Source organism: Pseudomonas sp. VI4.1 (genome assembly GCF_002029345.1).
Classification (GTDB): Bacteria; Pseudomonadota; Gammaproteobacteria; order Pseudomonadales; family Pseudomonadaceae; genus Aquipseudomonas.
On the sequence record NZ_MULM01000184.1, the window covers coordinates 57,672 to 171,647 of the forward strand.

General features: G+C 60.6%; 102 protein-coding genes and 4 pseudogenes (2 of these 106 running past the window's edge). 40 read left to right on the forward strand and 66 right to left on the reverse strand.

Going from position 1 to position 113,976, the window contains the following annotated elements; all coding sequences use genetic code 11:
• From ureG to BZ163_RS32330, 5 genes are all read right to left on the reverse strand, one after another.
• Positions 1–278, reverse strand: partial view of an urease accessory protein UreG gene (gene ureG / locus BZ163_RS32310; protein WP_128874324.1) — the 5' end (the start) only. Its footprint begins 337 nt before the window's first position; the window shows 278 of its 615 coding nt (coding positions 1–278); the start codon lies at positions 276–278; the stop codon falls past the left edge of the window.
• A 23-nt stretch (positions 279–301) separates the two neighbouring features.
• Entirely contained in the window at positions 302–976 is a 675-nt protein-coding gene (locus BZ163_RS32315; protein WP_128874325.1) for an urease accessory protein UreF, read from the reverse strand.
• The gene (gene ureE / locus BZ163_RS32320; protein ID WP_128874326.1) at positions 973–1,473 is read right to left on the reverse strand and encodes an urease accessory protein UreE; all 501 of its coding nucleotides are present in this window, start codon (positions 1,471–1,473) and stop codon (positions 973–975) included. Before ureE ends, BZ163_RS32315 begins: the two co-directional genes overlap by 4 nt.
• 207 nt (positions 1,474–1,680) lie before the next feature.
• Positions 1,681–2,313 carry a TetR family transcriptional regulator gene (locus BZ163_RS32325; RefSeq protein WP_128874327.1) on the reverse strand — a complete coding sequence of 211 codons (633 nt, stop codon included), beginning with the start codon at positions 2,311–2,313 and terminating at the stop codon, positions 1,681–1,683.
• Positions 2,314–2,486: 173 nt separating this feature from the next.
• Positions 2,487–2,873, reverse strand: coding sequence for a hypothetical protein (locus BZ163_RS32330; RefSeq protein WP_128874328.1), 387 nt, complete (start codon positions 2,871–2,873; stop codon positions 2,487–2,489).
• 387 nt (positions 2,874–3,260) lie between these two features.
• On the opposite strand from BZ163_RS32330, the gene BZ163_RS32335 reads away from it, so the two are divergent.
• From BZ163_RS32335 to BZ163_RS32345, 3 genes are all read left to right on the forward strand, one after another.
• Positions 3,261–5,330: an AsmA family protein gene (locus BZ163_RS32335; RefSeq protein WP_128874329.1), complete on the forward strand. Its 2,070-nt coding sequence runs from the start codon at positions 3,261–3,263 to the stop codon at positions 5,328–5,330.
• Between the two features lie 278 nt (positions 5,331–5,608).
• Positions 5,609–6,391, forward strand: coding sequence for a hypothetical protein (locus BZ163_RS32340; protein ID WP_128874330.1), 783 nt, complete (start codon positions 5,609–5,611; stop codon positions 6,389–6,391).
• Positions 6,392–6,454: 63 nt separating this feature from the next.
• The gene (locus BZ163_RS32345) at positions 6,455–7,129 is read left to right on the forward strand and encodes a hypothetical protein (protein WP_128874331.1); all 675 of its coding nucleotides are present in this window, start codon (positions 6,455–6,457) and stop codon (positions 7,127–7,129) included.
• Positions 7,130–7,387: 258 nt separating this feature from the next.
• Here the strand turns inward: BZ163_RS32345 and BZ163_RS32350 are convergent, their stop codons facing one another.
• Positions 7,388–7,918 (reverse strand): bacterioferritin, encoded by a 531-nt coding sequence (locus BZ163_RS32350; protein WP_064675658.1) that lies wholly within the window; start codon positions 7,916–7,918, stop codon positions 7,388–7,390.
• Between the two features lie 133 nt (positions 7,919–8,051).
• Positions 8,052–8,984: a LysR substrate-binding domain-containing protein gene (locus BZ163_RS32355; protein ID WP_128874332.1), complete on the reverse strand. Its 933-nt coding sequence runs from the start codon at positions 8,982–8,984 to the stop codon at positions 8,052–8,054.
• Between the two features lie 124 nt (positions 8,985–9,108).
• Between BZ163_RS32355 and BZ163_RS32360 the strand changes: the two genes are divergently transcribed.
• From BZ163_RS32360 to BZ163_RS32370, 3 genes are all read left to right on the forward strand, one after another.
• Entirely contained in the window at positions 9,109–9,747 is a 639-nt protein-coding gene (locus BZ163_RS32360; protein ID WP_128874333.1) for an FMN-dependent NADH-azoreductase, read from the forward strand.
• Positions 9,748–10,053, forward strand: coding sequence for a multidrug efflux SMR transporter (locus tag BZ163_RS32365; protein WP_128874334.1), 306 nt, complete (start codon positions 9,748–9,750; stop codon positions 10,051–10,053).
• 108 nt (positions 10,054–10,161) lie between these two features.
• Entirely contained in the window at positions 10,162–11,052 is an 891-nt protein-coding gene (locus BZ163_RS32370) for a triacylglycerol lipase (RefSeq protein ID WP_128874335.1), read from the forward strand.
• An 88-nt stretch (positions 11,053–11,140) separates the two neighbouring features.
• Here BZ163_RS32370 and BZ163_RS32375 read toward each other — a convergent pair whose 3' ends face one another.
• Positions 11,141–12,028 (reverse strand): DMT family transporter, encoded by an 888-nt coding sequence (locus tag BZ163_RS32375; protein ID WP_128874336.1) that lies wholly within the window; start codon positions 12,026–12,028, stop codon positions 11,141–11,143.
• Positions 12,029–12,124: 96 nt separating this feature from the next.
• Between BZ163_RS32375 and BZ163_RS32380 the strand changes: the two genes are divergently transcribed.
• The 3 genes from BZ163_RS32380 (at position 12,125) to BZ163_RS32390 (ending at position 14,553) form a co-directional block, all read left to right on the forward strand.
• Positions 12,125–12,913, forward strand: a complete 789-nt coding sequence (locus tag BZ163_RS32380) for a helix-turn-helix transcriptional regulator (protein ID WP_128874337.1) — start codon at positions 12,125–12,127, stop codon at positions 12,911–12,913.
• A gap of 72 nt (positions 12,914–12,985) precedes the next feature.
• Positions 12,986–13,291, forward strand: a complete 306-nt coding sequence (locus BZ163_RS32385) for a PsiF family protein (RefSeq protein WP_128874338.1) — start codon at positions 12,986–12,988, stop codon at positions 13,289–13,291.
• 248 nt (positions 13,292–13,539) lie between these two features.
• Complete coding sequence (locus tag BZ163_RS32390) at positions 13,540–14,553, forward strand: AI-2E family transporter (protein WP_128874339.1); 1,014 nt, start codon at positions 13,540–13,542, stop codon at positions 14,551–14,553.
• 58 nt (positions 14,554–14,611) lie between these two features.
• Here BZ163_RS32390 and BZ163_RS32395 read toward each other — a convergent pair whose 3' ends face one another.
• Entirely contained in the window at positions 14,612–15,886 is a 1,275-nt protein-coding gene (locus tag BZ163_RS32395) for an Hsp70 family protein (protein ID WP_128874340.1), read from the reverse strand.
• A 298-nt stretch (positions 15,887–16,184) separates the two neighbouring features.
• Here BZ163_RS32395 and BZ163_RS32400 point away from each other — a divergent pair, with 298 nt between their 5' ends.
• Positions 16,185–17,132, forward strand: a complete 948-nt coding sequence (locus tag BZ163_RS32400) for a DnaJ C-terminal domain-containing protein (protein ID WP_128874341.1) — start codon at positions 16,185–16,187, stop codon at positions 17,130–17,132.
• A 23-nt stretch (positions 17,133–17,155) separates the two neighbouring features.
• On the forward strand, positions 17,156–17,461 hold the full coding sequence (locus BZ163_RS32405) for a chaperone modulator CbpM (RefSeq protein ID WP_128874342.1): 306 nt from the start codon (positions 17,156–17,158) through the stop codon (positions 17,459–17,461).
• A gap of 49 nt (positions 17,462–17,510) precedes the next feature.
• Here BZ163_RS32405 and BZ163_RS32410 read toward each other — a convergent pair whose 3' ends face one another.
• Both BZ163_RS32410 and BZ163_RS32415 read right to left on the reverse strand, forming a co-directional pair.
• A complete protein-coding gene (locus tag BZ163_RS32410; protein ID WP_128874487.1) occupies positions 17,511–18,572 on the reverse strand; it encodes an RHS repeat-associated core domain-containing protein in 1,062 nt (353 codons plus the stop codon).
• A 57-nt stretch (positions 18,573–18,629) separates the two neighbouring features.
• Complete coding sequence (locus BZ163_RS32415; RefSeq protein WP_128874343.1) at positions 18,630–19,754, reverse strand: sensor histidine kinase KdpD; 1,125 nt, start codon at positions 19,752–19,754, stop codon at positions 18,630–18,632.
• 252 nt (positions 19,755–20,006) lie between these two features.
• Between BZ163_RS32415 and BZ163_RS32420 the strand changes: the two genes are divergently transcribed.
• Positions 20,007–25,250, forward strand: a complete 5,244-nt coding sequence (locus BZ163_RS32420; protein WP_128874344.1) for an NEL-type E3 ubiquitin ligase domain-containing protein — start codon at positions 20,007–20,009, stop codon at positions 25,248–25,250.
• A 64-nt stretch (positions 25,251–25,314) separates the two neighbouring features.
• On the opposite strand, the gene ureC is transcribed toward BZ163_RS32420, so the two are convergent.
• From ureC to cbiE, 20 genes and pseudogenes are all read right to left on the reverse strand, one after another.
• On the reverse strand, positions 25,315–27,015 hold the full coding sequence (gene ureC, locus BZ163_RS32425; RefSeq protein WP_128874345.1) for an urease subunit alpha: 1,701 nt from the start codon (positions 27,013–27,015) through the stop codon (positions 25,315–25,317).
• A gap of 300 nt (positions 27,016–27,315) precedes the next feature.
• Positions 27,316–27,621, reverse strand: coding sequence for an urease subunit beta (locus BZ163_RS32430; RefSeq protein ID WP_030128285.1), 306 nt, complete (start codon positions 27,619–27,621; stop codon positions 27,316–27,318).
• The gene (locus BZ163_RS32435) at positions 27,621–28,154 is read right to left on the reverse strand and encodes a GNAT family N-acetyltransferase (protein WP_128874346.1); all 534 of its coding nucleotides are present in this window, start codon (positions 28,152–28,154) and stop codon (positions 27,621–27,623) included. Before BZ163_RS32435 ends, BZ163_RS32430 begins: the two co-directional genes overlap by 1 nt.
• Before the next feature lie 6 nt (positions 28,155–28,160).
• A complete protein-coding gene (locus BZ163_RS32440) occupies positions 28,161–28,694 on the reverse strand; it encodes a GNAT family N-acetyltransferase (RefSeq protein WP_128874347.1) in 534 nt (177 codons plus the stop codon).
• 9 nt (positions 28,695–28,703) lie between these two features.
• Positions 28,704–29,006: an urease subunit gamma gene (locus BZ163_RS32445; RefSeq protein ID WP_128874348.1), complete on the reverse strand. Its 303-nt coding sequence runs from the start codon at positions 29,004–29,006 to the stop codon at positions 28,704–28,706.
• Between the two features lie 155 nt (positions 29,007–29,161).
• Entirely contained in the window at positions 29,162–30,001 is an 840-nt protein-coding gene (locus tag BZ163_RS32450) for an urease accessory protein UreD (RefSeq protein ID WP_128874349.1), read from the reverse strand.
• 56 nt (positions 30,002–30,057) lie between these two features.
• A complete protein-coding gene (gene urtE / locus BZ163_RS32455) occupies positions 30,058–30,756 on the reverse strand; it encodes an urea ABC transporter ATP-binding subunit UrtE (RefSeq protein WP_128874350.1) in 699 nt (232 codons plus the stop codon).
• 129 nt (positions 30,757–30,885) lie between these two features.
• Positions 30,886–31,755, reverse strand: a complete 870-nt coding sequence (urtD, locus tag BZ163_RS32460; protein WP_128874351.1) for an urea ABC transporter ATP-binding protein UrtD — start codon at positions 31,753–31,755, stop codon at positions 30,886–30,888.
• Positions 31,752–32,831: an urea ABC transporter permease subunit UrtC gene (gene urtC, locus BZ163_RS32465; protein WP_128874352.1), complete on the reverse strand. Its 1,080-nt coding sequence runs from the start codon at positions 32,829–32,831 to the stop codon at positions 31,752–31,754. Before urtC ends, urtD begins: the two co-directional genes overlap by 4 nt.
• Positions 32,831–34,333 carry an urea ABC transporter permease subunit UrtB gene (gene urtB / locus BZ163_RS32470; protein WP_128874353.1) on the reverse strand — a complete coding sequence of 501 codons (1,503 nt, stop codon included), beginning with the start codon at positions 34,331–34,333 and terminating at the stop codon, positions 32,831–32,833. Before urtB ends, urtC begins: the two co-directional genes overlap by 1 nt.
• 166 nt (positions 34,334–34,499) lie before the next feature.
• Positions 34,500–35,764, reverse strand: a pseudogene (urtA, locus tag BZ163_RS32475) (urea ABC transporter substrate-binding protein).
• A gap of 322 nt (positions 35,765–36,086) precedes the next feature.
• Positions 36,087–37,463, reverse strand: a complete 1,377-nt coding sequence (locus BZ163_RS32480; RefSeq protein ID WP_128874355.1) for a PepSY domain-containing protein — start codon at positions 37,461–37,463, stop codon at positions 36,087–36,089.
• Between the two features lie 211 nt (positions 37,464–37,674).
• Positions 37,675–38,133, reverse strand: coding sequence for a DUF2946 domain-containing protein (locus BZ163_RS32485; protein ID WP_128874356.1), 459 nt, complete (start codon positions 38,131–38,133; stop codon positions 37,675–37,677).
• Positions 38,134–38,154: 21 nt separating this feature from the next.
• Entirely contained in the window at positions 38,155–38,634 is a 480-nt protein-coding gene (locus tag BZ163_RS32490) for a copper chaperone PCu(A)C (RefSeq protein ID WP_128874357.1), read from the reverse strand.
• Between the two features lie 47 nt (positions 38,635–38,681).
• Entirely contained in the window at positions 38,682–39,080 is a 399-nt protein-coding gene (locus BZ163_RS32495) for a DUF2946 domain-containing protein (RefSeq protein WP_128874358.1), read from the reverse strand.
• A 117-nt stretch (positions 39,081–39,197) separates the two neighbouring features.
• On the reverse strand, positions 39,198–39,521 hold the full coding sequence (locus BZ163_RS32500) for a DNA-binding protein (RefSeq protein ID WP_128874359.1): 324 nt from the start codon (positions 39,519–39,521) through the stop codon (positions 39,198–39,200).
• A gap of 3 nt (positions 39,522–39,524) precedes the next feature.
• On the reverse strand, positions 39,525–39,860 hold the full coding sequence (locus BZ163_RS32505; RefSeq protein WP_128874360.1) for a type II toxin-antitoxin system RelE/ParE family toxin: 336 nt from the start codon (positions 39,858–39,860) through the stop codon (positions 39,525–39,527).
• 55 nt (positions 39,861–39,915) lie between these two features.
• Positions 39,916–40,641 carry a cobalt-precorrin-6A reductase gene (locus BZ163_RS32510; protein WP_128874361.1) on the reverse strand — a complete coding sequence of 242 codons (726 nt, stop codon included), beginning with the start codon at positions 40,639–40,641 and terminating at the stop codon, positions 39,916–39,918.
• On the reverse strand, positions 40,638–41,735 hold the full coding sequence (locus BZ163_RS32515; RefSeq protein ID WP_128874362.1) for a cobalt-precorrin-5B (C(1))-methyltransferase: 1,098 nt from the start codon (positions 41,733–41,735) through the stop codon (positions 40,638–40,640). Before BZ163_RS32515 ends, BZ163_RS32510 begins: the two co-directional genes overlap by 4 nt.
• Entirely contained in the window at positions 41,728–42,939 is a 1,212-nt protein-coding gene (gene cbiE, locus BZ163_RS32520) for a precorrin-6y C5,15-methyltransferase (decarboxylating) subunit CbiE (RefSeq protein WP_128874363.1), read from the reverse strand. The genes BZ163_RS32515 and cbiE overlap by 8 nt, the downstream gene beginning before the upstream one ends.
• Before the next feature lie 166 nt (positions 42,940–43,105).
• Here cbiE and BZ163_RS32525 point away from each other — a divergent pair, with 166 nt between their 5' ends.
• The 6 genes and pseudogenes from BZ163_RS32525 to BZ163_RS32550 all read left to right on the forward strand — a co-directional run bounded on the left by BZ163_RS32525 (position 43,106) and on the right by BZ163_RS32550 (position 49,369).
• The gene (locus tag BZ163_RS32525; RefSeq protein WP_128874364.1) at positions 43,106–43,858 is read left to right on the forward strand and encodes a hypothetical protein; all 753 of its coding nucleotides are present in this window, start codon (positions 43,106–43,108) and stop codon (positions 43,856–43,858) included.
• Positions 43,859–43,970: 112 nt separating this feature from the next.
• Positions 43,971–45,293, forward strand: a complete 1,323-nt coding sequence (gene cobG, locus BZ163_RS32530) for a precorrin-3B synthase (RefSeq protein ID WP_128874365.1) — start codon at positions 43,971–43,973, stop codon at positions 45,291–45,293.
• Positions 45,286–45,912 (forward strand): precorrin-8X methylmutase, encoded by a 627-nt coding sequence (locus tag BZ163_RS32535; RefSeq protein ID WP_128874366.1) that lies wholly within the window; start codon positions 45,286–45,288, stop codon positions 45,910–45,912. The genes cobG and BZ163_RS32535 overlap by 8 nt, the downstream gene beginning before the upstream one ends.
• Entirely contained in the window at positions 45,909–46,643 is a 735-nt protein-coding gene (locus tag BZ163_RS32540; RefSeq protein ID WP_371916843.1) for a precorrin-2 C(20)-methyltransferase, read from the forward strand. The genes BZ163_RS32535 and BZ163_RS32540 overlap by 4 nt, the downstream gene beginning before the upstream one ends.
• Positions 46,643–48,345, forward strand: a pseudogene (cobJ, locus tag BZ163_RS32545) (precorrin-3B C(17)-methyltransferase). Before BZ163_RS32540 ends, cobJ begins: the two are co-directional and overlap by 1 nt.
• A gap of 202 nt (positions 48,346–48,547) precedes the next feature.
• Entirely contained in the window at positions 48,548–49,369 is an 822-nt protein-coding gene (locus BZ163_RS32550) for a hypothetical protein (protein ID WP_256579188.1), read from the forward strand.
• Positions 49,370–49,429: 60 nt separating this feature from the next.
• Here BZ163_RS32550 and BZ163_RS32555 read toward each other — a convergent pair whose 3' ends face one another.
• The 14 genes from BZ163_RS32555 to BZ163_RS32620 form a co-directional block, all read right to left on the reverse strand.
• Positions 49,430–50,026, reverse strand: coding sequence for a MarC family protein (locus BZ163_RS32555; protein ID WP_064675696.1), 597 nt, complete (start codon positions 50,024–50,026; stop codon positions 49,430–49,432).
• 64 nt (positions 50,027–50,090) lie between these two features.
• Positions 50,091–52,868, reverse strand: coding sequence for a hybrid sensor histidine kinase/response regulator (locus BZ163_RS32560; protein WP_128874367.1), 2,778 nt, complete (start codon positions 52,866–52,868; stop codon positions 50,091–50,093).
• Positions 52,869–52,967: 99 nt separating this feature from the next.
• On the reverse strand, positions 52,968–54,263 hold the full coding sequence (gene purD, locus BZ163_RS32565; RefSeq protein ID WP_128874368.1) for a phosphoribosylamine--glycine ligase: 1,296 nt from the start codon (positions 54,261–54,263) through the stop codon (positions 52,968–52,970).
• Positions 54,264–54,421: 158 nt separating this feature from the next.
• On the reverse strand, positions 54,422–56,029 hold the full coding sequence (purH, locus tag BZ163_RS32570; RefSeq protein ID WP_128874369.1) for a bifunctional phosphoribosylaminoimidazolecarboxamide formyltransferase/IMP cyclohydrolase: 1,608 nt from the start codon (positions 56,027–56,029) through the stop codon (positions 54,422–54,424).
• An 81-nt stretch (positions 56,030–56,110) separates the two neighbouring features.
• Positions 56,111–56,431 carry a DNA-binding transcriptional regulator Fis gene (gene fis / locus BZ163_RS32575; RefSeq protein WP_007907419.1) on the reverse strand — a complete coding sequence of 107 codons (321 nt, stop codon included), beginning with the start codon at positions 56,429–56,431 and terminating at the stop codon, positions 56,111–56,113.
• Complete coding sequence (dusB, locus tag BZ163_RS32580) at positions 56,428–57,438, reverse strand: tRNA dihydrouridine synthase DusB (RefSeq protein WP_128874370.1); 1,011 nt, start codon at positions 57,436–57,438, stop codon at positions 56,428–56,430. The genes fis and dusB overlap by 4 nt, the downstream gene beginning before the upstream one ends.
• A 185-nt stretch (positions 57,439–57,623) precedes the next feature.
• Entirely contained in the window at positions 57,624–58,841 is a 1,218-nt protein-coding gene (locus tag BZ163_RS32585) for a DUF3426 domain-containing protein (protein WP_128874371.1), read from the reverse strand.
• A gap of 30 nt (positions 58,842–58,871) precedes the next feature.
• Positions 58,872–59,750, reverse strand: a complete 879-nt coding sequence (gene prmA, locus BZ163_RS32590) for a 50S ribosomal protein L11 methyltransferase (protein WP_128874372.1) — start codon at positions 59,748–59,750, stop codon at positions 58,872–58,874.
• A 262-nt stretch (positions 59,751–60,012) separates the two neighbouring features.
• Positions 60,013–61,371 carry an acetyl-CoA carboxylase biotin carboxylase subunit gene (gene accC / locus BZ163_RS32595; protein WP_128874373.1) on the reverse strand — a complete coding sequence of 453 codons (1,359 nt, stop codon included), beginning with the start codon at positions 61,369–61,371 and terminating at the stop codon, positions 60,013–60,015.
• A gap of 17 nt (positions 61,372–61,388) precedes the next feature.
• A complete protein-coding gene (accB, locus tag BZ163_RS32600; RefSeq protein WP_054044024.1) occupies positions 61,389–61,850 on the reverse strand; it encodes an acetyl-CoA carboxylase biotin carboxyl carrier protein in 462 nt (153 codons plus the stop codon).
• Positions 61,851–61,898: 48 nt separating this feature from the next.
• Positions 61,899–62,351, reverse strand: a complete 453-nt coding sequence (gene aroQ / locus BZ163_RS32605; RefSeq protein ID WP_033059577.1) for a type II 3-dehydroquinate dehydratase — start codon at positions 62,349–62,351, stop codon at positions 61,899–61,901.
• 141 nt (positions 62,352–62,492) lie between these two features.
• On the reverse strand, positions 62,493–64,232 hold the full coding sequence (locus tag BZ163_RS32610; protein ID WP_128874374.1) for a protein-disulfide reductase DsbD: 1,740 nt from the start codon (positions 64,230–64,232) through the stop codon (positions 62,493–62,495).
• 180 nt (positions 64,233–64,412) lie between these two features.
• Positions 64,413–66,359 carry a methyl-accepting chemotaxis protein gene (locus tag BZ163_RS32615; protein ID WP_128874375.1) on the reverse strand — a complete coding sequence of 649 codons (1,947 nt, stop codon included), beginning with the start codon at positions 66,357–66,359 and terminating at the stop codon, positions 64,413–64,415.
• Between the two features lie 106 nt (positions 66,360–66,465).
• A complete protein-coding gene (locus BZ163_RS32620) occupies positions 66,466–68,082 on the reverse strand; it encodes a PleD family two-component system response regulator (protein WP_128874376.1) in 1,617 nt (538 codons plus the stop codon).
• Between the two features lie 288 nt (positions 68,083–68,370).
• Here BZ163_RS32620 and BZ163_RS32625 point away from each other — a divergent pair, with 288 nt between their 5' ends.
• The 6 genes from BZ163_RS32625 to BZ163_RS32650 all read left to right on the forward strand — a co-directional run bounded on the left by BZ163_RS32625 (position 68,371) and on the right by BZ163_RS32650 (position 75,119).
• A complete protein-coding gene (locus tag BZ163_RS32625; protein WP_128874377.1) occupies positions 68,371–69,438 on the forward strand; it encodes a DUF2333 family protein in 1,068 nt (355 codons plus the stop codon).
• 3 nt (positions 69,439–69,441) lie between these two features.
• Positions 69,442–70,002 carry an NUDIX hydrolase gene (locus BZ163_RS32630; protein ID WP_128874378.1) on the forward strand — a complete coding sequence of 187 codons (561 nt, stop codon included), beginning with the start codon at positions 69,442–69,444 and terminating at the stop codon, positions 70,000–70,002.
• 295 nt (positions 70,003–70,297) lie between these two features.
• A complete protein-coding gene (locus BZ163_RS32635) occupies positions 70,298–70,669 on the forward strand; it encodes a translation initiation factor Sui1 (protein ID WP_128874379.1) in 372 nt (123 codons plus the stop codon).
• A gap of 214 nt (positions 70,670–70,883) precedes the next feature.
• A complete protein-coding gene (gene speA, locus BZ163_RS32640) occupies positions 70,884–72,797 on the forward strand; it encodes an arginine decarboxylase (RefSeq protein WP_128874380.1) in 1,914 nt (637 codons plus the stop codon).
• 229 nt (positions 72,798–73,026) lie between these two features.
• Positions 73,027–74,340, forward strand: coding sequence for a type VI secretion system Vgr family protein (locus BZ163_RS32645; RefSeq protein ID WP_128874381.1), 1,314 nt, complete (start codon positions 73,027–73,029; stop codon positions 74,338–74,340).
• The gene (locus BZ163_RS32650) at positions 74,337–75,119 is read left to right on the forward strand and encodes a DUF4123 domain-containing protein (protein WP_128874382.1); all 783 of its coding nucleotides are present in this window, start codon (positions 74,337–74,339) and stop codon (positions 75,117–75,119) included. The genes BZ163_RS32645 and BZ163_RS32650 overlap by 4 nt, the downstream gene beginning before the upstream one ends.
• A gap of 27 nt (positions 75,120–75,146) precedes the next feature.
• On the opposite strand, the gene BZ163_RS32655 is transcribed toward BZ163_RS32650, so the two are convergent.
• Entirely contained in the window at positions 75,147–76,496 is a 1,350-nt protein-coding gene (locus tag BZ163_RS32655; protein ID WP_128874383.1) for an MATE family efflux transporter, read from the reverse strand.
• Between the two features lie 163 nt (positions 76,497–76,659).
• Entirely contained in the window at positions 76,660–76,953 is a 294-nt protein-coding gene (locus BZ163_RS32665) for a hypothetical protein (protein ID WP_128874384.1), read from the reverse strand.
• 272 nt (positions 76,954–77,225) lie between these two features.
• Between BZ163_RS32665 and BZ163_RS32675 the strand changes: the two genes are divergently transcribed.
• From BZ163_RS32675 to BZ163_RS32690, 4 genes are read left to right on the forward strand one after another with little or no spacing between them, the layout of a single operon-like run.
• Positions 77,226–77,528: a MazG-like family protein gene (locus tag BZ163_RS32675; protein ID WP_128874386.1), complete on the forward strand. Its 303-nt coding sequence runs from the start codon at positions 77,226–77,228 to the stop codon at positions 77,526–77,528.
• Positions 77,528–78,277, forward strand: coding sequence for a methyltransferase domain-containing protein (locus BZ163_RS32680; RefSeq protein WP_128874387.1), 750 nt, complete (start codon positions 77,528–77,530; stop codon positions 78,275–78,277). The genes BZ163_RS32675 and BZ163_RS32680 overlap by 1 nt, the downstream gene beginning before the upstream one ends.
• Before the next feature lie 12 nt (positions 78,278–78,289).
• Complete coding sequence (locus BZ163_RS32685) at positions 78,290–78,916, forward strand: DUF4136 domain-containing protein (RefSeq protein ID WP_128874388.1); 627 nt, start codon at positions 78,290–78,292, stop codon at positions 78,914–78,916.
• Between the two features lie 53 nt (positions 78,917–78,969).
• Positions 78,970–79,524 (forward strand): DUF4136 domain-containing protein, encoded by a 555-nt coding sequence (locus BZ163_RS32690; RefSeq protein WP_128874389.1) that lies wholly within the window; start codon positions 78,970–78,972, stop codon positions 79,522–79,524.
• 17 nt (positions 79,525–79,541) lie between these two features.
• On the opposite strand, the gene BZ163_RS32695 is transcribed toward BZ163_RS32690, so the two are convergent.
• On the reverse strand, positions 79,542–80,396 hold the full coding sequence (locus BZ163_RS32695; RefSeq protein ID WP_128874390.1) for a MaoC/PaaZ C-terminal domain-containing protein: 855 nt from the start codon (positions 80,394–80,396) through the stop codon (positions 79,542–79,544).
• 2 nt (positions 80,397–80,398) lie between these two features.
• A complete protein-coding gene (locus BZ163_RS32700) occupies positions 80,399–81,751 on the reverse strand; it encodes a 3-oxoacyl-ACP reductase (RefSeq protein WP_128874391.1) in 1,353 nt (450 codons plus the stop codon).
• Between the two features lie 218 nt (positions 81,752–81,969).
• Here BZ163_RS32700 and BZ163_RS32705 point away from each other — a divergent pair, with 218 nt between their 5' ends.
• Both BZ163_RS32705 and BZ163_RS32710 read left to right on the forward strand, forming a co-directional pair.
• Positions 81,970–83,247, forward strand: a complete 1,278-nt coding sequence (locus BZ163_RS32705) for an acetyl-CoA C-acetyltransferase (RefSeq protein WP_128874392.1) — start codon at positions 81,970–81,972, stop codon at positions 83,245–83,247.
• 98 nt (positions 83,248–83,345) lie between these two features.
• Positions 83,346–84,137: a helix-turn-helix transcriptional regulator gene (locus BZ163_RS32710; RefSeq protein ID WP_128874393.1), complete on the forward strand. Its 792-nt coding sequence runs from the start codon at positions 83,346–83,348 to the stop codon at positions 84,135–84,137.
• Between the two features lie 13 nt (positions 84,138–84,150).
• Here BZ163_RS32710 and holA read toward each other — a convergent pair whose 3' ends face one another.
• From holA to leuS, 3 genes are all read right to left on the reverse strand, one after another.
• Complete coding sequence (gene holA / locus BZ163_RS32715; RefSeq protein WP_128874394.1) at positions 84,151–85,188, reverse strand: DNA polymerase III subunit delta; 1,038 nt, start codon at positions 85,186–85,188, stop codon at positions 84,151–84,153.
• 39 nt (positions 85,189–85,227) lie between these two features.
• Entirely contained in the window at positions 85,228–85,833 is a 606-nt protein-coding gene (gene lptE / locus BZ163_RS32720) for an LPS assembly lipoprotein LptE (protein WP_128874395.1), read from the reverse strand.
• 87 nt (positions 85,834–85,920) lie between these two features.
• A complete protein-coding gene (gene leuS / locus BZ163_RS32725; RefSeq protein WP_128874396.1) occupies positions 85,921–88,527 on the reverse strand; it encodes a leucine--tRNA ligase in 2,607 nt (868 codons plus the stop codon).
• Between the two features lie 278 nt (positions 88,528–88,805).
• On the opposite strand from leuS, the gene BZ163_RS32730 reads away from it, so the two are divergent.
• Positions 88,806–89,126 (forward strand): hypothetical protein, encoded by a 321-nt coding sequence (locus tag BZ163_RS32730; RefSeq protein ID WP_128874397.1) that lies wholly within the window; start codon positions 88,806–88,808, stop codon positions 89,124–89,126.
• A gap of 106 nt (positions 89,127–89,232) precedes the next feature.
• Positions 89,233–89,993 (forward strand): annotated as a pseudogene (locus tag BZ163_RS32735) (YdcF family protein).
• Positions 89,994–90,122: 129 nt separating this feature from the next.
• Here BZ163_RS32735 and lnt read toward each other — a convergent pair.
• The 5 genes from lnt to miaB all read right to left on the reverse strand — a co-directional run bounded on the left by lnt (position 90,123) and on the right by miaB (position 95,544).
• Positions 90,123–91,646: an apolipoprotein N-acyltransferase gene (gene lnt, locus BZ163_RS32740; RefSeq protein WP_128874398.1), complete on the reverse strand. Its 1,524-nt coding sequence runs from the start codon at positions 91,644–91,646 to the stop codon at positions 90,123–90,125.
• Positions 91,647–91,661: 15 nt separating this feature from the next.
• Complete coding sequence (locus BZ163_RS32745; protein ID WP_064675727.1) at positions 91,662–92,501, reverse strand: HlyC/CorC family transporter; 840 nt, start codon at positions 92,499–92,501, stop codon at positions 91,662–91,664.
• A 5-nt stretch (positions 92,502–92,506) separates the two neighbouring features.
• Positions 92,507–93,001, reverse strand: coding sequence for an rRNA maturation RNase YbeY (gene ybeY / locus BZ163_RS32750; protein ID WP_128874399.1), 495 nt, complete (start codon positions 92,999–93,001; stop codon positions 92,507–92,509).
• On the reverse strand, positions 92,994–94,010 hold the full coding sequence (locus BZ163_RS32755) for a PhoH family protein (RefSeq protein ID WP_128874400.1): 1,017 nt from the start codon (positions 94,008–94,010) through the stop codon (positions 92,994–92,996). Before BZ163_RS32755 ends, ybeY begins: the two co-directional genes overlap by 8 nt.
• Before the next feature lie 205 nt (positions 94,011–94,215).
• Positions 94,216–95,544 carry a tRNA (N6-isopentenyl adenosine(37)-C2)-methylthiotransferase MiaB gene (gene miaB / locus BZ163_RS32760; RefSeq protein WP_168187433.1) on the reverse strand — a complete coding sequence of 443 codons (1,329 nt, stop codon included), beginning with the start codon at positions 95,542–95,544 and terminating at the stop codon, positions 94,216–94,218.
• A 134-nt stretch (positions 95,545–95,678) separates the two neighbouring features.
• Between miaB and BZ163_RS32765 the strand changes: the two genes are divergently transcribed.
• The gene (locus BZ163_RS32765) at positions 95,679–96,008 is read left to right on the forward strand and encodes a DUF1820 family protein (RefSeq protein ID WP_007894425.1); all 330 of its coding nucleotides are present in this window, start codon (positions 95,679–95,681) and stop codon (positions 96,006–96,008) included.
• Positions 96,009–96,148: 140 nt separating this feature from the next.
• Here BZ163_RS32765 and BZ163_RS32770 read toward each other — a convergent pair whose 3' ends face one another.
• The 4 genes from BZ163_RS32770 to BZ163_RS32785 all read right to left on the reverse strand — a co-directional run bounded on the left by BZ163_RS32770 (position 96,149) and on the right by BZ163_RS32785 (position 99,697).
• Entirely contained in the window at positions 96,149–96,703 is a 555-nt protein-coding gene (locus BZ163_RS32770; protein WP_128874402.1) for a tetratricopeptide repeat protein, read from the reverse strand.
• A gap of 225 nt (positions 96,704–96,928) precedes the next feature.
• Positions 96,929–98,212: a glutamate-1-semialdehyde 2,1-aminomutase gene (gene hemL, locus BZ163_RS32775; protein ID WP_128874403.1), complete on the reverse strand. Its 1,284-nt coding sequence runs from the start codon at positions 98,210–98,212 to the stop codon at positions 96,929–96,931.
• Between the two features lie 31 nt (positions 98,213–98,243).
• A complete protein-coding gene (thiE, locus tag BZ163_RS32780) occupies positions 98,244–98,867 on the reverse strand; it encodes a thiamine phosphate synthase (protein ID WP_128874404.1) in 624 nt (207 codons plus the stop codon).
• Positions 98,868–98,899: 32 nt separating this feature from the next.
• Positions 98,900–99,697 (reverse strand): hydroxymethylpyrimidine/phosphomethylpyrimidine kinase, encoded by a 798-nt coding sequence (locus BZ163_RS32785; protein WP_128874405.1) that lies wholly within the window; start codon positions 99,695–99,697, stop codon positions 98,900–98,902.
• 302 nt (positions 99,698–99,999) lie between these two features.
• Between BZ163_RS32785 and BZ163_RS32790 the strand changes: the two genes are divergently transcribed.
• The 4 genes from BZ163_RS32790 to BZ163_RS32805 all read left to right on the forward strand — a co-directional run bounded on the left by BZ163_RS32790 (position 100,000) and on the right by BZ163_RS32805 (position 106,452).
• The gene (locus BZ163_RS32790) at positions 100,000–102,384 is read left to right on the forward strand and encodes a hybrid sensor histidine kinase/response regulator (RefSeq protein ID WP_128874406.1); all 2,385 of its coding nucleotides are present in this window, start codon (positions 100,000–100,002) and stop codon (positions 102,382–102,384) included.
• 75 nt (positions 102,385–102,459) lie between these two features.
• Positions 102,460–104,109 (forward strand): acyl-CoA dehydrogenase family protein, encoded by a 1,650-nt coding sequence (locus BZ163_RS32795; RefSeq protein WP_128874407.1) that lies wholly within the window; start codon positions 102,460–102,462, stop codon positions 104,107–104,109.
• A 129-nt stretch (positions 104,110–104,238) separates the two neighbouring features.
• Entirely contained in the window at positions 104,239–105,738 is a 1,500-nt protein-coding gene (gene amn / locus BZ163_RS32800) for an AMP nucleosidase (protein WP_178084674.1), read from the forward strand.
• A 75-nt stretch (positions 105,739–105,813) separates the two neighbouring features.
• Positions 105,814–106,452 carry a pseudouridine synthase gene (locus tag BZ163_RS32805; protein WP_128874409.1) on the forward strand — a complete coding sequence of 213 codons (639 nt, stop codon included), beginning with the start codon at positions 105,814–105,816 and terminating at the stop codon, positions 106,450–106,452.
• Here the strand turns inward: BZ163_RS32805 and BZ163_RS32810 are convergent.
• From BZ163_RS32810 to BZ163_RS32820, 3 genes and pseudogenes are all read right to left on the reverse strand, one after another.
• Positions 106,444–106,653: a DUF2788 domain-containing protein gene (locus BZ163_RS32810; RefSeq protein WP_064675738.1), complete on the reverse strand. Its 210-nt coding sequence runs from the start codon at positions 106,651–106,653 to the stop codon at positions 106,444–106,446. The genes BZ163_RS32805 and BZ163_RS32810 overlap by 9 nt on opposite strands.
• A gap of 120 nt (positions 106,654–106,773) precedes the next feature.
• Positions 106,774–106,851 (reverse strand): annotated as a pseudogene (locus BZ163_RS36200) (outer membrane lipoprotein carrier protein LolA); the annotation flags it as partial.
• A 72-nt stretch (positions 106,852–106,923) separates the two neighbouring features.
• Positions 106,924–107,403: an Lrp/AsnC family transcriptional regulator gene (locus BZ163_RS32820; RefSeq protein ID WP_007894448.1), complete on the reverse strand. Its 480-nt coding sequence runs from the start codon at positions 107,401–107,403 to the stop codon at positions 106,924–106,926.
• Positions 107,404–107,927: 524 nt separating this feature from the next.
• On the opposite strand from BZ163_RS32820, the gene BZ163_RS32825 reads away from it, so the two are divergent.
• Positions 107,928–108,956 (forward strand): DUF6515 family protein, encoded by a 1,029-nt coding sequence (locus BZ163_RS32825; protein ID WP_128874411.1) that lies wholly within the window; start codon positions 107,928–107,930, stop codon positions 108,954–108,956.
• Here the strand turns inward: BZ163_RS32825 and BZ163_RS32830 are convergent.
• Positions 108,950–109,849 (reverse strand): cation diffusion facilitator family transporter, encoded by a 900-nt coding sequence (locus tag BZ163_RS32830; protein WP_128874412.1) that lies wholly within the window; start codon positions 109,847–109,849, stop codon positions 108,950–108,952. The genes BZ163_RS32825 and BZ163_RS32830 overlap by 7 nt on opposite strands.
• A 30-nt stretch (positions 109,850–109,879) precedes the next feature.
• Positions 109,880–110,299 (reverse strand): hypothetical protein, encoded by a 420-nt coding sequence (locus BZ163_RS32835; protein ID WP_064675741.1) that lies wholly within the window; start codon positions 110,297–110,299, stop codon positions 109,880–109,882.
• Positions 110,300–110,409: 110 nt separating this feature from the next.
• Here BZ163_RS32835 and hrpB point away from each other — a divergent pair, with 110 nt between their 5' ends.
• Positions 110,410–112,932 (forward strand): ATP-dependent helicase HrpB, encoded by a 2,523-nt coding sequence (hrpB, locus tag BZ163_RS32840; RefSeq protein WP_128874413.1) that lies wholly within the window; start codon positions 110,410–110,412, stop codon positions 112,930–112,932.
• A 156-nt stretch (positions 112,933–113,088) separates the two neighbouring features.
• Positions 113,089–113,976: the 5' portion of a hypothetical protein gene (locus BZ163_RS32845; RefSeq protein ID WP_168187435.1), read on the forward strand. Its footprint extends 132 nt past the window's final position; only the first 888 of its 1,020 coding nucleotides appear in the window; it begins with the start codon at positions 113,089–113,091; its stop codon lies off the right edge, out of view.

Below are 113,976 nucleotides of genomic sequence, written 5' to 3' on the forward strand. Positions count from 1 at the left end.
AAGCGACGGTTCAGTTGATCCACGGCCTCCAGGTTGATCGAAGCGTCTTCGCGGATCGCCGTATGCGGGCAGCCGCCAGTTTCCACTCCGATGATCCGCTCCGGCGCCAGGGCTTCGTTGCGCACCAGGAAGTCGGCGTCTTCGCGGGTGTAGATGTCGTTGGTCACCACCGCCAGGTTGTAGCGGTCGCGCAGCGCCAGGCACAAGGCCAGGGTCAGCGCGGTTTTGCCGGAACCGACCGGGCCGCCGATGCCGACACGCAGAGGTTGTGTGTTCATATGATTCTCCAAATTAAAAGGCCCTAGGAACGAAACAGGCGGCTGTACTGGCGCTCATGGGCCATGCACGCCAGCGACAAGCCGAAAGCGGCGCTGCCACAGTGTGCGGGGTTGATTCGGGTGGTGTTTTGCTGAGCCTGTTGCAGCAATGGCAGCAGTTCGCTGGTCAGGCGTTGCGCGGCTTGCTGGCCCAGGGGCAGGGTTTTCATCAACACGGCCAGTTGGTTTTCCAGCCAGCTCCAGAGCCATGCCGCCAGCGCGTCCTGCGCACTGATGTGCCAGGCGCGAGCGGCCAGCGCCCAACCGAGGGCCAGGTGCGGTTCGGGGTGTTGTTCGAGGAAGGCGCGGGCCGGAGCATCCAGTTCCGGCAAGCCATTGAGCAGTTGCTGCAGGGAATAGCCCATTTGCCGGCTTTCCTGGTGCAGCTCGCGGGTTTCCCGGCTCGCACGATGCTCCTCACAACGCTGTAGCAGTTCGCCCCAGTTTTCCTCGGCCGCAGCCGTGCAATGGGCGAGCAGTAGCGGCGCTTCAAAGCGTGCCAGGTTAAGCAGCAGTTGATCGCTGATCCAGCGTCGCGCACTGTCGGGATCATTGACACGGCCGTTATCCACAGCCATTTCCAGGCCTTGGGAATAGCTGTAGCCACCAATCGGCAATTGCGGACTGGCCAGACGCAGCAGGGCCCAGGCTGGATTCATGAACGCACGCCGAACTGGTGCAGCTTCGGCGGGTAGTTGAACGCTTCGTCACCATGGCGTGAATGGTGATGGCCCCCGCCATAGGCACCGTGTTCCGGCTGAAACGGCGCCTCGCAGCCCTCGACCCTGGCCCCCAGTTGTTCGAGCATGGCCTTGAGCACATAGTCATCGAGCAGACGCAGCCAGCCATCCCCGACTTGCAGTGCGACGTGGCGGTTGCCCAGGTGATAGGCGGCGCGGGTCAGTTCGAAGGCATTGGCGCAGGTGACGTGCAGCAATTGTTCGGCTCGGGCGCGGACGCGAACGATGCGCCCGTCTTCGCTTAGCAGACATTCGCCGTCATACAGCGGCGGTTGACCGCGCTCCAAAAACAATCCGACGTCTTCACCCTCGGCACTGAAACAGCGCAGACGGCTTTTGCTCCGGGCTTCGAAAGTCAGGTGCAACTCAGCGGCCCAGACAGGTTGAGGGTCGATTCTGCGATGAATCACCAGCATCGGAAGGCTTCCAACTATGAACAATAGTCAGGCTAGAGCAAGGGGCTTGCCAATGAAGCGATGTGTAGGAAAAAGGCGTTGAAGCCTGTAAGACGTTTGGCGGTGAAGCAGAAAACTGAATTAATTTGGTGCGAGGACGAGCGCGATGCACCAATTTGCGGCGCACGCTCAACTCGTCCACACACGGTCGGAGCCACCTGGTCGGAGCTACTCGGTACTGCCGAGCCCCTGCCAATGCTTCAACCCGATAAAGATGAACCGCAACTGCTGGGTAATCTTCACCTGCGGTGTCAGGTGTTCGGGCAGCGCCTGCGTCGGCGGATCAATGATGTCTGGCAAGGTCGCAAACACGCTCTTGACGATCAGATCGGCCATCACGCTGAGCGCGGCGATATCGAGGTGTTGCAGTTTCGGCATCAGCGACAGATCAGTGGCCAGGTCCGAACTGATGTCTTCACGCAACCGACCGATGGCCAGGCGCACCGGCAGCGAGCCACCGTATTGCTCCCGGGCCAGAAACAAGAATTGCGAACGATTGGCCGACACCACATCGAGAAAGATTCGTACGGAGGCGTCGATGATGCCGCCCATGACAAACTCGTTGTGGCGCACCAGGCGGATGGTTTCGCGGAAGGTCTGGCCGACTTCGCTGACCAGCACCAGGCCCAGTTCATCCATGTCGGCGAAATGCCGGTAGAAGCCGGTAGGAACGATGCCGGCGGTCCTCGCCACTTCGCGCAGGCTCAGGCTGCCGAATCCTCGGCCGCATTCCATCAAGTGGCGGGCGGCGTCCATCAGGGCGTTGCGGGTCTGTTGTTTCTGTTCGGCGCGGGGCAGCATCGCAAGGGTGTTTTTCTGGAGAGGGACAGCGGCGCACTCTAGCAAATAGGCTTTGCCGGCGTCGAACGTCTATCGGAGGATCTTGCGGGAAAGTACGGCGTGTATAAAGAGAAATGCCATAACGTCAAAAGCCCAATCCGTGAATTGGGCTTTTTTTCAGGGCCACCATGGGCTTAGCTCAAGGCGCTGTTGCGTTCGATGACGCGGTCACCACCACCTTCAGCCAGGGTTTGACCTTGTGGAGTGCGATCGGAACCGTCGGCAGCCAGGGTTTGACCTTGTGGAGTGCGATCAGAACCGTCGGCAGCCAGGGTCTGGCCTTGTGGAGTGCGGTCGGAGCCGTCAGCTGCCAGGGTCTGGCCTTGTGGGGTGCGGTCCGAGCCATCTTGAGTGATCAGGCCTTTTTCTTTCAGGCGATCATTGCCACCTTCGGCAATGGTTTGACTGAACACAGAGTGGCTGGTTTTGACTTGCGGAGTGGCCTGGTCAGCAGCCGGCAGGGCAAAAGCAGTGCTGGCCAGCATTGAGAGAGTAAGGCTAAGCAGTAATTGGCGTTTCATGATTGGATGCTCCGTAGGAGGGCGATAAAGTGGGTACGAGGGCAATGTTACTCTCGATAAGTCGATATAAAAGTTCATAAAGGCAATGGTAATAATCAACGGAATTGATTGTTCGCTAAGAAGGCTCTAGATCGGGTGTTTCCGAAGGACCGTTTTGCACAGGTTTGGGTATTTTCGACCCACATCCGCCACACAAACGTGCGTGTGCGGTAACGCTGGAGGGGAGGGTAAGCCCGCGACCGAGCGGCTATTTGTGTGCGAATCAATCTTTCTATTAAACCTGCGGCCGGTTTTTCAGTCGTAGATTTCAGGGCAGGCCGGTTCTGGCCTAACGTTTCACACGTGCGTCGCAGTCAGGGCGCTCAGTCGTATCAGGAGCTCTGTGCAATGACGCGCACTCGTAAAATTCTTCTCTGGACGGTCGCCAGCCTGGTTGTTCTGCTGGCCGTACTGGTTCTGGTCATCGCGTTCTTCGATTGGAACCGGATCAAACCTCCACTCAATGCCAAAGTGTCTGAAGAGCTGCACCGCCCGTTCGCCATCAATGGCAACCTGGCGGTCATCTGGCAGCGCGACCCCGACGAAGGTGGCTGGCGGGCGTGGGTGCCGTGGCCGCATGTAGTGGCCGAGGACCTGAGCCTGGGCAACCCGGACTGGTCGAAGCAGCCGCAGATGGTCACCCTCAAGCGCGTCGAACTGCGCATTTCACCTGTGGCCTTGCTGGCCCAACGCGTGGTGATCCCGCGCATCGACCTCACCGGACCCGATGCCCAGCTGCAGCGTCTGGCTGATGGCCGCGCCAACTGGACATTCAAGTTCGATCCCAAGGATCCGGACGCTGAGCCTTCGAACTGGGTGGTGGACATTGGCGCGATCGGCTTCGACAAGGGCCACGTCACCCTCGACGACCAGAGCCTCAAGACACAACTTGACCTGATCATCGACCCGCTGGGCAAACCGATTCCATTTAGCGATATCGTCGGCGACAAGGCGGCGAAAACCGCGCAAGAGAAGGGCGCCACCCCCCAGGATTACGCGTTCGCCCTGAAGGTCAAAGGCCAATACCACAATCAGAAACTGGCAGGCGAGGGCAAGATTGGCGGCCTGCTGGCCCTGCAGGATGCGGCCAGGCCGTTTCCGCTCCAGGCCCAGGTCAAGATCGCCGACACCAGTGTCGAGCTGGCTGGCACCCTGACCGATCCGCTGAACCTCGGTGCGTTGGACTTACAGCTGAAACTGGCCGGTGCCAGCCTCGGCAATCTCTACCCGTTGACCGGCGTGACCCTGCCGGATACACCACCCTATGCCACCGACGGTCATTTGATCGCCAAGCTGCATGAGCCTGGTGGCGCCGTGTTCCGCTACGAAGCGTTCAACGGCAAGATCGGCGCGAGCGACATCAATGGCAGCCTGGCCTATGTCGCCAGCCAGCCACGGCCGAAACTCAGTGGCTCGCTGGTTTCCAATCAGTTGCTGTTTGCCGACCTGGCGCCATTGATCGGCGCCGACTCGAACGCCAAGCAAAAAGCCCGTGGCGGCGAAAGCAAGCAACCGGCGGACAAAGTCTTGCCGGTCGAAGCCTTCAAGACCGAGCGCTGGCGCGATATGGATGCCGACGTCGAATTCACCGGCAAACGCATCGTCCACAGCGAAAAACTGCCGTTCAACGACCTCTATACCCATGTGGTGCTGACCGACGGCGTGCTCAGCCTGGAACCGCTGCGCTTTGGTGTGGCAGGTGGCAAGCTGGATGCGCAGATTCGTCTGAACGGTCGCACCCAGCCGTTGGAGGGCCGGGCACAGCTCACGGCACGCGGCTTCAAGCTCAAGCAGTTGTTCCCGACGTTCGAACCGATGAAAACCAGTTTCGGTGAGCTCAATGGCGACGCCGACATCACCGGGCGTGGCAACTCGGTGGCCAAATTGCTGGGCAGTGCCAACGGCAACCTGAAGATGCTGATCAATGACGGCGCCATCAGTCGCGAGTTGATGGAGCTTGCCGGGCTGAACGTCGGCAACTATGTGGTCGGCAAGATCTTCGGCGACAAGGAAGTGAAGATCAACTGCGCGGCCGCCGATTTCGACATCAAGACCGGTCTGGCAACCACGCGGCTGTTCGTCTTCGATACCGAGAACGCGATCATCTATATCGATGGCACGGCGAATATGGCGACTGAACAACTGGACCTGACCATTTCTCCGGAATCCAAGGGTTGGCGTTTGATCTCGTTGCGTTCGCCGTTGTACGTGCGCGGCAAGTTCATCAAGCCGGATGCGGGTGTGAAAGCCGTTCCGCTGTTACTGCGCGGCGCCGGGATGGTTGCGCTGGGTGTCATTGCCGCGCCAGCGGCAGGACTGCTGGCGTTAATAGCACCGAGCGGGGGCGAGCCTAACCAGTGCGCACCGTTGCTGGAGCAGATGAAAGCGGGCAAGGCACCGAAAACGGTAAAAGGCTGAAAAAGCTCAAGCAATGATCTGTAGCAAGCTCGATCGCTCGCTATGGATCGTTGCAGTAGGCATTTCCAAGGTCGCCGATCAGCGGTTATTGTGGATTGTTGAGTGCCTCAGGCGCAGGGTTCTATCAATATTTTTTAAATATTAAACATAGAGGCGTAATGATCGGGGGCTTGGTAATAACCTGTCATGCATGAACGGTGGAAAGTACAGCTCGGGATGATAAGTTGGAGCGGTCGGTCATCTGGCTGATCCCGAATAATACTTACATGGAAGTTTATATGACTATTTTAGTACCCAGTGCTGAAGAGAGCATGGCTTTTTTTGCAGGCGCACAACTCGCCCCTCTGGTTAACAGACGCAACCAAATCAGATCCTTTGCCGCGTTGAACGGTGAAGCAGTTGCCAAATCTGATTTTCTAATAGGTGATAATGCACCGGTAGCGATTGGGTTTACCGACAATCTTGACGAAGAAAAAAAGAGTGCGGCGGCGGACAGTATCCATTTTGCAGAGCGCTATGCTGATTCATACTCCGATCGGAAAAAGACATCTGTTGAATGGCACACGAAATACGCTGAGGCATTGAAACATTGTGGCTGGTCGCTGACTAATTCCAAATATCAGGAGCAAGAGGTCAAGCAAACGAATGTCACAATGGATTCCATTGTCCTGGATCTGGTCAAGGCAGTTGCTGGCCGTAACGCACCGGCGATGCTGACAATGTTGGGGCAGGCCTTTGACAAAATGAAATCCGATGACGAGCTTGTCACTTTATTCGATCGTAATAGCAAAAGCGGCAACGACGCAGACTTCAGGCTCGTCCCTTGTCTGCAAACCCCCGGAGGGACAGCAGTTGCTGCCTTCGTGGCGGTGGATTGCAATCTTTCAGCGTCGCAGGGCGGCGCCTGGTTTTGGAAGTGGAAATTTTCAAATTTGAAAATGAAAAGAGTAGCTACTGTCATGGAGCTCAATTTGCGTATGCATGAGCGCAGGAAGGATCAAATCATGGAGGCCCTTGATATAAGTTCGGACGAATTTTTTAAGGGTGTCAAGCTCAAGTGATGGAAGCGCTATTGGCTGCAGGATGAGCAGCCCGTTTTTAAAAGAGGCAGTTTGGAGAACAATATGATCAAGGATGATGTTGTTGTAGTGGCGGGTAATGTGTTGTCCGTTTCAAGCGATGTTGTTGATCCTTGGAAAGAAGCTGTGATCAGCTCGCTGCTGTTCTCTCGGCTCTATGCTAATTCACAAGCTGACAGGTTTGCCCAAGCGCAGCAATGGTATAAAGATTACGATGATGCCTTGGGGCGTTTGAAGTGGGAGCTTAAGGCTAATAGGAGTAATGATTTTGAGCCCATGGAAGGCAGTGTCATCGTGGTGAAAGATCTGATTAAAACCCAAATGGTGGATGCTTTAGGCTCAGCTCAAGCTGAGCAGTTTGAGCGACTGATGCGCAGTATTGAACTCGCCTCGAGCGCGGAGATGCTCGCCGCGCAGGTTGGGGAGCATGCAGTGGTCAAGGTGGCTGTGAATGACATTCATGAGGCTTCATGTTTGGCCCTGCAGCTGTGTTTGGTGGGGCAGGGGCCCGTCATTTGCTCGGTGTTTGTTCGCTTTGACACCACTCAAGAGGTTGATTTTGATTTTTTCAATCAGAATTTCATGAGTGAACATATTGCAGGCAAGGTCAGTGTGGACGTTTCGCTGCGAGTGCTAAACAAAGTGAGTTATGAAAAAAGTCGAATGCGAGAGATTATTGCAAGCAAGCTTCCTGAAGCAGGAGAGCTCGCAGGTGCTTGATCTCTCTTGATAACTGTTTCTTTGGTTGTTTATTGCCGAGCACGGTATGCCCTTATTTTACCTGTAAGAAGTTGGGGCTTCGCGCCAGCCCAACTTCTTACGTGCCTCGGCCTGGATTCAGTACGGTGATGTGGAATGACAGGGTTACAATTTGTTGTCGGACTTTTAATGATTTGCTTTTGTTTCTTTGGCTTTCTGTTGTCATGAATGGGAGCGGCCTTACTGCGTTACTGATGCGCAATAAGGCTGCTTTTTTCGTTATAGATCTTTCAGAATATCGGCCATGTCATCCGCATGCTCTTCTTCCTGAGCCAGGATGTCTTCGAAGATGCGCCGAGTGGTAGGGTCTTGCTCGCCAATGTACTGAATGATCTCGCGGTAGCTGTCGATGGCGATGCGCTCGGCGACCAGGTCTTCGTAGACCATTTCCTTTAGCGAGTTGCCGGCCACGTACTGGGCGTGGGAGTTTTTCGACAGCAGGTCGGGGTTGAACTCGGGTTCGCCGCCCAGCTGCACGATGCGTTCGGCCAGGCGGTCGGCGTGTTGGGCTTCCTGGGTCGCGTGTTCGAGAAATTCGTCGGCGGCGACGTGGGCTTTCAGGCCGTTGGCCATGAAGTAGTGGCGCTTGTAGCGCAACACGCAGACCAGCTCGGTGGCCAGCGATTCGTTGAGCAAGCGCAGGACTTCTTCACGGTCGGCGCTGTAGCTTTCGGTCACTGCGCCGTTTTCGACGTTCTTGCGGGCACGCTCGCGCAGGGTGGTTACATCGGACAAATGCATATCGCTCATCTCGATCTCCTGGAGGCTGATCCGTTTTGCGTCACCTTCTGAGGAAGTGATCGCTACTTAAGGTGTGAGTAATGAGGGACGCAAAAAGTTTTATGTATTTTGGCATTGGAAACGATTGCAGCTGCGCCAGGCGCTACAGGGAAATGCGCGCGGGGAAAGCCTGCGATCCGGGCACCAGGCCAGATAATCGGACTTCTTCCTGCAACCATGCAAAGAACGCCCGGACCGGCGGATGCCGTTCGCGCCCCGGCACGCAAAGAGCGCTGTACCCAGCCCCGTTGACCTGAATGTCGCCCCGGTAAGGCACCAGTAAGCCGCTGGACACACTCTCGGATACCAGAATATTGCTCGCCAGCACCAGGCCTTGCCCGGCGATGGCGGCTTGGAGGGCGTAATGTTCTTCGTCGTACTCCCGGACCGCCGGTTGCCCCGCCAGCCAGGTTTCGCCGGACTGCGCGCACCAGGCAACCCAGCCATGGGCATAGAGCCTGGAGTTGTGCCAGCTTACGCTGATCAGCGTGGGTGCCCGCTGCCCGGCAAGGGCCACTTGTTCGGGTGAGCCATAGACACCGAAGGATTCATCGAACAGGCACAGGCCATAAAGGTTCGGATAGTCATCGAGGCTGTAGCGCACTGCCAGATCGACGCTGGCGTCCTGATGCAAGTCGATGACCTCGCAATGAGTGTCGAGCCGCAGGCTGATCGTGGGGTGGCGGGTGTAAAAGCGTCCAAGACGTGGCACCAGCCAGAGGGCGGCGAAAGCGGCGGTGGTGGATATCGTCAGGCTCGCAACGCTGCGTTGCGGACGCAAGGTGTCGACGCTTTGCGCAATTTCCAGCAAGGCGCCGTGCAGGCTGTGGAATAGCCGTTCACCGCGCGCGGTAAGGCGCACTTGTCGTGGCAGCCGCTCGAACAGCGGCACACCGAGCCAGCTCTCCAGCGAACGAACCTGATGGGAAACCGCGGTTGGGGTTACCGAGAGCTCTTCAGCAGCAGCCTTGAAGCTCGACAAGCGTGCAGCGGATTCAAAGGCACGCAGGGCAGTGAGCGGCAGCGAGGCAAACATATAAATAACTCCATGAATGAAATTAATTCATCCAGAATGATTTTTGTTCATTTGAAGAGGGACGGCTTCGCGCCACAGTCTGCAAGGCACAAGCAGATCGAGTTTAATCCTTCAGGAGAATCAGATGAAAAAAATTCTAGCTGTTCACGCCAGCCCCCGTGGCGAGCGTTCTCACTCCCGGCGCTTGGCTGAGGTGTTTCTTTCGGCCTGGCAGGCCAGCCACCCGCAATCACATGTGACCCGCCGTGAAGTCGGCAGGAGCCTCATTCCGCCGGTCAATGAAGCCTTTGTCGCCGCGGCGTTTTATCCCGAACCCGAGGCGCGACCTCTGTCGATGCAGGCCGATCTGGCGTTCAGCGATGAACTGGTTGGCGAGCTGCTAGGCCATGACTTGCTGGTCATCTCCACGCCGATGCACAACTTCAGCGTGCCCAGCGGCCTGAAAGCCTGGATCGATCAAATCGTACGGCTTGGCTTGACCTTCAATCACACCCTGGACAACGGCGTCGCCCAATATGAACCGTTGGTACGGGGAAAAAAGGCCCTGATCGTCACCAGTCGGGGCGGATTCGGTTTCGGGCCGGGTGGTGAACTGGAAGCCATGAACCATGCCGATCCGTTGCTGCGCACGGCGTTGGGTTTCATTGGCATTACCGACTTCACGGTGGTGGCTGCCGAGGGCGAAGAGTCCGCCGAGCGCACTTTCCAGATTTCCGCGGCCGAGGCCGAGCAGCGTTTACTCACACTGGCCAGGGAGTTCTAGATGGCCTGGCTGTTTTTGCTGATCGCCGCCGGGTTCGAAGTCACCTTTGCCATGGGCATGAAGTACGCCGATGGCTTCACTCGACTTTGGCCCTCGCTGATCACGGTGGCCGCCGCGGTGGGCGGGATTTACTTCCTGACCCTGGCCATGCGCGAGCTGCCGGTGAGCATCGCTTATCCGATCTGGACCGCCATTGGCTCACTGGGCACCGTATTTCTAGGGTTCGCGCTACTCGGAGAAAGCCTGACGGCCGTTAAAATGGTATCGGTGGGGTTGATTGTGGCGGGTGTGGTGGGGTTGAAATAGGGCGGTTGTCATAGACTGGTCGTCCAGTTGTCACCTTCGATGTCGAAGCTTGGCGGATGTCTTGCATCGCGCCTTGCCTCACCTCACCGATCACAAGGATGTTTGCCCATGTCGCAAGGTTCGGCCACGCGCTATCCGTTGGTTCTGGTTCCGGGAATGCTCGGGTTTATCCGTCTGCTGCTCTATCCGTACTGGTACGGGATTGTTTCGGCGTTGCGCCGGGATGGGGCAACGGTGATTGCGGTGCAGGTCTCGCCGCTCAACTCGACCGAGGTGCGCGGTGAGCAATTGCTGGCGCGGATCGAAGAGATCGTGCGGGAGACCGGTGCCGAGAAAGTCAACCTGATCGGCCATAGCCAGGGCTCGCTCACCGCCCGTTATGCCGCCGCCAAACGCCCGGATCGAGTCGCCTCGGTCACATCGGTGGCCGGGCCCAATCACGGTTCGGAGCTGGCGGACTACCTGCACAAACACTACCCGGCAGACAGCGCCAGGGGTCGCCTGCTCGGTGTTTTGCTGCGGCTGATCGGCGCGTTGATGAGCCTGCTGGACACCGGTTATCGCGGGCCGAAACTGCCAGTGGATGTCCCTGCCTCGCATCAATCGCTGACTACTGCAGGCGTGGCGCTGTTCAATCAGCAATATCCGCAGGGGTTGCCGCTAACCTGGGGCGGGCAGGGGCCTGAAGTGGTCAACGGGGTGCGTTATTACTCCTGGTCCGGGACCTTGCAACCGGGGAAAACCGATCGCGGGTCCAACCTGTTTGATGGGACTAACCGAAGCTGCCGCTTGTTTGCCAGAACATTCGTGCGCGAAGTCGGGCATTGCGACGGGATGGTCGGGCGATACAGTTCGCATCTCGGTACGGTGATTGGTGATGAGTACCCGCTGGATCACTTCGACATCGTCAATCAATCGCTGGGATTGGTGGGCAAGGGCGCGCAACCGGTCCGGTTGTTTGTCGAGCATGCGGCGCGGTTGAAAGCGGCAGGGGTTTAGCAGGTCGACCGAATCATCGTTCTTCGCGAGCAGGCTCGCTCACATTGGACTCGGTTGCCCACAGAGCCTGCTCGCGAATGACATCAGATCAGGCAGCGCAAGGCCTACGGCGCAATACGGTGGTCCAGCGCTCCGAAACAATCACCCCGGCCAAGGTCAGGACCCCACCCACCAGGTGATACATCGCCAATTGCTCGTGCAGCACCACCGTCGCAATCAGTGCCGTCATCAACGGCAGCAGATTGAAAAACAGTGTGGTCCGGCTCGGCCCCAGGCGCATAACCGCCTGCATCCAGGCCAGGGGCGCAATCATCGAAGCGAGCAGGCAGGCGTACAACACCAGCGGAATGTTTTGCAGGGTCAATCCGATTTTCGGTGATGTGAGAAACAGCGGAAACAACACGACTACCGCCACCAGTACTTGCAAATACAGCAAGACCAGCGGCGGCAAGCGCAATTGCCACTTTTTCAGCAGGGTGCTGTAGATCGCATAGGCCAGGGTGGCGATCAGCATCATCGCGTCGCCCAGATTGACGCCGTGATCCAGCAAGGCGCCGAGGCTGCCGGAGGAAATCACCACCAGCACCCCGGCAAACGACAGTACCGCACCGGCCAACGCCCCGGCAGTCAGGCGCTGGCCCAGGCTGACGATGGCCATGGCCAGTGACATCAGCGGCATCAGTGACAGGATGATCCCCATGTTTGTGGCCGAGGTCAGCGTCGCGGCGAAATACGCCAGGCTTTGATAGACCGCCATGCCCAGCACGCCGAGGATGAAGATCTTGCCCAGGTTCGGGCGGATCGCCGGCCAATGGGCAATTACCGGTTTGAGCATGAACGGCGTGAACAGAATCCCGGCCAGCAGCCAGCGATAGAAGCCAATCTCGGCGGGGAAAATCGCTCCAGCCGACATTTTGGTGATCACGGTGTTGCCGGCCCAGATGAAAATGGCCAGCAGGGGATACGCGTATTGCATTGGGGAAAACCAGAACGTTAATGAGGGCTGATTATCGCCTGTCTGGATTAATGCCTATACTGCGATCCAGACAATCTGCCACTGATTCCGGACAGCATGAACAGTAAACACATCGATCTGCTGGATTTCAGCGTGCTACCGGCCCCGGTCTATTTCCGCTACGCCGACTTCAACTCCCACGAGTACGCCTCGGCCCACCGTCATCCGTGGGGTACCCTCGAGTATTCGGCCAATGGTGTGATGCACATGGAGATCGGCCGCACCCGCTTCATGTCGCCACCGCAGTACGCGGTGTGGGTGCCGCCGCAGGTCGAGCACAGTTTCCGCAGCAATCAGCCGATCAACTACCGCGCGGTCTGTCTGGCACCCCTGCTATGTCGTGACCTGCCACAACAGGCCTGCACCCTGGCGATCAGCGATATTCTGAAGGCGATTCTCAAGGACTTCGCCACGCGGGATGTGAAGATTCCCGAGTGCGACGCCGACAAACGTCTGGCTCAGGTGCTGGTGGATCAACTGCAACTGGCCCCGGTGCATGAGTGCTATTTGCCCTACGCCAGCAGCCCGGGATTGCTCGGCATTCTGGAAGCCATGCACGCCGAACCTGGAGATCATCGCCCCCTTGCAGACTGGGCCGCGCAAATCCATGTCAGTGAACGCACGCTGGCGCGCCAGTTCGTGCGCGAGTTGGGCATGAGTTTTGGCGAGTGGCGCCAGCGGTTGCGCTTTCTGGCGGCGATTGAAGCGCTGGACAGCCATCGCAGCATCCAGGAAATCGCCTTCGATATGGGCTACAGCACTGGGTCGGCGTTTATCGCGATGTTTCAACGCCAGTCCGGATGCACGCCGGAGCAGTATCGACGCAGCCAGCTGGAGAGCCGATGAAGGTGTAACAGGAGTTGTCTACACTGCAGAGCGAGGCCGCGCCCCTCGCTGCGGCAACAAGGAGAAAACTCCATGAAGATGTTGCATGTCCCTTTGTTGATGATCGGTGTACTGATGTGCGCCCAGAGTTTCGCCGCCACTGACCAACAGAACAAGATGACCACCTGCAACGCCGACGCCACCGCCAAAAGCCTCAAGGGCGATGAACGCAAGGCCTTCATGAGCACCTGCCTCAAAGCGGCGCCGGCAGCGGAGGCCGCCAAACCCATGACTCCCCAGCAACAAAAGATGAAAACCTGCAACGCCGATGCCGCGACTAAAGCCCTCAAGGGTGATGAGCGCAAGGCGTTCATGAGTGACTGTCTGAAGAAAAAATAATCGACTGGGGGCGAGATATTTGCGGTGACGGTACTGGCCCCATCGCGGGCAAGTCCGCTCCCACAGGGGGCTCGAATGTCTGCACATTCTTTGTTCAGCACAGATACCGTGTGGGAGCGGGCTTGCCCGCGATGAGTCCTGAAAGATTACTGAAAGTCCCACTAAGGTCAGACCCACACAATCCCTAGTGCTGTCACCGGAACGCTGGCAGACTGCCAATCCTTTTACGCCGTTCGTTTTGAGGCTGTATGCCAACGTTTTCTCAACGCCAAGTCTTGCTGATAATCAGTTGGGTCATCATCTTTGGTGGTTTGCTGCTGGTGATCCCGTTGCGACTGCTGCCCAGCCTGCTGGCCGGTCTGTTGGTGTTCGAACTGGTCAATATGCTCACCCCGCAGTTGCAGCGGCTGATCGAAGGCCGGCGTGCGCGCTGGCTGGCGGTGGCGTTGCTGGGCACATTAGTGGTGAGTGTGCTGGCGTTGATCTTTGCCGGCGCCATCAGTTTTCTGCTGCACGAGGCGGAAAACCCTGGGGCTTCCCTCGACAAATTCATGGGCGTGGTCGACCGGGCGCGCGGGCAACTTCCGCCGTTCATCGATGCCTATCTGCCTGCCAGTGCCGCCGAATTCCGCGTGGCGATCGGCGAGTGGATGAGCAAGCACCTGAGCGACTTGCAACTGGTGGGCAAGGATGCGGCGCACATGTTCGTGACGCTGCTGATCGGCATGGTGCTGGGCGCGATCATTGCCTTGCAGCGGGTGCCGGACGTGACTAAGCGCAAGCCTCTGGCCGCCGCCCTGTTCGATCGTCTGCACCTGCTGGTCCAGGCGTTTCGTAACATCGTGTTCGCCCAGATCAAGATTTCCCTGCTCAATACCTTCTTCACCGGGATTTTCCTGGCGGTGGTCCTGCCGATGTTCGGCATCAAGCTGCCGCTGACCAAGACCCTGATCGTGCTGACCTTCCTGCTCGGCCTGTTGCCGGTGATCGGCAACCTGATGTCGAATACCCTGATCACCATCGTCGGTTTGTCGCTGTCGATCTGGGTGGCGGTGGCGGCGCTGGGTTACCTGATCGTTATCCACAAGCTCGAATACTTTCTCAATGCGCGCATAGTTGGCGGGCAGATCAGTGCCAAGTCGTGGGAGTTGCTCTTGGCAATGCTGGTGTTCGAGGCCGCGTTCGGCCTGCCGGGGGTGGTGGCGGGGCCGATTTATTATGCGTATTTGAAGAGTGAGTTGAAGCAGGTGGGGATGGTTTGATCAGGTATTGATCTGACTGTGGCGAAGGAGCAAGCTCCCTCGCCACAGGTCTTTCAGGTCAATCCATCGTGCCGTAACGTTTGGCCGCTTCAATAGCCAACCCACTGCCGATGCTGCCAAAAATGTTCCCCTCCACATGCCGCGCATTCGGCAACATCGCCGAAACACTGCCGCGCAGCGCCGGAATCCCGCTCGAGCCACCGGTGAAGAACACCGTATCCACCTGATCGACCCGCACATTCGCATCGTTGAGCAACTGCGTGACGCTGTTGCGCACGCGCTCGAGCAGGTTGTCGATGGCCGATTCGAACAGCGCCCGGCTCAGCTCCACGCTCAGCCCCGGCTCGATGCGGTCCAGTGGCACATGCCGGCTGTCGGCGTGGGTCAGCTGAATCTTGGTTTCTTCCACTTCCATGGCCAGCCAATGCCCGGCGCGCTGGTCGATCAGCTTGAACAGGCGGTCGATGCCGCCCGTGTCTTCGATGTCGTAGCGCATGCTGCCCAGGGCCAGGGTGGACTTCTGCGAGTACACCGAGTTGATGGTGTGCCAGGTTGCCAGGTTCATGTGGTGGCTGGTGGGCATGTAGGCGCCACTCTTCATGCGGCTGCCGTAGCCGAACAGCGGCATCAGGCCCTGCAGGCTCAGTTGCTTGTCGAAATCGGTCCCGCCGATGTGCACGCCGCCGGTGGCGAGGATGTCGTCGTGACGGTTGTCGTGGTTGCGGCGCTCGGGCGACAGGCGCACCAGCGAGAAGTCGGAGGTACCACCGCCGATGTCGACGATCAGCACCAGCTCTTCCTTTTCGATGGTCGACTCATAGTCGAACGCCGCCGCAATCGGTTCGTACTGGAACGACACATCCTTGAAACCGATGGCGCGGGCCACATCCACCAGGGTGTTTTCCGCTTCCTGGTCGGCCATTTCATCGTCGTCGACGAAGAACACCGGACGACCCAGCACCACTTCATCGAACTCCCGACCGGCGGCCGTTTCCGCGCGTTTCTTCAATTGGCCGATGAACAGCCCGAGCAGGTCCTTGAACGGCATCGCGGTACCGAGGACACTGGTGTCGTGCTTGATCAGCTTGGAGCCCAGCAGGCTCTTGAGCGAGCGCATCAGGCGGCCTTCGTAGCCTTCGAGGTACTCGTGCAGCGCCAGCCGGCCGTACACCGGGCGACGTTCTTCCATGTTGAAGAACACCACTGACGGCAGGGTGATCTTGTCGTCCTCCAGCGCGATCAGCGTTTCCATGCCGGGGCGCAGCCAGCCGACGGTGGAGTTGGATGTGCCGAAGTCGATACCACAGGCACGGGCTGGAGATGCGTTTTTCATGTCTTTCAGGTTCCGGTTAAAAAACGGCCGCGCAGTGTATGTCACTGCGGCACAGATTCGAAGGCCGACTATCCGCTAAATCTCAGCTATTAGCGCCTTGAAAGACTATCCTTTGCCCCAAACTTGTCTGCATTGGGCCTGGCAGCCACCGGACGATCGCAAGAACCGCCCACTGCTGCCGATAAACTTCTGATGCGCCGCCCGGTCACAATCTTGAGATCGGTCAAACCCGGTGATGCAAATCAAGTGCATGCTCTGGCAGGTGGCGCGATATCGATAACGGATGGTGACTCCCACGATGGACTTCAAAGATTATTACAAGATTCTCGGTGTGGAACCGACTGCGGACGATAAGACGATCAAGGCGGCTTATCGCAAGCTGGCGCGCAAATACCACCCCGATGTCAGCAAGGAAAAGGACGCCGAAGCCAAATTCAAGGATGCGTCGGAAGCCTATGAAGCGCTGAAAAGCGCCGACAAACGCGCCGAATACGACGACTTGCGCAAATACGGCCAGCACGGCCAACCGTTCCAGGGGCCGCCGGGTTGGCAGGGACGAGGCGCGGGCGGTTTCGGTGGTGGTCAGGACACGGGCGATTTTTCGGATTTCTTCAGTTCGATCTTCGGCGGCCGTGGTCCTGGTTTTGAGGGTGGACAGTCGCGTCGCAGCACCGGACGTCGAGGGCAAGACGTGGAAATGGAATTACCGGTTTTTCTGGAAGAAACCCTCTCGAACGAGTCGAAGAAGGTCAGCTTCCAGGTGCCGCAGTACAACGCTGCGGGCCAGCATGTCAGCAACACCAGCAAAAGCCTGAACGTGAAGATCCCGGCCGGCGTGGCCGACGGCGAGCGTATCCGCCTCAAGGGCCAGGGTGCACCGGGTGTCGGTGGCGGCGCCAATGGCGACCTGTACCTGATCATCCGTTTTGCGCCGCACCCGAAATACGATGTGGAAGGCGAGAACCTGATCATCACGCTGCCATTGGCTCCTTGGGAGCTGGCGCTGGGCACTGAAGTCGCGGTGCCGACCCTGACCGGCAGAATCAATCTGAAGGTCCCGGCTGGCAGCCAGAACGGCCAGCGCATGCGCGCCAAAGGTCATGGCCTGATGAACAAGACCGGCGAGCGCGGTTACCTGTTCGTGCAACTCAAGGCCGTCATGCCTAAAACCTCGGACGACGAGGTCAAGGCGCTGTGGCAGGAACTGGCGAAAAAAGCCGCTTTCAATCCACGAGAAAACTTCTGATCCAAGAGACGGAGTAGCCCACCATGAGCAACCCCCTGATCGTTCAACTGGACATGGCAGAATTCTGTGAGGCGACCGATTTGTCGGACGTCTACGTGATCGAAATCGTCGAACACGGCATCCTCGAACCTCAGGGCGCGCAGCCCAAGGATTGGCGTTTCAACGATTATGAGCTGGCGCTGGCCAAGCGTGCCGCCAAGCTGCGGCACGACCTGGAGCTGGAGTGGGAAGGTGTTGCTCTGGCGCTGGATTTGCTTGAAGAAGTCCAGCAGCTACGGGCGGAGAATCGGATGCTCAAGCAGCGATTGGGGCGGTTGGTGGTTGAGTAATCGTTTTCGCGAGACGATTCTCAACCTGTATCAACCCGACTTCGATTGCCTATTTTTTTGCGTTCCTGACTGCGCCACTTAGTTGGGATAAAGAGATTTTTTGGACACTTTTCTGCCTGGGGTTGCCATTAGCGTCATACGTGACCGAGTAATGACGGGAGGCGCCATTCGCTAACGTTCTTGTTGGAGGAACTGGAGCATATTCTGAGCGATGGGATGAAATAAGGGACGAGGGAGTCGATGAATTAGAAATGGTATGGTACAGCGGCTCAACCGGGTTAGAGGCCGTACTATACAAAGGCTCAACTGAGATAGAGACGTTACTGTACAAAGGCTCGGAATTAACAGGTATGACGTTTCTCTTTGGTGGCCGGGGCGGTGGATTGCTTATCGGCGAGACCGTTCCTAGCGTACTGTTTTGAGGTGGAAGCGGGGGTAAACGTTCTGTCGGTGGTTCTGGCAACGGCCTCTGCTGGATGTTTGAGGGCCGGGCTGCAGATGACGAGGCCACTGGAAATGTTTCATAGCTATTAGGATGAGAGGCAGTCCTAGGAAGTTGGTGAGGTGGGGAAGGCGACCTCGTAGAGCGAAATTTAAATTTTGGTAATTTTATATGCCCAGTCGGATCCGAAAAATTCACCGGATCCCCCACACAATACATATATGCATTCAACCCACCTCCCCCAAACGGGCTCCAACTGTCCGGGCTATGAAAACGCATCAATGTCGGGTTGTAAGCTCGGTAACCACTGCCCAGCAAATACCAGCCGAGGTGCGGCTCGAGCAATGCACCGTTGAACCCGATGTTCGTCGCTACATCTTCCTGCGCGGTCTGCTGGCCGTAGGCGGAATAAGCGATGGAGTTAGGCTTGCCACCTGCGATTTCAGCAAGTACCGAGTTTTTGTTGTCGGCAGCCAGCAGGGCGGTGCGCGACTGTTGTGAGGATGTGTGGTTATCAGCAGGTAACTGAGGCATGGCGCAGCCTTCCTTGGTGAAAGTGTTGATAGTGTCAGCGCCCCAGTCTGATTCTGCTGCAGAGTATTGGGAACTAGCAGAACTGATAGTCAGGCGCCCCCTGGCGCTGGATCTGCTGGAGAGAGCGGCAAACATCAACGGCAAGATCAAAAGATCGCAGCCTGCGGCAGCTCCTACACAAGCGTCCTTGTTTCAAGTCCGCCGGGGCAACACCACGGTAAACAGCGTGCCCTCGGCCTCACTGGAGCTGACCTCGATCGTCCCTGCATGGGCGTTGACCACTTCCTTGACGATAAACAAACCCAGTCCGAGGCTGGTTGACGGCTGGCCAAGTTCTTCGTCGGCACTGCGCACCAAAGGATCGAAGATGGTGCCAATGGCATTCTCGGGAATCGGCGTGCCGTGGTTGAGCACCGTGAGACGAACCGTATCTGGTTCGCCAATGAGCCTTATCGTCACATCCCGTTTGTTCGAACCATGCTGCAACGCATTGCCGATCAGGTTTTGCAGGAGTTGACCCAGGCGCCCTGCATCCCAGACGCCTCGGGTGTCTCCTGATACGTCGAGTATCGGATCGCACTCCGGGTTGCCGGCACAGGCTTCGGCGATCGCGGCATGGGCGGCGTCCGCCAGGTCCATGGGGACGGGTTCGATCGGCAGGCTCTTGCCCAGGCGACTGCGCACCAGCTCCAGCAAATCGCCGACCATCACCGCCATGTGCCGCGCGCCGCGCTTGATGTTGATCGCGCAGGTCAGCGCATCGCCCTCGAGCGTCACCTTGCGCAGCAGCAGTTCGGTGGACATGCTCACCGCTTGCAACGGCGCGCGCAGGTCATGGCCGAGGATCGCCAGAAAGATGTCCCGCGAATGATTGACCTGTTCGGCATAGGCCGCGGTGGACTCGGCAAGGGCTTCGTCGATGGCTTCATTGAAGCGGATCATGTCCTGGAAATAGGTCATGTCCGGCGACTCCAGGCTGCCTACCCACAGACGAATCACGCAGGCGCGCAAATGGCGGAACTCGGACGTCATCTGCACCAGATCGAACCCGACGTTGTGGCGCAGCTCTCCATGACAGGCCGCGGCCTCGTCCAGGCTCGGGGTTTTCTCCGGGCCTTCGCCTTTGGCTTTGGCCGCCTGTTCGCTGGCGGTCTGTGCCTTGCGCATATCGGCTGCCGCGGCGAGCAGGATCGACTTCGCGTGATCGCGCAATGTCGTGCGGTCCAGCGAATCGTCGGCGCTGATGGCATCGGCAAATGTTTCCCATTCATCAACGATACGATCTACGTGCTGCACAATGAATTCAGGTAAACGCATGACTGGGCATCTGCATGGCAATGATAGCCATTGAGTGTGGCGCATCCTGGCGCCTTTGTCGTGCCCCTGCCGCAAGCGCCGATGAAGCGGTATGGATGTGCACACAAGGTAGTCATTAATTATTTTTTCATGCTGTTAATTGAATGGTTATGACCGCTTGCCCAGCAGTGTCCGTTGTTTTTTTCGATTTGTTGTTTCAGGTGTGTGGTGAGTAAATTGAAGGCTCAATTGAACTGCATACGGATATGCGATATGTCTGAATCCCCTATGGAAAACACCACGGTCGATGAGCCCGACGAACATGAAAAGGGTCGTCACTTCGACTTCATAAAAAGCACTATTCCCGAATGCCTTGTTCAGGCCTCGCCGCTGCGGCGCAAGGTACTGAAAGACACTAAGCCCACTCTTCCAGATTGGTATGAAAATAGTTCGGCGGATCAGCGCAGTGTACTGAAAGCGTTAATAGAAACCGACTGTCATGCGCAGAATAAATGGGACAAGACCTTGGCTGGCGTGGACAGCATCACCGCCTTTGCCAAGCCCTTATTGACCACGGCCCTGGCCGAAGCGGGTATAGACCTGGATGTCGAGGAAACCTGGGTGCGACTCTATTACCCGGTAGATTACAAGTTTTTCGGTATCTCGACGGGCGTGAGCACTGGCGATGTACGTAGCAGAACCTTCTCGTTGCTGCAGGCGGCATTGCATAACTTCGAAGCCTTCGAGGCCGGCGAGCGTTACTTCGATAGAAACTCCACATTCATTACCGAACCCGACGCGCAGGGACGCTTCGACGTTCTGTCTTGCGAGCTTGAAATTTCGCAGTTCGTCACGATCTGTCGAAAGCTGGATATAGGGGGTCAGTATGAAACCTATATCAAAGACATTCTTTATGAGGGCGGCACGGCGCATCAGCAGGCATTAAGCCAGGCTTACATCGATAGCAAAAAAACCGCCATGAAGGCCGCCGCCTATGCAGCCCTCCTGAACAGTGATATCGAACTCGCACATTACGAAATGTTGGTCGAACTGATCAATGAACAGCCTGTCGTCAGGGATAAAAGCAGCCGACGCCCCATCAGCTATAGCCCGCTCCAGCTGATGGGGTACGAAATCGCCGAGTGCGCAGTGTTCTTTGCAACCCACGCCAATCGTTACGATGGCAGCTATGTCATTGCCTGGATTCCGGACGATCCCGAACACCCGATAAAAAAATACGCCTCGTTCGCGGACTTCGAAGCGCAACTGACCCATCAACTGATGTACCGGCCTCGGGGCAGCCGAATCGATAGCGCCAGGGACGCGCTCACCGACTATCAACGCTTTTTCAGCCGGTTCATCGGCGAAAAGGACCGGGGTCGTTTTTTTCTTCGATTTACCCAGAAGGTCCTGGACGCGCCGTCCGGCACTTACTGGAAAGACCAGGTGCGCGGTTATCTGAAGTATTTGAGCCCGGCGTCAAGATTGGTCGGTCCCGTAGAGGATCGGCACTGGCGACGAGACCCGCAGGAGAACATCGATTTGCAGGCCAAGCTGCCGCTGAACTTTCAGTGGGTCGGCATGGCTGGCATCTGGACTGAGATGTTTCGTCAGAAACGTCGGCATATGCGAGAGGACGCGCAAGTCCTTGCCGTCTCCACCGCCACCGAGGATGACCTCACGCGCGAACGTCGGCTCTCCAATTACCTGAATATCGGCCTGTCTGTCGTCGGTATTGCCGCGTTCGTTGTGCCGCCTGTAGGCGCCGCCTTGCTGCTGGTCACCGCGGACCAGTTGTTGTTCGAGACGATCGAGGGTGTGCGCGAGTTGAGCCAGGGTGACAAGGAAGCGGGCTGGGCCCACATCACCGATGTCCTGGAGAACCTGGCGACGATGGCGGCACTGGCGCCGGTTTTTCACTACACGGTTTCGCCTTTCGTCGAAGGCTTGAAGTCGGTCACCCTGCCCAGCGGCAAGACGCGGTTGTGGAAGCCCGATCTCCAACCCTACGAGCGAAACATCGAGTTGCCGGCAAACTCCAGGCCCAACGAGTTGGGGCTGCATCGGCATGCCGGTGAAAATATTTTGCCGCTGGAGGGCAAGCATTACGCGTTGAAAGAGCAACCGCATTCCGGAACATTCCGGATTCAGCATCCTGCTCGGGAGGACGCCTACCAACCCGAGTTGAACCATAACGGCAACGGGGCCTGGAGTCACGAGATGGACACGCCACTGGAGTGGCCGAAAAGCAAGTTGTTACGCCGTCTGGGCCCCTCGGTGGATGCCTTTACCGAGCGTGAGCGCGAACACATGCTCAGGGTCAGTGGCACACATGAGGACGTACTGCGTCGAATGCATGTCGAGGGTGAGCCGACGCCGCCGCTGCTGGCCAACACTCTCGCACGGTTTCAAGCCTATGCCGATGCCGGCGAAGTGGGGACGCAGATTCGTCGCGGGCAACTGCAGAATGACCTTTGCGGCTATGCCGCTTCCTTGATGGTCGAGCTGCCAGGGTGGCCCCGTGCCAAAGCGATAGAGGCGTTCGAGGGCGCTGATTTGAGCGGCCACTCCTTTCAATATGGTGATATCGCCGCACCGGCTTCAGACGTCATCAGGGTCAGCCGAGCCGAGCTTATGGCGGGGCAATTGCCGGAGCGTGTGCTGACCTTCCTCAGCGAGGAGCAAATCAAAGGTCTGGTCGGCCAACATGTCGCACCGCAGAGGCAGGCGCTGACCTTGCGAGACCGGCTGGCCGACCATGCAGATCAGGCCAGGGCGCGGATCTTCCAGAGTTTGTCCCAAGACCGGGAGAAAGCGGGAAATTCCCGGACTCAGTTGGTCCAGCGCAGCTTTTCCTCGGTGCCGACCCAGCTCGCAAGCGAATTGTTGGAGGATGCGACGCCCGACGAGCAGCGCCAGATGAAAACCACCGGGCGTCTACCGTTGCGATTGACGCAAAAAGCGCGTCTGGCGCAGCAAGAGGTGCGCCTGGCGCGGGCTTATGAGGGGCTTTTCCTGGGGACTCTGGCGATGCCGGACACTGAAAGCCTGGTCCTGCATACGCTGGGGAAACTACTTCACTCGCCGGGCGATTTGCGCATCGAGGTCCGGGATGGCTCCTTCACCGCAGCGATACGAGCCAGCGTCGGCCCCGAAGATGCCCTTGAGCGCAAAGTGTTGGTACGTACCGGGGAGGGGCAGTACGAGGCACGCGACGCCAGCGACAATCATTTACATGGAAGGGATGACCTGTATGCCGCCCTTCAGCACGCCTTGCCAGATGCTCAACGTAGATCCCTGGGTGTGCCCCACGTGAGTCAGGGGGCCGATCTCGAGGCACTGATCCAGCAACACGCACTCGCGCGTGATGAATTGCGCGCGGTTCTGAAAATGCAGGCGCAACGTCAACCGTTCTTCAGGCCGCTGACGTTGTTGCCCGACGGTCGGCGCGGCTACCCATTGAGCGGTCGCGGCCAGAATGTCTGGGAGCGGATTATCGAGGAGCGGGTCAGGACGCTCTACCCCGATTTTACCCTTGAAGACGTCGATGAATTCGTTGCAGCCCTGAATGCTCGAGACGACTCGCCAGAGCACCAGCTGAAACGGCTCGAGCGGGAATACAAGCAATTGGATCACCGCCTGCAAACCTGGTTGCGGGCGCCGAATGAGTGGTCTGGCGCAAGAGACAGCCCGCAGTACGTCAGCGAGTGGGGCGCGAGGATAAGAATCGTCAAAGCCCTCAAGCAAGCCTGGCAAAGGACCGGTCCTAAAGACTATGACGCCTACGGCAATTATCGCGGCCAGAGCATTGATCTGAGTGACACCTCGTTGCAATACCAGCTGCGCAGCTTACCGACGCTGGAAGCGAATTTCGATCATGTCACCCGGCTGAAATTGAGTCGTTCGCAGTTCAGCAATTTAGTCGAGGGGGTGCTTGGACATTTTCGCCAGCTGCGTGCCCTGGACCTCTCCAGTAACCAGCTGACCCGCCTTCCTGCAGCGATCAGCGACATGCCGCACCTGCTTGAACTGCACTTGGGCAATAACCAGATCATGTTGACCGGGCCAGCCATCGAGAGCATCAAGAACCTGACCCGGCTAAAAGTACTCGGGATGGAAAACAATCCCCTGGCTTTGGCGCCCGATGTCAGCCGAATGCCTGACTTGCACATACTGAACCTGTCGAACACCGGCCTCGCCACCTGGCCTGCCGGGACCTTTGCCTTGCCCCGACCCCGGCACTTCGACTTGAGGTTGGTGAATAATCCGATCACCCAGTTGCCCGTGGTAGCCCCGGGTTCCGTGCGGGCTGAAATAGTGGCACGCACGCTGATCAGTCGTGAGCCGCCATGGCTTTCGGCAGAAAATCTTGCAACCCTTGACACCTACATCGAGTCGGTAGGACTTGATCCTGACCGGCGACCGCCCAATTCGGTGATGTCCGATAGCCGCTTCTGGATCAACGCGCTGCCGCCGCAGGAGCGGGCGACGCCTGAATTACGCGCGTTAAAACGTGATCTCTGGGGCGCGGTGGCGGACGAGTTCGGTTCCGAGGCATTTTTTGCTGAAATCAAAAAACTCGCCGGCTCCTCGGATACTTTTCCCGAGTATCGAACCGAGCTTGCCGGCAAGGTCTGGCGAATGCTGGAGGCGGTAGCCGAAAACCCCGAGCTGCGCGAGAGGCTCTTCCAAGACGCGTTTGTTCCCTCCACCTGTGTCGATTGCGGGGCTCAGCTGTTTAACGCCATGGGCATCGAAGTATTGGTTCATGAGGCCTACGGCCTTGTCAGCAAGGACTTGGTGGAAGCGGAGCTGGTGAGTCTGGCCAAGGGCAAGTCACGTCTGAATGAGTTGGGCAGGATTGCCCGGGCGAGGGTCAAGGAACTGCTGGAGCAAGGCCGCAAACTTCCTGAATATGATCAGGACGGCGACCTGATCATACAGCGGGATGAAGAGGGAAACGCCGTCAGGTCTATTGATGAAGTGGAAATTCATCTTGCCTATCCCACAGCTCTGGCCGAGCGCCTGGATTTGCCTTGGCAGTCGCGCAGCATGATGTTCGAGGAGAACGATGTAACGCTGCTGCTGATAGAGGCCGCCTACAAGCGAGTACTCGCGCTTGAGGAAGGAGATCTTCTGAGGGATTCAATTATCGAGCAGGATTTCTGGAACCAATATATCCAGGGTGCCAACCGCAAAACGTTCAACGCTATCCGGCGTCAAATCGACGCGGTGTTGGACCTGCAGACCGCACAACAGCAATGGTCGCAAACCGCCGATGCGTCGGCGCGTACGCGACTGCGCGAAAAAATCACGACACTGGCGACGCTACTCGGCAAGCAGCCAGTCGATGTCCCTCCCGGTCGCGTGATGACAAATGATGAATACACGGCAGAGCTTGATGTGCTCAATACCGAAAAGAACAACCTGCTGAAGAAACTGACCCGGGAAGCAATGGCTAGAGCCAAACTTCAACGCGTCGAAATCCCCCTTGCGGTGCAGCCGGATAACCGGTGAGTTGTCGTTGAATCCAAGGCCTGGGAGCGTTTTTTGCTTTCAGGCCTTGTTTGTGTTCGGCCACTCAGAACAGGAAATACCGCTGGGCCATCGGCAGCACATCCGCCGGTTCGCACCACAACAGCACGCCATCGGCCTTGACCTGATAGGTCTGCGGATCGACGTCGATCTCTGGCAGGTAGTCGTTGTGAATCAAGTCGGTTTTCTGCACGTCGCGACAGCCTTTGACCACGGCGATTTTTTTCTTCAAACCCAAGGATTCCGGTACCCCGGCTTCCTGTGCCGCCTGGCTGATAAAGGTCAGGCTGGTGGCATGCAGCGAGCCGCCATAACTGGCGAACATCGGACGGTAGTGCACCGGTTGTGGCGTCGGGATCGAGGCGTTGGCGTCACCCATCAGGCTGGCCGCGATGGCGCCGCCCTTGAGGATCAGCGTCGGTTTCACGCCGAAAAAGGCTGGACGCCAGAGCACCAGATCCGCCCATTTGCCGACTTCCACCGAACCCACTTCATGGCTGATGCCATGGGTGATCGCCGGGTTGATGGTGTACTTGGCGATGTAGCGCTTGGCGCGGAAGTTGTCGTTGCCGGCACCGTCGCCCGGCAACGCACCGCGCTGTTTTTTCATCTTGTCGGCGGTCTGCCAGGTGCGGGTGATGACTTCGCCGACCCGGCCCATGGCCTGGCTGTCGGAACTGATCATCGAGAACGCGCCGAGGTCGTGCAGGATGTCTTCGGCGGCGATGGTTTCGCGGCGGATGCGGCTTTCGGCGAAGGCCACGTCCTCGGCGATGCTCGGGTCCAGGTGGTGGCAGACCATCAGCATGTCGAGGTGTTCGTCGATGGTGTTGCGGGTGAACGGCCGGGTCGGGTTGGTGGAGCTGGGCAACACGTTGGGGAAACCGCAGGCCTTGATGATGTCCGGCGCATGGCCGCCGCCCGCGCCTTCGGTGTGGTAGGTGTGGATGGTGCGGCCCTTGAAGGCGGCGAGGGTGGTTTCGACGAAGCCCGATTCGTTGAGGGTATCGGTGTGGATCGCCACCTGCACGTCGTATTGGTCGGCGACGTTCAGGCAGTTGTCGATGCTTGCTGGTGTGGTGCCCCAATCTTCGTGCAGCTTGAGGCCAATGGCACCAGCCTTGACCTGTTCGATCAAGGGCTCCGGCAGGCTGGCGTTGCCCTTGCCGGTGAAGCCGATGTTCATCGGGAAGGCGTCGGCGGCCTGAAGCATGCGGGCCAGGTGCCACGGCCCGGAAGTGCAGGTGGTGGCGTTGGTGCCGGTGGCCGGGCCGGTGCCGCCGCCGATCATGGTGGTGACGCCACTCATCAGTGCTTCTTCGATCTGCTGCGGGCAGATGAAGTGGATATGGGTGTCGATGCCGCCAGCGGTGAGGATCATGCCTTCACCGGCGATCACTTCGGTGCTGGCGCCGATCGCGATGGTGACGCCGGGCTGGATGTCCGGGTTGCCGGCCTTGCCGATGCCGGCGATGCGCCCGTCCTTGAGGCCGACGTCGGCCTTGACGATGCCCCAGTGATCGATGATCAGCGCGTTGGTGATCAGGGTGTCGACCACTTCGGCGGCCAATAATTGACTTTGGCCCTGGCCGTCGCGGATGACTTTGCCGCCGCCGAATTTCACTTCTTCGCCGTAGGTGGTGAAGTCCTTTTCCACTTCGATCCACAGCGCGGTGTCGGCCAGACGGACCTTGTCGCCAACGGTGGGACCGAACATGTCGGCGTAGGCTTGTCTTGAGATTTTCATGGGGTTGCCTTGGGATTCAATGGTTTTCGAGACCGCTCGCGTCGCTCGCTATCGCTGGCAAGCCAGCTCCTACAGGGGATTGCATTACAAGCCGAATGCCGGAGAACGCGATCGCATTCCGGCGCCGAATGCCGGCGAACGCGATTGCATTCCGGCGCCGAATGCCGGCGAATGCGATTGCATTTCAAGCCGATATGCCGGCGACCGCGATTGCATTCCGGCGCCGACATGCCGGTGAATGCGATTTCCCTTGTAGGAGCCGGCTTGCTGGCGAAGGGGCCGGTGCAGGCACTGCATAACTTAAAGGTCACCCATGATCCGTCCGGCAAACCCGAACACCCGGCGATGGCCGGCAAGGTCGACCAACTCGACTTCGCGACTCTGCCCCGGTTCGAAGCGCACGGCAGTGCCGGCGGGGATATTCAGGCGCATGCCGCGGCTGGCGGCGCGGTCGAAGGTCAGGGCGTCGTTGGTTTCGAAAAAGTGGTAATGCGAGCCGACCTGGATCGGCCGGTCGCCGCTGTTGGCGACCTTCAGGCTGAGGGTGCGGCGGCCGACGTTGAGTTCGATGTCGCCAGGCTGGATCTGGTATTCACCGGGAATCATCAATGGGCTCCCTGGAGGATTTTGTAGTAGAGCGCAGTGGGTTTGTAGCGGCCGCTCGGGTCGCAGGCGTAGTCGGGGATTTCACCGGCGCGGGTGTAACCCTGGGCCTTGTAGAAATCCTCGGCGGGGGAGCCGGCTTCAGTGTCGAGGTAGAGCATGCCGCGCTTGTGCTGGAGGGCGGCCGCTTCCAGTGCGCTCATCAACTGCTGGCCCAGACCCCGGCGACGCGCATGTTCGCGCACCAGCAATTTCTGCACTTCGGCGCGGTTCAGCCCGTTGGCTTTCTGGCACAGGGTCAGTTGCACGCTGGCCTGCACCTGCTCGTCCTTGACCACCACCCACAGCAGCACGTTGCCGCTGTTCAGGTTCTCTTGAACGTCATCGAAGTAGGCGCGTGCCTCAGTGGCATCCAGATTGGCCATGAACCCGACGCTGGCGCCATAACCCACGGCATCGAGCAGCAGATCGATCAAACCCTGGCGATAGTGGGCAAAGCTTTCAACATTGACGCGGCGCAGTTGGGCGGCGTTCATCAGGCGTTACTCCTTATTGGCGGCAGGTGGTTCTGCGCCAGGATTGAGGGTCAGCTGCATGAAGGTCAGGTCCAGCCAACGGCCGAACTTGGTGCCGACCTGGGGCATCTGCCCGCTGCTCACGAAACCGGCTCGTTCGTGCAAGCGAATTGACGCGGCGTTACCGCTTTCGATGGCGGCAACCATCACATGCTTGTCGCAGCCTTTGGCGCGTTCGATCAGCACGTCCATCAGCTGCGGGCCCAGGCCATTGCCGCGCTGATCGCTGCGTACATAGACCGAATGCTCCACAGTGTGGCGGAAACCGTCGAACGGCCGCCAGTCACCGAATGACGCGTAACCCAGCACCCTGTTATCGCTGTCGACGATCACCAGAATCGGATAGCCCTGGGCTTGCCGGGCGCTGAACCAGGCCTGGCGGTTGTCCAGGTCGACGATCTTCTCGTTCCAGATCGCCGTGGTATTGAGTACGGCATCGTTGTAGATATCGCGGATCGCCGGCAGATCGGCCTGCACAGCATCGCGGATGTGGTAAGTCATGGCGCGACCTCAGGCGATCGGTTGGTGAACGGTGACCAGTTTGGTGCCGTCGGGGAACGTCGCCTCGACCTGGATTTCCGGGATCATTTCCGGGATGCCTTCCATCACTTGTTCGCGGCTGAGCAGGGTGGTGCCGAAGTGCATCAGGTCGGCCACGGTCTGGCCGTCGCGAGCGCCTTCAAGCAACGCTGCGGAAATGTAGGCCATGGCTTCCGGATAATTGAGTTTCACGCCGCGAGCCAAACGCCGCTCGGCCACGAGGCCGGCGGTGAAGATCAGTAGCTTGTCTTTTTCGCGTGGGGTCAGGTCCATCGTTGGGAATCCATAATCGGCAGTAAAAAGGTATTGGAACTGTTGGTACGGCCCCCTGTAGGAGCTGGCTTGCCAGCGAAAGCGGTGTGTCAGTCGATACATGTATTGGCTGATCCGCCTTCGCTGGCAAGCCAGCTCCTACAGGGAGGCGGTGTTCAGGTGGCCCATATTCGGGGTGGGACGGCTTCTCGGCCCAGTAACGCCGGGCGCAACAACCGCCACACATCAATCAACCATCCCCGCGCCAACAATGCTTCACTGGCCAGGCACCGGGCAACCAGAATTCCCGGCAACTGCGTCAAATCCCCGCGCACGTCATGAGTCAGTGAACGGCACTTCTCCAGCAATTCACTATCGAGGTCGCCGGTCACCAGCAAGGTGGCAAACACCGGCTGCCCATCCAGGCCAATTGGCGAATCGAGCAACCCATCCCCGCCGACAATGCGCTGACGTTCGTGCCAGAGCAACCGGCCGTTGCGACGGATGTCGAGTTGCGCCTGAAAATGCCCGAGGTCGAAACGCTCGCCGCTGGCCGGTCGGCCCAGTGCCACCACGTCCCAGTAAAACAACCGGGCATCGCCTTCAAGCTCGACGCAGGTGCTCAGTTCAGCCTGCGCGGCACTGAAGATGATGGTCTCCTGCGGCAACCATTCCAGTGTCGCACCGCTCGCCACTTTCAAGGTCAGCTGCTGATAAGCGGGGCCGGCGGCGCGATACCATTTGGCCGCGCCAGGGCTGGTGATTTGCGCCCAGGCATCGCGCCCGACGCTGGCCGAGATGTCCAGCCGGTCACCCCCGGCAATCCCGCCCGGCGGATGAACGATGATGTGCTGGCAGACCTGCGGTCCTTCGGCATACAGATGCTTCTGCACCCGCAGCGGGCCTTTGTGCCGACGCTGAACCGGGCGCGTGCTGTCGCCGAATCGGGCGTAGCCCAGTTCCAGCTCGGCGTGCCAGCTTGGGGTAAACAGGGCAGTGGGGGCAGGTAGATTCATGGTTTCCAGTTATCGTCAGGACGCCGCAGATTAAATCGAAGCCTTGTATCGCGGCCTTATATGGTAACCAGGCCGCGCACGCCCTCGGCTTCCATATTTTCGCCACGGCCTTGCTGCACGATTTCGCCCCGGGACATCACCAGGTATTGATCGGCCAGTTCGGCGGCGAAGTCGTAGAACTGCTCGACCAGCAGAATCGCCATGTCACCACGGGCGGCAAGTTGCTTGATGACGGCACCGATCTCCTTGATCACCGAGGGCTGAATGCCTTCGGTGGGCTCGTCGAGAATCAACAACCGTGGACGGCTGGCCAACGCCCGGCCAATTGCCAATTGCTGCTGTTGCCCCCCGGACAAGTCGCCGCCGCGCCGTTGCTTCATCTGCAGCAGTACCGGGAACAACTCGTAGATGAACGCCGGGACTTCCCTGGCCTCGGAGCCGGGAAACCGCGACAGGCCCATCAGCAGGTTTTCTTCCACGGTCAGGCGGCCGAAGATTTCCCGACCCTGGGGCACATAAGCAATCCCCGCGTGAACCCGTTGGTGCGGCTTGAACGCGGTGATCGGTTTACCTTCCCAGTTCACCGCGCCTTCCTTGGCCGGCAACAGGCCCATCAGGCACTTGAGCAGGGTGGTCTTGCCGACTCCGTTGCGCCCCAGCAGGCACGTGACTTCACCGACCTTCACCTCAAACGTCAGGCCCCGCAGGATGTGGCTACCGCCGTAGTATTGGTGCAGCTTGTCGACTTGCAGCATTCTCAAATTCTCCTCGATCCCCTGCAGGCGCTGGCTTGCCAGCGAAGGCGTCTTCCTAGGCGATAAATACGTCGACTGATCACCGCCTTCGCTGGCAAGCCAGCTCCTACAGGGGTTGTGTTTGCAGGTCTATCGGCCGAGGTAAACCTCGATCACCCGCTCGTTGTCCTGCACCTGTTCCAGCGACCCTTCGGCCAGCACACTGCCCTGATGCAACACGGTGACGTGGTCGGCAATCGACCCGACAAAACCCATGTCATGCTCCACTACCATCAGCGAATGCTTGCCGGCCAGGCGCTTGAACAACTCGGCGGTGAATTCGGTTTCGGCATCGGTCATGCCCGCCACCGGCTCATCGAGCAGGAGCAGTTGCGGGTCTTGCATCAACAGCATGCCGATCTCCAGAAACTGCTTCTGACCATGGGACAACAAGCCCGCCGGGCGATTGACCGAGGTGGTCAGGCGAATGGTATCCAGCACCTCGCTGATGCGATCTCTTTGTTCGCCACTCAGCCGAGCCCGCAGGCTGGCCCAGACCGACTTGTCGGTTTTCTGCGCCAGCTCGAGGTTTTCAAACACGCTCAGCGCTTCGAACACCGTCGGCTTCTGGAACTTGCGGCCGATGCCGGCCTGGGCGATCTGCACTTCGCTCATCTGCGTCAGGTCCAGGGTTTCGCCGAACCAGGCCTTGCCGTGACTGGGCCGGGTCTTGCCGGTGATGACGTCCATCAACGTGGTCTTGCCCGCGCCGTTGGGGCCGATGATGCAGCGCAGTTCACCGACGCCGATGTACAGGTTCAGATTGTTCAGGGCCTTGAAACCATCGAAGCTGACGCTGATGTCTTCCAGGGTCAGGATGGTGCCATGGCGGGTGTCCAGGCCGGGACCCGCACTTTGACCGAGGCCGATGGCGTCGCGGCTGCTGCCGGCGTCCTTGTTGGGCTCCACCGGGAAAAACGCCGGTTCGAGCATGAATTCAGCCGTCGCTGTCACTCTCATTGATCACCCCTTTTTTTCAGCAGACCAATCACACCTTTGGGCAGATACAAGGTCACGACAATGAACAGCGCGCCGAGGAAGAACAGCCAGTATTCGGGGAAGGCCACGGTGAACCAGCTCTTCATGCCGTTGACCACCCCCGCGCCGAGCAGCGGACCGATCAAGGTGCCGCGACCACCCAGTGCCACCCAGACGGCCGCCTCGATGGAGTTGGTCGGCGACATTTCACTCGGGTTGATGATGCCGACTTGCGGCACGTACAGCGCGCCGGCCAGGCCACACAGTACTGCGCTCAAGACCCAGACAAACAGCTTGAAGCCCCGCGGATCGTAACCGCAGAACATCAGGCGATTTTCCGCATCGCGCAGGGCGGTCAATACCCGGCCAAATTTGCTCTGCGCCAGACGCCAGCCGATCAACAGGCTCGCCACCAGCAACACCACCGTGGCGAAAAACAGCACGGCGCGGGTGCCGGGTTCGGTGATGCCAAAACCGAGAATGGTGCGGAAATTGGTGAAGCCATTATTGCCGCCAAACCCGGTTTCGTTGCGAAAGAACAGCAGCATCCCGGCGAAGGTCAGGGCCTGGGTCATGATCGAGAAATACACGCCCTTGATCCGCGAACGGAAGGCGAAGAAGCCGAACACCAACGCCAATAATCCCGGGGCCAATACCACCAGGCAAATCGACCAGAGGAAGCTGCTGGTGCCGGCCCAGTACCACGGCAATTCGGTCCACGACAGAAAGGTCATGAACGCTGGCAAGCCATCGCCCGAGGCCTGGCGCATCAGGTACATGCCCATCGCGTAACCGCCGAGGGCGAAGAACAGGCCGTGGCCCAGAGACAGCAGGCCGGCGTAACCCCAGACCAGGTCCAGCGCCAGGGCGACGATGGCATAGCACAGAATCTTGCCCACCAGCGTCAGGGTATAAGCCGAAACGTGAAACGCACTGTCCGGCGACAGCAGCGAGAGCAGCGGCAATGTCAGCAGCAGAACGAGGACCACCGCGCCGACAGCGATAGTGACCTTGGGGCCGGCCTTTTGGCTGGCGGTGAGCATCAGAGGCTGGTTCATCAGTCGATCACCCGTCCTTTCAGTGCGAAGAGGCCTTGCGGACGTTTCTGGATGAACAGAATGATCAGCGCGAGGATCAGGATCTTGCCGAGCACCGCACCGATCTGCGGTTCGAGAATCTTGTTGGCTATGCCCAGGCCGAAGGCGGCCAGGACACTCCCGGCCAACTGACCGACACCGCCGAGGACCACCACCAGGAACGAGTCGATGATGTAGCTCTGGCCGAGGTCCGGGCCGACATTGCCAATCTGGCTTAGAGCGACGCCACCGAGACCGGCAATACCCGAGCCGAGACCGAAGGCGAGCATGTCGACGCGCCCGGTGGGCACCCCGCAGCAGGCGGCCATGTTGCGGTTCTGGGTGACGGCGCGCACGTTCAAACCGAGGCGCGTCCTGTTCAACAGCAGCCAGGTCAGCACCACCACAAACAGCGCGAAGGCGATGATCACGATGCGGTTGTAGGGCAGCACGAGGTTGGGCAGCACTTGAATCCCACCGGATAACCACGCCGGGTTGGCCACTTCAACGTTCTGCGCGCCGAACACCAGTCGCACCAGCTGGATCAGCATCAGGCTGATACCCCAGGTAGCGAGCAAGGTTTCCAGCGGGCGGCCGTAGAGGTGGCGAATCACCGTGCGCTCCAGCGCCATGCCGACCGCGGCGGTGACGAAAAAGGCCACCGGCAAGGCGATCAGTGGATAAAACTCGATGGCTTGCGGGGCGTAGCGCTGGAACATCAACTGCACGACATAGGTCGAGTAGGCGCCGAGCATCAGCATCTCGCCGTGGGCCATGTTGATCACGCCGAGCAGGCCGAAGGTGATCGCCAGGCCGAGGGCCGCGAGCAGCAGAATCGAGCCCAGCGACATGCCGCTGAAGGCTTGGCCAAGCATCTCGCCGATCAGTAGTTTGCGTTTGACCTGAGCCAGGCTGGTTTCGGCGGCGATGCGTACCGCGGCATCGGCTTCGACGCCCGGTTCGAGCAAACCTTCCAGGCGGGTGCGGGCCAGCGGGTCGCCGGTTTCGCCGAGCAGCCGGACCGCGGCGAGGCGCACGGTCGGGTCGCTATCGACCAGTTGCAGGTTGGCCAACGCCAGGCTTAACGCTGCGTGAACGCTTTCATCTTTTTCGCCCGCCAGTTGCTGGTCGAGGAACGTCAGCTGCGCCGGTTTGGCGCTTTTCTGTAATTGCTGCGCGGCGGCCAACCGGACTTTGGCGTCGGCGGCGAGCAGTTGGTGGCTGGCCAGCGCGGTGTCGATCAGGCCTCGCAGGCGGTTGTTCAGGCGCAGGGTTTTCGGTTGGCCATCGATGGTCAGTTCGCCTTGTTGCAGGGCGTTGATCAGTTCGATGCGGGCCGGGTTCGGCTGCGCGGCCCAGGATTCCAGGAGTTTGGCTTGCTGCACGGGATTGGCGGCAACGAAGTCTTCGGCGTCGCTGGCCTGCACGGCCATCGGTAATAAAAGCGCGAGTGCAAAGATAAAACGGTAAAGGGCGGTGGGCATGTCGAACGTCCTGGTCATACGCGGACCTTGTAGGAGCCGGCTTGCCGGCGAAGGCGGTGGGTCAGCTGCATCGATGCTGGATGTGCCGCCGTCTTCGCTGGCAAGCCAGCTCCTACAGGTGTTGTGTCGGGCCCAGGGTGAGAGTCTGGGCCCGGCATCGCGGGGCTTAGTTGCTCTTCACCGCATACTCCGGCTTCTTGTCGTTGCCCGGAATGAACGGGCTCCACGGCTGGGCACGGATCGGGCCTTCGGTCTGCCACACCACGTTGAACTGACCATCAGCCTGAATCTCACCGATCATCACCGGCTTGTGCAGGTGGTGGTTGGTCTTGTCCATGGTCAGGGTGTAACCGGACGGCGCGGCAAAGGTCTGGCCGGCGAGGGCTTCGCGGACTTTGTCGACGTCGGTGGACTTGGCTTTTTCGGCCGCTTGCGCCCACATGTGGATGCCGACGTAGGTGGCTTCCATCGGGTCGTTGGTCACCGCTTTGTCGGCGCCCGGCAGGTTGTGTTTCTTGGCGTAGGCTTTCCAGTCGGCGACGAACTTCTTGTTCGTCGGGTTCTCGACCGACTCAAAGTAGTTCCACGCCGCCAGGTTGCCCACCAACGGTTTGGTGTCGATGCCGCGCAGTTCTTCTTCACCGACCGAGAACGCCACGACCGGTACGTCGGTGGCTTTCAGGCCCTGGTTGGCCAGTTCTTTGTAGAACGGCACGTTGGAGTCGCCGTTGACGGTAGAGATCACCGCCGTCTTGCCCCCGGCGGAGAATTTTTTGATGTTGGCCACGATAGTCTGGTAATCGCTGTGGCCAAACGGGGTGTAGACCTCTTCGATGTCCTTGTCTGCCACCCCTTTGGCGTGCAGGAACGAGCGCAAGATCTTGTTGGTGGTGCGCGGGTAGACGTAGTCGGTGCCCAGCAGGAAATAGCGCTTGGCGCTGCCGCCTTCTTCGCTCATCAGGTATTCCACTGCCGGGATCGCTTGCTGGTTCGGTGCGGCGCCGGTGTAGAACACGTTCGGCGACATCTCTTCGCCTTCGTATTGCACCGGGTAGAACAGCAGGCCGTTGAGTTCTTCGAACACCGGCAGTACCGATTTACGCGACACCGAGGTCCAGCAACCGAACACCACGGCCACTTTGTCCTGGGTCAGCAACTGCCGGCCTTTTTCGGCGAACAGCGGCCAGTTCGACGCCGGGTCCACTACCACCGGTTCGAGCATCTTGCCGTTCACGCCGCCCTTGGCGTTGATCTCGTCGATGGTCATCAACGCCATGTCCTTGAGCGAGGTTTCGGAGATCGCCATGGTGCCGGACAACGAATGCAGGATACCGACCTTGATGGTCTCGGCGCCTGGACAGTCCAGGCCATGCCCATCGCGGCAATGCTTGCCGATAGTGTGAAAGCCTTGATCAAGCTGCGACGCTTCATTGTGCGATCTCCATGAACGTAGGTGTTTTTTTTGGTTGGCAGATGCGGAGTACTGAAGGGTCTTTAGCAAGGGCTGTGCCTGGTCGGCAAAAGGCAGGAAAATGTCGTATTAGAGCGGTTGCGCCATTTTATGGCGCACCATGAAGGATCGCGTCTGGCGCGTTGGTGCGCAGCGGTGCGCCAGATTGGGGCGCAGTAAACGCAATCTTGATCCCCTGTAGGAGCTGGCTTGCCAGCGAAGGGGCCATAACATTCAACATCTATGTTGGCTGTTATACCGCCTTCGCTGGCAAGCCAGCTCCTACAGGGAGGCGGGGGTGATTCAGGAAGAGGAAGCCGATTCGGTTTGCCGGGTGAAGCGCGACAACAACACCCGATCCAGCAGCCACACCACCACCAGCGAAGCCCCCACCAACGGAAACGCTATCGCCAGCCCGAACATGATGACCATCGCGGTTTTCCATTTCGGCAGGTCGTGACGCAGGGGCGGAACCCCGAGTTTGCCTTGCGGGCGACGCTTCCACCAGATCACCACGCCGCTGACGGCGCTGAGCAGGATCATCAGGCAGATCAGCAGCACGACGATCTGGTTGAACACACCGAACATCTTGCCTTCGTGCAGCATCACCCCCATTTCCGTGGCGCGGGCGACGTTGCCGTAATGCTCCCAGCGTACGTCGGCGAGGACGTCGCCGGTGTATTGGTCGACATGCAGGGTGGCATCGTTACGCGGGTCGTCGGCGAAGACGGCGATGGTGAAGACGCCGGTGGCCGTGGTCGGGAAGGTGATGCTGTAGCCCGGCTCGACCTTGCGTTGTTCGGCGATATTCTGCACGTCTTGCAGGCTGATGGTCGGTGCGGCGGGATCGGCTTGGGCAGTACCCTGGGCCATGTGTTCGGCGTGGTCGCCGGACATCGGCATCGGTGTGTTTTCCATGGCCCATGGCACGGTCTGGCGCGTGGCACTGTTGAGGCTGCGCGCCTCGACGTCGGACTTGGGCATGTCATTCCACATCGCATCCGGGAACACGTTCCACACGCCAGCGTATTGCTTGCCCCAGAACCCGGTCCAGGTCATGCCGCTGAGCAGCATCACCAGCAGAAACGCCGCGCCCCAGAACCCGGTGACCGCGTGCAGGTCACGCCAGAGCACTCGACCGCGACTGCTCAGGCGCGGCCACAGGACGCCGGCGGCCTGGCCTCGTGGCCACCACAAAAACACCCCGGAAACCACCAGCACGATGCCCCAGCCGGCGGCGAGTTCGACCAGTCGATCGCCGAGGGTGCCGATCATCAATTCACCGTGAATCGCACGCGCCACCGCTTGCAGATTCATCTTGGCATCTTGCTCGCCAAGGATGTCGCCACGGTACGGGTCGAGGAACACGTTCAGTTCGTTGCCGGCATCGAGTACGACAAACTGGGCGCTGCGTTCGGCGTTCACCGGTGGCAGATACTGCTTGATCGTTGCTTGTGGATAAGCCTCTTTGACCCGCTTGAGCAGCTCGTCGGCCGGTACGCTGTGGTGACCGGCCGGGACGTTCAGCAAGCTGCCGTACATCAACGGATCGAGTTGCGGTTTGAACAGGTAGATGACGCCGGTCAGGGCCAGCATCACCATGAAGGGCGCGACGAACAGACCGGCATAGAAATGCCAGCGCCAGGCCAGGTTGTAGAAATTCGGTTTGGGCTGTTTCATCGGTTGTGCTCCGCTGGCGAATCAATTGCTTGTAAAGATCGCAGCCTCGTTTCACTCGACAGCGCCTACAGGGTGTACGCGTTCCCATGTAGGCGCTGGCGGAGCCTGCGATCTTTTAACTGTTCTTGTTAGATACCCATGTCCAATACCGCACGACACGGCCGGCAGCCGGCGGCTGTCTTCTGAGCTGTGTGAGATCGGAGGCGGGTGTTTACGCGACTATGGGTGGAGCGCGGGTGCGGGCGCCGGGGAACACGGTTGCCCGGGCATGGCCCAGACGGGGGGAGGGGGTGGTGTAGGTTGTGGCTTTGGGTGTGTCGAATGCGACGAAGGACTGGCCGCCGGTGAGTGCCGGGCAGTTGAACAGCAGGCTGCAATAGCCGCATTTTTCCCAGAGTGCGTGATGGTCGGCCTGGGGCGGGCAGTGCTCGGCATCGGGTTGCTCGTCGTGATCGGCGTGCGCCATCGCCGACCTGTCCATGCCCATGTCCATCGACAGGCTCATGGAGGTTTTCATCAGTGCAGACGCGCGCTGATCCATCGGCATCGACTGGGAAATCAGCGGGCCGATAAAGATCATCAACATGGCAAACAAGCCAATCCAGCGGCCGCGGGTCAGGCTCAATGGCTGACGACGGCTTGCGGATGACCTGGCGCGAAGCGGGCGCATGGGCGTGTTCAGCTCTGCCGGTTACTGGGCGTGCGCGTGCGTTTGCAGGCCGTCCGGGGCCTTTTTCTGCACCGTGACGTCGACGGTCACCTCACCCGCCTTTTCGAAATGCATCGTCAGCGGGAATTGTTTACCGTCGCTCAGCAGGCTGCGGTCTTTGAGCTCCAGCAGCATCACGTGATAGGCCATGGGGGCGAAAGTGACTTCGCCACCTGCGGGGATTTCGACGCTCGGCACCTGCTGCATTTTCATCAGGTCGTTCTGCTTCACATGCTCGTGCAACTGGGCGATGCCGGCAATCGGCGAGTCGACGCTGAGCAATCGGTCAGCGGTTTTACCGCTGTTATGAATCACGAAGTAAGCCGCAACGGTCGGCGCGTTGGGCGGCAACTCCAGCGACCAGGGGTGAGCGATTTCCAGCTCGGCGGCCTTGTATTCGTTAGCATTGGCAAAGCAGGCAGGCAGCAGCAACGCAGCCAGAACGATGAGTTTGTTCAACATGGCAGTTCTCCGGAACGATTCAAGACGCAGTCAATTGCGAGAAGGAATCACACCAGGGGAGAAGCGCGGGGGTTGAGACTCGGCCATTGCTGGCGCGGAGTGGGCGTTTCAAGCGTGGCCGCGGGACGGCTTCGATTGGCCTCGAAACGGGTGTAATACAGCTGCGGCACATGCCCGGGCAACGCCACCAGTGGTGCGGAGCCGGAACAGCACCAACAATGCTGCATGTTGGAATGATCGTCGCCCTGCGGGGCTTTCTGCTGGGTGTCGCCCAGGGAAATCGCCACCATCTTCGTGCCGCTGGACGAACAGAAACTGCCCCACAGCACCTGTTCGGCAGGCGATTTCGCCGTTTGCGCCATCGCTCCGGTCATCGGCATGGCGAGCATGTTGAACAGCACTGCGAAGCAGGCGATCCAGGCAATTGCAAGCCGTTGTCGGGACATGGGACGAATCCGGTGGGTGGGCGATCAGGCGCGGCTATTTAGCCTGATCAGGGCCGATAAGTAAAAAAGCGGCGTGCGGTGTGGTGTCGCAGTAAAAGCTGCTGATTTTTCACGCCTTCAATGGGTACGCACCGCATGCACTTGTATATCCACTCGCAGCGTAGCGCGAACCACCGCGAATATTGCAGCCAGATTGTCCATGCTTGGGTTGCCCTTGGCAGACAACATTCGATGAAGGCTCTTGCTGGGTTTTGCAGTCTCCTTGGCCAATTCTTCGAAACCAACGGTGGCATTAACGAGATCGCGCAAAATGATTCTGGCCATTTCAGGCTCACCATTAAGAAACAGAGTAGCAGCCTCATCCAACAATGCCTGGGCGAACTCCGGATCACGCTGGGCACGCTCGGCAATGGTATGTTTGTAGCTTCGAGTGAGCGCCATGACTTATCTCCGGTTTCGTTCAGCTTTCTTTCGGGTTCGAAATTCGGCTATGAGTGTTTTTGCCCGTTTGATATCGGATTTTTGAGTGGACTTATCGCCTCCGCCAAAGAGAATGATCAGGCGTTTCCCCTCCTGCACCAAGTAGATTCTGTAACCTGGACCCCAATTTATTCGATATTCGCCAAAGCCATCGAACCACTTGATGTTGGATGTGTTACCTAGCTCCAGTCGGACCAGCGCGCTGGATACCTTAAGCGCTGCCTGCGTATTCAGGGTGGAAAACCAGCGCCCAAAAGGGCTTGTTTCGTTTTCCAGCAAATATTCTTCAAGTGTGATCACAGGCGACTCTGAAGGTAACAAATAGGTTACTGATCATGCAAGCCGATAATCTGCCTCACTGAGTGAAAGCCGCCAATGCGTTAAGTGTTTCCTCAAGCGTCAAAAGCTCCCGATCAACCCCCGGCAACACCGGCCGCTTCAGAACAATCACCGGCACCCCGCGCTCCCGCGCCACTTCCAGCTTCGGCTCGGTGGCAGTGCTGCCGCTGTTCTTGCTGATCAGCACATCAATCTGGCGACGTTCAAACAGCTCGCGCTCATCCTCGATCAGGAACGGTCCACGGGCGCCGATCACTTCGCAGCGCTCGTTGCCCGGATAAACCTCCAGCGCACGCAAGGTCCAGAATTGCTCCGGCGGAATTTCATCCAGGTGCTGCAAGGGTTCGCGGCCGAGAGTGAACAGCGGTCGCCGGAAAGGTTTGAGTGCCTGGATCAGCTCGGCCCAGTTGCTGACTTCACGCCAGTCGTCCCCGGCTTGTGGTTGCCAGGCCGGACGTCTCAGGGCCCAGCAGGGAATAGCGCTTGAGCAAGCGGCGGTCGCTGCGTTCTGACTGATTTGTGCGGCGTAGGGGTGAGTCGCATCCAGCAACAGATCGATCCCTTCAGCGCGGATGAACTGCGCCAGTCCGTCGGCGCCACCATAGCCGCCGACGCGAACCTGGCAGGCCAGATCAGTCGGTACGCGACCGACCCCGGCCAGGCTGTAGATGTGTTCCGGCCCAAGAGTCCGGGCGATGGCCAGGGCTTCCGTCACCCCGCCCAGCAACAAAATGCGTTTCATCGAAAGGCTCCTGCGTGGCCGACAATCCCGCCCTGGCGATCGATGGCAAATACTTCGACCTGAACCTGCGCCGGCACCACGCTACGGGCAAACTCCAGCGCGTGCCGGCATACCGCATCGCCAAGGGCGATCCCGGCGGCGCTGGCCATGGCCAGGGCTTGCTGGCTGGTGTTGGCTTCCCGGATCGCTTGCTGCAAAGCCTCATCGGCGCCGATGGCGGCAGCCCACTCGGCCAACTGCGGCAGGTCGATGCTTGAGTGCCGACTGTGCAAATCCATGTGTCCGGCCGCCAGCTTGCTGATCTTGCCGAACCCGCCGCACAGGCTGAGCTTGGCCACCGGCACCTTGCGCAGGTGCTTGAGCACCGCACCCACGAAGTCGCCCATTTCGATCAGGGCGATTTCCGGCAGGTCATAGACCCGGCGCATGGTGTCTTCGCTGGCGTTGCCGGTACAGGCGGCGATGTGCAGGTAACCGTTGGTTTTGGCCACATCGATACCCTGATGGATCGAGGCAATGTAGGCGGCGCAGGAGAATGGCCGGACGATGCCGCTGGTGCCGAGAATCGACAGCCCACCCAGAATGCCCAGGCGCGGGTTCATGGTTTTCAACGCCAGCGCTTCGCCGCCCTCGACGTTTACCGTGACCTCGAAACCGCCGCGATAATCGAGTTCCTCGGCGAGCTGGGTCAGGTGGTCGCTGATCATCTTGCGTGGCACCGGATTGATCGCCGGCTCGCCGACGCCCAGCACCAGGCCTGGCCGGGTGACGGTACCGACGCCACGGCCGGCATTGAAGCGAATGCCCGGCGCAGCATCGAGGCGTACCTGCGAATACAGCAGGGCGCCATGGGTGACGTCCGGATCGTCCCCGGCATCCTTGAGGGTTCCGGCTTCGGCGCCCTCATCCAGCAGCCGACAGAATTCCAGGCGCATCTGTACCTGCTTGCCTTTAGGCAAGACGATTTGCACCGCATCCGCGCTCACTCCGCAGAGCAGCAGGCGAGCCGCCGCGAGGCTGGTGGCGGTGGCGCAGCTGCCGGTGGTCAGGCCGCTGCGCAGCGGTGCGGGTTGTTCGGCGGTTTCGTCACGCATCGAAGGGCTTGACCACGTCCAGCAAAGTAATCGGCAACGCCTGGCGCCAGGTATCGAAGTCGCCCAACGGCTGCGCCTGGGCGATATGGATGCGCGTCAGCTCGCCGCCGTGCTGCTCGCGCCAGGCCATGAGGGTCATTTCGCTCTGCAGCGTGACCGCGTTGGCGATCAGTCGTCCGCCAGGTTTCAACCGGGCCCAACAGCTGTCCAGCACGCCATCGCGGGTCACGCCTCCGCCAATGAAAATCGCATCCGGGCGTTCGAGGCCGTCCAGCGCTTGCGGCGCACTGCCGCGAATCAGTTGCAGGCCGGGCACGCCGAGGGCATCGCGATTGTGCTCGATCAATTGCTGGCGCCCCTCATCGGCTTCAATCGCCAGTGCGCGGCAACTGGGGTGGGCGCGCATCCACTCGATGCCGATCGATCCACTGCCGGCGCCGACGTCCCATAACAGTTCGCCGGGAACCGGGGCGAGACGGGCGAGGGTGATGGCGCGTACGTCGCGCTTGGTCAATTGGCCGTCGTGCCTGAAGGCCGAATCCGGCAGGCCGGCCAGTCGCGACAGGCGCGGCGTGGTCGATTCGGCGATGCAATCGATGGCGATCAGGTTCAAGTCGGCGATTTGCGGATCGGTCCAGTCGTTGGCGACTCCGTCGATGCGTCGCTCGGCTGCGCCGCCCAGATGTTCCAGCACGCTCAGGCGACTGGGCCCGAACCCGCGCTCGCGCAACAGCGCAGCGATTGCGGCAGGGCTTCGGCCGTCGTTACTCAATACCAGCAGGCGAGCGCCGCTGAATAATTGTGCGTTGAGCGCGGCGACAGGACGGGCGACCACCGACAGCGTCACCACATCTTGCAATGGCCAGCCCAATCGCGCCGAGGCCAGAGAGCAGGAAGAGGACGCCGGCAAGATCAACATTTCATTGCTCGGCAATTGCCGGGCGAGGCTGGCGCCGACGCCGAAGAACATCGGATCGCCACTGGCCAGCACGCAAACCGGCTCGCCTCGCATGGCCAGCAACGCATCGAGGGAGAACGGACTGGGCCAGGTGTGGCGCTCCCCGCGGATGCAGGGTGGCAACAGGTCCAACTGTCGTTGGCTGCCGAAGATCTTCGACGCGGCCAGCAACGCATGCCGGGCAGACTTGCCCAAACCGGTGAAGCCGTCCTCACCAATACCTGTCACGGTCAGCCAGGGTGCCATAGGTGTTCTCTATTCATCTGCATAAAGCGGCGCATGATAACGCGGCGGCAGTGAATTCGAGTAATGGAATGTATGAAGTTAACTGCACTGGTCAGTGGCTGGTGGATCTGAAGTTGTATAGCCTGATTCTTATGGAAGGATTTATTAATAGTCAAATGGATGAACTATGGATCTCAAGAAAATAGCAGGCCTGGACTTGACGGCTTATTCTGAAGCGTTTGAACGTGATTTTGCACCCGGAAATATAAAGGCCGTTCAACGTCGTGCCTTGCTGGATCAACGAGCGGCTGCCGGATCGCTGTTGGGCGGTAATCTGATCAGTACGGCAAGGGGCATGACACGACAGGACAAGCGAGACGTCAACTCAAGCGTCCGGTACGCCCAGTGGTATGCAAGTCAGGAACGCAATCGTGATACAGACGCTCAGGGCTGGTTTTCCTTGTTTGCCGTCGTGCTAGGAGACATGGGTTGGGAGGTCGACGAAAAACGGGTCGTCGAGCAAAGTTACGATAACTTTTCAGGCAGGGTAAGTCAGACTTACTTACACCGGATTGCAGCAATTAACAGCCAGATGGCGAAAGTTACCCAAGAGATGTTTGAAGCGCTATTGGTTAATACTTCGGTGCTGGGGGCATTGTCCACGGAAAGTCGGCGTGGCAGGGAGTTTGCGATCGCCCCCGCTGAATATGATAACCAGGGGCGGTTGTCACTGGATTTGAATGATTTCTCCTTGAGGGCGCGATCCCGGCGCGAGAATTTTCTGTTTTGGGACTGGAACGAGGGCCATGTGACGCTCATGCATCGAGCGGCACCTTTCACCCTGAACAGAGTGAGATTTGAACAAGTCCGATCGCCGTTGAGTGACCGGCTCGATCGGATCGCAGACACCTTGTTCGAGTTCTATCAGGAGCGTCTGTGAGGGAGGCCGGAGCATTTGCGACACGCGGACTTATGATGCCGCGCGGTAAAGCAGGCATAATACGGCTCGCCTCCGTCAGGAGGTGCGTCCACTTCTGATCCGGTCATCCCCTTTGAACAAACTCCCTGTATCCCGCGCTTTACGCCCCTCGGCTTGTCCGGGGTTGCTGCGTATCGTACAGGCCAGAGATGGTGGTATCTGCCGGATAAAACTCGCAGGCGGCGCCATCAGTGCAGTGCAGGCCAATGCCGTTGCCGAGGGTGCGCAGCGTTATGCCCGTTCAGTGATCGAGGCCACCAACCGGGCTAACCTGCAGATTCGCGGCATCGCCAACGAGCAGGCAGCGTTGATCGAAAGTCTGCTCGCCGCAGGCCTTGGCCCTGCGAATGCGGCGGGCGACGATGTGCGTAATCTGATGCTGAGTCCGAGCGCGGGAATTGATCGCCAGATGCTGTTCGATACACGTGACCTGGCCCGGCGGATCCTCGCCACCCTGCAAGGACATGCCCCCTTTCACGCACTCAGCGCCAAATTCGCGGTGCAACTCGATGGCGGCGAAAGTCTGGCGATGCTTGAGCATCCCCATGATCTGTGGTTGTCGGCCGTCGAGCATGAGGGCGAGCGGCGGTTGGCTTTCGGCCTGGCGGGATGTCCCTCGGATCGGCCGGCGGGTTCTGTTGCACTCGAAGATGGCCATGCTGTGGTGGTCGCAGTACTCGAATTGTTCCTGGAGCTGGCGGCTCCCGAACAAACGCGGATGCGGCATTTGCTGAGCAGTGTGCCGGCCGCCAAGTTCCTCGCCCGGCTGGCCGAGCGTGTGCCCTTCGAACCTGTTGCAAACTGGCAGCGTTCATTGAATTCAAGCGTTTTGCACATTGGCGCTCATCCGCAGGCGCAAGCCGGTCATGTCTATGTCGGCGCCGTGCCGCCGCTGGGCCGGCTCGATTGCGCCATGCTCCGAGGCGCCGCTCGACTGGCGCAGGAATACGGTGATGCAACGCTGCGGTTCACGCCATGGCAAAGCCTGCTGTTGCCGAACATTCGCAGCGAAAACGCCGCCGAAGTCATCCGCCGCCTGCATCAGTTGGGCCTGTTGTGCGAAGCCGATCAAGCCTTGTCGCGGTTGATCGCCTGCACCGGTTCGACAGGGTGCGACAAAGGCCTGGCCGACACCAAGGGTGATGCCCTGCAACTGGCGGCTCTGCTGCAGGGCCATGCTCAAGTCTCAAACGTTCATCTGTCCGGTTGCTCGCGCTCCTGTGCCGCTGCGCATGTGGCTCCGGTCACGCTGCTGGCTGCCGGCCCCGGTCACTACGACCTCTATTTTCGCGATGCGCGGCAGCCGGGTTTCGGCGCCCTGCACGCACGCAACCTTACTATTGAAGCGGTCGGCGCCTTGCTCGACGCCCGTTCACGGAGCCCCCTTGATGCTTGATTACATTCGCGACGGTCAGGAGATCTATCGCAATTCCTTCGCGATTATTCGCGCCGAGGCCAATCTCGACCGGATACCGGCCGATCTGGAGAAACTTGCGGTACGGGTGATCCACGCCTGCGGCATGGTCGATGCGATAGACGGTCTGCAGTTTTCCGCAGGCGCGGGCAAGGCCGGGCGTGAGGCGCTGGCCGCCGGCGCACCGATTCTGTGTGATGCGCGGATGGTGTCTGAAGGCGTGACCCGCACCCGTTTGCCAGCGAACAACCAGGTCATCTGCACCCTGCGCGATGACAGCGTCCCCGAACTGGCCCGCGAGTTGGGCAACACTCGATCCGCCGCCGCGCTCGAACTGTGGCGACCGCACCTGGAGGGCAGCGTGGTGGTGATCGGCAATGCACCGACCGCGCTGTTTTATCTGTTGGAAATGCTCGATGCCGGCGCCCCGAAACCCGCGCTGATCCTTGGCTTTCCAGTGGGCTTCGTTGGCGCCGCCGAATCCAAGGCTGCGCTGGCGGCGGACAGTCGCGGCGTGCCTTTCGTCATCATGCAAGGCCGGCTGGGCGGTAGCGCCATGGCCGCCGCCGCCGTCAATGCCCTCGCCACGGAGATCGAATGATGCAGGCACCTGGACGATTGATCGGCCTTGGCGTCGGCCCCGGTGATCCGGAGTTGATTACTGTCAAAGCCCTGCGTCTGCTGCGCGAATCGCCAGTGGTGGCGTACTTCGTCGCCAAGGGCAAGAAGGGCAACGCGTTCGGGATTATCGAAGCGCATCTGCAGGACGCTCAAACCTTGCTGCCCCTGGTGTACCCGGTGACCACCGAAGCGTTACCGGCGCCGCTGTCTTATGAGCAAGTGATCAGCGATTTCTACGATACGGCCGGCCAGCAACTGGCCGCGCATCTCGACGCCGGCCGTGACGTCGCGGTGATCTGTGAAGGTGACCCGTTCTTCTACGGTTCCTACATGTACCTGCACGATCGTCTGGCCGAGCGTTACGAGGCTGAAGTCGTGCCGGGTGTCTGTTCGATGCTCGGCGGCGCTTCGGTACTCGGTGCGCCATTGGTGTATCGAAATCAGAGCCTGTCGGTGCTGTCCGGCGTGTTGCCGCACGATGATCTCAAGCGACGCCTGGCGGATGCCGATGCGGCGGTGATCATGAAGCTGGGGCGCAACTTCCCGAAAGTCCGTCAGGTATTGAAGGAGCTCGGCTTGGCCGACCGTGCGCTGTACGTCGAACGCGCGACCATGGCCAATCAGAAGATCGTGCCGCTGGATCAGGTCGAGCCGATGTCGTCACCTTACTTTTCGCTGATCATCGTCCCTGGTGAAAGGTGGCAAGGCTGATGACTCGTCCAGCTCCGGCGATTGTCATTCTCGGCAATGGCAGCCTCGCGACCGCGCGTAAAATTCAGCAGGCTTACCCCGGCGCGTTGATCCATGGTCTGGCCGCACGGGTCGAGGGTGCGGATCGTGAATATCACGAATTTGGCACCACCCTGCGCGAACTCTATCAGCAGGACACTCCCATCATTGCCCTGTGCGCAGCCGGCATCGTGATCCGCACCCTGGCGCCGCTGCTGCTTGAAAAGGGCGCCGAGCCGCCGGTGCTGGCCGTTGCCGAAGACGGCAGCGCGGTGGTGCCGCTGCTCGGTGGTCTGGGCGGCGTGAATGTCCTGGCACGAGAAATTGCGACTGTGCTGGACGTGGCGGCAGCGATCACCACCAGTGGTGAATTGCGTTTCGGCACGTGCCTGCTCAATCCGCCAAGCGGGTATGCCCTCGGCGATCTGGAACTGGGCAAGCGCTTCGTTGCCGATTTGCTGGCGGGTGAAACAGTGCGCATCGAGGGGGCGGCCCCATGGTTGGCGCAAGCACAGTTGCCGGAAAATCCGCGAGCACGGCTGGCGGTGCATGTCGGTCATGCCGAGCGCGAGCCTGCGGCCAACGAACTGTTGATCTATCCGCGTAACGTAGTGGTCGCGGTGAGTGCCCGCGCAGTCAGTGTGCCCGGCGCCGTTCGCGACGCGTTGCATCGGGCAAAGGTCGCCGTGCAATCGGTGGCCTGTCTGCTGGCTGCCGACACCGAAATGGCCAGTCCGACGCTGCGTGAAGCGGCGCTTGAGCTGGGCGTGCCGTTGCGCTTTGCCGACGATGTCGGTGCGCTCAGCACGCTGGCAAGCAATGCCATCGAGCAGCCTGTATTGATCCTGGGTGATGAGGCCATTGCCATCGCGGTAGCCGAGAAACCTGTGGATCCCTTGAGGATTGGCCGTCTGCGCGGCCGACTGGCGGTGATCGGTCTGGGCCCTGGCGCTGCCGAACTGATGGTCCCGGCGGTCAAGGCCGAGCTGGCTCGCGCCAATGACGTGCTGGGTTACGAAACCTATGTGCGCATGGCCGGCCCATTCCGCGCCGACCAGGTGATGCACTGCACCGACAATCGTGAAGAGATGCAGCGTGCGCGTCACGCATTCGCGCTGGCGGCGCAAGGGCGTTCGGTAGTGGTGGTTTCATCGGGCGACCCGGGTGTTTTTGCCATGGCTGCGGCGGTGCTGGAAGCCCTGCACGAGTCCACCGATCCGGCGTGGCACAACGTCGATCTGGAAATCTTGCCGGGCGTTTCCGCGTCCCTGGCAACAGCCGCCCAGGCCGGTGCCCCCTTGGGTCATGACTTCTGTGTGCTGTCGCTGTCTGACAACCTCAAACCGTGGGACATTATCGAGAAGCGCCTCGATCTGGCGTCACAGGCTGACCTGGCGCTGGCGTTCTACAACCCGATTTCGCGTTCCCGTCCATGGCAGCTTGGCCGGGCGCTGGAAATCGTCGCTCGACATCGTACGCCTCAGACGCCGGTCTCCTGGGGCGCGACATCGGTCGCCCAGGACAGACGCTACGAGTGACGACGCTTGGCCAGTTGACTCCGGACCAGGTGGATATGCGCACCATGGTCCTGGTGGGATCGTCTACTACCTGCGTATTTGCACGTCCAGGCGGCGGCGATTGGGTGTACACCCCGCGCTGGTACGGAGAGAAACCCACCTCCTGAGCCGTGCTCGTTATTGAAAAAGCCATGGCGACGAGTGTTTACTCCAGTTGCCGTGGCTTTTTATTTTTGGTCTCGTGAAAAAAAGCGCCAGAGTATGTAGGTTAATTCCTTAAGTTAATGGTTTGTTCTTTTTTGATTTTGACAATGTTGAAGTTCTTTGTTGGGTGCGATAGGTTTTAGTGGAGAGCTAATTCAGGCTGTCGTGAATATTCAAATAAAAGGATTTATTGAAATGAATAGGGTGAATGAAGTAGAAGCGAGTGCTTATTTCGATCAATGTCTTGAACAGTGTCGAGCCAAACTTGAACGTGTCGGTCCGAAAGCTCGTGTGCGTTCGGCGGCTACGTTACCGATTGATAGGGATGAGCTGAATGCCGCAGTCATGGGTGGCGCTGTAGTTGGTTTTCTGGAGGGAATGACCCGGCGTAACAAACGTATTGTAAAAAACACGTACGCGTACGCCGATATTGCTTCAAGGTTCTTATACCCAGGTAAAGCAGCGAAAGTGGCTCGTTATGAATGCTTCAAAAAGCTAATGTTTTCGATGGGCTGGACCGAATATTACGGCGCTTTCACTGAATACAAGTCCAGCACCGCTAAGCTTACAATGGACAATATAGCCTTGGATATTGTTCATTCTGCTGTCGGTGGTTTGACGGGGTCCGCGGCGAGTGCGCTGAAAGTTGTCGCGGACAAAACCGTTGAGGCGCTAAAGAAACAACCTGATGCCGTCAAGCTTCTCGAGCATCATGCGGCCGAAGCCAACGGTGCAGGCTTTGGTGTGTCTGCGTGCAAACAGGACGATGATGCTGAAGTGACGATGGTCGTGGGTACGTTGCGTTATGACTCATCGGCGGGTAATACAAAAATTCTTTTTGTGGAATGGGACAGTGCCGATGTCGAAATCCATCAAGGTAAAGCTCACTTCAGTATTCACGAGGACGACCTGAGGAAAGAGGCTGAGTGCATCCAGTATCTCGACGATCTCAGAGAAGTTATTTTCATGGAATTCTCGCCGGTTTAAATGACGTTCAGTTGCCAGAGGCGTCCAGCTCGGGCCTCTGGCTTTAAGTCGCGGCTGCCGCTAAGGCACCAGATACCCTTTCACCCCGGTAAAAATAATCTGTGCTGCCAACGCACACACAAACAACCCCATCAATCGACTGACAATCTGCAATCCCTGGTCACCCAGAATACGTTCGATGCGGTTGGACAGATAAAGCACCACCCCGACGGTGAAACTGGCCAGGGCAATACTGACAATGGCCATGAGCTTGTCGTCCCAGTGCGGCTGGCTCACGCCCATCACCAGCAGGGCGCCGATGGTGCCGGGGCCGACCGTCAGGGGAATGGTCAGCGGAACGATGGTCACGTCCTGTTGCACGTTGTCGGTCTGCACCGCCGACTTGCCCTGGGCCATGCCCAATGCCGAGATGAACAGCACGCTGCCGGCGCCGATGCGGAAGGCGTCCACGGTGATGCCGAAGACATTGAAAATCACTCTGCCGAACAGATACAGCAAGACGCTGGACACCAGCGTGGCAGTCGCCACTTTCCAGGCTAGCCGGCGTTGTTCCTTGCGCGAATAACCGCGGGTCAGACTGATGAAGCAAGACAATACGAAGAACGGGCTGTAGAGCACCAGCATCTTCAGGTAAACGCTGAACAACACGTGGAGCATGGTGCACGCTCACTGGCGAGGGAAGTCGAGGGGGAGTCTATCAGGCACTGCGGAGTCTGTCGGCTCAGGACGTTTGCGTCGCCGCCCGGTTCTGCTCATCGCGCTGGGCAACCCAGTGTTCGATCAGTTCACGCAACTGCGACAGCTCGACCGGTTTGGCCATGTGCCCGTCCATGCCGGCCTGGCGCGCGCGTTCCTTGTGCTCGGCGAGGATGTGCGCGGTCAACGCGACCACGGGGGTGCGGGTTCGCTGGTTGCCGACTTCCCAGGCGCGCAATTGCTGGGTGGCCGAGAATCCGTCGAGGATCGGCATTTCACAATCCATCAATACCAGGTCGTAGCGTTGGGCTTTCATCGCCTGCAAGGCCTCTTCGCCATTGCTGGCGGTATCGGGTTGCAGGTTGAGTTTGCCCAGCATGCCGCGGATCACCTTGGTCGAAATGCTGTTGTCTTCGGCCACCAGAATGCGGAAGTCGCTGGGCACCTTGACCGGCAGGGCAGGGCCGGGAGGCAGCTGATGCGAGGCGACGAGGCCCTTGTCACGCTGGTTCAGTTCATCCGCCAGTGTCGTCTTGAGGGTGTAGCCGGCCACGGGCTTGGTGAGGATGCGCTTGATCCCGGAATTGCGCGCGATGATCTTGCTCGGCGCATTGCTGATACCGGTGAGCATGATCAGCAGGATGTCGTGGTTGAGGCTCGGGTCCTCCTTGATCTTGGCCGCCAGTTGCATGCCGGTCATGCCGGGCATGTTCTGGTCGAGCAGGACTACGTCGAAGTAATCGCGCAAGTGGGCCTTGGTGCGCAAGAGCGCGAGGGCCTCCTTGCCGGAGGGGACGGCGCTGACGTTCAGGCCCCAGGCGGTGCACTGCTGCACCAAGACCTTGCGACAGGTGTCGTTGTCGTCCACCACCAGCACCCGTGCGCCCTGCAGCGGACCATCGAGATCGGAGGTCGGGTGTTCGAGGCGGTCAGGGTCCAGCGGCAAGGTCAGCCACAAGGTGCTGCCCTGGGTGCTGCCGCTCTTGATGCCGAACTCCCCGTGCATCAAACGGATCAGCTGACGGGCGATCACCAGGCCCAGGTTGCCCCCCAGACGGGGGGCCGAGAGAAAGTTTTTGCTGTGCAGTTCGGCGTGCATCAGCGCGTCGCGTTCCTCGGTGTCCATGGGCTCGCCGCTGTCCTGCACGGCGATGCGCAAGCGCGGTTTGGCGCTGCGCTCGTCGAGGGCGACGACGATCAGGATTTCGCCTTCATCGGTTTTCTTCAGGGCGTTTTCCAGCAGGCTCAGCAGGGTCTGGCGCAGGCGCGTCGGGTCACCGCTGATCACCCGTGGCACTTGCGGCTGGATAAAGCTGATCAATTCGACGTTCTGCTGCTCGGCTTTGGCGCGGAAGATGCTCAGGCAGTCTTCGATCAGCGCGTTGAGATCGAACTGAACGTCATCCAGCTCGATCTGCCCGGATTCGAGCTTGGAGATGTCGAGGATCTCGTTGATCAGCGTCAGCAGTTCGTTGCCGGCGCTGTGGATGGTTTGCACGTAGTCGCGCTGCTTGACCGAGAGGGGCGTACCCAGCAGCAGTTCGGTCATGCCCAGCACGCCATTCATCGGGGTGCGGATCTCGTGGCTGATTTTTGCCAGGAATTCGGCCTTGGCATTGATCTCGGCATTGCTGGCGGCCAGATCGCGACTGAGGCTGAAGCGGTCTTCGGTGATGCTGCGCTGGCGTTCGCTCAGGGCGATGCTCATCAGCAAGCCGCTGATGCAGATGAACACCAGCAGGGCGGTGATCAGGCCTTGCGGCTCGACCAGGGTCAGCCCCAGCAGGGCGGGCAGGATAATCAGCGTGCCGACGTTGAAGACCACCATCGCCGCCACGAACAGGCGTGCGGGTCGATAGCCTTTTTGCCAGTGATGGGCGCTGACGAACAACATGCTCAGGCCCGCCAGTGCGACCAGGGCGTAGGTGATGATGTTCAGCGGCAGTGTATTGACGAACAACAGCAGCAGGCCGCAGGCGATGATGACCACGATGTCGCCCAGCAGCAGTTTGTTCAGCGGGTGCGGGCCGAGCGGGGCGAAAAAGCGATAGGCGAACATCAGGCCGCACGGGGCGGTCAGCAGCAGGGCCAGGTAAGCGCCAGGCGTCTGGATCGCATGCCAGTCCGGCAACCAGGGCCCCGCCAGATTCAGCAGCAGCACCAGGCTGAGCATCAACAAGGCTTCACAGCCAGACAGCCACAGGCAACTGCGCGACCGGGTGTACGCGTAGCGGATCAGGTTGTGCAGGATCAGCATCCCGAGGCAGCCGAACAGCAGGCCGTAGATCAGGGTCTGGTTCTGATTGGCCGCAGTCATGATGGCCGACTGCAGGGTGATGTACGGCCGCATCTGGTGTTCGGACACCAGGCGCAGGTAAACGTCGAGAGGTTTGTCGCTTTGGGGTAGCGGCAACATGAAGTCGCTGTTGGGCAGTGGCCGCTCAGACCGAGGCTGATCTGCGCCGCCATCCAGCTCCTCGATCAGGCTGTCGCCTTCCAGCACATACAGATCGAGATCGGAAAGGTCGGGAGCGAATACCCGCAGCAACTGTTCGTGCTTGCCGGGGGCAAGCCTGAAACGCAGCCACATCGCGCCATCGGGCTCGGCCGCGGTGAGGTGATCGAGTTCGATGGGGCTGAATTGATTGGTGTAGCGTGCGGAACGGATGTCGCTCAGTTGCAGGTCGCCCTGTTCATCGAGCAATACCGCCCAGCCACTGCCCTGCGCGGCCTGGGCCGGTAGCATGCAGAGCAGCGTCATCAGCGTGACAGTGAAACCTATGGCAATCCTGAGCCAGCGCACGGCGAAATCCCTTCGTAGGTTGATGCCAGAATATAACTATGCGCGGCGCCGGAATAGCCCGGCAAGGGCCTGAGGCCCTTGCCCTGCCGAATGGATAGCTTATTCCTGATTTTCGCCACGCTCGCGGGCAATGGCGCGGTAGCCAATGTCCCTGCGATAAAAACAGCCTTCCCAGTCGATCCGGGCCGCCAACGCGTAAGCCTGTTGCTGCGCAGCATCGACGCTGGCGCCCATGGCAGTGGCGCAGAGCACGCGACCGCCGGCCGTCACCACTTGACCGTCCTTGAGTGCGGTGCCGGCGTGGAAGACTTTGCCTTCCAGTGTCGCGGCTGCATCCAGGCCGTTGATGGCCGCGCCTTTGGCGTAGTCACCAGGATAGCCGCCAGCGGCCAGCACGATGCCGACGCTCGGACGTGGATCCCATTGGGCTTCGACCTTGTCCAGGGCTTGCGCCAGGGCAGCTTCGATCAGCAACACCAGGCTCGACTGCAGACGCAGCATGACCGGCTGGGTCTCGGGGTCGCCGAAACGGCAGTTGAATTCGATGACTTTCGGGTTGCCCGCCTTGTCGATCATCAGGCCGGCGTACAGGAAGCCGGTGTAAACGTTGCCTTCCTCGGCCATGCCGCGCACGGTCGGCCAGATCACCAGGTCCATGACGCGCTGGTGCACTTCGCTGGTGACGACCGGTGCCGGGGAGTAAGCACCCATGCCGCCGGTGTTCGGGCCGGTGTCGCCGTCGCCGACGCGTTTGTGGTCCTGGCTGGTGGCCATCGGCAATACGTTCTTGCCATCGACCATGACGATGAAGCTGGCTTCTTCGCCGTCCAGGAATTCTTCGATGACCACGCGCGAACCGGCGTCGCCGAATGCGTTGCCGGCCAGCATGTCACGCACGGCGTCTTCGGCTTCAGTCAGTGTCATGGCCACGATCACGCCTTTGCCGGCGGCCAGGCCATCGGCCTTGATCACGATCGGTGCGCCTTTTTCACGCAGATAAGCCAGGGCTGGCTCGATCTCGGTGAAGTTCTGGTAGTCGGCCGTCGGGATTTTGTGGCGGGCCAGGAAATCCTTGGTGAAGGCTTTCGAACCTTCCAGCTGCGCAGCGCCAGCGGTCGGACCGAAGCAATCCAGGCCACGGGAGCGGAACAGGTCGACGACGCCGGCGACCAGCGGCACTTCCGGGCCGACGATGGTCAGGGAAACGTTCTTCTCGGCAAAGTCGGCCAGCTGTTCGAGGGCCAGCACGTCGATAGCGACGTTCTCGCACTTGGCTTCAATGGCGGTGCCGGCGTTGCCAGGGGCCACGAACACCTTCTGCACGCGCGGATCCTGAGCCACTTTCCAGGCCAGGGCGTGTTCACGGCCACCGCTGCCAATGATCAAAACATTCATTTCAAAAACCTCGGGATGACGCTAATTCTGGAGGCAGCACTGAAGCTGCTTTTCTGTGGGAGCGGGCTTGCTCGCGAAAGCGGTGTGTCAGTCAGCACTATTTGTGGCTGACAGATTGCATTCGCGAGCAAGCCCGCTCCCACAGTTGATCGTCGTACTTAGTGACGGAAGTGGCGCATGCCGGTGAATACCATGGCGATGCCGGCCTCGTCGGCTGCTGCAATCACTTCGTTGTCACGCATTGAGCCGCCCGGCTGGATCACCGCAGTGATGCCGACCTTGGCCGCATTGTCCAGGCCATCGCGGAACGGGAAGAAGGCGTCGGACGCCATCACCGAGCCTGCTACCTGCAGGCCGGCGTGTTCCGCCTTGATCGCAGCAATGCGCGCGGAGTTCACGCGGCTCATCTGGCCAGCGCCGACACCAATGGTCTGGCGGTTCTTGGCATAGACGATGGCGTTGGACTTGACGTATTTGGCCACCTTCCAGGCGAAGATCAGGTCGTGGATTTCCTGTTCGGTCGGCGCGCGTTTGGTCACGACTTTCAGGTCGTCGGCGCTGATCATGCCGATGTCGCGGCTCTGTACCAGCAAACCGCCGTTAACGCGTTTGTAGTCCCAGGCAGCCGCGCGGTCAGCCGACCACTCGCCGCAGGTCAGCAGGCGTACGTTGGCTTTGGCCGCCACGATGGCACGGGCTTCGGCGCTGACGCTTGGGGCGATGATCACTTCGACGAACTGACGCTCGACGATGGCCTTGGCGGTCTCGGCATCCAGCTCGCGGTTGAAGGCGATGATGCCGCCGAACGCCGATTCGGTGTCGGTGGCGTAGGCCAGTTCGTAGGCCTGACGGATGCCGCCTTCGGCGTCCGGGCTGACAGCCACGCCGCACGGGTTGGCGTGCTTGACGATCACGCAAGCCGGCTTGACGAAGCTCTTCACGCATTCCAGCGCGGCGTCGGTGTCGGCCACGTTGTTGTACGACAGCTCCTTGCCTTGCAGTTGGGTCGCGGTCGCGATGCCCACTTCGGCAGGCTTGGTTTCCACGTAGAACGCCGCGCTCTGGTGCGGGTTCTCGCCGTAGCGCATTTCCTGAGCCTTGACGAACTGGCTGTTGAAGGTGCGCGGGAACTCGCTGCGGCCTTCGGTGCTGAGGGTTTCAGCCGCCTGGTTCACGGTGCCCATGTAGTTGGCGATCATGCCGTCGTAGGCAGCGGTGTGCTCAAAGGCCTTGAGCATCAGGTCGAAGCGCTGAGCGTAGGTCAGGCCGCCGGCCTTCAGGCTTTCCAGGACGTTGGCGTAGTCGCCGGCATTCACCACGATGGCCACGTCTTTATGGTTTTTTGCAGCCGAACGGACCATGGTCGGACCGCCGATGTCGATGTTCTCAATCGCGGTCGGCAGGTCGCAGCCTGGCTTGTTGATGGTGGCTTCGAACGGGTACAGGTTAACCGCTACCAGGTCGATCGGCTTGATGCCGTGTTCGTTCATGATGGCGTCGTCGATACCGCGACGACCGAGGATCCCGCCGTGGATTTTCGGGTGCAGGGTTTTCACCCGACCGTCCATCATTTCTGCGAAACCGGTGTAATCCGCGACTTCCACCGCGGCAACACCGTTGTCACGCAGCAGCTTGAACGTCCCGCCGGTGGAGAGGATCTCGACGCCCAGGGCTTCGAGCTCCTTGGCGAATTCGAGGATCCCTGTCTTGTCGGAAACGCTGATCAAAGCGCGGCGGATCGGCAGGCGGGTAGTCTGGTCGGTCATTTCAATTTCCATCAAAAGCAAAGGAGTCAGCAAAAAAGGCGACCGTTTCTACGCGGGCGCCTTTCTGGTTTGATTGAATGCTTACAGCAAATCGTACTGCTTGAGTTTCTTGCGCAGGGTGCCTCGGTTCAGTCCGAGCAGCTCGCTGGCCTTGGTCTGGTTGCCCTTGACGTAGTTCATCACGCACTCGAGCAGAGGCGCCTCGACTTCGGACAGCACGAGGTTGTACACATCCGTGACGGCAGCGCCCTCAAGGTGGGCGAAATAATTGTGCAGCGCCTTCTCGACACTCCCGCGAAGGGTCTGGCCTTCTTCGCTCGGCGTGTTGAGGTGCTGTTTCAAATTCACGTTGTCGCTCACGGGTGTTGTTCCACTCACTAAAGTCTCGGTCATCATCGTCATGCGGCCACCTCGTCTCCGTCCCCTGTCAGGCTCTTGTAACGTTCGGCGAAGAAGCCCTGAACGTTGGCGCATTGTGCTTCCGTATCTTCCAAACGATTGAAGTGGGCGCGAAATTCCCTGGCGCCCGGCAAGGTTGCGAGATACCAGCCCACATGCTTTCGAGCGATGCGTACGCCCATGACGTCTCCGTAGAAAACGTGCAGCGCGGCCAGATGCTCAAGCAGAATGCGTTCCACCTCGATCAGGTCCAGTGCCGGGAGTTTCTCGCCGGTACGCAGGAAATGATCGATCTCACGAAAAATCCATGGCCGCCCCTGGGCAGCCCGGCCTACCAGCAGGCCATCGGCACCGGTCGCGTCGAGCACGTACCGGGCCTTCTCGGGTGAATCGATATCGCCATTGGCAAAGACCGGGATCGACACCGCCTGCTTGATCGCGGCAATGGTGTCGTACTCGGCAAAACCGGTGTACAGATCGGCACGGGTGCGGCCATGCACCGCCAACGCCGTGATGCCCGCCTGCTCGGCGATCTTCGCCACCGTCAGGCCGTTCTTGTTGTCCCGGTCCCAGCCAGTGCGGATCTTCAGGGTGACCGGCACATCAACCGCAGCCACCACGGCCTGCAGGATCTCGGTTACCAGTGCTTCATCTTTCAACAGTGCGGAACCGGCGGCCTTGTTGCAGACCTTCTTGGCCGGACAGCCCATGTTGATATCAATAATCTGCGCGCCCAGTTCGACGTTGGCCCGGGCCGCATTCGCCAGCATCTGAGCATCACCACCGGCGATCTGTACCGAGCGTGGCTCGGGATCACCTTCGTGGATCATGCGCATGCGCGATTTGCGGGTGTTCCACAAACTCATGTCGCTGGTGACCATTTCCGAGACTACTAGCCCCGCGCCCAGCCGCTTGCACAGCTGACGAAAGGGTTGGTCGGTGACGCCCGCCATCGGGGCGAGAATCAAGCCGTTGTGTAATGTATATGGACCGATGCGTACCGCCGACATAGGGCTTCCCTGTTGTGGGGCCGGATCATGAGACTTCGAAAAAGGGTTGGCATGATACCCGCTCTCGATGACTGGATAAAGGCTGAATTGAACAAAATCTGAACAGCGATTTTGTTATTGCCAGCGGTTTGGTACGAGCGGTCAAAGTCAGAAATATGCCGTCAAAGCCGTAACACTGAACCGTTTCACTCGGGCGAGTGGAAGCTCAGGCTGTAGTTCACCGCCTTGGGGCCTGGATCGAGAATATCCAGCGCGATGTGGATCGGCGTCTGCGGAGGCATTTCCAGCAGGCCTTCGAGATCGCCATTGAGGTACTCGCCCGGCTTGAAGCGCCGGCTGGCGATCAGGTGACCGTTTAGGTCGGCAAAGCGCAACTCCAGCAGCGGGAACGGCTGGGAGAAGGGCGCGCGGTTGTAGATGATCGCGTCGACCACCAGGGCGCCGCTGAAATCCGGATGGCTGCGCACCACCAGGTTGCTGCTCTTGATTTTGGCGATGTCGACCTTGGACGGCACGGTGCAGCCGATTTGCGGGCATACCTGCTGGAACCACGGCCGGTACTGGTCCTGGCGCGCCAGCTCATCGAAGTGGTAGGCAATGTACTGCCCGGCGAGGGCGCCAGCAGCGAGCAGGATCAACAGTAGCCAGAAAAGCCGGCGGCCCCGGGGGGGGCGGCGTTTTTGCCAGTCGAGTTGCAGCGGATCGTCGGTCAGGTCCTGCAATGCTTCGACACGTTCGGTCGACTCGCTGCGTTCGTGTCGCTTGCGCAGGGGGGCAATCGGGGGCAGGTCGTCGTCAGGTGCATCGGTTGCCGACAGGCGATCATGGCGCAGGGGCATGTCGAGCGGATCATTCAGGCGCAGTTGCGGCACCTGGGGCTCGTCGTCCAGATCAACCGGTTCCAGCGAGAACGAAGGTTCGGTGCGCGAGTGCTTGCCCGGTTCTGGCGGCGTTTCCCGTTGGTCGGCTTCGACCGCTTGGGCGCGATCGGCGGCCGATTCGCTGAACAGACTGTCGGACCACTGAGCTTCGTCGTGCTCGGCAGTATCCCGGCGCGCGCGCAGGCTGTCTTCGCGGTGCCGCGCAAACTCCATGGTCGGCTGGATTTCCCGCTGTTCGAGCCGGGCGAGTTCTTCATCCAGGTCGAGGCTGTCCAGATCGAGCTCGGCGGCGCTCCACTGCTTGCGGCTGATGACCCGCGGCGGTGGCGACTCGATGATGGCCGGGGCCACCGGCGCGACCGCTTCTTTGCCGGCCCGTTGCTCAAGCAACTGCTTGGCGGCGTTGAACACCTGCAAGCACGAGCCGCAACGAACCACTCCGCGGGCGACGCTCAATTGAGAATGGCTGACGCGGAAGCTGGTTTGGCAATGCGGGCACTGAGTGACGAAACTGTCGGTCATGCGGCGGTCCGGTTTATGCAGAGGCTCATTCTAGCGCCGACGGCCGGTAATGCGCACCCAACCATCGCGATTGGCGATCGGGTCCAGGTCGAAGTCCCGGGCGTAGGCGTTGGCCACGTCTTCACCTTGCTCGGCAAGGATGCCCGACAGCGCCAGGCGACCACCCGGCTTGACCAGGCTGGACAGTTGCGGCGCCAAGGCAACCAGCGGGCCGGCGAGGATATTGGCCACCAGCACATCGGCCTGCACTTGCGGCAAATCTTGCGGCAGATACAGCGGGAACAGCGCTTCGGCAATGTTGTTGCGCCCGGCGTTATCGCGGGAGGCTTCCAGCGCTTGCACGTCGATGTCGGTGCCGACGGCTTCCCTGGCGCCCAGCAGCAGGGCGGCAATGGCCAGGATCCCCGAGCCGCAACCGAAGTCCAGCACGTTGCAATCCTTGAGGTCCTGACCGTCGAGCCATTCCAGGCACAGCGCGGTGGTCGGGTGTGTGCCGGTGCCGAACGCCAGGCCCGGGTCCAGCAGCAGATTGACGGCGTCGGGTTCCGGCGCGGCGTGCCAGCTCGGGACGATCCACAGGCGCTGACCGAAGCGCATCGGCTGGAAACCGTCCATCCAGCTGCGCTCCCAGTCCTGGTCTTCGATGATTTCGCTGTGATGTTCAGGCAGCGGGCTGCCGGTCAGCAATTCCAGATGAGCCAGCACGCTGGCGGCTTCGGTGCCGTCTTCGAACAGGGCCAGCAGGTGCGTGTGCGACCACAATGGCGTGGTGTTGAGTTCCGGTTCGAAGATCGGCTGGTCTTCGGCGTCCATGAAGGTCACCGACACGGCGCCCACTTCGAGGAACGCGTCTTCGTAGGTTTCGGCTTGTTCTGGGCTGATGGCGAGACGGACTTGCAGCCAAGGCATGGCGGGCACCTTTGAAAAATATTGATTGCAGCCTAGCGGGCTGCGAGAAGCGCGCAAGTTTACGCGAGCGCGCGACAGAAGACGACAAGACCGACACGCGCGTGCTCTTCGTAGGCGCGAGGCTTGCCCGCGAACCAGGCGCCGCGGTGTATCAGCGGTGCCGATGCGCGTCCTTCGCGGGCAAGCCTCGCTCCTACGGGGGGCGGTAATGTCCAGATACAACAAAGCCGCCCGAAGGCGGCTTTGTCGATCGGGCTAAAGCTTAGTGCTTGTCGCCAGCCAGCTTGTGTTCCAGGTAGTGGATGTTGATCCCACCTTTGCAGAAGCCTTCATCACGGACCAAGTCGCGGTGCAGCGGGATGTTGGTCTTGATCCCGTCGACAACGATTTCATCCAGCGCATTGCGCATGCGCGCCAATGCTTCGTCACGGGTTGCGCCGTAGGTGATCAGCTTGCCGATCAACGAATCGTAGTTCGGCGGAACGGCATAGCCACTGTACAGGTGCGAATCGACGCGAACGCCGTTGCCGCCTGGAGCGTGGAAATGCTTGACCGTGCCTGGGCTCGGCATGAAGGTTTTCGGGTCTTCGGCGTTGATCCGGCATTCCAGCGCGTGACCGCGGATGACCACGTCATCCTGGGTGTACGACAGCTTGTTGCCAGCGGCGATGCTGAGCATCTCCTTGACGATGTCGATGCGGGTGACCATTTCCGAAACCGGGTGCTCAACCTGAACGCGGGTGTTCATTTCGATGAAATAGAACGCGCCGTTCTCGTACAGGAACTCGAACGTACCCGCGCCACGGTAGTTGATGTCGATGCACGCCTTGACGCAGCGAGCGAGGACTTCAGCGCGTGCTTTCTCGTCGATGCCCGGTGCCGGCGCTTCTTCGAGTACCTTCTGGTGACGACGTTGCAGCGAGCAATCGCGATCGCCCAGATGGATGGCTTGGCCCTGGCCGTCGGACAGCACCTGGACTTCCACGTGACGTGGGTTGGTCAGGAATTTTTCCAGATAGACCATCGGGTTGCCGAACGCCGCGCCCGCTTCGGAGCGGGTCAGTTTCGCCGAGGAAATCAGGTCTTCTTCTTTATGCACAACGCGCATGCCGCGACCACCGCCGCCGCCGGCGGCTTTGATGATCACCGGGTAACCGACTTCGCGACCGATGCGCAGCGCGGTTTCTTCGTCTTCAGGCAGCGGGCCGTCGGACCCCGGAACGGTGGGGACGCCCGCAGCGATCATGGCGTGCTTGGCCGATACCTTGTCGCCCATCAGGCGAATGGTGTCGGCTTTCGGGCCGATGAAGGCGAAGCCGGAGTTTTCCACCTGTTCGGCGAAGTCGGCGTTTTCCGCAAGGAAGCCGTAGCCTGGGTGAATAGCGGTAGCGCCAGTCACTTCAGCGGCAGCGATGATTGCCGGAATGTGCAGGTAAGAGTGGGCGGCCGATGCCGGACCGATGCAGACGGATTCGTCTGCCAGGCCCAGGTGCATCAGCTCTTTGTCAGCCTTTGAGTAAACGGCGACGGTCTTGATGCCCATCTCTTTGCAGGCGCGCAGAATGCGCAGGGCAATCTCACCGCGGTTGGCGATCAGAACTTTTTCCAACTTCGCAGTCATCAAAGTTTCTCCGCGGTTCAAACGATGGTGAACAGCGGTTGGTCGTACTCAACCGGCTGGCCGTCTTCGACGAGGATGGATTCGATCACACCGCTGGTTTCAGCTTCGATGTGGTTCATCATCTTCATCGCTTCAACGATGCACAGGGTGTCGCCTTTCTTCACGGTCTGGCCCACTTCAACGAAGGATGGCGAGGACGGCGAGGATTTGCGATAGAACGTGCCGACCATCGGCGAACGGGCAACGGTGCCGTTCAGCACGGGTGCGGCCGGAGCAGCAGGCGCGGCAGCAGCAACCGGGGCAGCAGCAACAGGCGCTGGCGCCGGAGCGTGCATTGGAGCCGGTGCGTAGTACTGCTGAGCCGGGGTCTTGCTGTGACGACTGATACGTACGGACTCTTCGCCTTCCTTGATCTCGAGCTCATCGATGCCGGACTCTTCCAGCAATTCGATCAGTTTCTTAACTTTACGGATATCCATGAATCATCAACTCCCAAGGGTCGGTCAGGGGCGTTTAACGCTTGTTGTTCAAGCCGTTGCCGGTCTTTCAAGCTGCTCTAGTGCGGCCTCCAGGGCCAGTCGATAACCGCTGGCGCCAAGGCCGCAGATCACTCCCACCGCTACATCGGAGAAGTAAGAGTGATGGCGGAAAGGTTCGCGTTTGTGCACGTTAGACAAATGCACTTCGATGAATGGGATGCTCACTGCCAGCAACGCGTCACGTAATGCGACGCTGGTGTGCGTAAAAGCTGCCGGGTTGATCAGAATGAAGTCCACACCCTCGCTGCGGGCAGCGTGGATGCGGTCGATCAATTCGTACTCGGCGTTGCTTTGCAGGTGCAGCAAATGGTGGCCGGCTTCACGGGCACGGCGTTCCAGGTCCTGGTTGATCTGCGCCAGTGTCGTAGCGCCGTAGGTGCCCGGTTCACGGGTGCCGAGCATGTTCAGGTTGGGGCCGTGCAGGACCAATAGCGTCGCCATCTGCTGTTCCTTGTGATCTATGTGCAATTGTCAGAACCCGGCGACTATGCCGCAAAGCCTTTATGACTGTCCAGTTCTATGCAATAGCCCGCACGATGGCCGATGTTTGCGCGAAATATATGACCGGTCTCTAAAATCCGGTCATTTGCTTTGGCCGCGCGCTTGCGCGACACGTTCGGCGAAGTCCGCTGCGTTGATCTCGCCGATCACCCGCACATCGGCCTGTTCGGTGCCGTCTTTGCCGAAAAACATCAGCGCTGGCGGGCCGAAGAGTTTGTAGCGGTCGAGAAGGGCGCGTTGCCCGGCATTGCTTTCGGTGATGTCGAAGCGAATCAATCGATAGCCCTTGAGCCGCTCCATGACCGTGGCATCGTTGAGCACCTGGTGTTCGATGACTTTGCAACTGATGCACCAGTCGGCGTACCAGTCCAGCAGCAACGGGGTGCCGGAGGAACTGGCGTCCGCGAGCACGCGATCGAGCTCTGCCGGCGTGCTGATGGTTTGCCAGGCGCTGCTGCCCTGCGTTTGTTCAGTGTTGGTGACAACACGCGGCTGGCCGATCGGATTGAACGGATCGGTCTGGCCACTGAATGCGCCGTACCAGCAGGCCAGCGCGTAAAACAGCAGGAACATCCCGAGTAATTGGCCCAGGCGTTTTCGAGGCGGTTTGTAGACGAACTCCAGCGCGCCCATGAACAAACCGACACCGCCGGCGAGCAAGCCGATCAGCAGCAAAGTGATCTGGCCCGGCAATACCCGACTGAGCAGGCCGATCGCCAACCCCAGCAACAAAACCCCGATCGCGTTTTTCACATGGATCAGCCATGGCCCGCTTTTCGGCAGCCAGGCAGCGCCGCCGGTCGCCACCAGCACTAACGGTGCGCCCATGCCGAGGCCGAGCATGAACAGTTTCAAGCCGCCGCCGAGTGCATCGCCGCTAGCACTGATGTACAGCAGCGCACCGGCCAGTGGTGCCGATACGCAAGGTGAGACCAGCAGGCTGGAGACCACGCCAAGTACCGCCGCGCCCCACAGCGAGCCGCCTTCGGTGCGGCCGGCGATCCGGTCGAGGCGACGGCTGATGAAGTGCGGCAGCTTGAGTTCGAATACCCCGAACATGGCCAGGGCAAACAGCGCAAAGAACGTTGCAAACGGCACCAGTACCCAGGCCGATTGCAGACGCGCCTGGAGATTGAGCTGCGCGCCAAACATGCCCATCAACGCACCGAGCAGGGCGAAACAGATGGCCATGGGCAACACGTAGGCCAAGGACAGGTTGAAGCCGCGTAACCCGCCGACCTGGCCGCGCAACACCACGCCGGAAAGAATCGGCAGCATGGGCAATACGCAGGGCGTGAACGTCAGGCCCACACCGGCGAGGAAGAACAGGGCGAGTTCGCGCCAGCCCCAGCTCGTGGCGCCGGCGACGCCCTCTATGTCCAGGCGCTCGGTCTCGGGCGGATAGCACAGGCCTTTATCGGCGCAACCCTGATAGGTGACGGCCAGGGTGAAGGCGCGTTGATCGGTGCGCGGCACCTCTACCTCGAGAATGCCGTGGTAGACCTCGACATCGCCGAAATACTCATCGTGCTTCTGTTCGCCCTTGGGCAGTTGCGCGGCGCCGAGGCCGACATCGGCGGGTTCGGCGCGAAACTGGAAGCGATGCCGATAGAGGTAGTACCCCTCGGTGGCGACAAACCGCAGTTTGATCGACTGCGGCGTGCTGTCTACCAGGCTCAGTTGAAAGGCTTCGCGTACCGGCAGGAAATCGGCGCTGTTGTTGATCGAGCCCAGGGTGGAGCTGGGCCGAGTCTCCAGCAAACCGGTGGCGGAGGCCGGCAGGGCCAGCACCAAAAACAGCAGGCAAAGCAAACGGCGCATGACAGTCTCGCGTATCGAAAGTGAGGGCATGATAGCGGACGCCTGGCAGGAGTGCAGGGCCTGGAATTCTGTGGTGGCTGTTCTGGCGCCTTCGCGAGCAAGCCCGCTCCCGCATTCGACCGCATTCCCATGAGAGAACTCGGTCAATGTGGGAGCGGGCTTGCTCGCGAAGGCGATCTGTCAGACGCGGAAAGCCTGAACGGCTGTATGCAACCGCCCACCCAACACCAACAAATGCTCCCCTTGCTCGCGCCCCTGGCCAATGCGCAGCAAGTTATCCCCACCCAACTGGTGAATCCGCTCACTGTGATCGCGGATTTCGCTGACGGCACCGCTCTGCTGGGCGGTGACGTCGGCGATGCGCACAGCGGTGTCGGAAATGGTCTGGATCGCCCCGACGATTTTATCCAGCGCGCCGTCAGCCGCTTGCGCCTGATTGGCGGTGGCTTCGGCGTGCTCGACCTGGGCGCGCATGCCTTCCACCGATTGCCGCGCGGCGGTCTGCAGGCCGGCGATCAATGTCTGAATCTCTGCGGTCGCCCGGGCAGTGCGTTGCGCCAGCGAGCGAACCTCTTCGGCCACCACCGCAAACCCACGGCCCATTTCTCCGGCACGGGCCGCTTCGATGGCGGCGTTAAGGGCCAGCAGGTTGGTCTGGTCGGCAATCGAGCGAATCACCGTCAGCACGCCACCGATGGTGGCCGATTCCTCGGCCAGGTGTTCGATCATCTGCGCGTTGCCTTGCACTTCACCCACCAATTCATGCAGCCCGGTGAGGCTCAGGCCTATGACTTTCTGCCCGTGCTCCACCGCCAGTCCAGCATGTCGACTGGCGTCGGCGGCCTGGCTGGCATCGCCGGCGACTTGTTGAATGGTCGCCTCCAGTTCGCCGAGGGAATCGCGGATCATCGCGGTATCGCCGGCCTGATGCTCGGCGCCGCTGTGCAGGTCGTTGCTCAATTCCGCCAGGGTGCGGCTGCTGCCGGCGACCTGCTCGGCGTTGAGGCGAATGGTGCCCACCAGATCCACCAGATAAGCCCGCAGGCGATTGAGCGAGGCTTGAATGTCATGCAATTCGCGATTGGTCTTGCCCAATTCAATGTCCTGGCTGAAGTCGCCCTCGGCCCAGGTCGACAGGGCCGGCGCCAGATTGGTCAGGGTCCGGGCCAGGCGTCGTTGCAGGGTATCGATCAGCAGCGCGATCAGCAGGATCAGGCCGATCATTATCCCCTGCATCAGTCGCACTTCGCCCTGGATCTGCCCGTGCTGGGCACGGACCACCGGTTCCAGCCCGGCGATGGCCTGCTGCACGGCGGCGATTTTCAGGTGAGTGGCGGCGCTGAGGTCGGCGCGTTGGCGAATCTGTTCGCGGGTGCGGGCAAGTTCCGCAGGATAGCGGGTCAACAGGTTATTGAGTTCACGCTTGAGGCCGACGCCAGCATCTTCGGCGACCGCTTTCTCGGTGTTCTCCAGGCCCATCATGGCGGCGAAATCATCGGTGTTCGATTGACTGTTGGTGGTGATGCCCAGCAGTGGCAAGGCCTCCAGTTGTTCGGCTTGAATGCGCAGGTTGCCGACTTCACGCTCGACATCGGCGGCCAGTTCGCTGCGACCGCTGCTGACCAGTTTGTCCCGGGCGAGCGACAGTTTGCCCAAGTGTTGGGACGCGGCGAACAATGGCGTCTGGTAAGCCGCATTGGCGCTGGCGTACTGGCTGAGCTGATCAAGGCTGGCCGCCAATTCGCGTTCGGCTTGCAGCAGCAGCGCCTGTGGATCGCCCGCGAGTTTACCGGCAGCCAACAGGTCGGTTTTGCTGAATTCATCCAGATTCGACAGGCTCGGGCGCAAGGTATCGGCCAATGCCGGCGGCAACTCGCCCAGTTCCTGTCGCAGGCGGTCGATGGCCTGGCTGGCGCTGTTCAGGCGCAGCGCATCGCCGCTGGCAAGGTAATCCTCGATGTTGCGCGCGACGTCATCCTGAAACTGCCGGGACAGGCCCAGGTAGCGCTCCATCAATAGGTAGGGGCGTTCCAGGGCCTTTTGCGACCACCACAGGGTGGCGCCCAGGGCCACGCACACGGCGACTAACAGAAGGGTATTGAGATTGGTCAGCAACTTCAGGCGCATCGCGGGACTACCAGCGGCAGAATCGTAAGTGCCTGAAGTTATTGCGTTTGTGTTACAGGGTTATGACCGGTTCGGTCGTTTCCGGTGAAAAGGTGGCACTTTGCTTTTATGTTCGCGCTGCCTGTACGCAGTTGCGTCCGGCATGTTTGGCGCGGTACAGCGCCTCGTCAGCCTGGTTCGCGATCATCAGGCCGTCGGCGTTAGCGCCCAGCTCGGCGACCCCGGCACTGAAGGTGCACCGCAGGTCCTGGGGCTGGGCCGGGTAATGAATTTCGGCAAAACGCCGTCGGATTTCTTCGAGCACTTTGCAAGCCGATTCGAGGTCGGTGTCCGGCATGACGATCGCAAACTCTTCACCCCCATAGCGGCCGATGAAGTCGGTCTTGCGCAAGCGTTGCTTGAGGAACAGTGCCAGGCTTTTGATCACACGGTCGCCCATGGGGTGCCCGTGGCTGTCGTTGACCCGTTTGAAGTGGTCGATGTCGAGCATGGCAAAACTCAGGGGCTTGCTTTCACGACGGGCGCGGAAGCTGCAGTCTTCGAGCAATTGCAGGATGTGGGTGTGGTTGTAGAGGCCGGTGAGGCTGTCGCGAACCATCCGCGCCTTGAGATTGCGCGCCCGCGCCGCACGATTACGCACGGTGGTGATCAGGTGTCGGGGCTTGATCGGTTTGGTCAGAAAATCGTCACCGCCCTCGCTCATGGCGTCGAGTTGCTTGTCCAGATCGTCTTCGGCGGACAGGTAAATGATCGGCACGCTGACGTAACGATCATTGTGGCGGATCACCTTGGCCAGTTCGGTCCCGGTGCAGGCCGGCATATACATGTCGAGGATGATCAGGTCCGGTTGGAAGTCTGCGAGCTCGGCCATCGCCTGAATCGGTTCGATCAGCGTCCGGGTGACGATCCCGGCACTGTTGAGCAACCGTTCGGTATGCAGGGCCTGGGCGCGGGAGTCATCGATGATCAGCACTTTATAGGGTTCGTACTGGGCGACGCAGGTCAGGACTTCGATTTTCTCCAGCAGGCTCGACGCCTCGAGGGTACCGGTCAGGAACTCCTGGCCACCGGCGCGCACCGCGGCGAGGCGGGTAGGCGTGTCGGTTTCCTGCAGGCTGAAAAACAGCAGCGGCAGCGGCTCGTCCAGCCCGATCTGGGCTTCGGCGGCCAGTTTCAGGCCGATGCCGGCACCACTGAAGTCCACGTCCATGACGATCGCCGCGGGCAAACGCTCGACCATCGACGAGCGAAACGCCGCCACGCTGTCCAGGGATTGGGCGCTGAGCCCGAAAAACTCCAGCTGCGTGGCCAGGCGCTCGGCGCGGTCGTGATCCTGCAACATCACATAGATGGGCTTGCGCAACGGCGGCAGGAAGGTTTGTTCGAGCTGATCGCCTTGGCGCAGGCCGGTGCGCGACAAGTGCTGCATCAAGCGATTGAGGTCATTGATCAGGTCGCTGTTCAGGCGCCCGCGGTTGGCGTCGACCGCCTGCAGCGACTGGCCGATGTGGTGCGCCAACCGGGTGTGTTCCGGTTGTTCGAAGCGCTCGGCGAAACGCAGCAGACGCAGGTTGGCCTCGCTCAGTTCCGATAAGTCGGTGTTGGACCACTCGCTATGTTGCAGGCGCTGCCATATTTCAAGAATTTGACGTGCCTGATGAATCACCCGCTGGGCAAAGTGGTGCTTGAGGCGCTCACGGCTGGGGTCTTCTGGCTCGGTCATATCCTGACTACTAGTGAGGGAGCATGCTGAGATCGACTGGTGGCGCTATGCTAGCACCACTTTTCATGTGCATGAGTGTCGCACGTCAATAATCTGCAAAGCGACCTGATTCAGTGGCTGACCGACGGGGCTGATAGGCTCGCGGCTGTGCTTCATTTATAGTGGCCGCTCGATCGCGCCCGTTGCGCGGCTCGTCCCTTGCACCGGATTTAATGCGCGGCAAACGAGGCACGATGGCGTAGGGTTGTGGTCGAACCGATGAACTCAAGTGATTGAAAGGATATCGCCATGCTGGACTGGAAGAACCGCGCGGGCAGCGCGCCTGAACGTGCCGCTGAACCGAAATCGGCCACCCGCAGTTACATTGGCGGCCTGTTGTTCAGCCGGGCGCTGGCCACCCTGATTGGCCTTTACCTGCTGGTGGTGATTGCGCTGGGCTGGTACTGGAGCCAGGAACCCGCGCTGTTCCCGGTTCAACAGAACGCCCAGGTGGCTGCCGAGAAAGAAGGCAAGCAGATGGTCATCGGCTATACCACGGTGGAAACGCTCAAGACCGTTGCCGATACCTTGCTGACCAAGCCGGGCGGTTATATTTCCAACGACCGTTTCCCGCCGGGGCTGTGGATGGATAACACGCCGAGCTGGGAATATGGCGTGCTGGTCCAGGTCCGTGACCTGAGCCGTGCGCTGCGCAAGGACTTCGCCCGCTCCCAGTCGCAGTCCACCGAAGACGCCGACCTGGCCAAGGCCGAGCCGCGTTTCAACTTCGACAACAGAAGCTGGGTGTTGCCTTCCAGTGAGTCTGAATATCAGGAAGGGATCAAGTCCCTGAGCCGTTATCAGGCACGCTTGTCCGACCCGAGTCAGAAAAGCGCATTGTTTTATGCCCGCGCCGACAACCTGAACAACTGGCTGGGCGATGTCGGCACCCGCCTGGGTTCGTTGTCGCAACGGCTGTCGGCCAGCGTTGGCCGCGTCAAGCTCAATACCGCGCTGAAAACCGAAGTCGTCGCGCCAGGTCAGGTACCGCAGGTTGACGAAGAAATCGTCGAAACCCCGTGGATGCAGATCGACAACGTGTTCTACGAAGCCCGTGGCCAGGCCTGGGCGCTGTCCCATCTGCTGCGCGCCATCGAAGTCGACTTCGCCGATGTGCTGGCCAAGAAGAACGCCACGGTCAGCGTGCGCCAGATCATTCGCGAGCTTGAAGCCTCGCAAGAACCGGTCTGGAGCCCGATGATCCTCAACGGCAGCGGCTTCGGCGTACTGGCCAATCACTCGCTGGTCATGGCCAATTACATCTCCCGGGCCAACGCCGCCGTCATCGATTTGCGTCAGTTGCTCAATCAGGGCTGAGTCATGGTTGATAGCTCCATCGATAGCCTGCGCGAGGCCGCCCATCGGGCGGCCTCGGATGCCGAACAGATCGCCTGGGTCGACGAGCGGGACAACCTGCTCGGCGCACTGGTCCGTTCCGACTTGCGCGAGCGCGGCCTGATCGGGCGCGGCACTTACATCATGCTGTTCAACTCCGCCGGTGAACTCTGCGTGCATCGGCGCACCCTGAGTAAAGCGATCTACCCGGGTTACTGGGACGTGGCGGCCGGCGGCATGGTACTGGCCACCGAGACTTACGCCGAATCGGCCGCCCGCGAGCTGGAAGAAGAGCTGGGCGTGAGCGGCGTGGAGCTGATTGCTCATGACCACTTTTACTTCGAGGACACCGGCAATCGACTCTGGTGTTCAGCTTTTTCGGCGGTGTGGGATGGCCCCTTGATCCTGCAACCGGAAGAAGTGCTCGAAGCGCGCTTCATGCCCATCGATCAGGTCATGCTGGAAATCCAGCAAAAGCCTTATTGCCCGGACTCCCTGGCGGCCTTGCAGCGCTATCTTCGAGCTCGTGGGCCGGACGTCGCATAAGCGGCATAAATTGGCGCCGATTGGCTCTTAGCAAGTCGGCTTTTTGCCGTTACACTGCGCGACCTTTTCAAACTGAACCGGTATTGCTCTTCTGTAGGAGCGAAGCTTGCTCGCGAAGGACGCAAGGACGACGCGTGTTGCCTGATGCCGCGCGTTATCGTTGACGTTTATCGCGAGCAAGCTCGCTCCTACACAGGTTTTACCGTTTCAGTAGCGCTGCCCCTGCCTGAGTGGGGCTTCGCGGTCGATGGCACACCTGCCGCGGCCAGTCTTTGTCCTCCCAAGAGGATTGCCGGTGGCCAAAAAAGCCGCATCCTTCGCCGCCCTTGGTGGCCTGGTATTTTCCACCGACGCAGGTCGTCATTGCCCGGATTGCAGTAAACCGGTGGATGCCTGCATCTGCAAACAAACCGCTATCCCGGCCGGCGACGGCATCGCTCGCGTGCGTCGCGAAAGCAAGGGGCGTGGCGGCAAGACGGTGACCACCATCACCGGCGTGCCGTTGGCCGAAGACGCGCTCAAGGACCTGGCGACCTCGTTGAAAAAACGTTGCGGGACCGGCGGTGCGTTGAAAGACGGCATCATTGAAATCCAGGGCGATCATGTCGAGCTACTCTTGGCCGAGTTGATCAAGCACGGTTTCAAGGCGAAGAAGTCCGGCGGCTAGCAGCTTCTGTGAAAACCACCCTCGGCTTGATCCGGTCCTGACAGCAGGCCCGGCGTCGTCTACATGGTTTTCACAGAGCCTGTTCTGACCGGTTTCTAAACTCACCGCGATCAGCGAGGTCTATCCCCTCGTTGACGAACCGTCATTTTCATTCTTTAGACTGCGCCGGCCTGAACCCAGGCGACGCTCTATGACTTCTTTATAGGGGACTTCAATGTCCGTAAGACGCACACGCAAAGACGATGGCAGCCAATGGACAGTTGCGGACAGCCGCAGTGTTTACGGGATTCGCCATTGGGGGGCCGGGTATTTCGCGATCAATGACGCCGGTCGCGTCGAAGTTCGTCCGAACGGTCCGGCCAGTTCACCTATCGACCTGTTCGAGCAAGTCGACCAGCTGCGCCAAAGCGGCCTGTCCTTGCCGTTGCTGGTGCGTTTCCCTGACATTCTGCAAGACCGCGTGCGTCAGCTGACCGGCGCCTTCGATGCCAACATCGAACGCCTGGAATACCAGAGCAAATACACCGCGCTGTACCCGATCAAAGTGAACCAGCAGGAAGCGGTGATCGAGAACATCATCGCGACCCAGGACGTGTCCATCGGCCTGGAAGCCGGCTCCAAGCCGGAGCTGCTGGCCGTACTGGCCCTGGCGCCGAAGGGTGGCACCATCGTTTGCAACGGTTACAAGGATCGCGAGTTCATCCGTTTGGCGCTGATCGGTCAGAAACTTGGCCACAACGTGTTCATCGTGATCGAGAAAGAATCCGAAGTCGCCCTGGTGATCGAAGAAGCCGCCTCGCTGAAGGTCAAGCCTCAGGTCGGTCTGCGCGTGCGCCTGTCATCCCTGGCGTCGTCCAAATGGGCCGATACCGGTGGCGAGAAGTCCAAGTTCGGTCTGTCGGCGGCGCAGTTGCTGTCGGTGGTCGAGCGTTTCCGCGCCGCGGGCCTGGATCAGGGCATTCGCCTGCTGCACTTCCACATGGGTTCGCAGATCGCCAATCTGGCGGACTACCAGCACGGCTTCAAGGAAGCGATTCGCTACTACGGCGAACTGCGCAACCTCGGCCTGCCGGTCGACCACATCGACGTCGGCGGCGGTTTGGGCGTGGACTACGACGGTACCCACTCGCGCAACGCCAGCTCGATCAACTACGACATGGACGATTACGCCGGTGTCGTGGTCGGGATGCTCAAGGAATTCTGCGACGCGCAGAACCTGCCACACCCGAACATCTTCTCCGAGAGCGGCCGTTCTCTGACCGCGCACCACGCCATGCTGGTGGTGCAGGTGACCGACGTCGAGAAACACAACGACGACGTGCCGCAGATCGAGAACAAGGAAGCACTGCCGGAAACCGTGCAGTGGCTGGTTGACCTGCTGGGTCCGACCGACATCGAGATGGTCACCGAAACCTACTGGCGCGCCACGCACTACATGAGCGACGTGGCCACCCAGTACGCTGACGGCAAGCTGACACTGGCCGAGAAAGCCCTGGCCGAACAATGCTACTTCGCCGTGTGCCGCCGCCTGCACAACTCGCTGAAGGCCCGTCAGCGTTCGCACCGTCAGGTGCTCGACGAACTCAACGACAAGCTGGCCGACAAGTACATCTGCAACTTCTCGGTCTTCCAGAGCCTGCCGGATACCTGGGCCATCGGCCAGGTGCTGCCGATCCTGCCGTTGCATCGTCTCGACGAAGAGCCGCTGCGCCGCGCGGTGCTGCAGGACCTGACCTGCGACTCCGACGGCAAGATCAAGCAATACGTCGACGAGCAGAGCATCGAAACCAGCCTGCCGGTTCACGGTTTGAATGAAGGCGAAGACTACCTGCTGGGGATCTTCCTGGTGGGCGCCTATCAGGAAATTCTCGGCGACATGCACAACCTGTTCGGTGACACCGACTCGGTGAACATCTACCAGAATGCCGACGGCAGCGTGTACCACGCGGGTATCGAAACCCACGACACCATCGAAGACATGCTGCGTTACGTGCACTTGTCGCCGGAAGAATTGATGACCCACTACCGCGACAAGTGCGCCAGCGCCCGCATCACTGCCGCCGAGCGCACTCAGTTCCTCGACGCACTGCGTCTGGGGCTGACCCGTTCGTCTTACCTGTCCTCTTGAGGTAAGTCGTTCTCTCCAGGTTGTCTGAAAATGTTCCGCGCACAGCAGAAGTTTCGGATGACCTGGTAGGACGTTTCTCTATTTTCAACGGAAATTTCCCCGCTTTCGGCTATTAAAGCCATTTGGTCTGCTTTTCGCGTAGGCCATTTCCTAAGTTGTATTTCGGCACTCTACTCGGCCATGTCTCTCGGCGAGAATCCCCGGCCGCCCCTCCTGTAGAGAATCGCCGATGTTCGATCCAGTCAACGAGCTTTCATTTCGTCTGGGTGTAGCAGGTATGTCCGATGCCTTCGAAGTCTTGGCCTTTACCGGTAGAGAAGCCATCAGCGAGCCTTTTGTGTTCGAGGTGGATCTGCTGATAGACGACCCGACGCTCGACCTTGCCAGCCTGCTGTACCAACCGGTCTCTCTGCACTTCGGGCCGGCGGGACAGGCGATTCATGGACAACTGCACGAACTCGTCCAGCGTGAACAGGGGCCGACTGCCCGGCTCTGCCGCGTACGGCTGGGGCCGAAGCTGGCCTGCCTTTCCCAGCGCTTCAGCCAGCGAATCTTCAGTGCCTGCTCGGTGCCGCAGATCCTCAGCCAAGTACTCAGGGAGCATGGCATTGCCGACAAGGATCGGCGCTTCGAACTGAGCGGCGATTACCCGCCCCGTGATTTCTGTACCCAATACCGGGAATCGGACCTGCAGTTTCTCCAGCGCCTGTGCGCTCAAGAGCGGCTGAACTACCATTTCGAGCACCAGGTTGACAGGCACTGCGTGGTCTTCGGTGATGGCCAGGCGCATTTTCGCCTGGGCGAGCTGGCGGATTTTCGCGTCGACAGCGAGCAACCGGCCGTGCGGCAGTTTCAGCTTCAGGGGCAACGAGCGGCGCAGAGTGCCCAAGGCCGTACAGACCTGGCGACGCTGCGCAGTGGTCAACTGATGTCGCTGTCCGGCCATCCGATCGCCGACTGGAATCAACTATGGCTGTTGACCCACATCGAACATCAGGGGAGCCAGGATCCCCAGGCCCCCTACAGCAATCAGATCCGCGCGATTCACTGGGCAGCGCCCCTGGTGTCGCCCCCTGGCCCAATGAAACCGCGCATGCACAGCCTGCAACGGGCCTGGGTCGTCAATGTCGAAGAGTCTCGACCGGATCCCTCCAGGCCGGTTGCCGTGCAGTTCGATTGGCTTTACCAGGGTGAGGGCGCGATCCCTGCCCACTGTTGGCTGCCCCTGGCAACGGAGTTGGGCAACGCAACGGATACGCCGATGAGCGAGGGCACCGAGGTGGTGGTGAGCTTTATCGAGGGCGATCCGGATCAGCCATTGATTACCGGTTTTCTGCACCAGCCAAAGTCTGTCGAAGCCGCTGAGGAATCCCGCGCGGCGAACGCCTGTGCGCCTGACGAAGGCGTGCTCCGAATGCTGCGCTCCGGCGAGCCCTTGATGCTGCTGTGCCTGCTGCCGGGTGGCGGCAGTTTCACTCACTGCGCTGAGGTTTTCTGCACTTGCCGGGCGGCGACGGGGTTTGGCCGGAGCGGTGCGGCATGATTGCCGCGAGCCCGCAATGGCTATTGCTGGATGTGCCGGGTGCGCCACTGGCGGGGGCGACACTGCGGCAGACGTTTGCCCATGCGCAATGGTTCTGGTTGTTCGAAGATACCGAGCTGCATGCGTTACGCGAACAGGGTCCGGTTCTGGTCGACCTGGGCTCCTGCCCGGCGCTGGCCGAGTTGTGCTACAGCGAAGCGCAACACTTCCGTGGACTGTTGGTCTTCAGCGGGGCGCCGCCGTCACCGTTGCTGGCGCATTTGCGCCGTATGCTCACGGTCACGGTCGGCGTGCATCACCGCGCTTTGTTGAACTACTACAATCCCAACACGGCCAGTTACTTTTTTGATGCCTGCGACGCCCGGGAGCTGAGTCGCTGGTTGGGGCCGATCCGTCAGTTGCACTGGTTTGGCGGCACCTGGGCGGATCGTGCGATCGGTTGCCAGGGTTGGCAACAGCTGCACAACCCGGGGCTCGCCGTCAGCCCGTTAGCTGTCGAAGAAAGCCTCAGCCCCGGGCAACAGGAAAAGTTGCAAACCTGTCTGCTGGAGCAGCACGCCTGGCACTGGAGCCATTCCACCGGGAGCGACTACCCCAGCCTGTGGGCGCATATGCAGGAAGGGCTGGCGCTGGGTTTCCACGAACGTGCGGTGCTCGATGACTGGTTATGGCTGCGCTTGCAATACCCGCGCGCGGCGCTGGTGCTGCCGTTGTCGGGACTGACCCAGCAGGAGCGTCTCGACCGCCTGCGCGACCGATGGCAGACCGATCGACACTGACCCGGGGTTCGTCACGGCCGCGCCGGATCAGTGAGTCCGGCCGGTAAACCAGCCGTCGTTCTGGCGCAAAAACCAGGCAAAAGCACCCAGGGTCAAACTGCGCAGGGCCATGAACCACAGGAACGTTATCCACAGGCCATGGTTGCCCAAGCCTTGCAGTGCCCAGGCGAACGGCAATACCAGAATCATCGTCAACAGCATGCCGTTGCGCATTTCGCGCGCGCGCGTGGCGCCGATGAACAGACCGTCGAGCAGGTAACTCCAGACCGCAATCAGCGGCAGGGCGGCGAGGTAAGGCAGGTAGATGAAGGCGGTGTCGCGTACGCTTTGAATGTCGGTCTGCATCTCGATGAACAGATGGCCGGCGAACAGAAACAGCGCGGCAAAGCCCAGGCTCGCCAGCAACGACCAACCACAGGCCACCACCAACGAGCGGCGCAGGGCGTCCCGGTCGCGAGCGCCGATGGCATGCCCGCAAAGGGCCTCCACAGCGTGGGCCAGGCCATCGAGCGCATGGGCCGTCAGCAGCAGGCCGTTGAGCAGTAACGCGTTGGCGGCGACAGTGGCATCGCCCAGTCGCGCGCCTTGCACGGTAATGAGAAAAAACACCGATTGCAGGACCAGGCTGCGGATGAAGATGTCGCGGTTGACCGCCAACAGCGGTCGCCAGCTCTGCCACAGTGCCAGTGCAGCCCAGGCGATATGGCCAGGGTAGGCGCGCAGGGCGTTTCGGGTCATCAGCAGACCGACCAGTGCGCCGGTCCATTCGGCAATCACCGACGCCCGGGCAGCGCCGACCACCCCCCATTCCAGCCCGAGGACGAACCACAGGTTCAAGGCAATGTTGACCAGGTTGGTGCTCAGCAGAATTGCCAGTGGCGCCCGGGCGTTCTGGGTGCCGAGGAACCAGCCGACCAGGGCATAGCTGGCCAGCGCCGCCGGCAGGCCGAACAGCCGCGTGTGGAAAAATTCGCGGGTCAGTTGATCCAGTTCGGCCGAGGGTTGCATGAAGTGCAGCGCGACGCCGCTCAACGGCACGCCCAGGGCTCCCAGGACAATGGACAATCCCATGGCCAGCAGCAAGCCCTGTAACAAAATCTGGCGCAACGCCGCGCCATCCCCGCGTCCCGCCGCCTGGGCGGCAAAGCCGGTGGAGCCCATGCGCAGAAAGCCCATGGCCCAGGCGAGAAAGGTATACAGGCTGGCCCCGACCGCGACGGCGCCCAGTTGATGGGCGTGGGGCAGGTGGCCGATGACCGTACTGTCGACCAGCGCCACCAGCGGTACGGAAATGTTCGACAGAATCATGGGCGCGGCGAGCGCCCAGACCCGGCGGTGGGTAGGGCGGTCGCGCCAGTCGGCGATCAGATTGGACATGCAGGCTCCTTGGGGAGCGGGCATTGTAGCGACACATCTGAATCCGAAGTGATCCAAAAATGTGGGAGCGGGCTTGCTCGCGAAGGCGGAGTGTCAGCCGACATCCATGATATATGACACACCGCTTTCGCGAGCAAGCCCGCTCCCACAGGTTTTTGCGGTGTTAGTGGATTATCCAGCTCAGCAACCAAAGCCCCAGCACTAACCAGATAATCCCCATGATGATCGACGCACTCATGAAGGCGCGAATCGCCGCCCACAACAGCATCAACCCCACGATCAACGCGATGATGCTGACGATCGAAGCGTCCATGCCCAGCGCCCGGGACAGGCCTTCGACAAAGTTGCTGCCGGCATTGCTCAACAGATTGAACAGCCCGCTGAGGGCGTCGACGATGAACCGGATGATCGAACCGAGTACCTGGCCGAGCCATTCGAAAAAGCTTTCTACCTGCATGTCGTGAACGTCCTGTTGAAGTGGTTGAGCCTTGGGCCTGTAATCACAGTGGCGAGTTCCCTGATGCCGGGATCGTTTGAGTATGACGCAAAGTTTCCGGTCTGTTGATGAACCCTTGTAGGAGCGAGCTTGCTCGCGAAGGACGTTAACGATGACGCGTTCATCCTGGATAAACGCGTTGCCCTCAAGTCCATCGCGAGCGAGCTCGCTCCTACAGGAGGCTTGCCATCCCCGGCCATCCCCCCGAAGCTATACGCCTTCAGGAGAGCCCGATGAACCTTGTAGAACTGACCGAACGCCTGCACGCCATCCGTGACCGCAATGACTGGCGGCAATTTCACAGCCCGAAAAACCTGGCCATGGCCGCGAGCGTGGAGATGTCAGAGCTGGTGGAAATCTTCCAGTGGCTGACCGAAGACCAGTCGCGCCAGCTGCCGGCGGACAAATTGGCCCACGCCGGGCAGGAAGTCGGCGATATCGTGCTGTATCTATTGCTACTGTGCAGCGAGCTGGGGCTGGACATGAACCAGGTGGTGAGCAGCAAGCTCGCCGACAGCGAGCGGAGGTTCAGCTGATGAGCGACCGTCATTTCGATCAACTGGCGACCCGCTTCGCCGAAAAAATCTATGGCGGTGCCAAAGGCGCGATCCGTCTGGCCGTGCTTCAGGCCGACCTGACCGAAATCCTGCCGGATCGGCCATTACGGGTACTCGACATCGGTGCCGGCCTGGGGCACATGTCGTTGTGGCTGGCCCAGCGCGGTCATCAGGTCACGCTCGCAGAACCCGCCGCGCCGATGCTCGAAGGCGCCCGCCAGCGCTTCGCCGACGCCGGGCAGACCGCGACCTTCATTCAGGCACCCTGGCAGGAGCTGCCCGGACAACTCACCGAGCCCTACGACCTGGTGCTGTGTCACGCCGTGCTGGAATGGCTGGCCGAACCCCACGCGATCCTGCCGGTGCTGCATCAACTGACCAAACCTGAAGGTTGGTTATCCCTGGCGTTCTACAACCGCGATGCGCTGATCTACCGCAATCTGCTCAAGGGGCACTTTCGCAAGATGCGCAAGAACGACATGGCCGGTGAGAAGCAGAGCCTGACCCCGCAGCAGCCCCTTGATCCGCGTGAACTGGCGGCGCAACTTGAGGGCCTGTGGCGGGTCGAAACCCAGAGCGGGGTTCGGGTTTTTCACGACTACATGCCGGTGGAGTTCCAGGCCCGTGCCAAACTGGTGGACTTGCTGGAGATGGAGCTGGCCCACCGACGCCACCCAAGCTTCGCCGGGCTTGGGCGCTACTTGCACTGGATCTGTCGGCCGGTCTGATCGGAGCGTGAAATGAAAAGTCGTTCAGGTTTACTGGTGATCTGTCTGGGGTTGGCGGCCTGTCAGGGCAGCAATCCTTATGTGGCGACATCCAACCCCTTGCCGCCGGCACCGCCTCAGGCGGCCAACACGTTCGACCGCAGCGCCTACCCGGCGCCGCCGCGTGACTATGGGCGCTACCGCAGCTGGGCCTGGCTCGATGGGCGACTGCCGCCCGGTACCGCCTGGGCGGACTCGGCGCAAGTCGCCGAAGCCGTCAGCAATGCGCTGGACCAGCGCGGCTTGCGCCCGCTGCATGACAATCGGCCGGCGGACTTGTTTGTCAGCGCCGACCTGCGCCTGGAGACCCGCTTGCGCCAGGTCCGCGATGACTATGGGTATGGCGGCGGGTACTACGGCGGCGGGTACGGTGGCTACAATCGCTATGGCAGCGGTTATGGCATGTACAACACGGTGCCGATCGTTCGAACGTATCAGGAACAAGTCGTGGTGGTGCGGGTGGATCTGTTCGATGCCCAAAGCGGTCAACCGGTGTGGAGTGCCAGTGCCGAAACCAGCCAACGGGGCAGCCAGGGCGCGCAGACCGACGCCATACGGGAGGCTGTGGAAAAGGCAATGTCGGCGTATCCTCCTGATTAGCTTCATCATCAGGAAGCCCTGCGCAGGTTCATGTCTTCAACCGGAGAAATACCATGTTCCGCCGTCTCGCTTTACTGGCCGTGGCCGCGCTGCTCAGCGCCTGCGCCACCCAGGTCAATCATGACTTCGATGCCAGCCGCGACTTCGCCGCCTATCGCAGCTGGAGCTGGAAAGAACCCGCCCTGCAATATCGGCCCGATGACCCGCGGATCAAGAGCGACCTGACTGAACAGCGCGTGCGCCAATCGGTGGCCGATCAGCTCGATCAGCGCGGCTTGCGTCCGGCCGGCGCCGGTACCCGGGGTGACTTGAGTGTGCAGACCTATCTGATCGTCGAAGAGCGCCAGCAACAAGTGACCACCAATTATGGCGGCGCTTGGGGCAACCCATGGAATGGCTACTGGGGCGGCCCGATGTACAACGAAACCCGCAACGTCAGCTACAAGGTGGCGACCATCCAGATCGACCTGCTCGATGGCAAGGACGGCAAACTGGTGTGGCGCGGCAGTGATGAACAAATGCTCAGCCACTCACCCAATCCCGCTGATCGCAGTGCGGCGATTCGCGAAACGGTTGGACGGATACTGGCGAACTATCCACCCAAATAAACATCACGGCGTTCGGGTCAGGCAACAGGTCGCCAATGCCCCACCATATGCTCGAGATCCCCCGCACCCATCAACTGGAAATCGCCACTGGAACCGGCCGCGCTGGACAGCAATGTCACCTCGCTCGGCAATCGCACCGGCTTCCTGAACTGCACCGCCAGCTCGACATTCGCCGCCGGCAGGTGCTCACTCAGCGCCGCCAGTGTCCGGGCCTTGTTCCACAGCCCATGGGCGATGGCGGTCGGGAAGCCGAACAGCCTGGCGCTGACGGCACTCAGGTGAATCGGGTTGTAGTCGCCGGACACTTTGGCGTACTGACGGCCAATGTCCGCGGGCGCTTGCCAGCGGGCCACCTCCATCAGCTCCAGTGTCGAGGCCAACACTTCCTCGACAGGCTCGCCATCCAGTTTTACACCCCGGCACAGCATCTGGCTTTCAGCCTCCCACAACACGCCCAACTGATCGTCCAGGGTGGTCACCAGGTCGAACGTCGCACCCTTGGCATGGGGTTGCAGGTTCTGCACCTGTACGCTGACCCGCGCGCGATTGACCCCGCCCATTGGCCGCAGGATGCGAATGCGGTTGCTCAGGTGGATCAACCCCAGCAGTGGGAACGGAAACGCCTTGGCCGTGAGCAATTGCATCTGCAAGGCAAACGCCAGGATGTGCGGATAGGTGGGTGGCAGCAAGCCGTTGTCGGCAAAGCCGCAGACCTTGCGATAGGCCGCCAGGCGCTTCGGATCGACATCGATCCAGCAGCGCAAGCCTGAATCGGGCAGCGTGGTGCCGGTGATTTTGCGTCGCGTCGCGGCTTTTACATAGAGGTCTGCAAGGCTCGGTTCGCGGTTGAGTGTGTGCCAATCGATGATCATGCCTAAGCCCCCAAAACACTTTGCCCACAGACACGCAACGCTTGCCCGGTGAACGCCCCGGTGCCGGGTTGCGCCAGCCAGGCCACCGCTTCGGCGACGTCTTGCGGCAGGCCGCCCTGGCCAAGGGAACTCATGCGGCGCCCGGCTTCACGCAGGCCGAAGGGCAGGTGCGCGGTCATCTGGGTTTCAATGAAGCCTGGCGCCACCGCGTTGATGCTGATACCGCGCGCCTTCAACAGCGGCGCCCAGGCCTGGGCCAGGCCGATCAGCCCGGCCTTGCTCGCCGCGTAGTTGGTTTGCCCGCGATTGCCGGCGATGCCGCTGATAGACGCCAACAGAATCACCCGGCCGTTGTCCTTCAAGGTGCCGCTGTCGAGCAGCGCCTTGGTCAGCACCTGCGGTGCATTGAGATTGACCGCCAGCACCGCGTCCCAGAACTCCGGGGTCATGTTGGCCAGGGTTTTGTCCCGAGTGATGCCGGCGTTGTGCACGACAATGTCGATGCCGTCGGGCAATTGCTCGATCAACTGCGCGGCGGCGTCATCGGCGCAGATGTCCAGCGTGATGCCGCGCCCGCCGAGGCGGGCGGCCAGGGCCTCGAGGTCGGTCTTGGCCGGTGGCACGTCCAGCAGGATCACGTCGGCGCCGTCACGGGCGAGGGTTTCGGCGATGGACGCACCGATACCGCGCGCCGCGCCGGTGACCAGGGCCTTGCGACCCGACAGTGGGCGAGTCCAGTCCGTCACCTGCGTGTTGCAAGCGTCCAGGCCAATCACCTGTCCGGAAACGAAAGCGCTTTTGGGTGAGAGGAAAAACCGCAGCGGGCCTTCCAGTTGATCCTCGGCACCTTCACCGACATGGATCAGCTGCAAGGTGCCACCGTTGCGCAATTCCTTGGCCAGCGACCGGCTGAAACCTTCCAGGGCCCGCTGGGTGCTGGCGGCGAACGGGTCGCTCAAAGCCTGCGGTGCCCGCCCCAGGATCACCACATGAGCACTGTGATCAAGGTTTTTTATCAGCGGCTGGAAGAATTCGCGCAGCTGTTTGAGCTGGTCGGTCTGCACCAGATCGCTGGCATCGAACACTACGGCCTTGAGTTTCGGTCCGTGACCGGGAATCCATGCCGTGGCCATTGAAGGATCGGTGCCGTAGCTGTAAATCGCGTCGGTCAGGCGGTTGGCGAAGGCGCTGACTTTTTCCGCCAGCGGTCCGCCGCCGATCAGCAACGCCCCCTCGACCGGGCGCAGCCGCCCGGCTTGCCAGCGCTCCAGTCGTACCGGCGTCGGCAGACCCAGGGCCCCGACCAGACGATGGCCGATGGACGAATTGGCGAACTCGATATAGCGGTCAGACATGGAACGCGCTCCAGCAGCTGGGGTTCAAAGTGTGGACCACGAATGGCAATCAGTCGTTCGATCCACGAGATACGGCCTACGCTTGTGTAGGAGCGAAGCTTGCTCGCGATGCAGTGTGTCAGTTGACATCAATGTAGCTGACGCACCGCCATCGCGAGCAAGCTTCGCTCCTACAGGGGGGCGGTGTTCACAATTGGATTTTTCATCAGGAGCTTTTCATGACTCAACCGCGCCGCGTCGCGATTATCGGCGGTAACCGTATCCCTTTCGCCCGCTCCAACGGGCCATACGCCACTGCCAGTAACCAGGCGATGCTCACCGCCGCGCTTGAGGGCCTGATCGAACGCTACCACCTGCACGGCCTGCGCATCGGTGAAGTGGCGGCCGGGGCGGTGCTCAAACATTCCCGGGATTTCAACCTGACCCGCGAGTGCGTACTCGGCTCGCGGCTGTCGCCGACCACCCCGGCCTACGATATCCAGCAAGCCTGCGGCACCGGCCTCGAGGCGGCGCTGCTGGTGGCGAACAAGATCGCCCTGGGCCAGATCGAATGCGGCATTGCCGGTGGCGTCGACACCACATCCGACGCGCCGATCGGCGTCAACGAAGGCTTGCGCAAGATCCTGCTGCAGGCCAATCGCGCCAGGACCACCGGCGACAAACTGAAAACCTTCCTGCAGCTGCGCCCCCGGCACTTGATCCCCGAACTACCGCGCAACGGCGAGCCGCGTACCGGCCTGTCCATGGGCGAACACTGCGAGCTGATGGCCCAGACCTGGGATATTCCACGGGAGGAGCAGGATCAACTGGCCCTTGAAAGCCACCGAAAAATGGCCGCGTCCTATAGCGAAGGCTGGCACAACGATTTGATGACACCGTTCCTTGGCCTGACTCGCGACAACAACCTGCGCCCGGACCTGACCCTGGAAAAACTCGCCTCGCTCAAACCGGCATTCGAGAAAAGTGCCAAGGGCACCCTGACTGCGGGCAACTCCACGCCGCTCACCGATGGCGCGTCGCTGGTGCTGCTGGGCAGTGAAGAATGGGCGAAGGAACGTGGCTTGCCGATCCTCGCTTACCTGCGCGATGGCGAAGCGGCAGCGGTGGATTTCGTCAACGGTGCCGAAGGGTTGTTGATGGCGCCGGTCTATGCCGTGCCGCGCTTGCTGGCGCGCAATGGCCTGACCTTGCAGGACTTCGATTACTACGAAATCCACGAAGCCTTCGCCGCGCAGGTGCTCTGCACCTTGAAGGCCTGGGAAGATCCGCACTATTGCCAAACCCGCCTTGGCCTCGCTGCGCCGCTCGGTGCCATCGACCGCAGCCGGCTCAATGTCAAAGGCAGCTCCCTGGCGGCCGGGCATCCGTTTGCCGCCACCGGCGGGCGCATTGTCGCCAACCTGGCGAAATTGCTCGATGCCGCAGGCAAGGGGCGGGGCTTGATCTCGATTTGCGCCGCGGGTGGGCAAGGTGTGACCGCGATTGTCGAGCGCTGATAAAATGTTGTACTGCGACCGACTTAAATGCGTTTGTAAGAAGGTTAGACTTGGCATAACGTTGGCTTTACTACCGTCTTGCGACACAAGGCCAGTCAATGCCGACTAACGGACAGCTTACCCTCGAACGGACGATCCCGACCCTGACAGCGCTGCCCCGCCCGCTGTTCGCCCGGGCGGAAAGCCTCAATGCCGGTTCCTGGACGCCGCCTCATCGCCACGACTGGGTGCAGTTTTCCTACGCCATCAGTGGCGTGCTTGGCGTACACACCGCCGAGGGCAGTTTCTTTGCGCCGCCGCAGTGGGGCATCTGGATTCCAGCGGATCTCGAACACCAGGTGGTGACTTCGATGCGCGCCGAAATGCGCAGCCTCTACGTGCGCCGCGAGGATTGCGCATGGGCGGACGCGCGGTGCCGGGTGCTCGAGGTGACGCCGCTGGCCCGGGAGCTGATCAAGCATTTTTGTCTGTTGCCGGTGGAATACCCACAGGGTGACAGCCAGGAAACGCGGCTGGTAAATGTGCTGCTGGATCAGTTGGCGAGTCTGCCGGAGGTGGCGTTTTCCCTGCCGTTGCCGCGTCATGAACGGTTGCTGGGGTTGTGCAACGAACTGCTCGAAAACCCTGAGCGGAACGTGACCTTGCAGGCGTGGGCGCAGCGGTTGGGTACATCGGAGAAAACCCTGATGCGCCTGTTTCAGCGGGAAACCGGGTTGAGCTTTCGAGGATGGCGTCAGCGGATGCGGCTGCTGTCGTCATTGAGTTTGCTGGAGGAGGGGAACAGCGTGACCAACGCCGCGCTGTCTTGCGGGTATGACTCGACGTCGGCGTTTATTGCGGCATTCAAGGGGTTGTTCGGGTTTACCCCTGGCGAGCTCTTCAAGCAGTGACGGTCTGTCGAGTTTACTCGGCAGGCAACGACAACCGTTGGCCCGCCATCAACAACGACAACCGACTCAAACTCATCCACGGTGAACCCGCGGCCTGGCCCTTGATCTGCGCATCGATGCGCTGCGCTTCCAGCAACAACTGCGCCCAACGTGGCGCCGAGTAGCGTTGCAGGGCTTTGCTCATCAGCGGTTTGCGTTTGTCCCAGATCGGCGGTCGCGCAGCGCTGAAGGCCTTGTCCAGCGGCACGCCCTGGCTGTACTGCAATGCCAGGTTGGCCAACAGGCGCAACTCCCGGGCCAGGGCCCAGAGAATCACCGGTGGCTCGACGCCTTCACCGCGTAATCCTTCAAGCATGCGCAGGGCATGCGCCGCTTCGCCGTTGAGAATGGCATCGGTCAGCCCGAAGACATCGAAGCGCGCACTGTCGGCTACCGCCGCTTGCACGGTTTCAACACTGATCTGGCCACCCTCGGCCATCAGCTTGAGTTTTTCGATTTCCTGGGCGGCAGCCAGCAAGTTGCCCTCGACCCGGGCCGCGATCAGTTCAACGGCGTCCTGGCTGGCGGACAGTCCGGCCTGGGACAGGCGTTGACGGATCCAGCTCGGCAACTGGTTGGCATCCACCGGCCAGATTTGCACGAATTGGGTGTGCTGGCCTTCAACCAGTGCCTTGCCCCACTTGGTTTTCTGCGCGCTGCCATCCAGCTTGGGCAGGCTGATCAACAACACTGTGTCTTCGGGCGGACGCGAGCAATACTCGATGAACGCGGCAGCCCCTTTGTCACCGGGTTTACCTGACGGCAGACGCAATTCCAGCAGGCGTTTTTCGGCGAACAGCGACATGCTCGCGCCAGCCTGCAACAACGTCCCCCAATCGAAACTGGCATCGGCGGCGAAGACCTGGCGTTCGTCGAAGCCCTGTTGGCGAGCGGTGGCACGAATGGCGTCGGCGGCTTCCTGACACAGCAATGGGTCATCGCCACTGATGATGTAGACAGGCGCGAGGGTGCCTTGCAGGTGCTTGGCGAGTTGGGCGGGAGCGAGTTTCATAGGAGAGGGCGAACGGGGCGCCGAGGCGCCCCGCAACGCTTACTGGCGCGGCAGTTCGACAGGCGACTGACGCGGCGTTTGCGCTTCAGCCTTCTGCGCCGCTTCCAATGCCGCGGCTTCAGCCCTGGCGCGAGCCTCGGCGGTCTGTTGCAGTTGATCCAGCTGGGCCGGAGTCAGCTGCTGCAGGCGCAGCATCATGCGTTGTACCAACTCACGACGTATGTCCTTGCGCGCGTCATTGGCTTCCTGATCGGAACCCACCAGGTTGTTGCCGTCGTGGATAAAGACTTTCTGCACTTCGAGCTTGTCGCTCATCAGTGGCAAGTTGCCCTGGCCATTGATGTCATAGGTGAGCACGGTGCTGAGCTGATACTCGCCAGTGCGGCCGGCGCCTGCGTAGCTGAGGATGCGCTGGCTTTCCTGTTCGCCGGTCAGCACCAGTTTGTAAGGGGCGCCGCTGTAGAGCTTGACGCCGCTGCTTTCCAGCACCTGACGCATTTGGGTCACGGTCGGGCCGTAGGCATCACGGGCGCTCAGGTCGAGTTCCTTGATCGCCAGCTCGGTGGTGCCGGTGCCACGCAGCTGGAAACCGCAGGCGCTCAGCAGAACGGCGAGGCCCATCACCAGCAGATTGCGTTTGATCATCTTGTTGTTCCCCTTGAAACCAGGTGGGCCGATCATGCGACCCGAAAGGTTTTACTCGGCGCCAGGCGGACCTGGCGCCTGGTCCACTTAGCTGGCGACGATATTGACCAGTTTCCCGGGCACTACGATCACTTTACGAATAGTCAGACCGTCGACAAAGCGCAACACGTTCTCGTTGGCCCGTGCGGCGGCTTCGACGTCTTCGCGGCTGGCGCTGGCCGGCATTTCGATCTGGCCGCGCAATTTGCCATTCACTTGAATGACCAATTGCAGGCTGTCCTGGACCAGGGCGCTTTCGTCCAGTACCGGCCAACCGGCGTCGATCACCGGACCGGCGTGACCCAGGCGATGCCACAGCTCATGGCTGATGTGCGGAGTGATCGGTGCCAGCAGCAGGACCACGGTTTCCAGGCCTTCGTGAACCAGTGCGCGATCCTGTCCGGTGCCTTGCGGGGCTTTTTCCAGCACGTTCATCAGCGTCATCACCTGGGCGATGGCGGTGTTGAATTTGTGGTTCTGGCCGACGTCGTGGCTGGCCTGCTTGATAGCCTGGTGAATCGAGCGACGAATGGCTTTCTGCTCGTCGTTCAGGCCGGCGACGTCCAGTTTGCCCGGCAGGCCTTGAGTGACGTGCGCTTGAGCCAGGCGCCAGACGCGCTTGAGGAAGCGGTGCGAACCTTCTACGCCGGAGTCGGACCATTCCGCGCTCATGTCAGGCGGTGAAGCGAACATCATGAACAGGCGGCAGGTGTCTGCGCCGAACTGGTCAATCATCGACTGCGGGTCTACGCCGTTGTTCTTCGACTTGGCCATCTTCTCGGTGCCACCGATTTCCACCGGCAGGCCGTCTGCGATCAGCTTGGCGCTGATGACCTTGGCCTTGCTGTCGCGTTCGAGTTCGACGTCCGCCGGGTTGAACCAGGTGTAGGCGCCGTTGGCTTCGCGACGATAGTAAGTCTCGGCAATCACCATGCCCTGGGTCAGCAGGTTCTTGAACGGTTCGTTGGAGCTCACCAGCCCTTCGTCGCGCATCAGCTTGTGGAAGAAGCGCGCGTAGAGCAGGTGCAGGATCGCGTGTTCGATACCACCGATGTACTGATCCACCGGCAACCAGTGGTCGGCCGCCGATTTTTCCACCAGGCCGCCGGTGTAGTGCGGCGAGGCGTAGCGGGCGTAGTACCACGAGGACTCGACGAAGGTGTCCATGGTGTCGGTTTCACGCTTGGCAGGCTGGCCGCATTTCGGGCAGCTGCACTCGTAGAACTCGGGCATGCGCGCCAATGGCGAACCGGCGCCATCCGGGACCACGTCTTCCGGCAGTATCACAGGCAGTTGATCTTCCGGGACCGGCACATCACCGCAGGTAGTGCAGTGGATGATCGGGATCGGGCAGCCCCAGTAGCGTTGGCGGCTGATGCCCCAGTCGCGCAGGCGGAACTGGGTGCGCGAGGCACCGAGGTTTTTCTTGATCAGCGCCACTTCGATGGCATCGAAGGCGCCCGCGAAATCGAGACCGTCAAACTCGCCGGAATTGATCAGCGTGCCGTGTTCGCCGTAGGCGTCCTGCCAAGGGGCCGGGTTGGTGTCACCGGAACTGGTGCGCACCACGGACTTGATCGGCAGGTTGTATTTGGTGGCGAATTCGAAATCGCGCTCGTCGTGCGCCGGAACAGCCATGACCGCACCGTCGCCGTAGTGCATCAGCACGTAGTTGGCGACCCATACCGGGAGTTTCTCACCGGTCAGCGGGTGCTCGACGAACAGCGAAGTCGGCAGGCCTTTTTTCTCCTGGGTGGCGACGTCGGCTTCGGCGACGCTGCCGCCCTTGCATTCAGCGATGAACGCTTGCAGCTCAGGGTTGTTCTGCGCGGCGAGGGCGGCCAGGTGGTGCTCGGCAGCCACGGCGACATAAGTCGCTCCCATGAGAGTGTCCGGACGGGTGGTGAAGACTTTCAGTGCACCGGCTTCGCCGATCGAGTCGACGTTGTACGGGAACTGCACTTCCATGCCGCGGGACTTGCCGATCCAGTTGCGCTGCATGGTCTTGACCTGTTCAGGCCAGCCAGTCAGTTCGTCGAGGCTCTCCAGCAGCTCATCCGCGTAAGCGGTTATCTTGAAGTAGTACATCGGGATTTCGCGCTTTTCGATCAGCGCGCCGGAGCGCCAGCCGCGCCCGTCGATCACCTGCTCGTTGGCCAGCACGGTCTGGTCGACCGGGTCCCAGTTCACGGTGCCGCTTTTCTTGTAGATCACACCTTTTTCGAACAGGCGAGTGAACAGCCATTGTTCCCAGCGGTAGTAATCCGGCTTGCAGGTGGTGACTTCGCGGGACCAGTCCACCGCCAGGCCCAGGCTGCGCAGCTGGGTCTTCATGTAGGCGATGTTTTCGTAGGTCCACTTGGCGGGCGCTACGTTGTTCTTCATCGCGGCGTTTTCCGCCGGCATGCCGAAGGCGTCCCAACCCATGGGTTGCAGGACATTCTTGCCGAGCATGCGCTGGTAGCGGGAGATCACGTCGCCGATGGTGTAGTTGCGCACGTGCCCCATGTGTAGCTTGCCGCTGGGGTAAGGGAACATCGACAGGCAGTAGAACGTCTCCTTGCCTGGCTGTTCACTGACTTCAAAGGACTTTTGCTCGTCCCAGAACGACTGGGCGGCGGCTTCGATTTCACGGGGCTGATATTGTTCGTGCATGGCTACTTTTGAACTGAATAGGGGTGGCCTAGTCCTCTTCGATGCACGCTGGACGGTGATTGCGCCAGATCGGCGCTTCGGTGTCCAGACGAGCTGGAAGTGGAGTTACAGGAAGCGTCGTAGCATACATGACCGCACTCTACCGAGGGAAACCCTGATTACTGCCCAAGGCCCGGCAAAAACCGCTGCGAGGGCCGTTGGTCGCGGCACCCAGCCGGTTTGTTCATGGAAGCTAAGCTCTAAAAGGGGAGCGAGTCTTATCTTCAATGAGGTGAGGGATGGTTGAGTCACGGCAAAAAGTTACAAAACCGGAGCTGTACGAAAGACTGATCGATCGTCTGGGGATGGCCCTGGACGCGGCAAAAACCGCTGACCGGCTGCGCGACGAGCGCCCCTTGGAGCTGGAACTGCGCGGCCTGAGCCCCGCAGAGTTTGCACTGGTCAAAGCGTATCTGGATCGCAGTGAACGTGAATCACACGGATACTTGTCAGAGGCAGTGAAGCAACTCGACGCACCACGTTCGGCCAAGATCATCTGGCTCAAGGACAAGGTGCCTGGCAGGGACTCGGTAAAGGTCCGGTCTCTGCAGTTCAAGTAAGGGCACTTGAAGCCATGCAATATGGTTTTTTAAAGCATAGTCCTTCCGCATTTGTTGTCGCATTGCGTCAACCCACTTAGGCTTCGGGCATCTCTGGAGATGCTCGATGCCTTTTCGCTATTTCGTCAAACAACTTCTGCTGCCTCCCGGTGTGCTGTTGCTGCTGTTGCTGCTTGCCTGGTGGTTGCGCCGCTCAAGGCGCGACTGGCGGCCCTGTGCTTTGCCTTGGGCGTGGGTGGCTTCTGGCTGATGAGCCTGCCGATAGTGGTGGAGTGGAGCGCCAGGGCGCTTGAGCGTGAACCGCCGCTGGCTCGCCATGAATGGGCAACACTGGGTCGGCAGGCGGATGCGATCGTGGTGCTGGGTTCGGGACGCGAGCGTGGCGATCCGGCCTGGGGCGCCGACCAGCCGACCGGTATCGGCCTGGAGCGCCAGCGCTATGCAGCGCGGCTGGCCAAGGCGTCGGGCTTGCCGATCCTCACCAGTGGTGGCCTGCATTACGGTACGCCGCCGACTGAAGCCAGGTTGATGGCGGACTCGTTGCTCGATGATTTCGACGTGACCGTGCGCTGGCAGGAAGGGCGCAGCCGCACCACTTGGGAGAACGCGCAGTTCAGCGCCGAAGTGTTGCTGCCTCAAGGCATCAAACGCGTGGTGCTCGTGACGCACGCCTCGCACATGCCGCGAGCGGTCTGGAGTTTCCAGCAGGCGGGGTTCGAGGTGGTGCCGGCGCCGATGGGGTTTCTGGGGGTGGACAACGCCCGGCCACTGGGTGGCTGGCTGCCGGAGTTCAAGGCGCTCTGGCAGAGTGGGCAGTTGATGAATGAGGCGGTGGGGCAGATCGGGTATTCGCTGTTTTACCGATAACCGAATGGTTACCCACGCCCTGTAGGAGCTGGCTTGCCAGCGAAGAGGCCCTTCCAGTCGACATCATTGTTGGCTGAAAGGGCCTCTTCGCCGGCAAGCCGGCTCCTACAGGTTTGATGCGGTGTCAGTTCAGACGGTCTTGGCCATTCGATTCGCAATCAACGCCCAGCCAAACAACAACACGCAAACAATGATCAGCGGCCACGAACGCCATTGCAGGTAAGGCGTCAGGTTGTGCATCGGCACCACTTCGCCGTACAAAATGCCGCGTTCGAACTGCGGGATCTGCACCGTGATCTGCCCGAACGGGTTGATCAGGCCGGTCACGCCGTTATTGGTGGCGCGGATCATCCAGCGTCCGGCTTCCAGTGCACGCATCTGCGCCATCTGCAAATGTTGCAGCGGGCCGATGGAGGTGCCGAACCAGGTGTCGTTGCTGATGGTCAGCAGCAAATCGCTACGGGCCGCGAGGCTGGCGGCGAATTCCGGATAGACCACTTCGTAGCAGATGTACGGCGCGATCTGGTACCCCTTGGCTTGCAGCATCGGCTGATCGGCAGGGCCACGGGCAAAGTCCGACATCGGCAAGTCGAAAAAGGCGATCAACCCGCGCAGCACGTCCTGCAACGGCACATATTCGCCAAACGGCACCAGTTTCTGCTTGAGGTAAGTGCCGTCGCCTTCGCCCACGACGGTGATGCCGTTGAAAAAGCGTTTCTGTTGATGCACTTCCTGACGGATCGGCACGCCGGTAATCAGTGCCGATTTACGTTCTGCGGCGAAGTCTCCCATCATGTTCAGGAAGCCCTCGGCGGACTCCTTGAGCACCGGGACCGCGGTTTCCGGCCAGATCAACAGGTCGACGGGTCTGGAGCTGAAGCTCATGTCGCGGTACAGCGCCAGCTGCGCGTTGAGCTGTGCCGGGTCCCACTTCATGCTCTGTTCGACATTGCCCTGGATCGCCGCGACGCTCAACGGCGCGCCCGCCGGGCTGGTCCAGGCATGCTCCTTGAGCGCCATGCCGGCCACCCATGGGCCGATCAGCAGCAGTACGCCAGCGGCGATGAAGCCTTTGCGAGCGGTCTTCACCAAAGGCAACGCGTTGTAGATCAGCGCGGCCGTCAGGGCCAGGGTGAAGGAAATCAGCCACATCCCGCCGACGGGGGCGAGCCCGGACAGAGGGCCATCGAGTTGGCTGTACCCGGAATAGAGCCACGGGAAGCCGGTGAGAAACCAGCCACGAAAGGCCTCCTGGGCGACCCACAGCGCGGCGAAGGCCAAGGCATCGGCCAGTGGCGCTTCGTTGCGGCGCAGCCAGCGCACCCAGATCCAGGCGGGCAGGGCGAAGAACCAGGCAATCGCCGCCGTGAAGATCAGCATCAAGAAGCCGGCCAGGAGTACCGAAGCGCCACCGAAGTGGTGGATGCTGTAGTAAATCCAACTGGTACCGGCGCCAAACAGACCAAAACCGAAGCACCAGCCTCGGCCCAGGGCCTGACGAGGGTTCAGTTCACGTAAACCGGCATAGAACAAGCCGACTGCCAGCAATGCCAGCGCCCAGATATCGTACGGCGCCAGGGCCAGGGTGGTGATTGCACCGGCCGCCACGGCCAGCAGGTTACCGGGCCAGCCGGGGCGGGTGATCCAGAGCATTTCTATCCTTAGTGGTTACCGGGCAATTGGCGTCAGGCGCAGCAAGTGAATCCGACGGCTGTCGGCGTTCAGGATGCGGAAGCGATAAGGGCCGATTTCGGTGATTTCGTTGCGTTTTGGCAGGTGCCCGAATGCACTCATCACCAGACCGCCAACCGTGTCGAATTCGTCATCGGAGAATTGGCTGTCGAAGAACTCGTTGAAGTTCTCGATCGGCGTGAGGGCCTTGATCAGGAAGTCACCGCTGGGCAGCGGCTTGATGTAGCTGTCTTCTTCAACGTCGTGCTCGTCTTCGATGTCGCCGACGATCTGTTCCAGCACGTCTTCGATGGTCACCAGGCCCGCCACACCGCCGTACTCGTCAATGACGATGGCCATGTGGTTATGGTTGGCGCGGAACTCGCGCAGCAGCACATTCAGGCGCTTGGACTCGGGCACAAAGGTGGCTGGACGCAACAGATCCTTGATGTTGAAGTTGTCGCCGTTCTCCTTGAGGATCAACGGCAGCAAGTCCTTGGCCAGCAGCACGCCCATCACGTCATCATGGCTTTCGCCGATGACCGGGTAGCGGGAGTGGGCCGAGTCGACCACGGCGGGCAGGAACTCGCGGGGGGTCTGGGTCGCCTTGATGCTGATCATCTGCGAGCGCGGGACCATGATGTCCCGTACTTGCAGGTCTGCAACCTGGATGGCGCCTTCGACGATGGCCAGCGCTTCGCTGTCCAGCAGTTTGTTCTGGTGTGCATCGCGCAGCAGCTCCAGCAGCTCCTGGCGGTTCTTCGGCTCGTGGGCAAAAGCCTGGGTGAGCTTACCCAGCCATGACTTTTGCCCGTTGCTCGATCGATCTTCGCTCATAGCGATTACTCTGAATCCTTTGTTGTAACGATAGGGGGTTCGTCTGTTTCGTCGTCCGCATACGGGTCCGGGTGACCCAGTTCTGCTAGCAACGTTCGTTCCAGTGCTTCCATTTCTTCAGCTTCGTCGTCATCTATATGGTCGTAACCCAGCAGATGCAAGCAGCCGTGGATGACCAGATGCGCCCAATGGGCGTCGAGCGCCTTGCCCTGTTCGGCGGCTTCACGCTCGACCACGGCCACGCAGATCACCAGATCGCCCAGCAGCGGGATGTCGAGAAACTCGTCGGGCACATCGGCAGGAAACGACAGGACGTTGGTGGCGTAATCCTTGTGCCGCCAGGTGCTGTTCAGTTCGCGGGCCTCGTCCTCATCGACCAGACGGATGGTCATTTCGGAGTCGGCAGTCCGCTGGCGCAGGGCCAGTTCGCACCACTGGCGGAACTTGGCTTCGCTTGGGGCGGTTCCCCGGCTTTCAAGTTGCAGATCAAGCTCAAGCATCGTGGCGATTGTCCCTGGAAGAGAACTTCGCCGGTTCTTCGGCCACGCGATTCTCGAAGCGCTCGTAGGCTTCGACGATACGCTGCACCAGTGGATGGCGCACGACGTCCTTGGCCTGGAAGTGAGTGAAGCTGATGCCTGGCACGTCCTTGAGGACCTCGATCACGTGGTGCAGCCCGGACTTGGTGCCTTTCGGCAGGTCGACCTGGGTGATGTCGCCGGTGATGACCGCCGTGGAACCGAAGCCGATCCGGGTCAGGAACATTTTCATCTGCTCGACCGTGGTGTTCTGGCTTTCATCGAGGATGATGAAGCTGTTGTTCAGCGTGCGACCGCGCATGTAGGCCAGCGGCGCGACTTCAATGACCTGGCGCTCGATCAGCTTGGCCACGTGTTCGAAGCCGAGCATTTCATAGAGTGCGTCATAGAGCGGGCGCAGGTACGGGTCGATCTTCTGCGACAGGTCGCCGGGCAGGAAACCGAGCTTTTCGCCCGCCTCCACTGCCGGGCGTACCAGCAGGATGCGGCGAATCTGCTCGCGTTCCAGCGCGTCTACCGCGCAGGCAACGGCCAGATAGGTCTTGCCGGTACCGGCCGGGCCGATGCCGAAATTGATGTCGTTCCCGAGGATTTCCTTCACATAGCGCAACTGATTCAAGCCGCGAGGGCGAATCATGCCTTTCTTGGTGCGCAGGGCGACGGACGGTTCGGCGGGGGAGTGGTTGTCCAACTCTTCGACGGCCGATTCCTGCAGGAACAGGTGAACCATGTCTGGCGACAGCTCGGTACCCTTGGTTTCCCGGTACAGGCGCCGCAGCAGGTTTTCCGCGGAGGTGGTGTGTTTGGGTTCGCCGATCAGTTCGAACTGGTTCCCGCGGTTGCGGATCTCGATGGTCAGGCGCTGTTCGATCAAGCGCAGATGCTCATCGAATTGCCCGCACAGATTGGCGAAGCGGCGAGCTTCAAAGGGCTCGAGGATGAAACGATGTGGTTCTATGGGTGCGTTCAAGGTCGTATTTAGCCGCCCTGGGGCAATTGAGATGAAATCAAGGATAACGCCAGTGGGCTGGGTGCGAAAGCTCTTAAATAATCCAGCGCCCAACACCGCCCCTTGTGGGGGCGGGCTTGCTCGCGAAGAGGGAGTGTCAGTCGACATTGATGTGGCTGACACACCGCTTTCGCGAGCAAGCCCGCTCCCACAGGGGATTGCGGTGTTACGAAATCAGCGAGCCCCGCAGCGAGTGCGGCTGTGCCGCGTCGATGTGCACATCGGCGAACTGCCCGATCAAGGTTGGATTATCGCAACGGAAGTTGACGATACGGTTATTCTCGGTCCGGCCCTGCAGTTCACCAGGGTCTTTTTTCGAATAATCGGTCACCAGGATCCGCTGGATCGAACCGACCATTTGTCGGCTGATTTCGAAACCTTGCTGGTTCAGGCGATGTTGCAGCGCATTCAGGCGCTCTTTTTTCAGGCTTTCCGGCGTGTCGTCGGCCAGATCGGCGGCCGGCGTCCCCGGACGCTGGCTGTAGACGAACGAGTAGGAGAAGTCGAAACCGACGTCTTCGATCAACTTCATGGTCTGTTCGAAGTCTTTTTCGGTCTCGCCCGGGAAGCCGACGATGAAGTCCGAGCTGATGCAAATCCCTGGCACGGCGGCCCGCAGCTTGCGCAGTTTCGATTTGTATTCCAGCGCGGTGTGGTTGCGCTTCATTGCCGACAGAATGCGGTCGGAGCCCGATTGCACCGGTAAGTGCAGGTGTTTCACCAATTCCGGCACGTCGGCGTGCGCCTGGATCAGGCTGTCGGAAAACTCCAGCGGGTGCGAAGTGGTGTAGCGGATGCGGTCGATACCATCGACGGCGGCGACCACCCGGATCAGCTCGGCCAGATCCGCCAGGCGACCATCGTGGGTAGTGCCGCGATAACCGTTGACGTTCTGCCCCAGTAAGGTCACTTCACGCACGCCGTTTTCGGCCAGGTGAATGATCTCGGCGATCACGTCGTCGAACGGGCGGCTGACTTCTTCACCACGGGTGTAGGGCACCACGCAGAACGTGCAGTACTTGCTGCAACCTTCCATCACCGACACATAGGCGCTCGGGCCATCGATGCGCGGCTCGGGCAGGTGGTCGAATTTTTCGATTTCCGGGAACGAGACGTCCACTTGCGGCAACTTGGTGGCGCGGGCGGCGTCGATCATTTCCGGGAGGCGGTGCAGGGTTTGCGGGCCGAACACCACGTCGACATACGGCGCCCGGTCACGGATGGCGGCGCCTTCCTGGCTGGCCACGCAACCGCCGACGGCGATCACCATGTCCGGGTTGGCCAGTTTCAGTTCGCGCCAGCGGCCGAGCTGGGAGTACACCCGGTCCTGGGCGCGTTCGCGAATGGAACAGGTGTTGAGCAGGATCACGTCGGCGTCTTCAGCGCGGGCGGTGACTTCCAGGGCCTGATGTTCGCCCAGCAGATCGACCATGCGCGAGCTGTCGTACTCGTTCATCTGGCAACCGTGGGTTTCGATGTAAAGCTTCTTGGCCATGGATAGAGTCATCACGTGATTCAAAGAACCGCGCATTATAGGGAACATGTCCCAAGGTTCCTACCGCTGTGCGTCCGGTGGCTATGCTATAGTTCGCGCCCTCATTTTTATCCCCGATGTGTTGCTCGCCCACCATGACCAAACGTGAAGCTCCAATCTACAAGGTGATTTTTCTCAATCAGGGCCAGGTGTACGAAATGTACGCCAAGCAGATCTATCAAAGTGATCTGTGGGGCTTCCTGGAAGTGGAAGAGTTCGTCTTTGGCGAGCGCACCCAGGTAGTCGTCGATCCTAGTGAAGAGAAGCTCAAGGCTCAGTTCGAAGGCGTTGTGCGCAGCTTTGTGCCGATGCATTCGATCGTGCGCATCGACGAAGTCGAACGCCTTGGCACACCGAAAATCAGCGAAGCCCGCGGCGCGGTCGGCAATGTCATGCCGTTTCCGATGCCGATGCCTGAGAAGTAAGCCTTAAAACCGAGTCGTTCCCTTCGCGAGCAAGCCCGCTCCCACAGTTGATCTCGGGTTTTCACAAATAGTGTGTTCACTGAAGATCTAATGTGGGAGCGGGCTTGCTCGCGAAGGGGCCAGTCAGGACAACGCAGAAATCAGGGAAGAGGCGAAAATGGCGTACGCCCATCCGCACTCTGCAATTCCATCAAATACTTGCGGAAAATCTGCCCCAGCACCTGAGTGGCGACTTCCAGTTCTTCCCGAGGCATCTTCTCGGCCACTTCATCCGCCGTATCCAGCGCCTCTTCAGCGCCATTGACCGCGGCCATTTTCAGCACGATATACGCCTGAACGTTATTGGCCGGCACGCCTTCGCCGTGGAAAAACATGGTGCCGAGTTTGAATTGCGCCTGGGCGTGGCCTTGCAGCGAGGCCTTTTCGAAGTAGCTCAGGGCTTTATTGAGGTCGCGCGGCGCATTTTTACCGTCGTAGTAGAACTCGCCCAGCTCGTATTGCGCTTGCGCATCCCCTTCATCCGACGCTTTCTGGCAGGCCGCGAGTGCCTGTGCCAGATCTTGCGGCTGAGTATTGAGGGTGCAGCGACCCATCGCTGGGATTAACAACGAGTTGCCGCCTGCCTGTGCGAGCGCGAGCAGGGGCTGAAGGAGCAACAGGCAGCCCAATGCAAGGGTGCGGCCGGTGCGGTTCATGGGAATCGACTTACCTCTGGAGGGCGCGCGGACCCATCGAGGGGGATCCAATAAGCGCGCATTATGAAATAAGCAGGGCCATCCTTACAAAGTCTTTACTCGTTTTTCTGCTGCGCGGGGAATATATCGCCCACTTTACCGGGGATTATTCGCAGATCAGCAGGAAAAGGACGCAAGTGTAGGTAAAAGCTGACGCTGGCAATGGCCAACGTCAGCGCCACCGGGTTATTTCAAGGCGGCGAATGCGCGCTCGGCAGCGTCCAGCGTCAATTTCAGCTCGGTGTCGCCATGGGCGATCGACGTGAAGCCGGCTTCGAAAGCACTCGGCGCCAGGTACACGCCACCTTCCAGCATCAGATGGAAGAAGCGCTTGAACAGATTGGCGTCGCTGGACATCACGTCATCGAAGGTCACGATGTCATCGGCGCCGCTGAAATACAGGCCGAACATGCCACCGGCCTGGGTGGTCACGAACGGGATGCCTGCTGCATCGGCGCGTTGTTGCAGGCCGTCGAGCAGGCGGCTGGTGTAGTCGGTCAGTTCGTCGTGGAAACCAGGACGGCTGATCAGGCGCAGCGTCGTCAGGCCGGCAGCCATCGCCAGCGGATTACCCGACAAGGTGCCCGCCTGGTAGACCGGGCCCAGAGGTGCGATGTGCGACATGATTTCGCGTTTGCCGCCGAAGCAACCGACTGGCATGCCGCCACCGATGATCTTGCCAAAGGTGCTCAGGTCGGGCGTTACGCCGTAGTGGGCCTGGGCGCCGCCGAGGGCGACACGGAAACCGGTCATCACTTCGTCGAAAATCAGCACCACGCCGTGCTTGTCGCACAGGGTCCGCAGGCCTTCGAGGAAACCCGGTGCCGGCGGTACGCAGTTCATGTTGCCGGCCACGGGTTCGACGATGATGCAGGCCACGTCCTGGCCCACGTCGGCGAGCATGGTTTCTACCGCTTCGATGTCGTTGAACGGCAGGGTCAGCGTATGTTTGGCGAAGGCCGCCGGCACACCGGCCGAACTCGGCACGCCCTGGGTCAGCGCGCCGGAGCCGGCCTTGACCAGCAGGCTGTCGGAGTGACCGTGGTAGCAACCTTCGAACTTGATGATGCTGTCGCGACCGGTGAAACCGCGGGCCAGGCGAATGGCGCTCATGGTCGCTTCGGTACCGGAGCTGACCATGCGCACCATTTCCATCGATGGCACGATCGAGCAGACCAGGTCGGCCATCTGGGTTTCCATCTCGGTCGGGGCGCCGTAGGACAGGCCGTGTTCAAGCTGTTTACGCACCGCGTCCAGTACGTCCGGGTGGCTGTGACCGAGAATCATCGGCCCCCAGGAACCGACGTAATCCACATAACGCTTGTCGTCTTCGTCGGTGACGTAGGCGCCTTCGGCATGTTTGAAGAACAAAGGCGTGCCGCCAACGCTCTTGAATGCGCGAACAGGCGAGTTCACGCCACCGGGAATGTGTTTCTGGGCATTGGCAAACAGCGTTTCGGAACGAGACATGATCGGGCTCTCAAATCAGACTTTAAGCTACTTAAACAGAAAGCAGTGCATTGAATGCGCGGGCGCGGCGGGTCACTTCAGCCGTGCTTTCGGCGCCAAACAGGCCATGGACCACCGCCAGCAGATCGACCCCATGGGCCACGAGCGGGGCGGCGTTATCCAGGGTGATGCCGCCAATCGCGCAGATCGGCAGGTGCAATTTGCTGCGGGCCTGGTCGAGCAGTTCGAGGCTGCAGGTCGGTGCGCCAGGTTTGGTCGTGGAGTTGAAGAAGCGGCCGAAGGCGACATAACTGGCGCCTTCCCTGGCCGCTTGTTCGGCGAGTTCGAGTTGCGCGTGGCAGGTCGAGCCGATGATCGCCTGGCGACCGAGCAGGGCCCGAACCGGCATCAGCGGGCCGTCGGTCTGGCCCAGGTGCACGCCGACGTTCAGGCGCGCAGCCAGTTCGGCGTCATCATTGATGATCAGCCGGGTCTTGTAGCGCTCGCACAGATCGCGCAGGGCTTCGGCCTCGCGCAGGCGGCGGGCCTCGTCGCTGCTCTTGTCGCGGTATTGCAGCAGGGTGACGCCGCCTTCCAGCGCCGCCTCCACGTACGACAGAAATTTACCTGCCAGCAACTGGCTGTCGGTAATGGCGTAAAGGCCACGTAGTTTCATCGGACAAGCCTCTGCGCTTTACGCATCAAAAGTTACGAACAGAAATCCAGCGGCAGGCGGCGCGGTACGAACTGGCCTTTGCCCAGCTGCTCTGCGTCCCGCAGGGTACGCCAAGTGTAGTCAAGCGCGCTGCGCACGGCGCTGGCGAGGTTTTCACCCAGGGCCAGGCGACCGGCCAAGGCGCTGGCCAAGGTGCAGCCGGAGCCGTGATAACTGCCGGGCAAACGCTGGCAGGTGAAGGTTTCACGGCTGCCGTCACGGCTGTACAGGCGATTGTGTATTTCATCTTCATCGCCATGACCGCCGGTGATCAGCAGGTGCTTGACGTACGGCAAGAGTTTTTCCGCGCACTGGTCCGCGGTGCCTTCTGGCAGCTCGGCGAGAATGCGCGCTTCGGGAAGGTTAGGGGTGGCAATGATGGCCAGGGGCAGAAGGCGTTCGCGCATGGCATAACCGACTTCATCCTTGCCCAGTCGTCCGCCGCCGCCGGCCCGCAGCACCGGGTCGCAGACCATCGGCAAATGCGGGTGCGCCTGCAGCAGTTCGACCACGGTGTCGACCATTTCCAGGGAACCGAGCATGCCCAGTTTGACGGCCGCGACTTCGGAATCGTTGAGCACGGCATTGGCCTGGGCCAACACCCACTCACGGTCGAGGACGCGGAAGTCAGTGACGTTGACGGTGTCTTGCACGGTCAGGGCAGTGACGGCCGGGGCCGCATGACAACCCTGAGCGAGCAGGGCTTCGATATCTGCCTGCAAGCCGGCGCCACCACTTGGGTCGTGGCCGGAGAGACAGAGGACAACGGGGCGAGAGCTGTAGATATTCATGGTGCGCGAGCTTACCACCAAACATCGTTTTTCGGGTGCCGTCCGATCAACCTTGCAGGCGGAAAACCCACGCACGTTCAGGCCATTGTCACAATCTGACCGGGGAAACAGCTCTAACTCAGGGTATACAGCCGGAACGCCCGTGCTAGAGCCTTTGTGGGATAAATTTCCATGGTGCTCAATAGCCATCAACCGCTATGCTAGAGTGGATCCAAGTCAATACAGGTAATACCGGTTTTACGTCTGCTCAAAGGGAATGAGGGGCTTCCTGAGATAACCGGACAGGCCACGCTGGGGCTTAAATGCGCTATTTGCTGATGTTGCTGTTGTGCTGGCCCCTGATGGCGAGCGCCGTCGAGTTCGATGAATTCACCCAAAGCCTTCCCCTGGGCCGAACCCTGCAAGTGTTCGAAGACGCCAGTGGTCAGGCAAGCATTGCCGATGTCCGCGCGCAAGCCGCAGCGGGGCAGTTCAAAACCCACGATAACGACACCCTCAACGCCGGTTATTCGCGTTCGGCGTTCTGGCTGAAAATCGACCTGCATTACCGCCCGACCCATCCGGCGGCGCAACGGACCTGGCTGCTGGAACTGGCCTATCCGCCCCTTGATCACCTTGACCTGTACGTGCCCGATTCGGCCGGGGGCTACCGGTTGGCCCGGCAGACCGGCGATGCCTTGCCGTTCGACAGTCGCGAGATTCGCCAGAACAATTACCTGTTCAATCTGGTTTTTACGCCCGATCAATCGCAAACCGTCTATCTACGCCTGGAAAGCGAAGGCTCGATCCAGGCGCCGGTGACGTTGTGGTCGAGCACCGCTTACCTCGAAGACCAGCCGGTGCGCCTTTATGTGCTGGGCGTGATCTATGGTGTGCTACTGGGAATGCTGGTCTACAACCTGTTCATCTACCTCAGCGTACGTGACACCAGTTACCTGTATTACATCTTCTATATCGCCTCGTTCGGTTTGTACCAGTTGTCGGTGAATGGCGCGGCCGTGGAGTATTTCTGGCCGGACAATCCCTGGTGGGCCAACGCGGCGACGCCCTTCTTCATCGGTTGTGCGGGGCTGTTCGGCAGCCAGTTCGCCCGCAGCTTCCTGCAGACCGCGACCTACAGTCGCTGGCTCGATCGCTTGCTGTTGGCGCTGATTGCGTTCGGCGCCGTGGTGGTCGGGTTGTCGTTGATGACCAGTTATGCCCTGGCCCTGCGTCTGGCGACGGCCCTGGCGCTGACGTTCACCCTGGTGATTTTTGCCGCGGGGATTTTCGCCTGGCTGCGCGGCCTGCGGGTGGCGCGGTATTTCATCATTGCCTGGTCGGCATTTTTGCTCGGGGGCATCATCAATACGCTGATGGTGCTGGGGTATCTGCCGAACGTGTTCCTGACCATGTATTCCAGCCAGATCGGCGCGGCGATTGAAGTGGCGCTGCTGTCGCTGGCCCTGGCCGACCGCATCAATGCCATGCGCGAACAGCAGGCGCAGACGTTGCTTGACGCCGGGCAAACGCTCGAAGTGCTGAACCAGCAACTGGCGCACGGCAACAAGCTCAAGGATGAATTCCTGGCGACCCTGACCCACGAACTGCGCACGCCCATGAACGGGGTGATCGGTTCGCTGGAACTGATGCAAACCGTCGAGATGGACGCCGAACTGGAGCAATACCAGCAAACGGCGGCGGGCTCGGCGCGCGAGATGATGCGCATGGTCAATGGCATCCTGACCCTGACCGAACTGCAGGCCGGCAAGCTCAAGACCGTTGCGGCCCTGTGCAGTTTGCGCGGCGTGGTCGACGCCTTGCGAGTGCAGTTCGAGGGCAATGCCTCGGGCAAGTCGCTGGACTTCAAGGTCGACGTGGCACCGGGGCTGCCGGATCGTTTGCTCGGTGACAGTGCCAAGTTGGCGCAATGCCTGGAATGCCTGCTGGATAACGCCATCAAGTTCACCCGGATCGGCGGGGTGGCGCTGCGGGTGACGGGTAAACCCGTGGGGGCCGACCGACTGGCGCTGTCCTTTGTGGTGATCGACACCGGCATCGGTTTCACCGACCTGGGAGAGGCGACGATGTACCAGCGGTTTTTCCAGCTCGACGGTTCGATGACCCGTGAATACGGTGGCCTGGGCGTCGGCCTGGCGATCTGTCGGCAACTGATCGAATTGCTGGGCGGACGTCTGACTCACCGCTCCGAGCCCGGGCGCGGCAGCCGTTTTCAGCTCGACGTCGAATTTGAACTGCCCGTGGTGGAACGCCCATCAGTGCCTTCGATGGCTCGGGCGCTCCCTCGCCTGCGACTGCCTCAGGACTGCACCGTGCTGTTGATCGATGACAACAGCCTCAATCAACTGGTGATGCGTGGCATGTTGCTCAAGTTGGGATTCCGGGTGCGCACGGCCGACAACAGCAGCGCTGCGCTCGATCATTTGCAGTGTGAAGCCTTTGATGCGGTATTGCTCGATAGTCAGTTGCCGCCACTGAAAGGCATGTCTGTGCACTGCCAGATCCGTCATTTGCCGGGTTGCGCCGAACTGCCGGTATTCGTGGTTGCCCTGGGCGCTGATCGAGAACACTGCCCAAGCGGCGCCGTGATCGATTACCTGAACAAACCGCTGAAATTCGAAGACCTGCAGGCGGCGCTCTATCGTCGGGTGCTTTGCTCCGGACAGGGCGAAAGCGCCGACAGTTAGGCAGATATGACACTTTGTTCGGCCGTGGGGCGGTGCTTAACTGAAAATCCCTTGGCTGACCAATGGAGCCCCGTCATGAACCTGCATCAGTTCGCCGAAACCCACGAAGTCACCAACCAGCCACCCTCGCTGGACGGCACCAACCTGTATCGCATCGACCTGCCTCTGCAGGAGTGGTCGCGGCGTTTTGGCGCCGGTTGGGCCGAGTCGCGGATCGACGCCTACGGCGCACTGGCCGGCGGACCGCTGATGGAAGCGGGTTTTCTGGCCAATCAGTACAAACCGGTGTTCAGCAGTCACGACCGTTACGGGCATCGCGTCGACCTGGTGGAATTTCACCCGGCGTATCACCAGCTGATGCGCACGGCGGTCGAGCACGGCTTGACCTCATTGCCCTGGGCGCATCCGCAGCCCGGCGCCCACGTCGCCCGCGCCTCGATGACGTATCTGCACAGCCAGGCCGAAGCCGGCAGTGGCTGCCCGTTGACCATGACGTTTGCCAGTGTCCCGGCGATGCGCCTGCAGCCGGATCTGGCGCAGCTGTGGCTGCCGAAAATCCTCGCCACCGAATACGACCCGCGCAACGTCGGCATGGCCCACAAGGCCGGTGTCACCATTGGTATGGCCATGACCGAGAAGCAGGGCGGCACCGATGTGCGGGCCAATACCACCAAAGCCTATCCGGTCGGCGCCAGCGGCCCTGGCCAGGCCTATGAACTGGTGGGCCACAAGTGGTTCTGTTCGGCACCGATGTGCGATGCCTTCCTGACGCTCGCCCAGACTGACAAGGGTTTGACCTGTTTCCTGCTGCCGCGCCATCGTCCGGACGACACGCGCAACCAGTTCTATATCCAGCGTCTGAAGAACAAACTGGGCAATGGCTCCAATGCCTCCAGCGAAGTGGAGTTCCGTGGCGCCCTGGCCTGGATGGTGGGCGAAGAAGGCCGAGGGGTGCCCACCATCATCGAAATGGTCGCCATGACCCGTTTCGATTGCATGGTCGGTTCCAGCGCCTTGATGCGCCAGGCGTTGACCCAGGCCAGCCATCACTGCGCTCATCGCCGGGTCGGTGGCAAGCTGCTCAGCGAACAACCCTTGATGCAAAACGTATTGGCCGACCTGGCACTGGAAAGCGAGGCGGCCCTGGCCTTGAGCCTGCGCATGGGCCGGGCGCTGGATCATCTGGATGACAGCCACGAAGCGAAATTCGCCCGGCTGGTCACGGCGGTGGGCAAGTACTGGATCTGCAAGCGCGCGCCCGCGATGATCAACGAAGCCGCCGAATGCATGGGCGGCGCCGGCTATGTCGAAGACAGCATCCTGCCGCGGCTGTACCGTGAGGCGCCGGTCAACTCGACGTGGGAAGGTTCCGGCAACGTGCAATGCCTCGACGTGCTGCGCGCGTTGTCCAAGGAGCCGGGTGTGCTTGATGTGTTGTTCAGCGAATTGGGCGATGGTCATGGCGACAAGCGCCTGGCGGCGCACATCAGTCAATTGCAGGTGGCGTTCAAGGACACCGACGACATTCAGTACCGCGCCCGGCAGTTGACCGAAGACATCGCGTTGGGGCTTCAGGCCAGGCTGTTGCTGGAGGCGGGTAATGCAGCGGTCAGCGACGCCTTCATCGCCAGCCGCCTGAATGGTGGTGGGCGGGTTTACGGTGCGTTGCCTCGCGGCCTGGATGTCGAGGCGATTGTTGCCCGCTCGACTCCGCAAGGCTTCTGACCACGACATCGTGAGCGACACCTGGCTAATGTGGGAGCGAGCAAGCCCGCTCCCACATTTGATCTTTGGTGTACCCAGTACTTGTGAATCAGCATGCCACTGTTCCCGTGAAGCGATGTTGCAGGCAAGATGAAGCTCTGCAAGTCAGAACACAGGATGCTGATCGTGACCGAAGCTTTTATTGTCGTTCAAACCGCCGAGCAAGCCGTGGACCGGCTTGCGCTCTTGCACAATCGTGCAACCACTGCGCTGACCCAGGCGCTCAAGCGTTACCTCAAGGATCGAGTCGAACCGGACGCCGAACAGCGTGCAATGTTTCGTTATCCCGAACTGCGTCTGACCTATCACTGCCAGGGCGAAGTCCCGCAGACCACGCGCGCGTATGCCAAGGTTCAGCTGCCCGGAACCTACAGCGTCACCGTCACCCACCCGGCCGCTTTCCGCAAATACCTGCTGGAACAACTCGTTCCGCTGATGCACGACTTCACCGTGACCGTGGAAGTGGGCGTCAGCCAGCAGAACATTCCTTATCCCTACGTGGTCGAGCAGGGTGATGAGTTGGCCGGCTCCGGCGTCACCGCCGCCGTGCTGGCGCGAGTCTTCCCCAGTACCGACCTGTCGGCCGCGACCGATGGCATTGCCGATGGCCTGTACGATTGGGAAAACACCGACCCGCTGCCGCTGGCGCTGTTCGATGCCGCGCGGGTGGATTTCTCCCTGCGGCGCCTGGTGCATTACACCGGCAGCGACTGGCGTCATGTGCAGCCGTGGATTCTGCTGACCAACTACCACCGCTACGTCGACCAGTTCATCGTCCATGGCCTGGAGCAACTGCGCAGTGATCCACGTTTCGTGCGCATGGTCTTGCCTGGCAACGTGATCATCGAAAAGAGCATGGACCACGGCGAAGCCTCGGCGATTGCCGCGGGTGTGGTCTGGCACCGTTACCAGATGCCGGCCTATCACCTGATCGCCACCGATGGCCACGGCGTGACCCTGGTGAACATCGGCGTCGGCCCGTCCAACGCCAAGAACATCACCGACCACCTGGCCGTATTGCGCCCGCATTGCTGGCTGATGATCGGTCACTGCGGCGGCTTGCGTCAGTCCCAGACCATTGGCGACTATGTGCTGGCCCACGCTTACATGCGCCGCGACGGGATTCTCGACCGTGTGGTGCCGCCGAACATTCCCATCCCGGCCCTCGCCGAAGTGCAGATGGCCTTGCAGCAAGCCGCGGCGAACATCACCGGCGAGAAGGGCGACGAGCTGAAGAAACGCCTGCGCACCGGCACCGTCCTGACCTATGACGACCGGAACTGGGAATTGCGCTGGGCCCAGGAACGACCGTTGATCAACCTGTCCCGTGCGGTGGCGGTGGACATGGAAAGTGGCACCATTGCCGCCCAGGGTTATCGCTTGCGGGTGCCGTACGGCACGTTGCTCTGCGTGTCCGACAAACCCCTGCACAGTGAAATCAAACTGCCGGGCTCGGCCAACGCCTTTTATGAGCGAGCGGTCAGCCAGCACTTGAAAATCGGCATCGAGGCGGTGGATCTGTTGCGCACCGAACTCAACTCGCTGCACTCGCGCAAACTGCGCAGCTTCGACGAGCCGCCGTTCCGCTGATAGCGCGTGGTCATGGTCATTTGGCGGTCAGGGCACTAGCATTAGCAGCCCTGATCGTTAGATGTTCCCTTGCCCATGTCTCGTCCTCCACGTCCTGTCTCTCACCGCCCTGGCGCGAATAACCCGCCATCAGCCCCGCGCCGTGTCGCCAAAGCGCCGCCGGCCGAACCGAAGCTGATTCTGTTCAACAAACCCTTCGATGTGCTGACGCAGTTCAGCGACGGCGAGGGGCGGGCGACGCTCAAGGATTTCATCGATATCCCCGGGATTTACCCGGCGGGACGGCTGGACCGCGACAGCGAAGGCTTGTTGTTATTGACCAACGACGGACAACTGCAGGCGCGGATCGCCGACCCGAAACACAAACTGGCCAAGACGTATTGGGTGCAGGTGGAAGGCGAGCCGAGCCCCGGGCAATTGCAGCGTTTGCGCGATGGCGTCGAGTTGAACGACGGCATGACCTTGCCCGCCGAAGCGCGGCAGCTGGAAGAGCCGACATTGTGGCCGCGCAATCCGCCGGTGCGTTTTCGCAAGAGCGTGCCCACCAGCTGGCTTGAGCTGGTGATTCGCGAGGGCCGCAACCGTCAGGTGCGGCGCATGACCGCGGCGGTCGGCTTGCCGACGTTGCGGCTGGTGCGGGTCAGAATCGGCGACTGGTCGATCGAAGGGCTCGATCAGGGCCAGTGGAAAGAAGTGCCTGCGCGTTTAAATTGAGCCGGACTCGATCAGGCCGATGACTACGCTTTTGATCACGAACGCGGCCACGCCCAGGCCGAGCACGAAGAACAGGATGAACGAGCCAAAGCGCCCGGCCTTGGATTTTTTCGCCAGATCCCAGACGATAAAACCCATGAAAATGATCAGGATGCTGACCAGTCCGGTCATCATCCACTCTTCGAATACTGCAGGATCCATCGGACATCTCCAGTGCGGGCGGGGCTAAAAGGCGCTGGAGTATACGACAAGGGGGAGGGGTGGGGGATTGACCTGCGGCAGTGTGTCGCAGCTATTCGTCGCCTGTGCCGGCCCCTTCGCTGTAGGAGCGAGCTTGCTCGCGAAAAACCTGAGAACGCCTTGGGGTGTCAGGTCCACAGCGTTATCGTTGACGACCATCGCGAGCAAGCTCGCTCCTACAGGATAGGGGTGAGATCCCCGTAGGAGCGAGGCTTGCCCGCGAAGGCGTCATCAGCTACGCAGATGAGTCAAAGGCAATTCAGTGCTATTGAGCACCTGATTCAACACAAAACTCGAGCGCACGCTGGTCACCCCTTCAATCCGGGTCAGATGCCCCAGCAGCAGTTTCTGATAGTGATCCATATCCGGCACCACCACCTTGAGCTGATAGTCCGCATCCATCCCCGTCACCAGGCTGCATTCCAGCACCTGAGGCAATGTCCGGATCGCCGCTTCGAAGTTCTCGAAACGCTCCGGCGTATGCCGGTCCATGCCGATCAGCACATAAGCCGTCAGGCTCAGACCGAGCATTTTTCGGTCCAGCAGCGCCACCTGGCGGGTGATGTAGCCGTCGTCTTCCAGTTGCTTGACCCGGCGCGAGCAAGGCGAGGGTGACAGGCCGATGCGTTCGGCCAGCTCCTGGTTGGAAATGCGCGCGTCGCGCTGCAATTCCGCCAAAATGCTCAGGTCGTATCGGTCGAGTTTGCTCATCAATCAGGCCTTTGTCATATCAATTGCGGCAGATTATCTATCCAGGGTTAAAAATTGCGCAAGTCATGTTTATTTGAGCAATCTTCGCAATCCTCTGTCGCGGCCTTCAGCCTATTCTTATCACCAGAATCACTGCTCGGACAAACAGTCCACAGCGGCTCGCCCAATCAGGCCAGCTGCGGTCGCCACTCCCCACAGGGGATGAGCCGGCCCCCGAGCTGCACACTGTCCAGAAGACGGCGTGAGGTGAGCCGACGTCAAAAGCGTCGAGCACGGACGAAGTTCTCAAAGGGAGGCCGACGGGTCTCCCTTTTCTTTTGCGTGCGATTTACCTTCCGTCCCGCCCCCCCTGTAGGAGCTGGCTTGCCAGCGAAGGCGGCCTCAAGATCGGTATAAATCCCCAAGGCCCCGTCGCCAGCAAGCCAGCAGCCGGCAAATATGTTTCGTGACTGATAACCTGTCGCAGAACCGGCCGCTGCTTTCCCAGTCTCATGTACAGGCCCTGACCCGCAGTGAGGAAAAGCATGAAGTCGCGTATCTGGCGTTTGGCCGGAGTTGGTTTGCTGTGTGTCAGTGTCACCGCACAATCGCTGGCCGATGAGCCGCAAAACCGAGGTCCCGACGGCGGGCAACGGGGTTCGGATGGCCATCAGGGAAACAATCAGGGCCATGGCGGCAATAATCAGCCGCGCCCGCAAAATAATCAGCCGCGCGGGCAAAGCAACGACATCATTCGAGGCGACAACAGTCGTCAGTTCGAGCACAACGGCCAGAATCAATCCAACCGTCAGCCGCCCGACTACAACAGCCCGGTGCGGCCGCCACCACCACCACCGCAACTACCGGCCAATGACCTGCCGATCCAGGGCCGGCCCGACACCGTGCGCCAGACCCAGCAACCGCAGCGCGGTTACTATCAGGATGCTCCGCGGCGAAGCGATAACAACCAGCATTGGCAAAATAACGGTCAGCGCCCCGATGACCGTCGCTGGCCAGGCCGCCCCGACGGACATGGCAACGGCTGGGGCCCCGGCCCGCAATATCGCCCCGGTCATGTGATCGATCGCTTCCCGGACCGCGACTACCGCGTACCCTACGGTGGTCGGGACTATTTCTATTCCGGGGGCTACTGGTATCGCCCGCAGGGTCCGCGTTATGTCGTGGTGCAACCGCCGCGCGGGATTCGTGTCAGCTACCTGCCCGATTACGCCCGTGAAGTGTGGGTCGGCGGTGCGCTGCTGTTCCTGGCGGCCGGGTCCTATTACGCCTATCAGCAAAGCACTCAGGATTACGTGGTGGTCGAGCCGCCCGTGCAGCCGCAACCGCAACCGCAACCGGTCAGTCAGGGTTATGACGTGGTGGCGTATCCGGCCAACGGTCAGTCGCCGGAGCAGGTCAACCAGGACGGTTACGAGTGCTATCAATACGCCGTGCAGCAGAGTGGCTTCGATCCGCGAACGGCCACCTACCAGCCGGACCCGTCGGTGGTGCAAGTCTACCGCCAGGCCCAGGGCAACTGCCTGGGCAGCCGTGGTTATCAGGTGTCTTATTGAGCCCTGGTGGCCGCCAGCACCACTTCCTGCGGATCAGCGTGCACCAGCACTTCTGCTCGCGGATAAGCCGCGTGAATCGCATCGGCGGCCTGGTCGCTGATGCCGTGGGCGACTGACAGCGTCAACTCGCCCGGCAATTCCAGGTGCAATTGCACAAACCACTGGTTACCGGACACCCGCGTGCGCAAGTCATGGGCGCCCAATACGCCCGGCACGTTGCAGGCCAGTTCGAGCATGTGCTGGCTGACATCCGGTGGCAGTTCTTCATCCATCAGCACCGTAAAACTTTCCCGGGCGATCTGAATCGCGCTCCAGAGAATGTAGGCGGCGATCCCCAGGCCGAACCACGGGTCGACCTGATGCCAGCCAAACCCGGCCAGCACCAACGCCACCAGAATGCTGCCGTTGAGCAACATGTCCGAGCGGTAATGCAGGGAGTCGGCGTGCACCGCGTTGGAACCGGTGGCCTTGACCACCCGATGTTGCAGCATCAGCAGTGCCAGGGTCAGCGCCAGGGAAAACACGATGACCCCGATGCTGATCCATGGCGCGCCCACCGGTTCCGGATGTTTCAAGCGGTCGACGGCCTGCAAGGCAATCAGCACCGCGCTGCCGCCAATGAACAGCGCCTGCGCCATCCCCGCCAGCGACTCGGCCTTGCCATGCCCGTATCGATGATCCTCATCGGCGGGGCGCAAGGCGTAATGCACCGCCAGCAGATTGAGCAACGAAGTGATGCCGTCAAGTGCCGAGTCGGTCAGCCCCGCGAGCATGCTCACCGAACCGCTCAACCACCAGGCGATGGCCTTGGCGACCATCAACGTGCAGGCCACCGCCACCGAGGCACGGGTCGCCAGCCTTAGCAGGCGGGCGTGTTCGGAGCTGGAGATCATAGGGGCGGCGTGTCCTTTCAATGCGCGAATTTACGCAGCGGGTTGCAGGCCGAACATCGCCAATTGCTGGGCGCTGCCCTTGTGCTGGATCAGGCGTGGGTCGTCCAGCGGGAAGCTGCGGCCCAGTTCGGTTTCCAGAATAGTCTGCAACTTGTGGTTATCGACCTTGCCGTCGGCACCGATGGCTTCCTGGAGTTTTTCCGGGGCCACCTGGGCGGTCTTGCCTGGCTCGAAGTAAATCGCGCCGGTGGCGAAGTCCACGGCAAAGGCGATCAGGCCGGGGATGATGTAGAACAACAGGCCCACGGCGTCCAGCGCGGCAATGGCCGGGTCGATCTTGCCGTCGATCTGGCCACGACGGTCAGGGTAGAAAATCGAACCGCAGGCGGTGACCTGGGTCAGCAACGTCGCGATCAGTACACCGCCAATCAAGCGAAAGGGAGCACGCATATGAAATCTCCTGAGTCATCTGGGAAACGAAGCGTCGTCGATATGAATTAGGACCGCGACGAACGCCAGGCAGTTCGCCGTTATACTCGCGCCTCTGTTTGGGAGCCAGCATGATTTCTTTGCCGATCGATGAAGTTCTACCCGCCCTGCGTGAAGCCTTGGCTACACGCCACGAAGCCGTGCTCGAAGCACCGCCCGGTGCCGGTAAGACCACCCGCGTGCCTTTGGCCTTGCTCAACGAGCCCTGGCTGGCCGGGCAGACCATCCTGATGCTCGAACCGCGCCGGTTGGCCGCGCGGGCGGCGGCGGAGCGCTTGGCCAGTGAGCTGGGCGAAAAGGTTGGCGAAACGGTGGGTTATCGCATTCGTCTCGACAGCAAAGTCGGCCCCAACACCCGGATTGAAGTGGTCACCGAAGGCATTCTGACCCGCCGTTTGCAGGACGACCCGGCGCTGGATGGTGTGGGCCTGCTGATCTTCGATGAATTTCACGAACGCAGCCTCGACGCCGACCTGGCGTTGGCCCTGAGCCTGAATGGCCGGGAATTGTTTCGCGACGATCAGCCGCTGAAGATCCTCTTGATGTCGGCCACCCTGGAAGGCGAACGCCTGGCCGGGCTGCTCGACGACGCGCCGATCCTGCGCAGCGAAGGCCGCATGTACCCGGTGGCGATGCGCTGGGGCCGGCCATTCCAGCCGGGCGAGTTCATCGAACCGCGCCTGGTGCAGACCATTCTCGACGCCTTGAACGATGAAACCGGCAGTGTGCTGGTGTTTCTGCCGGGCCAGGCGGAAATCCGTAGGGTGCACCAACAACTGGCCGATGCGCTGGGTGAAAGCACGCAGGTGTTGCTCTGCCCCTTGCACGGTGAACTGGACCTGGCGGCCCAACGTGCAGCAATCGATCCAGCCCCGGCAGGCAAACGCAAAGTGGTGCTGGCGACCAACATCGCCGAGACCAGCCTGACCATCGACGGCGTGCGCGTGGTGATCGATGCCGGGTTGGCGCGAGTGCCGCGTTTCGATCCCGGCAGCGGCATGACCCGGCTCGACACCCAGCGCATTTCCCGGGCCAGTGCCACGCAACGCGCGGGCCGGGCAGGGCGGCTGGAGCCGGGGGTGTGTTATCGGTTGTGGTCGCAGGATCAGCATGAACAACTGGCGGCCTATGCCAGTGCGGAAATTCTCTCGGCGGACCTCGCCGGCCTGGCCTTGCAACTGGGTCGTTGGGGCGTGGCACCGGGGCAACTGGTGTGGCTCGATGTGCCGCCGGCCGCCGCTTATGCACAGGCTCAGGATTTGCTTGAGCGCCTGGGCGCCCTGGACGGTGAAGCGCTGACCCGTCACGGCCAGGCCATGGCCGAACTGCCGGCGCATCCGCGCATCGCGCATTTGCTGTTGCGCGGTCAGGCACTCGGCCTGGCGGACATGGCGTGCGATGTCGCGGCGCTGCTCGGCGAGCGGGATATCTTGCGCGGCGCCGGGGCGGATCTGCACAGCCGGTTGGCGCTGTTGTCCGGTGAAGAACGCGCCGCACGCGGCGCCCAGGGCGGGGTGCAACGGGCCCGGCAACTGGCGCGGCAGTATCGCGGTTACCTGCGGGGCAAGGCCGCGCAGCCGGTCAGCGATCCGGATCATCCGCGCTGGCTCGGCGCGTTGCTGGCGCTGGCCTATCCCGACCGCGTCGCTCAACAGCGTCGTGCTGGCGGTGCCGAGTATCGCTTGGCCAACGGTCGCGCCGCGTTGTTCGCTGAAGCAGACAGCCTGATGAAACAACCCTGGCTGGTGATCGCCGATCTCGGCAGTCGCCAGGGCCAGCGTGAGGAGCGGATTTATCTGGCGGCGGATTTCGATCCGGCGTTGTTCGATTCGGTGCTGGCCGAGCAGGTGCGTTGCGTCGATCAGCTTGATTGGGACGAGCGCGAAGGCGTGTTGCGCGCCGAGCGACAACGCAAGGTCGGCGAGCTGATCCTCAGTCGCGAACCACTGACCGGTCTCGATGAAACCGCTCGCAGTCAGGCGCTGGTGAATCTGGTGCGACGCAAAGGCCTGGAGCTGTTGCCGTGGACGCCGGAGCTGCGGCAGTGGCAAGCGCGGGTGGAGCTGCTTCGTCAGCAGGAGATCCAGAATAGCGAGACCTGCAGTAAATGGCCTGATCTGAGCGATGCAAACCTGCTGGCAACCCTTGAGGAATGGCTCTCGCCTTACTTGGGCAAGGTCACCAGGCTCAGTCACTTCAGCCAGTTGGATCTGTCTTCGATAGTCAGGAATCTGCTCCCTTGGCCGCTTCCGCAGGAATTGGAAGCCCAAGCACCGCAGACGATTCAGGTGCCGTCCGGTTCGAGCATTCGTGTCGACTATTCGCAGTACCCTCCTGTTCTCGCAGTGAGGCTTCAAGAGCTGTTTGGCCTGTCTGAAACACCTCGTATTGCTCAAGGCAAGCAGTTGCTCACGTTACATCTCTTGTCACCAGCTCGGAGGCCAGTGCAGGTCACTCAGGATCTGGCCAATTTCTGGCGGAGTACCTATGCGGAGGTGAAGAAGGATCTCAAAGGGAGATACCCCAAGCACTACTGGCCAGATGACCCTCTAGTTGCCGAGGCCACGGCGCGGGCCAAGCCAAGAAAGACCTGATTTTTTTCAGGATTGTGCGGCAGTCACTCTATCGCGAAAAGTGGAATATGATGGCACCGCTCCGCCGTTGGTGGCGGACAGGGGCCCCTCTTCTGCAGCCTGGTAACTGTGGCTTGGATCCGGGCACGCCATAGACATACAGCTACGGGATGTTTAATGCAGACGATCATTGTTCGGTACTTCGAGACCGTGATCGATCAGGCGTCAGGGAATGAGGTTTCCAGACTGCTTGGAAGTGAATCCTACGAAGGTATTCGTGAGGCACTCATCCCTGGCCTACCCACGGCGAAGACAGGGAAGACGCCGCCTCCAGTCTTCGTCACCAAGTGCTTCTCAACCTCCCCATGCCACCGCTGGGAACTGGTGTCGGTTGCCAGTACGCCGGCTACTGGCTCCGAGCCGGCTGTTTTCACGATCTTCCTCAAGTCTGTCGATGTTTCCAACGAGGTGTTCCTCTACCAGACGCTGAAGAAGGACAAGAACCAGACGTTGAATAGGCTGTTGTGGCCTGGCACTTTGGTCGAGGTCTATTACGGCTTCGTTCAGCACACGGGTCGGACGGATGCGAGCACGAAGACCAACAAGCGATACAGCGATACCCTCCTGGCCGGAGAGATGTACAAGCGTCGATTGGCTGTCGTAGTGAAAGTGGTGTCGAGCAATCTGGTTCAGGTTGCTCCCGTGACATCCGTCGCTCCGCCGCCAGGTGACAAATCGATCTTCCAAATATCACAGGCCACTTTGGATCGGATGCCGCGCTATAAATTTAGCGGTAAGTCCAGCTACGTGTTGTGTGGCAGGACGGAGGCTGTGTCGATCCAGCGTCTGTTGCCGCCTGTGAGCTTCGGCACGAGTATCCCTACGCGGAACGTGCGTTACACAGTCAAGCTTTCGAGAGGCGAGGAAAAGCTTCTCAAAGCAGCACTGATGCACGCGGTGGGCGTCACTAACCATGTGCCTCACAACCAGTTCCTGCAGGAAAAAATCAAGGCCGATCAGCTCCAACAGGATGTTGAACGTCTCAATCGAGAGCTCGAGAGATCT

Excerpts from the sequence above, each read along its gene's own strand:
- BZ163_RS32315 (WP_128874325.1), bottom strand. The coding sequence starts at position 976 with ATGAATCCAGCCTGGGCCCTGCTGCGTCTGGCCAGTCCGCAATTGCCG.
- ureE (WP_128874326.1), bottom strand. The coding sequence starts at position 1,473 with ATGCTGGTGATTCATCGCAGAATCGACCCTCAACCTGTCTGGGCCGCT.
- BZ163_RS32325 (WP_128874327.1), bottom strand. The coding sequence starts at position 2,313 with ATGCTGCCCCGCGCCGAACAGAAACAACAGACCCGCAACGCCCTGATG.
- BZ163_RS32330 (WP_128874328.1), bottom strand. The coding sequence starts at position 2,873 with ATGAAACGCCAATTACTGCTTAGCCTTACTCTCTCAATGCTGGCCAGC.
- BZ163_RS32335 (WP_128874329.1), top strand. The coding sequence starts at position 3,261 with ATGACGCGCACTCGTAAAATTCTTCTCTGGACGGTCGCCAGCCTGGTT.
- BZ163_RS32340 (WP_128874330.1), top strand. The coding sequence starts at position 5,609 with ATGACTATTTTAGTACCCAGTGCTGAAGAGAGCATGGCTTTTTTTGCA.
- BZ163_RS32345 (WP_128874331.1), top strand. The coding sequence starts at position 6,455 with ATGATCAAGGATGATGTTGTTGTAGTGGCGGGTAATGTGTTGTCCGTT.
- BZ163_RS32350 (WP_064675658.1), bottom strand. The coding sequence starts at position 7,918 with ATGAGCGATATGCATTTGTCCGATGTAACCACCCTGCGCGAGCGTGCC.
- BZ163_RS32355 (WP_128874332.1), bottom strand. The coding sequence starts at position 8,984 with ATGTTTGCCTCGCTGCCGCTCACTGCCCTGCGTGCCTTTGAATCCGCT.
- BZ163_RS32360 (WP_128874333.1), top strand. The coding sequence starts at position 9,109 with ATGAAAAAAATTCTAGCTGTTCACGCCAGCCCCCGTGGCGAGCGTTCT.
- BZ163_RS32365 (WP_128874334.1), top strand. The coding sequence starts at position 9,748 with ATGGCCTGGCTGTTTTTGCTGATCGCCGCCGGGTTCGAAGTCACCTTT.
- BZ163_RS32370 (WP_128874335.1), top strand. The coding sequence starts at position 10,162 with ATGTCGCAAGGTTCGGCCACGCGCTATCCGTTGGTTCTGGTTCCGGGA.
- BZ163_RS32375 (WP_128874336.1), bottom strand. The coding sequence starts at position 12,028 with ATGCAATACGCGTATCCCCTGCTGGCCATTTTCATCTGGGCCGGCAAC.
- BZ163_RS32380 (WP_128874337.1), top strand. The coding sequence starts at position 12,125 with ATGAACAGTAAACACATCGATCTGCTGGATTTCAGCGTGCTACCGGCC.
- BZ163_RS32385 (WP_128874338.1), top strand. The coding sequence starts at position 12,986 with ATGAAGATGTTGCATGTCCCTTTGTTGATGATCGGTGTACTGATGTGC.
- BZ163_RS32390 (WP_128874339.1), top strand. The coding sequence starts at position 13,540 with ATGCCAACGTTTTCTCAACGCCAAGTCTTGCTGATAATCAGTTGGGTC.
- BZ163_RS32395 (WP_128874340.1), bottom strand. The coding sequence starts at position 15,886 with ATGAAAAACGCATCTCCAGCCCGTGCCTGTGGTATCGACTTCGGCACA.
- BZ163_RS32400 (WP_128874341.1), top strand. The coding sequence starts at position 16,185 with ATGGACTTCAAAGATTATTACAAGATTCTCGGTGTGGAACCGACTGCG.
- BZ163_RS32405 (WP_128874342.1), top strand. The coding sequence starts at position 17,156 with ATGAGCAACCCCCTGATCGTTCAACTGGACATGGCAGAATTCTGTGAG.
- BZ163_RS32410 (WP_128874487.1), bottom strand. The coding sequence starts at position 18,572 with ATGTTTGCCGCTCTCTCCAGCAGATCCAGCGCCAGGGGGCGCCTGACT.
- BZ163_RS32415 (WP_128874343.1), bottom strand. The coding sequence starts at position 19,754 with ATGCGTTTACCTGAATTCATTGTGCAGCACGTAGATCGTATCGTTGAT.
- BZ163_RS32420 (WP_128874344.1), top strand. The coding sequence starts at position 20,007 with ATGTCTGAATCCCCTATGGAAAACACCACGGTCGATGAGCCCGACGAA.
- ureC (WP_128874345.1), bottom strand. The coding sequence starts at position 27,015 with ATGAAAATCTCAAGACAAGCCTACGCCGACATGTTCGGTCCCACCGTT.
- BZ163_RS32430 (WP_030128285.1), bottom strand. The coding sequence starts at position 27,621 with ATGATTCCCGGTGAATACCAGATCCAGCCTGGCGACATCGAACTCAAC.
- BZ163_RS32435 (WP_128874346.1), bottom strand. The coding sequence starts at position 28,154 with ATGAACGCCGCCCAACTGCGCCGCGTCAATGTTGAAAGCTTTGCCCAC.
- BZ163_RS32440 (WP_128874347.1), bottom strand. The coding sequence starts at position 28,694 with ATGACTTACCACATCCGCGATGCTGTGCAGGCCGATCTGCCGGCGATC.
- BZ163_RS32445 (WP_128874348.1), bottom strand. The coding sequence starts at position 29,006 with ATGGACCTGACCCCACGCGAAAAAGACAAGCTACTGATCTTCACCGCC.
- BZ163_RS32450 (WP_128874349.1), bottom strand. The coding sequence starts at position 30,001 with ATGAATCTACCTGCCCCCACTGCCCTGTTTACCCCAAGCTGGCACGCC.
- urtE (WP_128874350.1), bottom strand. The coding sequence starts at position 30,756 with ATGCTGCAAGTCGACAAGCTGCACCAATACTACGGCGGTAGCCACATC.
- urtD (WP_128874351.1), bottom strand. The coding sequence starts at position 31,755 with ATGAGAGTGACAGCGACGGCTGAATTCATGCTCGAACCGGCGTTTTTC.
- urtC (WP_128874352.1), bottom strand. The coding sequence starts at position 32,831 with ATGAACCAGCCTCTGATGCTCACCGCCAGCCAAAAGGCCGGCCCCAAG.
- urtB (WP_128874353.1), bottom strand. The coding sequence starts at position 34,333 with ATGCCCACCGCCCTTTACCGTTTTATCTTTGCACTCGCGCTTTTATTA.
- BZ163_RS32480 (WP_128874355.1), bottom strand. The coding sequence starts at position 37,463 with ATGAAACAGCCCAAACCGAATTTCTACAACCTGGCCTGGCGCTGGCAT.
- BZ163_RS32485 (WP_128874356.1), bottom strand. The coding sequence starts at position 38,133 with ATGCGCCCGCTTCGCGCCAGGTCATCCGCAAGCCGTCGTCAGCCATTG.
- BZ163_RS32490 (WP_128874357.1), bottom strand. The coding sequence starts at position 38,634 with ATGTTGAACAAACTCATCGTTCTGGCTGCGTTGCTGCTGCCTGCCTGC.
- BZ163_RS32495 (WP_128874358.1), bottom strand. The coding sequence starts at position 39,080 with ATGTCCCGACAACGGCTTGCAATTGCCTGGATCGCCTGCTTCGCAGTG.
- BZ163_RS32500 (WP_128874359.1), bottom strand. The coding sequence starts at position 39,521 with ATGGCGCTCACTCGAAGCTACAAACATACCATTGCCGAGCGTGCCCAG.
- BZ163_RS32510 (WP_128874361.1), bottom strand. The coding sequence starts at position 40,641 with ATGAAACGCATTTTGTTGCTGGGCGGGGTGACGGAAGCCCTGGCCATC.
- BZ163_RS32515 (WP_128874362.1), bottom strand. The coding sequence starts at position 41,735 with ATGCGTGACGAAACCGCCGAACAACCCGCACCGCTGCGCAGCGGCCTG.
- cbiE (WP_128874363.1), bottom strand. The coding sequence starts at position 42,939 with ATGGCACCCTGGCTGACCGTGACAGGTATTGGTGAGGACGGCTTCACC.
- BZ163_RS32525 (WP_128874364.1), top strand. The coding sequence starts at position 43,106 with ATGGATCTCAAGAAAATAGCAGGCCTGGACTTGACGGCTTATTCTGAA.
- BZ163_RS32535 (WP_128874366.1), top strand. The coding sequence starts at position 45,286 with ATGCTTGATTACATTCGCGACGGTCAGGAGATCTATCGCAATTCCTTC.
- BZ163_RS32540 (WP_371916843.1), top strand. The coding sequence starts at position 45,909 with ATGATGCAGGCACCTGGACGATTGATCGGCCTTGGCGTCGGCCCCGGT.
- BZ163_RS32555 (WP_064675696.1), bottom strand. The coding sequence starts at position 50,026 with ATGCTCCACGTGTTGTTCAGCGTTTACCTGAAGATGCTGGTGCTCTAC.
- purD (WP_128874368.1), bottom strand. The coding sequence starts at position 54,263 with ATGAATGTTTTGATCATTGGCAGCGGTGGCCGTGAACACGCCCTGGCC.
- purH (WP_128874369.1), bottom strand. The coding sequence starts at position 56,029 with ATGACCGACCAGACTACCCGCCTGCCGATCCGCCGCGCTTTGATCAGC.
- fis (WP_007907419.1), bottom strand. The coding sequence starts at position 56,431 with ATGACGATGATGACCGAGACTTTAGTGAGTGGAACAACACCCGTGAGC.
- dusB (WP_128874370.1), bottom strand. The coding sequence starts at position 57,438 with ATGTCGGCGGTACGCATCGGTCCATATACATTACACAACGGCTTGATT.
- BZ163_RS32585 (WP_128874371.1), bottom strand. The coding sequence starts at position 58,841 with ATGACCGACAGTTTCGTCACTCAGTGCCCGCATTGCCAAACCAGCTTC.
- prmA (WP_128874372.1), bottom strand. The coding sequence starts at position 59,750 with ATGCCTTGGCTGCAAGTCCGTCTCGCCATCAGCCCAGAACAAGCCGAA.
- accC (WP_128874373.1), bottom strand. The coding sequence starts at position 61,371 with ATGACTGCGAAGTTGGAAAAAGTTCTGATCGCCAACCGCGGTGAGATT.
- accB (WP_054044024.1), bottom strand. The coding sequence starts at position 61,850 with ATGGATATCCGTAAAGTTAAGAAACTGATCGAATTGCTGGAAGAGTCC.
- aroQ (WP_033059577.1), bottom strand. The coding sequence starts at position 62,351 with ATGGCGACGCTATTGGTCCTGCACGGCCCCAACCTGAACATGCTCGGC.
- BZ163_RS32610 (WP_128874374.1), bottom strand. The coding sequence starts at position 64,232 with ATGCGCCGTTTGCTTTGCCTGCTGTTTTTGGTGCTGGCCCTGCCGGCC.
- BZ163_RS32615 (WP_128874375.1), bottom strand. The coding sequence starts at position 66,359 with ATGCGCCTGAAGTTGCTGACCAATCTCAATACCCTTCTGTTAGTCGCC.
- BZ163_RS32620 (WP_128874376.1), bottom strand. The coding sequence starts at position 68,082 with ATGACCGAGCCAGAAGACCCCAGCCGTGAGCGCCTCAAGCACCACTTT.
- BZ163_RS32625 (WP_128874377.1), top strand. The coding sequence starts at position 68,371 with ATGCTGGACTGGAAGAACCGCGCGGGCAGCGCGCCTGAACGTGCCGCT.
- BZ163_RS32630 (WP_128874378.1), top strand. The coding sequence starts at position 69,442 with ATGGTTGATAGCTCCATCGATAGCCTGCGCGAGGCCGCCCATCGGGCG.
- speA (WP_128874380.1), top strand. The coding sequence starts at position 70,884 with ATGTCCGTAAGACGCACACGCAAAGACGATGGCAGCCAATGGACAGTT.
- BZ163_RS32645 (WP_128874381.1), top strand. The coding sequence starts at position 73,027 with ATGTTCGATCCAGTCAACGAGCTTTCATTTCGTCTGGGTGTAGCAGGT.
- BZ163_RS32650 (WP_128874382.1), top strand. The coding sequence starts at position 74,337 with ATGATTGCCGCGAGCCCGCAATGGCTATTGCTGGATGTGCCGGGTGCG.
- BZ163_RS32655 (WP_128874383.1), bottom strand. The coding sequence starts at position 76,496 with ATGTCCAATCTGATCGCCGACTGGCGCGACCGCCCTACCCACCGCCGG.
- BZ163_RS32665 (WP_128874384.1), bottom strand. The coding sequence starts at position 76,953 with ATGCAGGTAGAAAGCTTTTTCGAATGGCTCGGCCAGGTACTCGGTTCG.
- BZ163_RS32675 (WP_128874386.1), top strand. The coding sequence starts at position 77,226 with ATGAACCTTGTAGAACTGACCGAACGCCTGCACGCCATCCGTGACCGC.
- BZ163_RS32680 (WP_128874387.1), top strand. The coding sequence starts at position 77,528 with ATGAGCGACCGTCATTTCGATCAACTGGCGACCCGCTTCGCCGAAAAA.
- BZ163_RS32685 (WP_128874388.1), top strand. The coding sequence starts at position 78,290 with ATGAAAAGTCGTTCAGGTTTACTGGTGATCTGTCTGGGGTTGGCGGCC.
- BZ163_RS32690 (WP_128874389.1), top strand. The coding sequence starts at position 78,970 with ATGTTCCGCCGTCTCGCTTTACTGGCCGTGGCCGCGCTGCTCAGCGCC.
- BZ163_RS32695 (WP_128874390.1), bottom strand. The coding sequence starts at position 80,396 with ATGATCATCGATTGGCACACACTCAACCGCGAACCGAGCCTTGCAGAC.
- BZ163_RS32700 (WP_128874391.1), bottom strand. The coding sequence starts at position 81,751 with ATGTCTGACCGCTATATCGAGTTCGCCAATTCGTCCATCGGCCATCGT.
- BZ163_RS32705 (WP_128874392.1), top strand. The coding sequence starts at position 81,970 with ATGACTCAACCGCGCCGCGTCGCGATTATCGGCGGTAACCGTATCCCT.
- BZ163_RS32710 (WP_128874393.1), top strand. The coding sequence starts at position 83,346 with ATGCCGACTAACGGACAGCTTACCCTCGAACGGACGATCCCGACCCTG.
- holA (WP_128874394.1), bottom strand. The coding sequence starts at position 85,188 with ATGAAACTCGCTCCCGCCCAACTCGCCAAGCACCTGCAAGGCACCCTC.
- lptE (WP_128874395.1), bottom strand. The coding sequence starts at position 85,833 with ATGATCAAACGCAATCTGCTGGTGATGGGCCTCGCCGTTCTGCTGAGC.
- leuS (WP_128874396.1), bottom strand. The coding sequence starts at position 88,527 with ATGCACGAACAATATCAGCCCCGTGAAATCGAAGCCGCCGCCCAGTCG.
- BZ163_RS32730 (WP_128874397.1), top strand. The coding sequence starts at position 88,806 with ATGGTTGAGTCACGGCAAAAAGTTACAAAACCGGAGCTGTACGAAAGA.
- lnt (WP_128874398.1), bottom strand. The coding sequence starts at position 91,646 with ATGCTCTGGATCACCCGCCCCGGCTGGCCCGGTAACCTGCTGGCCGTG.
- BZ163_RS32745 (WP_064675727.1), bottom strand. The coding sequence starts at position 92,501 with ATGAGCGAAGATCGATCGAGCAACGGGCAAAAGTCATGGCTGGGTAAG.
- ybeY (WP_128874399.1), bottom strand. The coding sequence starts at position 93,001 with ATGCTTGAGCTTGATCTGCAACTTGAAAGCCGGGGAACCGCCCCAAGC.
- miaB (WP_168187433.1), bottom strand. The coding sequence starts at position 95,544 with ATGGCCAAGAAGCTTTACATCGAAACCCACGGTTGCCAGATGAACGAG.
- BZ163_RS32765 (WP_007894425.1), top strand. The coding sequence starts at position 95,679 with ATGACCAAACGTGAAGCTCCAATCTACAAGGTGATTTTTCTCAATCAG.
- BZ163_RS32770 (WP_128874402.1), bottom strand. The coding sequence starts at position 96,703 with ATGAACCGCACCGGCCGCACCCTTGCATTGGGCTGCCTGTTGCTCCTT.
- hemL (WP_128874403.1), bottom strand. The coding sequence starts at position 98,212 with ATGTCTCGTTCCGAAACGCTGTTTGCCAATGCCCAGAAACACATTCCC.
- thiE (WP_128874404.1), bottom strand. The coding sequence starts at position 98,867 with ATGAAACTACGTGGCCTTTACGCCATTACCGACAGCCAGTTGCTGGCA.
- BZ163_RS32785 (WP_128874405.1), bottom strand. The coding sequence starts at position 99,697 with ATGAATATCTACAGCTCTCGCCCCGTTGTCCTCTGTCTCTCCGGCCAC.
- BZ163_RS32790 (WP_128874406.1), top strand. The coding sequence starts at position 100,000 with ATGCGCTATTTGCTGATGTTGCTGTTGTGCTGGCCCCTGATGGCGAGC.
- BZ163_RS32795 (WP_128874407.1), top strand. The coding sequence starts at position 102,460 with ATGAACCTGCATCAGTTCGCCGAAACCCACGAAGTCACCAACCAGCCA.
- amn (WP_178084674.1), top strand. The coding sequence starts at position 104,239 with ATGAAGCTCTGCAAGTCAGAACACAGGATGCTGATCGTGACCGAAGCT.
- BZ163_RS32805 (WP_128874409.1), top strand. The coding sequence starts at position 105,814 with ATGTCTCGTCCTCCACGTCCTGTCTCTCACCGCCCTGGCGCGAATAAC.
- BZ163_RS32810 (WP_064675738.1), bottom strand. The coding sequence starts at position 106,653 with ATGGATCCTGCAGTATTCGAAGAGTGGATGATGACCGGACTGGTCAGC.
- BZ163_RS32820 (WP_007894448.1), bottom strand. The coding sequence starts at position 107,403 with ATGAGCAAACTCGACCGATACGACCTGAGCATTTTGGCGGAATTGCAG.
- BZ163_RS32825 (WP_128874411.1), top strand. The coding sequence starts at position 107,928 with ATGAAGTCGCGTATCTGGCGTTTGGCCGGAGTTGGTTTGCTGTGTGTC.
- BZ163_RS32830 (WP_128874412.1), bottom strand. The coding sequence starts at position 109,849 with ATGATCTCCAGCTCCGAACACGCCCGCCTGCTAAGGCTGGCGACCCGT.
- BZ163_RS32835 (WP_064675741.1), bottom strand. The coding sequence starts at position 110,299 with ATGCGTGCTCCCTTTCGCTTGATTGGCGGTGTACTGATCGCGACGTTG.
- hrpB (WP_128874413.1), top strand. The coding sequence starts at position 110,410 with ATGATTTCTTTGCCGATCGATGAAGTTCTACCCGCCCTGCGTGAAGCC.